The following is a 113,703-nucleotide window of genomic DNA, read 5'->3' as shown; positions in this document are numbered from 1 at the left end:
GCGCCTTGAGGACGGGACCATCTGTGACTCCCCGTCGGGGGCGTGCGAGGCGGTGGCCGATTGCAAGATCAACGGCTGGAGCGTCTGGCACACCGACGGCGGCGTCTCTCTGTCCGCTCTGCGCGACCGGAGATGAGCCGTCCCGCGCCGCAACATCTCAACCCAGAGGGTCTACGGGGGACATGGACTTCACCCAGCGCATCTTCGCGTACCTGAAATTTCAGCAGTTGCTCACGGATCTGCACGGCGAGCCGTTCGAGGAGTTCTTCCACCGACTCATGGGGGCACTGCATCCCGACTACGTACCGGTCCGCACCCACGGCAACCTCGGCGACATGGGCGCCGACGGCCTGCTCCTCTTCGATCGCACGCTCCACGCCTGCTACGCCCCGGAGACACACGACGTCTCTGCGCTCCGGTCCAAGCTGCACTCCGATCTGGACAAGGCGCTGGCCAAGCGCAACGGCCACTTCGATACCTTCGCGTTCGTCTACAACGATGCTCGGGGCGGCGTCCATCCGCAGGTCAGCGTGGTGCTGTCCGAGACACAGGAGCAGATCAGACCGCTGCGGATGGCGGTGCGCGGCAAGCAGTGGCTCTGGCAGGAGTTCATGCGGCTCGACCAGGCCACGGCAGAAGACCTTCTCGGCTGCCCGATCCCGATCGACGACCGGACCTACGGCATCGGGCTGGCGGACCTCGAACCACTGCTGAGGCAGTTGCGACAACGCAGGGAGACGGCCGAGCCGCTGGCCGAGGTGCTTGTCGTCAATCAGCACAAGATCGAATACAACCGCCTGTCCGACGATGTACGAGAGACACTCGTCAAAGCGCTGCGGCACAGCTACCTGGTCGACGAGTACTACGACGGGATCACCCGGGTGGACGAACACGACTTGGTGGCCCGCGGGTTCCGGATCTACTTCGACCAGCTGCGGAAAACAACGTCCGACGCGGAGGAGCTGTGGCTCGGACTGGAGAAATATGTGGTGGGCAACGCACGAGTCACTCACCGCGCCACATGGGCGGCAGCCGTCGTCATCGCGCACTTCTTCGAGCGCTGTGACGTCTTCGACGTGCCGCCGTCCGGCTGGGCGCCGACGACCACCGGGGAGATGTGAGGTGCTCACCCCGACGAAGGGAATCGCACCCGACCGCGCGTTGCTGGCCGTCGGTGCGCAGATTCTTCTCGCGCTCGACCAGCCTCTCACCGTGAGCCAGGCCTGGGCGCGCTTCAAGGAGCAGCGTGCGCGGCTCGGCCATCACTCCCCGGTCTCGTTCGAGTGGTTCGTACTCGGCCTGGACATCCTGTACGCGCTCGGCACGGTTGAGCTGCGGCGGGATCTGCTCGTACCGACAAGGAGCGAGGATGCTGCGCCGACTCTCCGCTGACCACGGTTCCTTCCGTACGGCCACATTCGGTCCGGGAATCAACATCCTGGTCGCCGACACGACCGAGACCTCGCGCGAGACCGACAGCCGCAACGGCACGGGGAAGTCCAGCCTCGTTGAGCTGCTGCACTTCCTCCTCGGAGCCAACGCGGGCAAGAAGAGCCTCACGTCCCGCCGTCCGCTCCAGAACATCACGTTCGCCCTGACCCTGGACTGGCCCGGCGGCGGGCAGGTGACCGTGCAGCGCAAGGGCAGCGATCCGGGTTTCGTACGGCTCGACCCCGACGTCCGGCACGACTCCGGCAGCCTTTTCGACGTCGCCGGCCCGGCAGTGATCCCAACCGCGGAATGGAACCGGCTCGTCGAGCAGGCTCTCTTCGGCCTGGGCCCGGACCATTCGGGGATCTCCGGCCGGACAATGCTGTCCTTCCTGGTCCGGCGCATCGCGGCCAAAGCATTCAACGACGCGGTCAAAACCTTCCCGCAGCAGTCGGAGGCCGAGGCCACGGCCAACCTCGCCTATCTGCTCGGACTCGACTGGCGGCTCGCCGCCGAATTCCGCGAGCTCGCAGCGCGGGAATCGACCCGGCGACAGCTGAGAAAAGCCGTGGACGACCCGGTGTGGGGACGCATCGTCGGCAGCGTGGCGGATCTGCGCGGGCAGATCGCTCTGGCCGAGAACGAGGTGAGCCGCCTCAAGGAGCAGATCCGCTCCTTCCGGGTCGTACCGGCTTACGAGGAGCTTAAGAACCGGGCGGACGACATCAACCGCCGGATCCGAGCCATCCCCAATGAGGACATCACGGACCGGCGCAATCTGGAGGATCTCCAGAGGTCCGTGTCGGAGGCCACCGATCCCGACACCAGCTACCTGGAGCGGGTGTACCAGGAGCTCGGGGTCACACTCGGTCAGCAGGTGCGCCAACGATTCGACGCCGTACAGGCGTTTCACGCCTCGGTCGTCCGGAACCGCCGGCGCTACCTCATGGACGAGATGAACGCCATTCAGCAGCGCCTGGAAGCCCGCCGGCGGGAACGGGAACAGCTCGGCGAGGAACTGGCTTCCGTACTCAAAGCCCTTGATGAGGGCGGCGCCCTGGAGGCTCTGACCGCCCTTCAGCAGGCGCTGGCCCAGAAGCAGGCATCCGTCGACGCGCTCCAACACCGGTACGAGGCAGCCCAGGCGTTGGAGAGCAGCGCCCGGCAGATCACGGCGAAACGGGCGGAGCTGCAGGAAGCCATGGCCACCGACCTCGACGAACGGCAGGCCCAGACGCGGGAGGCCATCTTGCTGTTCGCCGAGTACGCCCGCAGGCTCTATGGGCCCGAGCACGCGGCCTACCTTGCGATTCAGTCCGGAACGAACGCCCTCAAGATCACGCCGTTCATCGACCGGGGTGACAGCCGGGGCATCGGCAACATGGTGATCTTCTGTCTCGACCTCACAGTCGCGGTCATCGCCCGCCGCCATGGACGCGGCCCCGACTTCCTGGTCCACGACAGCCATCTCTTCGACGGCGTCGACGACCGGCAGATCGCCGCCGCGCTCACGTTGGCGGCCGAGGTCGCCGAGGAGGAGGACATGCAGTACGTCGTCAGCCTCAACTCCGACGACCTTTCCAAGGCGGTCCAGCGCGGATTCAGCGTCGAGGACCGCATCGTCGACCCACGGCTGACGGATGCGAGCGAGGAGGGCGGTCTCTTCGGTTTCCGATTCTGACGGTTCTGAACCGCTCCGGCCGACAGGAGCCCTGCCGCCGGGACCAGTTCCAGCAAGGACTCGTAGATCGATCCCAGCTCCTCCGTGTCCAAGTGGCGGCAGTCGACCGTATGCCACCGGCGCGCGCTTCTTCCGTCCTCGTCGGTCGCGGTCCGTCCCCTTCCGTCTTCCTCCGGACGCCCATACTCTGACGCTCCGTCAGATGATGCGCCAGAGGCGGGACTGGGAAAGCACGCCGGATCGGGAGGGCTGCGATGTCACTGCTCACCGGAAAGACCGTGGTCGTGTCGGGAGTCGGGGCCGGCCTGGGGCACCGGGTCGCCGCCGCTGTCGTACGGGACGGGGGGAACGCGGTGCTCGGGGCGCGGACGGAGGCGAACCTCGCGAAGAGCGCAGCGGACATCGACCCGGACGGGACGCGGACGGCGTATCTGGCCACCGACATCACCGACGAGGCGCGCTGCGAGGCGCTGGCCGCGGTGGCGCGGGAGCGGTTCGGCCGGATCGACGCGGTGGTGCATGTGGCGGCCTGGGACTCGTACTTCGGCGGCCTCGAGGACGCCGACTTCACGACCTGGCAGTCGGTCGTCGATGTGAACCTGCTCGGCTCGCTGCGGATGACTCGGGCCTGTCTTCCGGCGCTGAAGGAGGCGGGCGGCGGGTCGGTGGTGTTCATCGGGACGCAGTCGTCCGTGGCCGCGCCCTCGCAGGTGCGGCAGGCGGCGTACGCGGCGTCGAAGGGGGCGCTGACCAGCGCGATGTACTCGCTGGCGCGGGAGCTCGGGCCGTACCGGATCCGGGTCAACACGGTGTTGCCGGGCTGGATGTGGGGGCCGCCGGTGGAGGCGTACGTGCGGTTCACCGCGTACTCGGAGAAGGTGCCGGAGACGGACGTGCTGAAGCGGCTGACGGACCGGATGGCACTGCCGGAACTGGCGACGGACGGGGATGTGGCGGACGCGGCGATGTTCCTCTGCTCGGACCGGGCGCGGGCCATCACGGGGCAGTCACTGCTGGTCAACGCGGGGGAGCTGATGCGCTGAGCACTCACGGGGCGGGGCCGTCCAGGGGCGTTCCGGCCACCCAGAGCGTTCACAAGGAGATGTGATATTTTGTGAGATGTGACCACCGACGTGAAGCGGGCGTTCAAGTACCGCTTCCATCCGACCGATGCGCAGGCGGTCGAGCTGTCGCGCACGTTCGGGTGCGTCCGGAAGGTCTACAACCTGGCGCTCGCCGCCCGGACCGAGGCGTGGGCGCGGCAGGAGCGGGTCAACTACAACCAGACGTCGGCGATGCTGACGGCGTGGAAGAAGACCGGGGAACTGGCCTACCTCAACGAGGTCTCCTCCGTCCCGCTCCAGCAGGCCCTGCGGCACCTGCAAGCGGCGTTCACCGGCTTCTTCGGCAGGCGGGCGAAGTACCCGCGCTTCAAGAGCCGGAAGAAGTCCCGGAAGTCCGCCGAGTACACCACCAGCGCGTTCCGCTTCCGCGACGGGGAGCTGACCCTGGCGAAGATGGCGGACCCGCTGGACATCGTCTGGTCCCGCCCGCTGCCCGAGGGCGCGGAGCCGTCCACGGTGACCGTGTCCCAGGACGCGGCTGGCCGCTGGTTCGTCTCCCTGCTGTGCGAGGACCCTTCGGTCAGGCCGCTTCCCGCCACGAACACGGCGGTCGGTATCGACGTGGGCCTGGACCGCCTGCTGACTCTCTCCACCGGGGAGAAGATCGCCAACCCCCGGCACGAGCGCCGCGACCGCACCCGGCTCGCCCGCGCTCAGCGGGAGCTGTCCCGCAAGCAGAAGGGCTCGGCGAACCGGGAGAAGGCGTGCCGGAAGGTGGCGCGTGTGCATGCGCGGATCACCGACCGAAGGCGCGATCATCTGCACAAGCTGACCACTCGACTCGTGCGTGAGAACCAAACGCTCGTGATCGAGGACCTGACCGTGCGCAACATGGTCAGGAACCGGAGTCTCGCCCGCGCCATCAGCGACGCGGCGTGGTCGGAGTTCCGGAGCATGCTGGAGTACAAGGCCGCCTGGTACGGGCGGGAAGTGATCGCGGTCGACCGCTTCTTCCCCTCCTCCAGACTGTGCTCCCACTGCGGCGCGCTCGCCGGGAAGATGCCGCTGCATGTGCGCACCTGGACGTGCCAGTGCGGCATGGTCCACGACCGGGACGTGAACGCGGCGAACAACCTTTTGGCCGCCGGGCTGGCGGTGTCGGCCTGTGGAGCCGGTGTAAGACCTCAACGGAGAACTCCGGGCGGGCAGTCGGCGACGAAGCAGGAAACCCTACGGCGCAAGCCGTAGGAACCCCCTCGTTCACGAGGGGGAGGAAGTCAACAAGCTCTTCGAGTACACGGCACCCGCTCCGGCCTGATCGCCGGACGCGTCACGACCGTCGCCTTCCTCGGCTTCTCGATGGCGGTGGCGACGCAGGTCAACTCCCCCACGTTCAAGGACATCATCACCGTCGTCATCAAGTGGGTGGCGGGGCTGATGGGCCCGATAGCGATCCCGTTCATCCTGGGCCTGCTCCGCCCGTTCCGCCGCTCAGGCCCCACGGCGGCCCTCACGAGCTGGGCCTGCGGCCTCCTGGCCTTCTTCTTCGTCAACTACCACCTGGACTTCTCCCAGCGCACGGATGTGAAGCTGGAGTACCAGGTGTCCGTACCGATGGCGATCTCCCTGGTCCTCTACATCCTGATCGGCCTGATCCGCCCGGAGGACACCCCGGAACGGGTGGGCCCTGATCGAGAAGATCAACACGGACGACAACGGGGCGGCCGCCGCCATGCCGTCACGAGAGGGCACGGCAGCGGCCTCGCTGGACTAGGAGTACCTCTGGCGGACGGTCAGTTGGCGGTCCCGAAGACGGGACCGATGTAGGTACCGGGGTGGGTGGCGCCGTCCTGGAGCTGGACGGCGATGCTCGGCCAGGGCCAGGCGAGGGTGGCCGTGGCGGTGGTGTCGGGCGGGGTGACCTTCACGTTGGCCACCTTGAACGGCTTCTGCTCCGATGCCGTGGAGTTCGGCGAGACCGGGACGAACGTCAGGTCGGCCATGGTCGCGGTCCCGGGCTTGAGACTGATCTTCGCCGCCGTCGCCTTCTGCCACATCAGACTCCAGCTCTTGCCGGAGCTGTCCACCAGATCGACCCCGGGGTGCCCCTGAACGGTGCAGGTGCGCTTGCCGACATTGGTGAAGAGAAGGGTCGCCTGCGTCTGGCCGGCCTTGGGGTCCGGGTCGGCGTCGGTGCCGTGGACGATCGACGGCTTCAACTCCGCACCCGTGCATGCCGTCTTTCCGGCGGACTTGGCACCGGCTGCGCCCGGAGAGGACACGACGACATCACTGCCCTTGGAGGACGTCCCGGAACCCGAAGTACCGGAGGAGGCGGAGGCGGTTCCCTTGCCCGGGGAGGCCGTGTTGTCCGACTTCGAGGCCGAATTGCTGGACGTCGAGTTCGCTTTGCTGGACGTCGAGTCCGAGCCCGCCGAACAGGCGGTCGCGACCAGAGCCATGGTGGCGGTGGCAAGGACAAGTGCCGAAGTGCCGGCGACACGGGCGAGCTTGACGTTCATGATGGTGGTCCCCCTTGATTGCTGACCCCGCATCCGGACTTGTCCTCTGCGGGGAAGACGGCTTGCACGCAATGAGAGGGCCCGCCGGGTGGGCCGGTTGCCGTCGGCACTGTCACAGGCGCGCAACAGGGGGCAGGTGACGCTCGCAGCACCGACGCGCGGTAGGGGCCGGGAACGACTTGAGCGCGACGCGCTACCCGGCTAGCCCCGGGGATAGCGGGCAAGCCAGGCCGGGGCGGCTCCCGCCGGGTTGTGGAGGGCCGGGCCCTGTGTCATCTCCATGGCGAAGTCGTCGGCGAGTTCGAGGATCGTGGGGCGGCCCTCCAGTTCGGCCAGCCAGGCCGGCGGGAGGGCCGTCTCGCCGTGCAGGGCGCCGAGCAGTCCGCCGGTGAGGGCTCCGACGGCTCCGGATGGGCCGCCCTGGTTCACGGCGAGGCAGAGGCCGTGCCGTACGTCCTCCCCGACCAGCGCACAGTAGACGGCAGCCGACAGCACCCCCTCCGCCGTCCCCTCCCCGGTCAGCGCCTCGACTCTCGCCGGTGTGGGCATGCCCTGCCGTACGGCGCCGAGGGCGTACTGAAGGGCGTCGGAGACGGGCTGATGCCCCGGCCGTACGGCGAGGAGTGCGAGGGTGCGCTGTATGGCGCCGTCGAGACCGTCGCCGCGGGCGAGGGAGTGGATGATGACGGCGTAGGCGCCCGCGGAGAGATACCCGACGGGGTGCCCATGACTCTGCACGGCGCACTCGGCGGCCAGTTGGACAACCAGTTGCGGCTCCCAGCCCACCAGCAGCCCGAACGGCGCCGACCGCGCCGCCGCTTCCGGCCCCGCCCCGGCCGGGTCCTTCGGGTTCTCGAAGGTGCCCATCTTCTCGTCGCCGAAGCCGAGGAGGAGGGCGCGGGTGGGGTCGCGGCGGACGTAGAGCCACTCCTCCCTGGCCAGCCAGCCGTCCTCGGCGCGGCGCTCGTCGGGGCCCCAGTCCCGCTGGGTGACGGCCCAGCGCAGATACGCGCGGTGCAGATCGGTGGGCGGATGCCAGGCGCCGGTGTCGCGGCGGACCTGGGCGCGTATGAGGCCGTCGACGGTGAAGAGGGTGAGCTGGGTGAGATGGGTGACGGCGCCACGTCGGCCGTGGGCGGGGGCGAGGTCGGCGAGGCCGTCGTCGCCGTACGCCTCGCGGATCTCGGGAACCGCAAGCCGGTCGACCGGGGTGCCGAGCGCGTCACCGACGGCGGCGCCGAGGAGGGTGCCGCGCACCCGGCTGCGGAAGTCCTGCTGCTCGGCACGGCCCCAGACGGCACCGGCTGTCGCACTCACCTTGGCCTCCTGACGCCACCCGCACGACGCACGACACTCCCGACTCCCAGCACTGTAAACGACCGTGAACGGTCACTCATGGGCTGGTTCGGTATGCGGGATGTGCCCGGCTAGGGCGGAAGTGACCAGAGGTAGCCGGAAGTGGTCGAATTTAGGCTCGGCCAGAAAGAGGCGGCGCCAGCGTGGGCAGGTCAGCCGTACCAGGTGACGTTGCAGACGTAGACGCACGCATGGCGCGGCACTGGCAAGAAGCTGATGAACCCGCGACCACCGAGGATGTCGAACTCGCGCAGCCCGCCCTCCCGGTCGAGCGGCCTGCCCACCTTCACGGAATCATGGCCGAGCGCCGCCAGCTCCTGGGCGATCCGCTCCACTTCGGCCACGACCCCGGGCGGCAGCCCACCCCGCCACGTACTCGGCGCTCGGGTTGTAGTCCCAGGCCCAGTCCGTCACAGGCCTGCCTCCGCCTCGGCTGCCTCTCTTATCGCCCGGATCTCGGCAACGGCATCGACCGGGTCCTGCTCGCCCGCATCGACGATGAGCTCCAGCTCTCGCAGCCGGGCAGCGCGTTCGGGGTGCCGCTCGATGGCCACGAACACGGCCCAGGAGTGCACAAACGCCCGCAGGGGCGCCAGGCTCTGGGTCTGCTGAGCATTCGTCGTGGCCTCGAAGAGGTGCTGTGTGAGGGCCGGTATCCGGCTCGGGGCGATCCGCATGACCGCCGCGCGCAGGGCGTCCGGCGTGAGCTCGGGCATGGGAATCAGCGGTCCGTACGGGCCGTCGGTCTGGGCGCTCACGGTGACCTCCGGTGCGAGTGGCTCGGTCCTCGTACGGTACCGGTGCCACCGGCGGTACGACGGAGCGGCGGCGCTGGTCATCGGGTGCCACAGCCGGAACGGCCGGACGCAGTGCGCAAGGGCGCACTGGTCTGCAGGTCAATCATCGGGAAGCTTTCCTCTTCCTCGGTGATCAGGCCCTCGCACCGGGATACCAGTCCCAGCGGGGGCCGATGCATGTGTGAGGCTGTACGAGGCCGACGCTGCACCATGGACGATCCTGTGCGCCAGCCGATTCGACAATGTTCACCCCCGCGAGTGATCATCCGCGGCGGCGCGAATTAGCGCCTCACGCCATCACCGATCACCGTGAACAAGATTGTCCGAATGCCCGGCGGGGGCCTCTCCCCGATCCACACCCAAGTGTCGCGAAGGCCAAGCCTCTGCAGATGCAGGGCTGTCCGTTCCCGCATGCTCGTGTGGCAGGCCGACGTACTCCGGAGCACGCAGCGCTTTCCTGTTCTTTCTCGTCAGACCGCGCGTCAGCCACTGTCGTGCCGGCGTCTCGAACCTGTCCGTCAGGACGAGGCCCCCTGCGACCAGCATCGCCGTGAACACAAATCCACCCCATGGGGAAAAAACTTCCAGCCGCTGTCCGGAGAAACGCAGAACGAAAGCGTAAAAAAGGGCTCCCAGCGGGCGATGCAGCACATAAACACAGTAGGACGCTTTGCCCAATGATTCGTAGACGCCCTGAGTACCGGACCGCGGCTCGCTCCTCGCGCCAAGCAGGACGACAAGCGGGAACACCAGCAGTACAGACAGAAGCTGCCAGATCAAACCGGGCCTGAAGAATGCCATGACCGGGAGTACACACATCAGCACCACGGGGGGAATTCGAGGCGTACGCAACCTGTCTCGCAGCCGGTAGATCAACAGTCCGGCGGTGAAGGAGAAGCCCACCCGTGCGAGTCCCCCGGGAAAAGTGGCCCACGTCAGCCCCAACGCAGCGGTCTGCCAGTGCATCAACGCCCATGAATAGAGCGTGCCCCACACCAGAACCGCACCGGAGAGGACTCTGACGGACTGAAGCGGGCGCCAGAAGACCGCCCACACCAGATTCGCCAGAAGTTCAAAGAAGATCGACCACATCGGCCCATTGAAGGGAAACGCCTCCGTCAGTGGCGCGGGCAGCATGAACAGGGCAAACGGTAGGGCAATGAACAGGTCACTCCAGGTCCACTCCGCCGTGGGTGAATCATAGAGAATGCACATCGCCTGGTGCGCGACGCCCAAGAGGAACCCCACGACGTAGAGCGGGTACAGGCGCACCCAGCGTTTCCGAAGGAAGGTAAGCGGGGTCATCCCGTGACGGAAACGATCTTCATAGGCGTAAGCAAGCACAAAGCCGCTCAGTACGAAGAAGAGATCGACAGCCAAGCCCAGAAACTCAGGCATGTGCCCAAACAGCCGCGGGGAGTGCAGGGCGACGATACAGAGGGCCGCAACACCACGAATCCCGTGGAGAGTTCGGTAGTTGTTGACTGACATGCGCTCGCCACTCCCAGGAAAGTCGCCTGACGCTCTCGCATTTTGCAACGGCGGCGGCCACTTTAGCCCTGGCCGACAGCCCTTTATCGGTGACTGGCCGCCGGATGTGGAGACGCATACGCGAGAGGGCGGCGCGGGAGCGCTTCCGCTTTCAGCGGGGCGCCTGCAATCGCACCTTTTTGCGAGTGACGTACGGGTGCACCGTGAACGGATGCCCGAGAAGGGTGACCTGGGAGTTGCTTCTGTTGACTCGCGTCACTTAGTGCGACCTCTCTCCCTACGGTGACCCACAGCGCACCTGAACCGTGCGCAATCAGCCAATTGCGTGACTGGTTCTTGCGGTTCACACACAAGGGAGGAAGCGCATGGAGGACGAAGAGGCCGAGGCCGTACTCAGGACGGTCGCACGGCAGATCAAGTTGTGGCGCGAGGCCGCCGGGATGACGCAGACGGAGCTGGGCGATGTCATCGGGTACAGCTCTGACCTGGTCTCGGCGGTGGAACGCATGTGTCGGACCCCTAAGCCGGACTTCCTGGACCGGGTCGACGAGGCGGTCGGGGCGGGCGGGAAGGTCTCGGCGATGAAGGAGGACGTGGAGAAGGCGCGCTATCCGAAGAAGGTCCGGGACCTGGCACACCTGGAGAACGAGTCCGCGGAGCTCGGCGCCTATACGGCTCTCCACGTCCACGGTCTGTTGAAGACCCCGGCGTACGCGCAGGCGCTGTACGAGGTCCGGCGTCCCGCGTACACGGAGGAGGAGATCGAACGGCTTGTCGCCGCGCGCATGGCGCGGAAGTCGGTCTTCGAGAAGGTGCCCCGCACCGTACTCAGCTTCGTCCAGGAAGAGGCAAGCCTCCGACGGCCCTTCGGAGGCAGAATGGTGCTGCGCCAACAGCTCGAACACCTGCTGGACATCGGCAAGTTGCGGCATGTGTCGATCCAGGTGATGCCGACGGAACGGGAGGACCACGCAGGCATCGAGGGATCGATCCGGCTGCTGAAACTGCGAAGCGGCAAGACGCTGGCGCACACGGAAGGGCAGCTCTACAGCCGAGTAATCAGCGATCCCCGGGACGTCCAGATCATGGAGATGCGCTATGGCATGATCCGGGCGCAGGCTCTTCCACCAAGAGAGTCCATGGACTTCATCGAGAAATTGCTTGGAGAGCAGACATGACTTCAACGCTCGTGTGGTTCAAGAGCAGCTACAGCGGCAACGACGGCCCTGATTGCGTCGAGATCGCGATAGCCCCCGCCCCCGCCGACACCACCGTCCACGTCCGTGACTCCAAGGACAAGAACGGCGCCCGGCTCGCCTTCTCCGACGTCTCCTGGACCGAGTTCCTCACCCTCGCCCGGCGCTGAACGCCCCGCCGTTTACTTGACGACCGTCACCTTCGTAGCCGTCGTTCCGAAGGTCCACAGCGCTGTGCCGTCGGCCTTGTGCATGCGGATGCCGCTGGTCTGCTTGCCGGCGGCTACGGGGGGCGGGGAGGAGCCGTCGACCGCGTTGGAGAAGGCGACCGACAGGCCCGACTTGGCCGCGAAGTACAGGATGTGTTCGATCTGTACGCCGTCGGAGCCCTTGTTCGAGGCCAGGCGGCTCGATATCGAGTAGCTGCCCGGATCCGGGCTGACCGTCCCCGGCCACACGGTGAATGTACGCGTCGCCTTGTCGCTCGCGTCGATCAGCCATACCCGCTTCTGCCCGAGCGAGTAGACGACCCTGCGGCCGGTGCCCGACGCGGCCGGGACCGTCTGGGCCTCCTCGGACGGCTTCGGGGATGCCGAAGGGTGGGCGCTCGCCGTGGCGGAGGCGCTGGGGTGGGCCTTCGGGGCCGCCGCCGTGGGGTGCGGCCCGGCGTTGGCCTGTACGGCCAGGACGACCACCGCGGCCGTGGCCCCCGCGGTCAGCCCGGTGACCCAGGCCCACGAGGGAATTCGGGCAGGCACGGGAACGTATCTCCTCCGCGAGTGAAGCCCTCCTCCATGAGAGGGGTCGAATCATCGTACTGGGCGTGCGGGGGCTCCCCGATCCATGCTCGGCCCCAGCCTTCGGCCCCCGCGCCCAACCTCAGTCCAGCACCGGCAGCAGTTCCGGCAGGTGGCCGTCCGACGCCTCCGCCGCCCGCCGGCGTTCCTCCGGGACCTCGCCGTAGAGCGTCGTACGGGGGCGGGTCGGGCGGGAGAGGGAGTCCGCGATCGCGATCAGGTCCCGTACCGACTTGTACGAGCCGTACGACGACCCCGCCATCCGCGAGATCGTCTCCTCCATCAGCGTGCCGCCCAGGTCGTTCGCACCGGAGCGCAGCATCTCCGCCGCACCCTCCGCACCGAGTTTGACCCAGCTTGTCTGGATGTTCGGGATGTGGGGGTGGAGGAGGAGCCGGGACATCGCCGTCACCGCGCGGTTGTCCCGTGCCGTCGGGCCCGGGCGGGAGATGCCCGCCAGGTACACCGGGGCGTTGGTGTGGATGAAGGGGAGCGTCACGAACTCCGTGAAGCCGCCCGTCTGCTGCTGGATGCGGGCCAGGGTGCGGAGGTGGGCCAGCCAGTGGCGGGGCTGGTCGACGTGGCCGTACATCATCGTCGAGCTGGAACGGATGCCCAACTCGTGCGCCGTGGTGATCACTTCGATCCACGTCGACGTCGGGAGTTTGCCCTTCGTCAGGATCCAGCGGACCTCGTCGTCCAGGATCTCCGCCGCCGTGCCGGGGATGGTGTCCAGGCCCGACTCCTTGGCCTGCGTCAGCCAGTCGCGGATCGACAGGCCGGTGCGGGTCGCGCCGTTCACCACCTCCATCGGGGAGAAGGCGTGCACGTGTATCCCGGGGACCCGGTCCTTCACCGCCCGCGCGATGTCGAAGTACGCCGTGCCGGGCAGGTCCGGGTGGATGCCGCCCTGCATGCAGACCTCCACCGCGCCCACGTCCCACGCCTGCTGGGCGCGCTCGGCGACCTGCTCCAGCGAGAGCGAGTACGCGTCCGCGTCCGTGCGGCGCTGGGCGAAGGCGCAGAAGCGGCAGCCGGTGTAGCAGACGTTGGTGAAGTTGATGTTCCGGGTGACGATGTACGTCACGGTGTCACCGACCACGGACCTGCGGACGTCGTCCGCGATGCGGCACAGGGCGTCCAGCGCCGGGCCGTCGGCGTGCAGCAGCGCCAGCGCCTCCGCGTCGGTGAGCTTCGTCGGGTCGTCGGCCGCCGTGGCCAACGCCTGTCGTACGTCCGCGTCCACGCGCTCCGGTGCCATGCCGGGGGCCGCCGCCTCGCGCAGGGCGTCCCAGTCGCCGTAGACCTCGTCGAAGTCGTCGCGGCGGTCGGTGGTGCGGCCGGTCGTGTCGATGGTGGCGTGGAGGTCGGTGCGGCCGGTCGCCGCCGTGAAGCTCTCCTCCGGTTCCTGCCACGCAATGCCCTCCGGGACGGCCTCCTGGCGTGCCAGGCCCGTCGACGGGTCCGCGAGCGCGGTCACGTGGGGCAGCAGCCTCGGGTCCAGCCAGGGCTCGCCGCGTCGGACGAACTCCGGGTACACACAGAGCCGTTCGCGCAGTTCGAAGCCCTCGGCGGCGGAGCGGTCCGCCAACTCCTCGATCTGCGGCCACGGGCGTTCCGGGTTGACGTGGTCGATGGTCAGCGGGGACACCCCGCCCCAGTCGTCGATTCCGGCGCGGATCAGGCGGCCGTATTCGGAGTCGACCAGGTTGGGGGGTGCCTGGAGGCAGGCCGACGGGCCCATGATGTGCCGGGCGACGGCCACCGTGGCGACCAGGTCGTCGAGTTCCGCGTCCGGCATGCCGCGCATCGCCGTGTCGGGCTTGGCGCGGAAGTTCTGGATGATCAGTTCCTGGATGCCGTGGTGCGCACGGGCGATCCTGCGCAGGGCGAACAGGGAGTCGGCGCGCTCCTCGTACGTCTCGCCGATGCCGATCAGGATGCCGGAGGTGAAGGGGACGGAGGAGCGGCCCGCGTCCTCCAGTACCCGCAGCCGTACGGCGGGTTCCTTGTCCGGGGAGCCGTGGTGCGGGCCGCCGGGCTCGGACCAGAGGCGGGTGGCTGTCGTCTCCAGCATCATGCCCATCGAGGGGGCCACGGGCTTGAGGCGCTGGAAGTCGGTCCAGGTCAGGACGCCCGGGTTGAGGTGGGGCAGCAGCCCGGTCTCCTCCAGGATGCGGATCGCGATCGCGCGGACGTACGCGATGGTGTCGTCGTAGCCGTGCGCGTCGAGCCACTCGCGCGCCTCGGGCCAGCGGTCCTCGGGCTTGTCGCCGAGGGTGATCAGGGCTTCCTTGCAGCCGAGGGCGGCGCCCTTGCGGGCGATGTCCAGCACCTCGTCCGGCGACATGAACATGCCGTGCCCGTCACGGCGCAGCTTGCCGGGGACGGTGACGAAGGTGCAGTAGTGGCACTTGTCGCGGCAGAGGCGGGTGAGGGGGATGAAGACGCTCTTCGAGTACGTGATGACACCGGGCCGGCCTGTCGCCGCGAGGCCCGCGTCCCGCACCCGGGCGGCGGATGCGGAGAGGTCGTCCAGCTCCGCACCGCGCGTCTGCAACAGCACGGCCGCCTCGGCGACGTCGAGCGCGACGCCGTCCCGGGCTCGCTTGAGGGCGCGACGCATGGAGTTCTCGGTGGGTCCGGTTCCGGGGGTCGCGGAAGTCGTCATTCTTTGAGCATACGTTCGAGCTGGTCAGCGCATGCCTGTGCGCGCGGGGCGGTTGCCCGCTCGGTGTCCTTGACACCGTTGAACCCGTTGAACCGTTGACGCCGTTTCACGGAGCGGGTACCTCGCCGTGGTCCTCGTCGGGCAGTCGGCGTGTCAGCCGCGCGGTCAGTCCGGGGTCCGCGAGGATGCGTGCCGTCGCCCGCCACTCGGTGACCACCCGGTGAAGGCCGGGCCGGCGATCCGGTCCGGCAGAGGCGGAGGCCTCGGCCAGATCGGCCGTGAACTGCCGCTTCTCGTCCGCCGACAGGTGCCGGGCCCAGGGGAAGAGGGCGGGCAGCAGTTCCGAGAACGAGACCGTGGATGTCGGCATGTCCTCACGCTACTGCGGGACGGGTTCGGGGCCTCGGTTCACCGGCGTGCGGCGCGCCCTCTACGCCCCTGAAACCGCCCCGCGAGACACCCCCGGCCCCCCGCCCGCCCGGAAGTCGCAAGCCCCGGATTCCCTTCATGTACACGGCAGTTCACGCGTCGCGGACAGAGTTTCCGTGACCACTCACGACGACACTCGGGGAGCGGCAGCATGTGCGAGGACGGGCACGAGCCGGGGTTCGGCAGGCGCAGTCTGTTCGTGACGGGGGCCGCCGTCGCGCTTACGTTGGGGAGTGTGAGTTTCGCCGGCGGTGCGCGGGCCGCGGACGGTGGGCAGGAGAGCCGTACCGTGCGCGGCAGTCTTCCCGCCGGGTCGCCCGACTTCGTGTACGTCCCGGTCGAAGTGCCCTCCGGGGTGCGGGAGATCAGGGTCGCGTACACGTACGCCAAGCCGTCCGTCCCGGCCGGGACCCCCGGCAACGCCCTCGACATCGGGATCTTCGACCAGCACGGCACCGAGCTGGGCGGGAAGGGGTTCCGGGGGTGGTCGGGCGGGGCCCGGGCCGAGTTCTTCATCCGGGGCGATGACGCCACCCCTGGGTACATCCCGGGGCCGGTCGGGGAAGGGACCTGGCACATCGCCCTCGGGCCCTACACCGTCGCCCCTCAGAGGCTCGACTACGAGATCACCATCACCCTCGCCTACGGGGAGCCGGGGACGGCCGTGCCGCCCGTCTATCCGCCCGAGCGGGCCAAGGGGCGCGGGCGGGACTGGTACCGGGGCGACTGCCATCTGCACTCCTGGTACTCCGACGGCCGCCGCACCCCCGCCGAGATCGCCGCGCTCGCCCGTGCCGCGGGGCTGGACTTCATCAACACCTCCGAGCACAACACCCACGCCTCCCATCCCCACTGGGCCGACCTCGCCGGTGACGATCTGCTGATCATGCTCGGGGAAGAGGTCACCACCCGGAACGGGCACGTCGTCGCCCTCGGCACCGACCCCGGCACCTTCATCGACTGGCGTTACCGCGCCCGCGACAACCGCTTCGGCCGTTTCGCCCGCCGTATCCGCGCCGCCGGCGGTCTCGTCGTACCCGCCCATCCGCACGCCACCTGTATCGGCTGCTCCTGGAAGTTCGGGTTCGGCGAGGCGGACGCCGTCGAGGTGTGGAACGGGCCCTACACGCCCGACGACGAGGTGGCGCTGGCCGCCTGGGACGCCCAGCTCGTGGCCTCCGTCCGCGAGGGACGCGAGGGACGGGAGGGACGGGAGGGACGGGAAGGACGGGCCTGGCTGCCCGCCATGGGCAGCAGTGACGCCCATCGGGATCCCGATGCCGTCGGGCTGCCTCAGACCGTCGTGCTCGCCGATGATCTGACCCGCCAGGCCGTTCAGGCCGGTATCCGCGCGGGGCGCTCCTATGTCGCCGAGTCGAAGAATGTCGTTCTGTCCTTCACCGCCAGTGGGGGGCGGGGGCAGCAGGCCGGGATCGGGGCGCGGCTGGAGGCCGGGGCGGACACCCCCGTCACCGTGCGCGTCGAGGCCTCCGGTGCGCCGCGGTGCAGCATCCGGATCGTCACCGACCAGGGGGTTCTTGTCACCGGCGATCCGCTGCCGGTGGCCGGTTCCGGGGTGCTGGAGTGGCGTACCACCCCCTCCTACGCCGCCTACGTGCGCGCGGAACTGCGACACGAGACGGCCGCCGGGCCGGTGCCGGGGGCGCTGGCGGCGTTCACCAATCCGATCTTCCTCGGGCGCCCCTGAGGCACCGGTGCCTCACCGGCAAGACAACCGGCAGGCGACCGGCAGGCGACCGGCAGGCAGCCGCCATTGCCTCCGCCCCCCGCGCGCAGGACGCTGGAGCCATGGCCAGTTTCACGGACGTCAAGCACCGCACAGTCACCACCTTCCAGCGCCACGTCGTCAACCCGCTGACGCGCCGCCTCCCCCTCCAGACGCTCCTGGAGACCACCGGACGCACGTCCGGGCTGCCCCGCCGGACCCCGGTGGGCGGAAAGGTGGTCGGGGACACGTTCTGGATGGTGTCGGAGTTCGGGGAGCGGTCGCAGTACGTGCGTAACATCCGCGCCAATCCGAACGTACGGGTCCGGTTCCACGGCCGCTGGCACACCGGGACCGCGCATCCGCTGCCCGGCGACGATCCGCGCGAGCGGCTGCGCGGTCTGCCCCGGGGCAACAGCATGGCCGTCCGGGCGATGGGCGCCGAGCTGCTGACGGTGCGGGTGGACCTGGTCCGCGGGTCCTCCTGAACCGGCTGGAACCGGCGCCCCGTCCGGGGCTCTCAGCCCGGCCAGACCAGCGACTGGACCTCGCTGTAGGCGTGCAGGCCGTACGACCCGACGTCCCGCCCCACCCCGCTGCGTTTGAACCCCCCGAACGGCGCCTCCATGTTGCGGCCGACGGTGTTGATCCCGACACCGCCCGCCCGCAGCCGCCGCGCCACGCGGAACGCTCTCGCCACGTCACCGGACCAGACGTAGTCGATCAGGCCGTAGTCCGAGTCGTTGGCGAGGGCCACCGCCTCGTCCTCGTCCTCGACCGGGACGACCACGACCACCGGGCCGAAGATCTCCTCCCGGGCGACCCGCATGTCGTTGGTGCAGCCGGCGAGGAGCGTCGGGGCGACGTAGAAGCCCCGGTCGCACGGCGGGCGTTCGCCTCCCATCACTACCACCGCGCCTTCCTTGCGGCCTAGTTCGACGTACGACTCCACCCGCTCCCGGTGCGCGGATGAAATCACCGGGCCGACCGTGGTGTCCCTGGCCCTCGGGTCACCCACCGTCAGCCGCCCCGCATACCCGGCCAGCGCCTCCACCAGCCGTTCGTACACGCCCCGCCCGGCCAGCACCCGGGTCGGTGCCGTGCAGATCTGGCCGCTGTAGAAGGAGAACGTCGTGCCGATGCCCGACACCGCCGAGGCGAGGTCCGCGTCGTCCAAGACGATCGCCGCGCCCTTGCCGCCCAGTTCCATGAGCTGGCGTTTCATGTCCCGGGCGGCGGTCTCGGCGATACGCCGGCCCACCGCCGTGGAGCCGGTGAAGCTGACCATGTCCACGTCCGGCGAGTCCACTGCGGCCTCCCCGACCGCCACCGCACGCCCCGAGACGACGTTCACCACGCCCCTCGGCACCCCCGCCGCCTCCAGTGCCTCCGCCATCCGGTAGACCGACAGGGGGTCCTGCGGGGCCGGTTTGACCACCACCGTGTTGCCCATGGCGAGCGCCGGGGCGACCTTGCCCGCCGGGTTCGCCCACGGGTTGTTGTACGACGTGATGCAGGTGACCACGCCGACCGGCTGCCGTACGGCCAGCGCGCCGAAGACGCCCGAACGGCCCATCGGGCCCGCCTCGTTGATCTGCGGCTCGATGGGCCATTCGGCGGGTTCCACGCGGGCGTAGCGGCGGAAGCGGGCCGCGGCGACCCCGATCTGCATCGCCCGCGCCGTCGCCGTCGTCGCACCGGTCTCGGCCACCGCGAGGTGGGTGTACTCGGCGGCCCGGTCGCGGATGATCCCGGCGGCCCGTGCCAGCACCGCCGCGCGTTCCTCCGGCCGGGTGCGCGACCAGGGGCCCAGGGCCTCGCGGGCGGCGGCGCAGGCGGCGTAGACCTGCTCCCGCGAGGCCTCCGGGGCGGGGCCGACGGGCTCCTCGGTCGCCGGGTCGACGACGTCGTAGTGGCCACCGTCCGGCTCCACCCACTCACCGCCGATGAACAGCCGCTGGGCGCCGGCGGACGGCCGCTCAGCCGGTGGCAGCTCCTGCCCGCCGCTCACCTGGTGCTCACCGTCGCCGTGTCCCGGCCCGAGCGCAGCACCCGGCCGGGGACGGCGCCGGTGACCACGTCGTCCCGGATCGCGGCGACGCCGTTGACCCAGACCGCGCGCACGCCGAGCGCCTTGGAGTCCAGGCGCGGGCTGTCGCCCGGCAGGTCGTGCACCAGGGTGGCCTTGCCCGCGTCGATGCGCTCCGGGTCGAAGAGGACCAGGTCGGCGTGCCAGCCCTGCTGGATACGGCCGCGTTCGCGCAGGCCGAACAGCCGCGCCGGGTCGTCGGTGAGCATCTTCACCGCCTGCTCCAGGCCCATCAGCCTGCGGCCGCGCAGACAGTCGCCGAGGAAGCGGGTGGTGTACGGCGCCCCGCACATCCGGTCCAGATGGGCACCGGCGTCGGAGCCGCCGAGCATGACGTCCTCGTGCTGCCAGGTGTCGGCGCGCAGCGCCCAGGACGCCGGGTCGTTGTCGGTGGGCATGGGCCACAGGACCGTACGGAGATCGTCGGCGGCGCAGATCTCGACCAGGCAGGTGAAGGGGTCCTGGCCGCGCTCGGCCGCGATGTCGCCGACGACGCGGCCGGTCAGGCCGGTGTTCGCCGCGCTATAGGTGTCGCCGATGACGTACCGGGCGAAGTTGGTCAGCCGCCGGAAGACGCCCGCCTCCTTCGACTCGGCCCGCCGCAGCATCTCCGCACGGACCGCGGGGTCACTGAGCCGGGTGATCCGCTCGGTGACCGGCAGGCTGAGGATCTGCCCCCACCCGGGGATCAGATTCAGCGCGCAGAACGTACCGAGCGACATGTTCATCGGCGTGAGGATCGGCATGGTGAGCGCGACGATCCGGCCACCGGCCTTGCGGGCGCGTTCACTTGCGGTCAGCTGGCGCGGTACGCGCTCGGGGACCTGGGCGTCGACGGTGAGGACGTTCCAGTTCAGGGGGCGGCCCGCGGCGGCGCTCATCTCCACGAGCAGGTCGATCTCCGCGTCGCTGAACTGGTCGAGGCAGCCCGCGACGATCGCCTCGATCTGGGTGCCCTCGTGCTCCCCCACCGCCCGTGACAGGGCGAGGAGTTCGTCGGGGAGGGCGTGGCGGGAGGCGACCGGCCGGCCGTCGCCGTCGGAGTGGGTGCTCGACTGGGTGGTGGATAAGCCCCACGCCCCCGCGTCCATCGCCTCGTGGAACACGCGCAGCATCGCGTCGACTTGCTCGGCGGTGGGCTGCCCGCCGACCGCGTCCGGGCCCATCACATACCGGCGCAGGGCGCAATGCCCCACCATGAAGCCCGCGTTGACGGCGATCCGGCCCTCCAGGGCGTCCAGGTACTCGGCGAAGGAGTGCCAGTTCCAGGGCGCGCCGTCCTCCAGGGCGACCAGGGACATGCCCTCCACCTTGGACATCATCCGGCGGGTGTAGTCGGCGTCGGAGGGCCTCTCCGGGTTGAGGGGGGCGAGGGTGAAGCCGCAGTTCCCGGCGGCGACCGTGGTCACCCCGTGGTTGAGGGACGGGGTGGCGTACGGGTCCCAGAAGAGCTGGGCGTCGTAGTGGGTGTGGGGGTCGACGAAGCCGGGGGCGAGGACCATCCCGGTGGCGTCCTCGGCCGTGCGGGACTCCTCGGTGATCGTCGTCGCCACCGCGGCGATACGGCCGTCCCGTATCCCGACGTCGGCGACGCGCGCGGGCGCGCCCGTGCCGTCGACGACGGTGGCGCCCTTGATGAGGTGGTCGAGCATGACGGCCTCCGACCCCCTCACGCCGCTTGCCGGAACCGTGTCGTCCGATGGACGGGATCCGTGTCGATCTTCGGGATCACATGCTCGCCGATGAGGCGGATGGTCTGGAGCGTCTCCTCCTTGGGCACCCCGACCGGCAGGCCGAAGCTGAGCTGGTCGGCCCCCGCCTGCTCCCAGCGCTTGCACTGGCGCAGCACCTCGTCCGGGTCGCCGCAGATCAGCAGCTCCTCCTCGACGAGGAGTTCGACGAACTCGGGCGTGTACCGGGGCAGCGTCTCGGGCCAGACGGGGAAGCCCTCGGGGCGCGGGAAGGTGTCGTGGTAGCGGAAGACCAGGGAGGGGAGGTAGTGCAGTCCGCCGTTCACCGCGATGTCGATCGCCTCGTCGTGGGTGGGCGCGCAGATCGCGGTCGTCGTCACCATCACGTTGTCGTTGACGAAGTCGCCGACCGGTTCGGCGTTCACGATCGCCGTCTTGTACTGCTCCAGCACCCACTCCATGTCAGAGACCTTCTGGATGCTGAAACCGAGCACGCCGAGGCCCTTGCGGGCGGCCATGGCGTACGACGGGGGCGAACCGGCCGCGTACCACATCGCGGGGTGCGACTTGCCGTACGGCTTGGGCAGGATCTTGCGCGGGGGCAGCTGCCAGTGCTTGCCCTGGAAGCCCTCGTACTCGTCCTGGAGCCACATCTTGGGGAACTCGGCGATGGTCTCTTCCCAGATCTCCTTGGTGTGGTTCATGTCGGTGATGCCGGGGAGGAAGCCGAGGATCTCGTGCGAGCCGGCGCCGCGTCCGCTGCCGAACTCGAAACGGTTGCCGGTGAGATGGTCGAGCATGGCGACCTTCTCGGCAACCTTCACCGGGTGGTTGACCTGGGCCAGCGGGTTGAAGATGCCGGAGCCGAGGTGGATGCGCTCGGTGGCGTGGGCGAGATAGCCGAGGAAGACGTCGTTGGCGGAGAGGTGGGAGTACTCCTCCAGGAAGTGGTGCTCGGACGCCCAGGCGTACTTGAAGCCGGACCGGTCCGCCTGGATGACGTACTCGGTCTCCTCCATCAGCGCCTTGTGCTCGGCGAGCGGGTCGGTCTCGGCGCGCTTGCCCACATATCCCTGTACAAAGAGCCCGAATTCCAAGGAGGTTCACCGTCCCGAGGAGTCGCGGATGTTCTTCGCCGTCGCATATCGTTCATTGTTGTTTCTGACGGATCGTCAGATGTTGCCGCCGACTGTGGCACCGGCAGCATGGACCGTCAAGAGCCGACGCCCGCTCTCGCGTCTCAGGCCCGGTCGTCGCAGATCATCGGCTCGGGGTCTCGCTGGGCGGTCCAGGATCGGTCTGCTGGAGCCCATAACTTCTATGGCATTGTCCTGCAGGGCATCAAAGCGGGAACGAACCCGGGTGCCTGACCGCCAGGTTGGCCACCGCCACCACCAGGACCAGCAGCAGCCACCGGGCCTCTTTCAGCTGCGTACGGTCGCCCTTGCGCCAGTACCACACGCCACCGCCCAGCGCTGCCGCCCACGCCACCGCCAGAGCCGTCCACGCGGCCTTCACCAGACCCGCACCGCCCACGATCGACAGCACCGTCCCCGCGAGCCCGCAGCCCAGCGCCACAACCCACCAGCCGCTGCGCCACGGCGCTCCCCGGTCCTTCTTCGCACGCCCATGTTCCGGGATTCTCACGGTCGTTGACTCCTCAGGATGCTGTGGCTCGCACAACCTGGCCAGGAGAGGCAAGCGACCGCTGAACGACTGCATCAACATGATGTTGCAGGGGGTCACACCACCGACACCCCCGCCAGCCACCAGCGTCGATCACGAACGGCTGGCCGGTGATGTACGACGAGTCGTCGCAGGACAGGAACAGGGCGAGCCGGGCGACCTCCTCCGGGCGAGCGGCAGCCGTACCTCGACGGACTTGCCGCCGCCGTCGGCGTCGACCGGCATGCGGGTCGAGCCGCCTGCCTCGGCGGCCAGGGTCTCTACCAGCCACAGTCCCCGCCCGCCGATCTGGTCTGCGTCCACGGCCGCAGACGGCTTCGGCAGCGCCTGGTGCTGCGACGCCCGGTGGACGGCAAGGAGGTAAGGGCCGCCCACATCAAGCAGCTCATCCGGGGTGCCGCCATGCCGAACGTCACCCTGCAGGTCATGCCGACAGCCAAGGGCGCCCACATGGGCGAGGTGGCCTGCGTCGAGGTCGCCTTCGTCAACGGCGTGATCCCTGCGGGATTCGAAAGACGTCAGTTTCGGACATCGACACGCCGTGGCTGACGGCGTGTCGATGTCCGAAACTCGCAAGAAGCACCGACTACGTTGCGCCGGACGGGCTCGAACTCACCCGCGGGGTGGCCGCCGCCAGCGTGCGAAGCCGCACCTCGGGACAGCCTGGCACGGCGAAGCCACGGGCAGCCGGCAGCGGGCGGATCTCGTGGACGGCACGGGTGATCGTGCAGCGGTCCACGCCGTAGAGCACGGCCGGCGCCGCGTGTGGGAGTTGGAAGCGCAAGATGACCAAGCAGCGATGACGCGGTCGGTGAACACCGACTGGTGACGGGGTCCTGCTCCAGCCGCACGCATGCGGTCGTGGCCTCGGCGATCATGCAATCGCCCCTCGTCCGAGGCCGCCGCCGCCCGGTGCGCGAGGCTCGCCCCCGGGCTGGCCGCCGAAGCGGGCCGGTGTCAGCCGTTGCGGGTCACACCACCGACACCCCCGCCAGCCACCCTCCGTCGATCACGAACGGCTGCCCCGTGATGTACGACGAGTCGTCGCAGGACAGGAACAGGGCGAGGCGGGCGACCTCCTCCGGGCGGCCGATCCGGCCCAGGGGCACGAGCTTGCGGTACAGCTCGTCCAGAGCGCGGCTCATCTCCTCGGGGTCGGCGTCCGGGTCCAGCCGGGCCGGGTTGGACATCGGGGTGTCGACGGCGCCGGGGCAGACCGCGTTGACCCGGATCCGGTGCGGCGCGAGCTCCAGCGCGGCGACCCGGGTGAGGCCGAGGACGGCGTGCTTGGTGGCTGCGTAGCTGCCGACGGCCGCCATACCGGTCACCGCCGTGTAGGAGGCGGTGTTGACGATCGTGCCGCCGCCCGCCGCCCGAATCTCGGGCGCGACCGTCTTGATGCCCAGGAAGCAGCCGACCTGGTTGACCGTGACCACCTGCAGGAACTCGTCGAGCGGCGTGTCGAGCAGGGCGTTGAAGCGCAGGATGCCCGCGTTGTTGACCAACCCGTCGATCCGGCCGTACGCCTCCTTCACCCGCGCCACCGCCGCCCGCCAGTCGTCCTCGCGGCCCACGTCGAGGTGGACGTACAGCGCGCCCAGCTCCTTGGCCAGTTCCTCGCCCTGGTCGTCCAGGATGTCCGCTACGACGACCCGCGCGCCCTCCGCTGTGAAGAGCCGCGCTTCCTGTTCGCCCTGCCCGCGCGCCGCTCCGGTGACGAGCACGACGCGTCCGTCCAGCTTGCCCATGGGACTCCTTCCATGGAGGTCTTAAGCGGAGATCAAAGATGCGGTGCCACCTCGGCACCGAACGCCGCGATCTGGTCGGTGAGTTCGTTGCGGCTGCGGCTGCGGAACCGCACCTGGATCTGGTCGACGCCCATCGCGGCGTACGCGCGCAGCGACTCGGCCAGCGCCTCGGGGGTGCCGGTGAGGGTGCGGCGGCCGGTGTCCCAGGAGGGGGTGCCGACGTAGAGCGGTTCGGTGATGGCTCCGGCGGTGAACGGACGCTCCACGCCCGCCTGTTCGCGCAGTTCCCGGATACGGGCGAGCTGCGCCGGAAGGCGGTCGCGGGGGTCGCCCTGGGGCAGCCAGCCGTCGCCCTTGAGGGCGGCCCGGCGTACGGCGGCGCGCGAGGAGCCGCCGACCCAGACGGGGACGCGCTGCTGGGCGGGGCGGGGGCCCTGGCCCAGGCCCTCGAAGTCGTAGAGCTTGCCGTGGTGTTCGGGGAACTCCTCGGGTCCGAGCGCGGCGCGCAGTGCGTCGATCGTCTCGTCGAGGACGGCGCCCCGGTGCTCGAAGTCGGCGCCGAGCACCGCGAATTCCTCCTCCACATGGCCCGCGCCGACACCGAGGATCAGCCGGCCGCCGCTGAGGTGGTCGAGGGTGGCGTACTGCTTGGCCGTGAGGAGGGGGTGGCGCAGCCCGGCGATCGCGACGTGGCTGAGCAGACGGACGCGTTCGGTGACGGCCGCGAGGTGGGCGAGAGTGGCGACGGGGTCGTACCAGACCGTGCTCATCGCGGGCGCTAGCCTGCGCGGGATCGCGACATGGTCGCAGCAGGCGACGTACGCGAACCCGGCGGCGTCGGCGGCCCGCGCGACCGCGACGAGGTCACCCGGCCCGGCACCGGCCTCCCAGGACTCGGCGTAGAGGGTGCTCTGCGACTGGACCGGGAGTTGTATCCCGTACTTCACCGTTGGACCCTCTGGACCCGCCGGACCCGTTGGACACATTGGACCCACCCCTTGCCGAGGCTGCCGACAACATCGCCACCATTGCCTGACGGTGCGTCAGATCGGAAACGGAGCCCCTATCGTCGTCTCTGACGCATCGTCAGACAAGGGGTGAGGCCGGACCGGGATGGGACGGGACCGGGATGGGACTCAGTCGCCCGCGCGGCGCCGCCTCCTGAGGCTCCGGCGCTCCCGGGCCGACGGGTGGACCGTGACGTACAGGCCCGCCGCGCCCGCGGCGATCACGCCGAGCACCGCCGCGAGCCGGGCCCACAGCGGGGCGCCCTGGCCGAGCAGGCCGCAGCGACAGGCTGGTTACTCGGAACTGCTCAGGCGCTTCCGGGCCAGAGTCCCTCCGGAGTGAGCCCCAGCAGCTCGATCGCGTTGCCCCGTACGATCCGCTCCACCACGTCCGGCGCCAGGTGCCCCATCTGTGCCTCGCCGACCTCGCGGGACTTGGGCCAGGTGGAGTCGGAGTGCGGGTAGTCGGTCTCGTACAGGACATTGCCGAGGCCGATGGAGTCGAGGCTGCGCAGCCCGAAGGCGTCGTCGAAGAAGCAGCCCCAGACATGGTCGTGGAAGGTCTCGGACGGCGGCCGGTGCACCTTGTCGGCGACGCCGCCCCAGCCGCGGTTCTCCTCCCAGACGACGTCCGCGCGCTCCAGGATGTACGGGATCCAGCCGATCTGCCCCTCCGCGTACATGACCTTGAGCTGGGGGAAGCGCTCGAACTTGCCGCTCATCAGCCAGTCGACCATCGAGAAGCAGCAGTTGGCGAAGGTGATCGTGGAGCCGACGGCGGGCGGGGCGTCCTCGGAGGTGGACGGCATACGGCTGCTGGAACCGATGTGCATGGCGACGACGGTGCCGGTCTCGTCGCAGGCGGCGAGGAAGGGGTCCCAGTAGTCGGTGTGGACGGAGGGCAGGCCGAGGTGCGGGGGTATCTCGGAGAAGGCGACCGCGCGCACCCCGCGGGCGGCGTTGCGGCGGACCTCGGCGGCGGCCAGCTCGGCGTCCCAGAGGGGGATGAGGGTGAGCGGGACGAGCCGCCCCCGCGCCTCGGGGCCGCACCACTCCTCCACCATCCAGTCGTTGTAGGCGCGCACGCAGAGCAGCGCGAGCTCCCGGTCGGTCGCCTCGGTGAAGGTCTGGCCGCAGAAGCGGGGGAAGGTCGGGAAGCAGAGCGCGGACTGGACGTGGTTGACATCCATGTCGGCGAGGCGCTGCGGGACGTCGTACGACCCCGGGCGCATCTGCTCGTAGGTGATGACCTCCAGCCTGACCTCGTCCCTGCTGATCCCTACGGCGGTGTCGAGGCGGGTGAGGGGGCGGTGCAGATCCTCGTAGATCCACCAGTCGCCGACCGGCCCGTCGTCGCCGGGCCCGCCCATGACGGGCTTGAAACGGCCGCCGAGGAAGGACATCTCCTTCAGCGGGGCACGCACGATCCGGGGGCCGGTGTCGAGGTACTTCTTCGGAAGCCGGTCCTGCCAGACGGCCGAGGGCTCCACGGTGTGGTCGTCGACGGAGATGATCAGCGGGAAGTCGCTCTGCGACGGGGTCGGGGTCTCCATGGCGGTCACGGTAGCGCCGAACTGACGGTCCGTCAGCTACGTAGTCGCGGTGCGACCGGAAGCTCCCGGGCCGATGTCGCGTTGACCAGGGCGAGCCAGGTGAGACTCTTGTTCGTGCTCGATCCCAAGCGGAACGCTGTGATCTGGGTTGGCGGTGACAAAGTCGGTGACTGGTCGGGGTGGTACCGCACGGCGATCAAAGAAGCGGAAGAGGCTTGCGCGGCGTACGAGGAGGAGTCGTGAGCGTGAAGAAGCAGAGCGCGAACGCCGTCGACTGGAACGACCTCAAGGAAGGGTTCGGCTTCTCTGCCGAGGAGCAGGAGCAGGTCGAACAGGGCACCGCAGCGCTCCTGGCCGAGGTTCGCGCGTACGCGCTTACCGTCTCACCGAGGTCCGCAGGCGCCGGCGCATGACGTCTGTGCGTGCCCGCACCGAGAGGGTGTGAAAACCCTGTGGAGGCCGCGTGACTGCCGTGCGGCGCCCCGCGATCGGGAGCTCGCGCGGCTGACGTTTGCCCCCGGGACAAGGCAGACTTACGTCCGATAAAGAGGGCCTCTAGTGGGGACGGCGGATGGACGGTGTACCGCGGGTACCGGAGCAGTGGCGTCCCGGACCCGCACAGCAGTCGCCTCAGCTTCGCTTCAGCGTGCTCGGACCCGTGCGCGGCTGGCGCGGCGAAGAACCGCTTGCCATGGGATCGCCGCAGCAACGCGCGCTGCTGGCCGCCCTGTTGCTGCGCGAGGGCCGGACGGCGACCGCCCCGGAGCTGATCGACGCCCTGTGGGGCCAGGAGCCGCCGTCGCAGGCGGTGGCGGCGCTACGGACGTACGCGTCCCGGCTGCGCAAGGTCCTGGACCCCGGCGTCCTGACCACCGAGTCCGGGGGTTATGCCGTACGGAGTCTCGGGGACGGCGCGCTCGATCTGGCGCGGGCGCAGCAGCTTGCCTCCGAGGCGGAGAAGGCCAAGGGCGCCGGTGACTTGAGCGGGGCGCGGGAGGTGCTGAACCGTGCGCTGGGCCTCTGGGACGGCGAGGCGCTCGCCGGTGTGCCGGGGCCGTATGCGGAGGCACAGCGGGCCCGGCTCGGTGAGTGGCGTCTGCAACTCCTGGAGTCCCGGCTGGACATGGACCTGGAGCAGGGCTGCCACGCGGCAGCCGTCTCGGAGTTGACGGCGCTCACCGCCGACCATCCACTGCGCGAACGGCTGCGCGAGCTGCTGATGCTGGCGCTGTACCGCAGCGGGCGTCAGGCGGAGGCGCTGGCCGTCTACGCCGACACCCGGCGGCTGCTCGCGGAGGAACTCGGCGTCGATCCGCGCCCCGGGCTCAGCGAGCTCCAGCAGCGCATCCTCCAGGCCGACCCGGGCCTCGCGGAGCCGTCGGGGCCGGTGCCGGAGCCGGTGGTGACCCCGGTGCGCCCGGCGCAACTCCCCATGGCGGTGGCCGACTTCACCGGCCGGGCCTCCTTCGTGGCCGAGTTGAGCGAGGTTCTGGCGTCGGCGTCGGAGGACGGGGAGGACGGCAACCGGGTGATGGCGGTGTCCGCGCTCGCCGGTATCGGCGGGGTGGGCAAGACGACGCTGGCGGTGCATGTGGCGCACGGGGCACGCGGGGCGTTCCCCGGCGGGCAGCTCTACGTCGACCTCCAGGGCACGGGCGCCCGGCCCGCCGAACCGGAGACGGTGCTCGGCTCCTTCCTGCGGGCTTTGGGCGCGCAGGACTCGGCGATCCCGGAGCCGCTGGAGGAGCGGGCGGCGCTGTACCGGTCGATGCTGGACGGGCGCCGGGTGCTGGTGCTGCTGGACAACGCGCGGGACGCGGCGCAGGTACGGCCCCTGCTGCCCGGCACCGAGGGCTGCGCGGCCCTGGTGACCTCGCGGGTGCGGATGGTGGACCTGGCCGGGGCACATCTGGTCGACCTCGACGTGATGTCCCCGGACGAGGCGCTGGCGCTGTTCACAAAGATCGTCGGCGAGGAACGGGTCCGCTCGGAGCGGAAGGCGGCGCTGGACGTGGTCGCGGCGTGCGGGTTCCTGCCGCTGGCGATCCGTATCGCGGCGTCCCGCCTGGCCGCCCGCCGCACCTGGACCGTGTCCGTCCTCGCCGCCAAGCTCGCCGACGAACGCCGCCGCCTCGACGAGCTCCAGGCCGGCGACCTCGCGGTCAAGGCGACCTTCGAGCTGGGCTACGGCCAGCTGGAGCCCGCACAGCAGCGGGCGTTCCGGCTGCTGGGCCTGGCCGACGGCCCGGACATCTCGCTGGCCGCCGCAGCCGCCGTACTGGACCTCACGGCGGACGACACGGAGGACGTCCTCGAATCGCTCGTCGACACCTCCCTCCTGGAGTCCGCCGCGCCCGGCCGCTACCGCTACCACGACCTCGTACGGCTCTACGCCCGCGCCTGCGCCGAACGCGACGAACGGCCGGGCGAGCAGGAGTCGGCACTCTCACGCCTGCTGGACTTCTATCTGGCCACCGTCGCGGGCGGCTATCTCATCGAACGCCCCGGCGACCGCCTGGTCGACCACCTGGAGCGCCCCTCCCACCCGGGCCTGGTGTTCTCCGACCGCCACGCCGCCCAGGACTGGCTGTACGCGGAGGCGGTCTCCCTGCTGGCCTGCGTACGCCAGTCGGCCGCCAGCCAGCAGACCCTGAGGCGCGCGGTCGACGTGCTGTGGGCGGCGGTGGACCTGGCCGAGTCGGGCGCCAACTCCCGTGAGTACGAGGTCGTGGCGGCCCGCCTGCGTGACGCGGCACAGGACGCCGGTGATCCCCGCTCCGAGTCCCGGGCGCTGATGGCGCTGGCCTTCGTGCACCACATCTCCGGCAGCAAGTTCGACGCGGCGGGGCAGGCGGCCGAGCGGGCCGCGGCCCTGGCCGACGCCTGCGGAGACCCGCTCACCGCCTGCTGGGCGTCGAACATCAGCGGCGCGGTGGCGATGTACCAGAACCGAGTGGCCGACGCCGAGGCCCACTTCACCCGCGCCGTCGAGAACTTCCGCCCGCTCGGCGACCGTCCGGGCGAGGCCAGCGCCCTGTGCAACCTCTCCCGCACCCATCTGGCCACCGGCCGCACCGAGAGCGCGGTGGCGCTGGCCCGGCAGGGCACGGAGATGTACGACGCGATGGGCCACGCCCTCAAGGGCGCCAACGGCCGCTACGCCCTCGGCCTCGCCCTCACCAGCAGCGGCAAGCTGGCCGAGGCCACGGAGTGCCTCCAGCAGGCGCTCCGGGTCTTCCAGGACTCGCGCCAGCGCCTCTGGGAGGGCATGACCCTGTTCCGCCTGGCCGAACTCGACCTCACCGCGGGCCGCCCCGCCCCGGCCGCCGTCAACGCCGAGACCGCCCTCACCCTCCTCCGCGGCGTGGGCGGCGAATGGCGCCGCGCCAACGCCCTCACCGTCCTCGGCCGGGCCCTGCACGGCATCACGCACCTGGACCGCGCCCAGGTCTGCTGGCGCGAGGCCCTGGACATCTTCGAGTCCCTGGACGCCCCGGAGGCGGCGGAGGTACGGGCCCTGCTGGCGCCTTCGGCGATGCGGTGAGGCGATGCGGAGACGTCTGGAACGCGCAGAGGCCAGGAGCGCGGAATCCTCAGGAGCGCAGTGCGCGGGGAGGCCGGGCGATGAAGGTTTCATCCACGAAACTTTCATCAATGCAAGCATGGCCCCACACGGCGTCGCGCAGCCCACCATGCCGAGCCTGGCGGCATCTGGCTTGCCGCCACGGGTGCGCCGATGCCCACGCGGGCGTTCATCGTTCGTTTATCGGCGCCCGGCATGCTCGGCTGTGTCGTTCCGTCGCGTCGGGGGGCAGGCGGAGTGACACGGTGGCCGGGTTCGTGAGGTGCCCGGCCGCGCGGGGTCCGCCCGGCGATCCACGGGGGAGTTGCCGGACGGGTCCCGGTCCCTCCGCGGGGGGAGTCACCGGGCAGGTCCCGGTCCTTCCACGGGGAGTCGCCGGGCGGGGGTCCGGTGACGGTTCACGGGGGAGATGCCGGGAGATCCCGGTGTCCGAAAAAAGCACGACAACGGGAGAGCGAGCACCATGAGCGACCAGAACAGCACCGACAACGTGCACGTCACGGACGAGCCGCTCATCGCGGCTGGCGGGGGCGCCACGACGGACAACGTCCACGTGACGGACGAGCCGCTGACGGCCACGGCCAAAGCCACGGTCAAGGCCGCGGCCACGGCCACGGCCACGGGCAGCGGCACGGTCACTCCGGACAACGTCCACGTGACGGACGAGCGCGTCTGACACACCGACCGGTTCGAACGGCGGGGGGCACGGCGGGGGCACGGCCGCGGCGGCGCGGAAGAGGGGGAGCCGCCGCGGCCGTTGTGTGTGTCAGGGCAGTACACCTAAGCCGGTCGGGCGAAGTTCGCTGCGGTTCGGCAGCGCCCTGAAGGGGCGCGGGGAACTGCGCGACCAGCCACGATGGTGCCGCAGACGACAGACGACACATCGCGGCACTTCCAGCGGAGCGCTCAGGTCGCCGCGCGGTCGCGCAGGTCTCCCTTCACCACCTTGCCGCTCGCGTTCCGCGGCAGTTCGCGGACGAACTCGACCCGCCTCGGCACCTTGTAGTTCGCCATCTCGCGGCGGGCCCAGGCGATCAGGTCGTCGGCGGTCGTGACCGAGCCCGGGCGGCGCACGACGAAGGCCATGCCGACCTCGCCGAGCCGGGCGTCCGGTACGCCGATCACCGCCACGTCCGCCACCTCCGGGTGCAGACCGAGGAGTTGCTCGATCTCCGCCGGGTAGGCGTTGAAGCCGCCGACGATGAACATGTCCTTGATCCGGTCGGTGATCCGGAGGTTGCCCGCCTCGTCCAGGACGCCGACGTCGCCCGTCCTCAGCCAGCCGTCCGGCGTCAGCACCTCGGCGGTCGCCGCCGGGTCCTCGTAGTAGCCCCGCATGACGTTGAAGCCCCGCACCAGGACCTCGCCGGGCTCGCCCGGGGGACGTACGGCGCCTTGGGCGTCCACCACACGGACCTCCGTGCCCGGGATGGCCCGGCCCGACGTCGACGCGATCACCGACGGGGCGTCGCCGCGGCGGCACATCGTGACGATGCCGCTGGCCTCCGAGAGGCCGTACGCCGTCAGGACCGTCTCCACGCCCAGTTCGCCGCGCAGGCGTTCCACCAGCCGCAGCGGGACCACCGCCGCCCCGGTCACCACCAGGCGGAGCGCCGACAGGTCGTGGGCGGCGCGGGCCGGGTGGTCGAGGAGGGACTGGTGGAGGGTGGGCGGGCCCGGGAGGACGGAGACGTGCTCGGCCGCTATGTTCGCCAGCACCGTGTCCACCCCGGACACCGCCTGCGGGATCATCGTCGCGCCGCGCGTCAGGCAGGCGATCACGCCGGCCTTGTAGCCGAAGGTGTGGAAGAACGGGTTCACGATGAGGTAGCGGTCGCCGTGCCGCAGTCCCGCCAGGTCGCTCCACACCTCGTAGCCGCGCAGCGTCTGTTCATGGGTGATCACCGCGCCCTTCGGGCGGCCCGTGGTGCCCGAGGTGAAGACGATGTCGGAGGGGGCGGACGGCGGGATGCCCGCCGCGCGAGCGTGCGTCTCCTCCGCTCCCACCGCCTCGCCGCTCGCCAGGAAGTCCTTCCAGGTGCGGAACTCCGGCGGGGCAGCGTCCTCCGACAGGACCACCACCTGTTCCAGGGCCGGGAGTCCGGGGAGGGGGCCCACACCGGCGTCGGCACCAGCACCAGCACCAGCACCAGGGTGGTGGCCGGCACCCGGGCCCACACCCGCCGCCCGGCGCAGCGAGCCCACGTACGACGTCCCCAGGAAGGTGCCCGTCACGAACAGCAGCCGTGCCCCGCTGCGGCGCAGCACATACGCCGCCTCCGCGCCCTTGAAGCGCGTGTTCAGCGGCACCAGGACCGCGCCCGCCGACACCGCACCCAGCGCCGAGGTCATCCAGTCCAGGGAGTTCGGCGCCCACACCGCCACCCGGTCACCGGGCTCGACACCGTTCGCCAGACAGGCCGCCGCCGCCCGTTCGACCCGGGCGCCCAGTTCCTCGTACGTGATCCTGGTCCGCCCGTCGACGACCGCCTCGGTGCCCGCGTACCGCCGGGCCGCCCAGCGCACCAGGGCCGGGATGCTGCTCCACTCCACGTCACCGCGCACCTTCGCCCTCCTCCCGTAGCTGACTGACCGTCAGATTAGCTGTAGCCTGACGGACTGTCAGCAGTCGGGCAGGGGCCAGGGGCCGCTTCGGGATGTGCGGAGGTGGGTGCACGTGCCAGGTACGGGCAGCAGAGCGCGGCGGCCGGGAACAGGGCGGGGGACGGGTCCGGGGCAGGGGCAGGGGCCGGTACAGGGGCAGGGGCAGGGGCCGGTACAGGGGCAGGGGCCGGTGCAGGGGCCGGGGCCGGTGCAGAGGCCGGGGCCGGGGCGCGGTCCGGTCCCGGGGCTCAAGGACGCCACCGCCATCGTCGGCATCGGGCAGACCCCCTTCGCCAAACGGCTCCCGGAGGACGAGAAGACCCTCGCCTGCCGTGCCGTGCTCGCCGCCCTCGACGACGCCGGCATCGACCCCGGCGAGGTCGACGCCCTCGCCTCCTACACCATGGAGGACACCGACGAGGTCGAGCTGGCCAAGGCCGTCGGCTTCGGCGACCTCACCTTCTTCAGCAAGGTCGGCTACGGGGGCGGCGGTTCGTGCGCCACGGTGGCGCATCTCGCCGCCGCGATCGCCACCGGCCAGGCCTCCGTCGGCGTCGCCTGGCGGTCCCGCAAGCGGGGCAGCGGGCCTCGGCCGTGGACGAACACCGCCGTCCAGCTGCCGACCCCGGCGCAGTGGACCCGGCCGTACGGGCTGCTGCGGCCCGTGGACGAGATAGCCATGCTGGCCCGCCGCTACCTCCACGAACACGGCGCGACCCGCGACCACTTGTTCCATGTCGCCCTCGCCTGCCGCAACCGCGCCAACCAGAACCCCGCCGCGATCATGTACGACCGCCCCCTCACCCGCGAGATGTACATGACCTCCCGGTGGGTCAGCGAGCCGCTCTGCCTCTTCGACAACTGCCTGGAGACCGATGGCGCGTTGGCGTGCGTGGTCGTCTCCGCGGAGCGGGCGCGGGACTGCCGGCAGCGGCCCGTGTACGTCCACTCCGCCGCCCAGGGGCTGCCCGCCCAGCACCACGGCATGGTCAACTACTGGACCGACGACCCCCTCACCGGCCCCGCCTGGGCCGCCGCCCGGCATCTGTGGAAGCACGCCGACTTCACCCCCGAGGACGTCGATGTCGCCCAGATCTACGACGCGTTCACCCCGCTGATCCCGCTCTCCCTGGAGGGCTACGGCTTCTGCGGCCGGGGCGAGGGCGGCGCGTTCACCGAGGGCGGCGCCCTGGAGACCGGCGGACGACTGCCGATCAACACCGGCGGAGGCGGACTCAGCGAGGCGTATGTGCACGGCTTCAACCTGATCACCGAGGGCGTCAAACAGCTGCGCGGCACCAGCACCGCCCAGGTCCCGGGCGCCGTGACCTGCCTGGTCACCGCGGGCGAGGGCGTCCCCACCTCGGCCCTACTTCTGCGGAACTGACCCACCGAGCCAAGGAGTTCACCTTGCTGCGTCCCGTCACCGACACCGACGGCGCCCCCTTTTGGGAGTACGCCGCCCGCGGCGAACTGCGCGTCCAGGCCTGCGCCGACTGCGGCGAGCCCCGCTTCCCGCCCCGGCCCTGCTGCCCGCACTGCCGGTCCTTCGCGAGCCAGTGGCGGCTCACCAACGGGCGCGGGCGGGTGTGGTCGTACGTCGTGCCGCATCCGCCGCTGCTGCCCGACTACGCCGCGCAGGAGCCGTACAACGTCGTCGTCGTGGAACTCGACGACGCGCCCCGCGTCCGGCTCGTCGGCAACCTCGTGACCCGGGCGGGCGCGGCCCTCAACTCCCTCTCCCCCGACCGGATTCGCATCGGCGCTCGCGTCCAGGCCGCATTCCCGGCGGACGGCGAGAACCGCGAGGACAGCGACGCACCGCCTCCTCTTCGGCTTCCGCTTCCGCAGTGGGTGCTGGAGCGGCCATGACCCTGCGCGTCAGCACGGACGCCGACACCGGCGTCGCCGTCGTCACCCTCGACCGGCCTGAGAAGCTCAACGCCGTCGACCTCGCCACCGCGGACGAACTCGCCGCCACCTGGCGGAGGTTCCGCTACGACGACACCGTGCGGGCCGTCGTGCTCACCGGCGCCGGGGAGCGGGCGTTCTGCACCGGCATCGACCGGGACGCCGTCGTACCGCAGCCCAACTCGCCCTACATGCAGGACGATCCGCTGCTGAACATCGGCCCGAAGGCCAACGACCTGTGGAAACCGGTCATCGCCGCCGTCCGCGGCATGGCCTGCGGCGGCGCCTACTACCTGCTCGGCGAGGCGGAGTTCGTCGTCGCCGACACCACCGCCGTCTTCTTCGACCCGCACACCACCTACGGCATGGTCAGCGCCTACGAGTCCGCGCTCATGGCCCTGCGGATGCCTTACGGCGAGGCCGCGCGGATGATGCTCATGGGCACCGCCGAACGGGTCTCCGCCGAACGCGCCCATGCCGTCGGTCTGGTCTCCGAACTCACCCCGCCCGGCGAGGCGCTGGCGGCCGCCGTACGGTGCGCCACCGTGCTCGCCGGGTATCCGGCCGAGGGCGTGCAGGGCACCGTACGGGCCCTGTGGGCGGTCAAGGAGGCGGCGCGGGCGCAGGCGTACGCCCTGGCGCCGTCCCTCGTCGCCCTCGGCAATCTGCCGCCGGAACGCCAGGCGGAGCTGTTCGCCCGGCGGCGGGACGGGAAGTTCCGGGTGAGGTGAGATCCGGTCCTCCGGTCCTCCGGTCCACCGGTCCGCCGGCCCTCGGTCGTTCCGGCCTTCAGGGCTTGATGAGGGCCGATGGATCCACGAAACAGTGATCGACCAGGGACAGCGGCCCGTCGGCCTGGACGCCGTCGTGCTTGTTGAACGGCACCTTCACCTTCGTGCTGCTTTTCGCAGGCACGGTCGCCGTCTGGACCGCGTAGTCGACCGAGTCGTTGTTGTCGTCCAGGAAATCGACGGAAAATCGGAAGCCGGCCTTCTTGCCGTTCGGGTTGGTGACCTCGACGGTCGCGTACGGCCGCTTCTTGCTCGCGCAGCTCACCAGGACCGCCGTCCCGTCCTGGAGGGCCGTGGTGCTGCTCCCGCCGGTGGTGCTGGACGGCGTGGAGTGACGCTTCTTGTAAGTGCTGCCGCTGCTCTTGTAGCCGTCATGGTCCTGGTGCGAGCTGCTGCACCCGCCGCCACTCCCGCTCGACGAGTGCGAGCCGCTGCGGTGCCGTGTGCTGTGGTGCCGTCCCGTCGAGAACCCGGTGAGACTGACGACCACCAGGGTGACCACGGCTGTGAATCTGAGAGAGCGTCCCCGTGTGTACATGCCCATCACTCTAACGGCGGGCATGGCGGGCATGATCGCACCGCGTGGCGGAGCGCCCCCGGCACAGGTAGCGTCGGCCCTGGGACGGCCGCCGTCCGCACCCCTTCCGTGTGTACTGGTACGACGGCCGTCGCACTCCTGCGGCCATCAAGCCCCGCCGCCATCAGGCCTCGCGACCATCAGGCCTTGCGACCATCAGGCCCTGCGACCATCAGGCCCTGCGACCATCAGGCCTTGCGACCATCAGGCCCTGCGACCATCAGGCCGTACGTGCCGTACCCGTCCCCTTCTCCGCGTCCAGCGCGTACACGCACCGGTCCTTGCTGCACGCGTACACGATGCCGTCCTGCACGACCGGAGCGCCGGTGATCTCGCCGCCGGTGGCGAGTTTCCAGCGCAGCCGACCGTCGTCGGCCTTGAGGGTGTAGAGCAGATGGTCGGTCGAGCCGAAGTGGATACGGCCCTCGGCGACCGCGGGGGCGCCGACGATGTCGCCGCCCGACTGGAAGCGCCACTTGGGCGTACCGGTCACCGCGTCCAGTGTGTAGAGGCCCTTGCCGCTGCCCACATGGACATGCCCCGCCGCCACCAGGACGGGCTCGGCGGAGGAGCGTGACTCGGTGGCGATGCGCCAGCGGTCGCGGCCGTCGGCGGCGTCGAGGGCGTAGACCGTGCCGAGGTAGTCGGCGAGGTAGACCCCGCCGCCCGTGACGGCGGGGCCGGGGGCGAAGGCGGGCGGGCAGAGGAAGACCGCGGGCGCCTCGAAGTGCCAGCGCACCATGCCGCTGACCACGTCGATCGCGATGACCCGGGTGCCCGCGGAGACGTAGACGGTGCCGTCGGGGGCCGGGGTGAGCCGGACCGGGACCCCGCCGCAGGAGGCGGCGTCGCCGATCGGGTACGACCAGCGTTCCTCGCCGGTGCGGGCCTCCAGGGCGCGCAGCCGGGCGTCCTGCCAGACGTAGACGATGCCGTCGTGGATCGCGGGGCCCGCCTCGGGCGACTCGAAGTCGGTCTGGGCGCCGGTCAGCTCCCACAGCTTCTGCCCGCTGGACGCCTCCCACGTCTGGACCCCGCCGCCTCGGGTGGCGGTGAGGACGGTGCCGCGGGCCGCCTTGAGGGAGTACACCCAGGCGTCGGTCTGGAGCCGCCACAGATCGGCGCCCTCGCGGGCGTCGAGGGCGTAGAGGGTGGGGCCGTCGGAGGCGTGGATCCGGCCGTCGGCGACGGACATGGACCATGCCACGTCCCGGGTCTTGAAGCGGCGGCGGCCGGTCGCCACGTCCAGGGCGTGCACCTCGAAGGAGGTGACGTAGACCAGGTCCCCGGCGACGGCGGGGGTGCCCCAGACGTCGTTGGACATCCGGAACCGCCAGGGCCGCCAGCCGGAGGCCGACGGCTCCGGCGGCGCGGCCGGGGCCTGCGGGGCGGTGAACGCCGGGTCGGCGCCGTTGACGCCGGGGCGGGGGCGGGACCAGTGGGCGACCAGGCCCGCCTCGGGCGGGGGTGCCTTCACGGCGGCGGCGCGGGCGTCGGCGACGCGCGGTCCGGGGCCGATGGGCACGGCGGCACCGGCCAGCCGGACCGGGCCGGTGTCGGGGGCGCCGGAGGGCAGGGGCAGCGGGGCGGGCGCGGTGGCCGGGAGGGGCACGGGGGCGGGGTCGTAGGACGGCGGGGGCGGAAGCTGGGGCCGCGGGACGGGGCGCTGGCCCACCTGGGTGACGAGGCGGCCGCCGCGGCGGGACTCGATGAGGGTGACCGCCTTCTCCGGCAGCCACGCCGACGCCGTACCGCTGTCGTCGGAGCCGGAGCCGAAGAGATGCGGGGCGAGCTGGGCCTGGAGGTCGGCCGGGTTGGGCCGGGCGGTGGCCTCCATCTGCATACAGGACTCGATCAGCGGGCGCAGCTCGTCGGGCAGGCCCTCCAGGTCGGGGCCCTCGCGCAGCAGCATGAAGACGGTCTCGACGGGGTTGGCGCCGTGGAAGGGCGGATGCCCGGTGGCGGCGAAGACGAGCATCGAGCCGAGCGAGAACACATCGCTCGCGCCGGTCACGCTGCGGGAGTCCTTGGCCTGCTCGGGCGACATATAGGCCGGGGTGCCGACGGCGACGTTCGTCATGGTCAGACGGGTGTTCGAGACACCGGAGGCGATACCGAAGTCGATGACGCGGGGGCCGTCCTCGACGACGAGCACGTTCGACGGCTTCAGGTCGCGGTGGACGAGTCCGGCGCCGTGGATGGACTGCAGCGCCTCGGCGACGCCCGCGGCGAGCCAGCGCACCGCCTGGGCGGGCATCGGCCCGCAGTCGTTCACTATCTCTTCCAGGGAGGGCGCGGGGACGTACGCGGTGGCCAGCCACGGCACGGCGGCACGGGGGTCGGCGTCGACGACCGCGGCCGTGTAGAAACCGGAGACCGCGCGGGCGGCCTCCACCTCGCGGGTGAAACGGACCCGGAAGAGCTGGTCCTCGGCCAGCTCCGTGCGGACCGTCTTGATCGCCACGCGACGGCCGGACGCCGAGCGCGCGAGATAGACCAGCCCCATGCCGCCCGCACCCAGCCGTCCCAGCACCTCGAACGGCCCGATCCGCCGCGGATCGTGCTGCGTCAGCTGATCCACCACTTGCCTGCCACCTCCCCGTACGAGCCGCGTCGTCCACATGTGTACGCGACCCCGTGCAGCGTCTCACCACCGCACCGCCATGGCGGCACGCACCCCGATTCTCCCTGGCCCGGGCACTGGTTGCGAACCCCGGGTGATATCGGGATGTCCTGTGACGAATGAGCAGATTCCAGCGCCGACGCGGCGCCGGAAGGGAGCCGCGACGGTCTTGGAACGGCGTTCGAACGTGACGTGGCCGGCATCGGAGCGCCCGGTGAGCGCCCCAGCGGTCCGCCTCAGCGGCCGTGTCAGCGCTGAAGCACCGCGAAGGACGCCCCCTGATTGTCGCTGACGACGCACACCGTGCCGTACGACGTCTCGAACGGCGGCACCTGGACCCGCCCGCCGAGCCGCTGCACCCGCCCCAGCACGGCCCGGCTGTCCGCGACCCGGAAGTGCACCAGGAAGTGCGGCGGCATCTCGGGCGGGAAGACCCCGGAGACCGGGGCGCGGCCGAAGTCGGGTTCGGCGTCCTGGCCGAACAGGGCGTCGTGGAAGAGAGCGCCGTAGAAGGCGTTGGCGGCGGCGGTGTCCCGGGCGTACAGCTCCGCCCAGACGAAGCTGCCCGGCTGGTGGCGCCGCCCGAAACCCCGGTGCTCAAGGGGCTGCCACAGCCCGAACACGGCGCCCTCGGGGTCGGCCGCCTGGGCTGCGACACCCAGCTCGCCGAGCTGCGTCGGCGCCATGACGAGCTGCCCGCCGCCCGCGAGGATGCGGCGCGCGAGGGCGGTGGCGTCCGGGGTCGCGAAGTACACCGTCCAGACGCTCGGCATACGGCCGTCCGTCTTCTGCGCAAGCGCGGCGACCGGTTCGCCGTCCAGCCGGGCCCAGCGCGAGCCGCCGTACGCCTCCTCGAAGGTCCACCCGAAGAGCTCACCGTAGAACCGCTCCCCCGCCGCCACGTCGGGCAGCTGGGCGTCGACCCAGCAGGGGACGCCCTCTCCGTACACCGATGCCCTGTTTTCGGCCATACAGCCAAACTACTGTCGGCACACGCACCGCGCAGACCAGGCACACCACCCCGCGCACTCCCGTGCACCCCATTTGCAGTCGGCCGAATAGCGCTCCGATCACCCCTCGGTAAGCTGACGGCATGACAGGACAAGTGCGTACCGTCGACGGCCGCGTGGCCGGTCGGCGTGGGCAGGCGACGCGGCAGAAGCTGCTCGACTGCCTCAGCGAGATGCTGAGCTCGTCTCCTTACCGTGACGTCAAGGTCATCGATGTCGCCCGCAAGGCGGGGACCTCGCCCGCGACGTTCTACCAGTACTTCCCGGACGTCGAGGGCGCCGTCCTGGAGATCGCCGAGCAAATGGCCTCCGAGGGCGCCGGATTGACCGAGCTGGTCGCCGGACGGTCCTGGGCGGGCAAGGCCGGATGGCAGACCGCGCAGGAACTCGTCGACGGCTTCCTGGACTTCTGGCGCAAGCACGACGCCATCCTGCGCGTGGTGGATCTCGGCGCCGCCGAGGGCGACAAGCGCTTCTACAAGATCCGGATGAAGATCCTCAACTCGGTGAACAACTCGCTGAGCGAGTCCATCGCGGAGTTGCAGGCCAAGGGCCGGATCGACAAGGACGTGAACCCCGCGGCGATCGCGGGCTCACTGGTCGCCATGCTGGCGGCGGTGGCCGCGCACCAGAAGGGGTTCCAGTCGTGGGGCGTGAAACAGGCTGAACTGAAGCCCAACCTGGCGCTGTTGGTGCACTTGGGCGTGACAGGGAAGAAGCCGACGAGGTAGGTCCGGCCCGCGGACCCCCACCGCCTGGCGGTGGCGTCTGCCTGCTTTCCCTTTTTCCAGTTCCCAAGTCCTGTCTCGCGGGCGGTGGCCGACGACTGCCGGCCACCGCCTGCAGTACTGCGGGCCCCCGGGCCGTGCGCGCGTCGCTCCGCTGCGGTCCGTTGCGGTCTGTCTGCGGTCTGCTGCAGTCTGCTGCGGTCCGGGGATCGCTCCGCTGCGGTCCGTCGCGGTCTGCTGCGGTCCGGGGATCGCTCCGCTGCGGTCCGCGCGTCGCTCCGCTGCGGTTCGCGCGTCGCTCCGCTGCGGTTCGGGGATCGCTCCTCGTCAGCGTTCGGGGATCGCCCACGAAGGCGACGACCTTTCGGCCCTCGCTATCGCCTGAGCAGCCGGAAGATCCGTATCTCCCGCTCCACCCGGGCCTGGTACGTCGCGTACGGCGGCCAGAAGGCCAGCGCCGACTGCCAGGCCGCGGTCCGTTCCGCACCCCGCAGCAGCACGGCGTGCACGGCGATGTCCTCGCCCCGCCAGCTGATCTCGGCGTCGGGATGGGCGAGGAGGTTGTGCGTCCAGGCCGGATGACCGGTGCGCCCGAAATTGGAGCCGACCAGCAGCCAGGTGCGCCCGCCCGGCTCCGGCAGGCAGGCCAGCGGCGTACGGCGGACCTGCCCGCTGCGTGCGCCGGTCGAGGTGAGCACGGCCCCGGGCAGCATCTGCGCGCTGAGCAGCACCTTTCCCCGGGTGAGCCGGTGCACGGCACGGTCGAGGGGCGGTATGACGCGGGGCGCGACCTTGGCGAAGCCGCGGGTGGAGGACACCTTCTGCAGAAGACGGGCGCCGGGGAGAGCCATCAGTGGGCCGTCCTTTCCGCCTCGGAGCTGAAGAGTCCGGCGGCGTCGGCCGCGTGGGCCCGCAACCGGTGCACGGGCCCGAAGAGCAGTTCGTCCCCGGCGGCCCGCTTGAACCAGAGGTGGGCCTCGTGCTCCCAGGTGAACCCGATGCCGCCGTGCAACTGGATGCTCTCGCCGCTGACGCACCGCAGGGCCTGCAGCGCCTGGGCGAGCGACAGCCCGCCGACCCGCTGTCCGTCCTCGTGGCCGGTCGCCCGGGCGGCGTAATAGGCGGCAGACCGGGCGGCCTGGACCTGCACATACGCGTCGGCGAGCCGGTGCTGCACGGCCTGGAAGGACCCGACGGCCCGCCCGAACTGCTCACGCTGCTTGACGTACTCGACGGTCCGTTCCAGCGCCCGTCCGGCGGCCCCGACGGCCTCGCAGGCGAGCACGGCGGCGGCACCGTCGCCGGTGGCGGCGAGGGCGGGAAGGACGTCGGCGTGCTGGTCCTCTCCGAGCAAGGCGGCTTCCACGTCACGGAGTTGGATCCGACCTTGGGGCCGGGTGGCGTCGAGCGAGGTCTGCCGGACGCGCCGCACCCCGGTGGCATCGGCGCGCACGAGGAAGAGCAGCACGCGGGACCGGGCGAACCCCCCGGTGTGCGCGGCGACGACGAGGAGATCGGCGCAATGCCCGTCGAGCACCTGCCCGACCTCCCCGTAGAGCCGCCAGTGATCACTCCGCTCCCGGGCCTGCACCCCGCCGGCCCGCCCTCCCCCGGCCCAGTCGCTCCTGTTCCCGCCGGTCAGCCCGAGGGCGGTGGCGAGGGCGGTGCCGGGCACGGCGAGGGCGGCGGTGAGGGCACCGGAGGCGATCCGGGGCAGCAGCTCGGCACGCTGGGCGTCGGTGCCGAGGGCCAGGAGGAGGGGTGCGGCGAGAACGGCGGTGGCGAGGAGAGGTGAGGGAGCAAGAGCCCTTCCGGTCTCCTCGGCGGCGAGGGCGAGATCGGTGAGGGTGCAGCCGACGCCGCCGTAGCCCTCGGGGAGGGCGAGCCCGGGAAGGCCGAGCTGATCGGCGAGGGCGACCCAGAGGGCGGGGTCGTGTCCGGCGGGGCTGTCGAGGGCGGCGCGGCACTCGTCGGGGCCGCAGCGTTTGGCGAGCAGTTCGCGCAAGGTACGGCGGATCTCGTCCTGTTCGGGGGTGAAGCAGGCGTCCATGGCAGCGCCCTCCCTCTCCGGATCTGACGGTGCGTCATATTAGGACGTCCGGCGAGGGATGCCCAGAGCCGCACCTCCCGTCCGGCGGGTCGGTTTTTCAGGTATCTGATGTACCGTCAGATCCATGACGACGCGAGGGGCGCGAGGACGGAAGGTCGCCGTTGTCGGGGCGGCGCTGGCGGACTGCGGCAGGATGGACGACGCGACGCCGTACGCACTGCACGCGCAGGCGGCCCGCAGGGCCCTGGCAGACGCGGGCCTGGACCGCGCGAGGGTGGACGGCTTCGCATCGGCGGGCCTGGGCACGCTCGCGCCGGTGGAGGTGGCGGAGTACCTGGGCCTGCGCCCGACATGGGTCGACTCGACATCCGTAGGCGGCTCGACGTGGGAGGTGATGACGGCCCACGCGGCGGACGCGATAGCGGCGGGGCACGCGGAGGCGGTACTGCTGGTCTACGGCTCGACGGCCAGGGCCGACATCAGAGCGGGCCGCAGGACGGGCGACCTGTCCTTCGGCGCGCGGGGCCCGTTGCAGTTCGAGGTGCCGTACGGCCACACGCTGATCGCGAAGTACGCGATGGCGGCCCGCCGCCACATGATCGAACACGGCACGACGATCGAGCAGTTGGCGGAGGTGGCGGTCCAGGCGAGAGCCAACGCAGGGCTGAACCCGGAGGCGATGTACCGGACGCCGATCACGGTGGACGAGGTCCTGTCGGGCCCGATGATCGCAGACCCGTTCACAAAGCTGCACTGCTGCATCCGCTCGGACGGCGGCGCGGCGCTGCTGCTGGCAGCGGAGGAATACACGGCGGGCTGCCGGACCGCCCCCGTCTGGATCCTCGGCACCGGGGAGTGTGTCTCCCACGCGACGATGTCGGAATGGCCGGACTTCACGGTCTCCCCAGCAGCGGTGAGCAGCCGCCTGGCCTTCGAGCGGGCCGGGTTGACCCCGGCGGAGATGGACTTCGCCGAGATCTACGACGCGTTCACCTACATGACGCTGGTGACCTTGGAGGACCTGGGCTTCTGCGAGAAGGGCGAGGGCGGCGCGTTCGTGGAGAAGGGCCGCCTGAAGGTGGCGGGCGGCGAGTTCCCGGTCAACACGGACGGGGGTGGCCTGTCGGCCCAACACCCCGGGATGCGGGGCCTGTTCCTGCTGGTGGAGGCGGTACGGCAACTGCGGGGGGAGTGCGGGGAGCGGCAGGTGCGGGCGAGGGACGGGGAGTTGCCTCGGCTGGGGGTGGCGTCGGGGACCGGGGGGTGGTTCTGCTCTTCAGGGACGGTGGTGTTGGGGCGGGGGTGAGGGGCGAGCCTCTCATCCGGGCGCACTCCGTCGTCGTCATTGCGAGCCGCACTGTGAGACGACCTTCTGCTCATCCTCCGAGAGGGTGGGGCCGGGGGTGGGAGTGGCTGCCGCGCGCCCGGACTTGCCCAAGCCGCTCTTGGCGTTGTTCTCGCTCGCGGCTTTACGACGCTCGCTTTCCTTCTTGCACGCGGACGCCTGCACGGCCAGGTGGGAGACCTTCGACCGGGCCGCCTCAAGACCACCCTCAGTGATGGTGGCCCTGACCTGCTTCTGCTGGTACGACGGCAGATACTTCAGCTCGATCTCCGGGTGGTCCTTCTCCACCTTCGACAGCGACATCCAGGCCAGGTCCTGGGCGATGCCGCGGTAGATCGCGACGTGCTCGCCCTTGGCGCCGATGTAGTAATACGTCTGTGTCCACTGGTAAAAGCCGATGAGGCTGCCGAGGACTGTGAGGCCGAGGCCAAGCAGGATCGCTCTCTTGAGGGTCCAACGGATGCGGAAGGTTCGAGCGGCAGGCGCCGGGACCCAAGCAGCGGTGTCCGGCGGCTTCGGAGGCTCGAGCGGCATCGGCGGGAGGCCTGTGGGCACAGCGGCCGCAGTCGCAGGCGGGCCCGGGTTTCGGGGGCTGGGTGTGGGGCCGAGTGGCTGGGGCGGTGGGCCTGCTGCGGGTCGTCCTGCCGGGCCCGGAGTGGTGGTGTCGGGGTCCGGCGAGAACGGACGGGGTTGTTCTTGTGACCCGACGGGAATGTGGTGCGCCCCGGGCGCTGCCGGGGTGGCGGGCGCGGCGGGTGGTGATAACTGGGGCGGGTTGATGGATGACGGCAGAGGTGTTCCTGGTGGTGTGGAGGCATCTGGGGTGCCGGGGAGGGACTCGTGGGGAGTCTCCGGAACTGCGGGGCCCGTATTCGGCGGTGTCGGAGGCAGGGGGTGAGGGATGGGGGCGGATGCGTGGTCCCGGACGAGCCGGGCGACCGGGGAGGGCATCCAGCCGGGCTCGGTGAGCTGTGGTGTGGCGGTGGCGATTCGGCCGTCATCGTCCGCGCCGTCTGTGGTGGTGAGCCGGTCGAGCAGGTAGGCCACGGTGGGGCGCTGCCCGGGGTGTTTGGTCAGGCAGGCGGCCACCACCTCGCGCAGTTCGAGTGGGAGGGCATCCAGGTCGGGCGGTTCGTGTACGGCGCGGTAGTGCAGGGCGTGCGGGGTGCCGGTGCCGAACGGGCCGACCCCGCTGGCGGTGTGGGCCAGCAGTGCGCCGAGGGAGAAGACATCGCTGGCCGGCCCGACCGGCTGCCCGGTGATCTGTTCGGGGGACATGAAGCCGGGGGTGCCGATCGTCATGCCGGTGTGGGTCAGCACGCTGGCCTCGCTGGCCGCCGAGATCCCGAAGTCGATCACACGTGGGCCGTCGGCGGCCAGCAGTACGTTGGAGGGTTTGAGATCGCGGTGGACGATGCCAACCGCATGGATCGCCTCCAGGGCCTCGGCAAGCCCCGCGCCCAGAGCGAGGACCGGCCGGGTCGGCCAAGGACCGTGCCTGGCTATCGCCTCCCCCAGCGAGACGCCGGGGACGTAGACGGTGGCCAGCCAGGGCGGCGAGCCGTCCGCATCGGCGTCCACCACGCCGGCGGTGAAGGCCCCGTTGACCCGCCGGGCCGCAGCCACCTCACGGGCGAAACGGCGCCGGAAGTCACCGTCCTCGGCCAGCTCGGGGCGCACCGTCTTCACCGCGACCGCGCGCCCGCCGGGCGAGCGCGCCAAATACACCCGGCCCATCCCCCCCGCACCGAGCCGTGCCTCGATCCGGTAGCGCCCCACCCGCCGCGGGTCCTCCGGTTCCAGGGCCTTGAACACTGCCATCCCACGCCCCCCTGCGCCCTGCTCCACGGCGCCCGGATGTTGCCGTAGATGGCGCATCATTCCCGATATTCCCCTTCCCGTTCAATCCACGGACTCAGCCCTTCCCGCCGACCCCAGGTGGACCAGGAACTCGGCCGTCCGGGCCGGATCAGCCACCTGCCTACGCAGCCGCTTGAGCTCCGCCCGTTGGCAGTTCAGCCGAGCTGGCCCGCATTGGCGTAGAAACGGAACAGAGCGGCGATGCTGTGGCCCGCCCGGCGCGCGGCCTCGGCCAGGGAGCCGGACTCAAGCCCGAGCGAGACGCCCGCGTGTCGCTGGGAGTACGGCACGGCACGGCCGGACCGACCCCTGTGCCCGCTGACCGCTCGCCGCCCGAACACGGCTGTACCGTCACCAACCCAGGTGCTACTCAGCCATAGATCTCCCTGAGCTGCTGCGGCCGTTGCGCGTGTGGGAGCCGGGGGTCACCGAACTCGGGGGCCGGAATCCGGCGCGGTGAAGGGCCGCCTGAAGGCGACGGCGGCGAGTTCCCGGTCAAAACGGATGGGGGTGGCCTGTCGGCCCGACACCCTGGGATGCGGGGGCTGTTCCTGCTGGTGGAGGCGGTACGGCAACTGCGCGGAGAGTGCGGGGAGCGGCAGGTGCAGGCGGGAGACGGGGGCCTCGGCTGGGGGTGGTCGGGGACCGGGGGGTGGTTCTGTTCTTCGGGGACGGTGGTGTTGGGCGGGGTGCGCGCCGTCGTCATCGTCCTGTGCTGCCTATCGCTTCAGCGCTCGGTAGTGCTTCAACAGCGCAGTGATCCGAGCTCGGTCCGCCTGACCATTGAGTTCCGCGAGGAGATCGTCAGGGCACAACTCGTAGAGATCGCCCCACCACCGGCGGCGTCGGTTGTCCCAGATGCGGTAGCCGCCCGGCACCCCTCTGGCAACGTAGCGTCTCCTGCTCACAGCCCCCTACTCTCAGCACCGCTCGTGTTGCCCAAGCTCGTCTTCTGCGGAGACCGTACAGACCTCGGGGCCGTCGGCCCAGGCAATATGCGACAACTGGCCAGCACGCTTTCCAACTGTGGTGGCGGGGAGCTCCGCCGCGTTCCTGGTCGTTCACGTGCGTTCAGGGGCGGTCGGTCGTCGCGGCGGGGGCGGCTTCGGGCCTCCTCTCGGCGGGTTCGGCTTGCAGGAGGTTGGGGACACCGCAGGCGCCGGCGAGGTCGGCGTAGGCGGTGAGGATGCGGCGGGTGTCGGTGAGGGCTGCGCGGAGGCGTGGGGGCCAGAGCTGTTCGTGGTTGCGGCGAGAGCAATCCGTGGGGCGCTGGTTCCGCTCGGCTGCTCACGGAGGTGGTGTGTCCTCGGTTTCCCCGGCTCACGTTACCGGGGTGGAGTACAGGGCGGTGTGTGGCAGGCCACGGGATGCTGCGGCGGCGTGGCCGTTCCCGGCTCGGTGAGTCCGAAGGATCCGCGGATCGTCCGCCGGGGTGCCGGGCAGCGGTCTATGCCCGGTCCGTGCCGGTGGGATCGCCCGGCTCGGCTGGTTCCTCGCGCGGCGCAGAACCGTGGCGGGGGTACGTGGCATCCATGATGGATCCTGCGGCTTCGTCCGGCAGCAGGTCGTCGAGGAGGGAGCGGAAGGCGTCGTCACCGAGGAGAGCTCTCTGCCGGCCGAGCCAGTACAGGCTCGCATCGGGTGGACTTCCGATCTGCAGTTGAAGCGCCAGCGCCTGCAGCGTGTACGGCACGCCTTCGGCGGCGCGTTCCTGCTTGGTACGCAGCACGCCCATCTGACCGTAGCTGTTGGCGATGCCGGAGCGGTTGCCGAGTTCCTCCTTGATGGTGAGGGAGGCGCGGTAGCGTTCCTCGGCCTGTTCGTAGTCCCCCCGCTCCTGCGCGATGATGCCGAGCTGGTGGTAGCTGTTGGCGATGCCGGAGCGGTCGCCGAGCTCCTCCAGGATGGTGAGGGAGGCGCGGTAGCGTTCCTCGGCCTGCTGGTAGTCCCCCCGCTCCTGCGCGATGATGCCGAGCTGACCGTAGCTGTTGGCAATGCCGGAGCGGTCGCCGAGCTCCTCCAGGATGGTGAGGGAGGCGCGGTAGCGTTCCTCGGCCTGCTGGTAGTCCCCCCGCTCCTGCGCGATGATGCCGAGCTGACCGTAGCTGTTGGCAATGCCGGAGCGGTCGCCGAGCTCCTCCAGGATGGTGAGGGAGGCGCGGTAGCGTTCCTCGGCCTGCTGGTAGTCCCCCCGCCGCTGCGCGATGATGCCGAGCTGGTGGTAGCTGCCGGCGATGCCGGAGCGGTCGCCGAGCTCCTCCTTGATGGTGAGGGAGGCGCGGTAGCGTTCCTCGGCCTGCTGGTAGTCCCCCCGCCGCTGCGCGATGATGCCGAGCTGGTGGTAGCTGCCGGCGATGCCGGAGCGGTCGCCGAGCTCCTCCTTGATGGTGAGGGAGGCGCGGTAGCGTTCCTCGGCCTGCTGGTAGTCCCCCCGCCGCTGCGCGATCATGCCGAGCTGGTGGTAGCTGCCGGCGATGCCGGAGCGGTCGCCGAGCTCCTCCTTGATGGTGAGGGAGGCGCGGTAGCGTTCCTCGGCCTCCTGGTAGTCCCCCCGCCGCTGCGCGATGATGCCGAGCTGGTGGATGTAGGCGGCGGCGGGGTGGGAGCGGGGCGGGAGCCAGGTGAGGGTCTCTTCGGTCAGTTGTTGTTCCCAGTCCCAGGCTCCCCAGGTGTGCAGCTGCAAGCACACGTGCTGGGTGACGCTGTCGGCCTGGTCGAGGTCGCCAGCCTGGTGATGGTGGTGGCGTGCCTCGATGAGCTGGGTGATGTCGTCGGTGAGCGGCTGAGGACAGACGTTGACGCGCCACCGCCAGTAGGCAGCGGCCCGCTGGTGGGCTGTTTTGAGGGTGTCGGGGTGGGCGCGTCTACGGAGGGCGTCGGCGGTCCAGTGATGCACGGTCAGGCCGGTGGGCCGGCTGCCCGGCTCGTCCTGGGGTGCGGGGGCCGGGGAGAGCAGCCCGAGGTCCAGCAACCGCGTCAACGCCATCCCGCCCCGGGTGTCCAGGACGGCCGGGGGCTGCTGAAGTTCCGCCCAGATGGCCTGGTATTCGGTGATGGTCTCGGGCGGCAGGCCGTAGCCGTCCTCGGTGTGTGCTCCGGTCGTGAGGGCCGCCTCGATCTGGGCATTGACTGTGTCGAGGCTGCGGAGGAGGGCGGGGTCGGGTTCGGGGGGTGTGGTGAGGTCCGACAGCTGCCAGGCGGCCCCGGTGGCGTCGACCGGGGTGCGGTAGACGGCCATCCCGTCCAGCAGCGCCCGTGCCCCCGGCACCTGGTCGAGCTGGTCGAGCAGGGTGTCGAGGAGGACGTCGTCGACGGCGAGGGTGACGGTCTCGGCCAGCGCCGTGTCCAGATCCCTTGCGGCGTCGGCCATCCAGCGCTCGGGATCGGGGACACCGCGGTCTTCCAGAGCGGCTTCCATGCGCTCGGCGATGTCGGGGAAACGTGCCCGGCCACCGCGCAGCAGGGCATCGAGGTACTCCAGCGCCCGTGGGTGGCCTCCTACATCGGCGTAGGCGCGCTGCTTGTCGGTGGGGGTGAGGGCGTCCAGGCCGGGAAGCCGCCAGATGAGTTTGCGGGTCTCGGCGAGCGACAGCGGCCCCAGGTGGTGGGTGGTGAGCCGCTTGTGCAGGCGTCCGGGGAGGTGGAAGGGGTGGCGGCTGGTGACCAGCAGCCGGGTGCGCGGGCTGGCCGCCACCCACGCAGCCAGCAACTCGGCAAGCTCCCCATCAGCCGTCTCCCACCCCTCGCCGGAGAGGAGGGGAGTGAGGAGGTCCTCGGCGTTGTCCACGATCATCAAGGCCGTCAGGCGTGGCAGCACGGTCCGGCGGATCAGGTCCCAGCGGTCCCGCCAGGGAGAACTGGCGTCCGCGAGGGCGACCGAGGCCCGCCGCAGTACGTCGTCGTCCGGCAGGTCCTCGGTCAGGCAGTATGCGGTCAGGCACTGCCGCAGGATTTCCAGGACGGCGTCGACGGTGCGGGCCGTGGCAGCAGCGACCGGCACGACCAGGCGGCCCTTGGTGCCGTAGTGGTTGAGGAGTTCGGCGGCCAGGGTGGACTTGCCGACCCCGCCGATCCCGTGCACCAGCACCCCGGCTTGTTGCGGATCCCGCAGGGCGGCCAGCAGCCGGCGCAGTTCGGCACGGCGGCCGACGAACTCACCGACCTTGCGCACCACCATGCCCTCGTCCAGCACCGTCTCCGCCACGACCGGTACCTGCACCTCGCCGTAGGCGCGGTCGAACAGGGGCAGCGGCGGGCCGGCCAGGAACAGTGCGGGGGTGGCCCATTCCGGCAGTCCGGCGCGCGGATCCCGGTCCGGCAACTGGCGGCGCCGCTGTTCCAGGGTGCGGCGGGCCTGCGAGAGAGCGGTGAGCGGGTCGGGATGCGCGGCCCGCGCGAGTGTCTGGTACATCTGCGCCGCCAGGTCGGTGGCGTACTGGTCGGTGACGGCCTCGGTCATCGCCAGCACCGCCGGCACCCCACGCTCCAGCAACGCGCGCGCCAGACCCGCCCGGACCCTGCCCTCCACATCGACATCGGCGCTGCCGACGCCAGGGCCGGGGGCGGGGGCGGCCTCGTCCGGGTCCTCCTCGTCCTCCCCGTCCCCACCCGGCGCCCGTTGTGCTGATGGGTTCGCGTCGCTGGTTGCGGGGGTGCGGGCGGTGGAGCAGCCGGCCAGCACCACCAGGGGAACACCCCGGTCGACCGGCAGAGCCTCGTCCATGAACCGCTGCGCGTCGACCTCGTCCGCCTGCCCCCGCTCGTCCTCGAGCAGCAGGACCCCGGGACCGGCGTGGCAGGACAGATGCAGGATATGGAAGCGTTCCTCCTCCAGAGCCGCACGGATCTCGGCCAGGCTGCCCCAGTTCAACACCCGCACATACGCACCCTGCCCGGACCGAGCCAGATCCACCGCGTCCAGGATCCGGCCCAGCTCCCGCTCATAATCCAGCAGCTCGCCCCCACCGGACTCGGGACCGGCCACCACCGCGAGAATCCGCAACGGGCCCGGCACTCGCACCGCCACCGGCAGGGCGTCCCGCCGCACCATCCGGTACAGCTCCACATGCTCCGACAGCACCAGCGGACCCGCCACCCCCGCAACCTTCAGCGTCTCCCACGGCAGATCCACCCACCCCGCAGCATCCACCCCCACCCCGATCCGCAACGACCCGTTCCGCCCCCGGGCCAGCGCCTCCTGCCCGGCCAGCCCATCCGCCACCCCACCGTGCGCGAACCGCCGCCCCAGCGCCTCCCCCACCGCGGCCAGCGCCCCCACCGACCCCACCCCGACCGCCCCCTCCAGCAGCGGCGGCCGGCGCAGCGTCATCCCGCCCGTCGCCCGCGCCCGGGCCCGGTGCAGACCCCACAGCTTCTGCTCAAGATCCCGATCCATTCCGTGCGGCGCACAGGAGGCCTCACCCCCCGCCGTGGAGAACACCACCGAATCTCCGCCGATCCGTAACTCCGCCGGCGTCGGCCCCTCCGGCCAGTAGTCGGTGGGCGGCACCACCAACGGCCCGCCCCGCTCCGGACGCCGCCCCGACGACAGCCCCCGCACCGCCCTGTCCACCTGCTCCACCAGCTCCACGTACTGCTGCGGGGACGCCACATGCCGGAAATCCACATACAGACGCGACGCGATCAACGGCGGCAACTCCACCTCACCCAGCAGAACCGGGACCACACGCTGCCCTCGCTCCACCGCAGCCGTCACAGCCGCCGCGAACTCCTCACCGCACCACCCCGACGCCACCCAGGACCGACTGACGACCACCACCACAGCACCCGCCCTGGCCAGCCCCTCCTGCAACCGCGACGCCACCAGATCGCCCGCAGCCACCTCCCACCGGTCCAAGAACACCTCAAGACCCAGCCGATGCAGGTTCTCCGCCAACGACGTCGCCCACGGCCCGTCCTCATGCGCATACGACACGAACACGTCGAACCGCCCCGAACCCGTCACACCGCACCCCCGAACCGGGCACTCACACCACACGCAAGCACCCCGGCAACTGGTCGCCACACTCGCCGCACACTAGGACACCTCACGACACCACACGCCGTAAACAGCCCGATTACCCCATACCCGCAGGCACCCGGATACCCGCAGGCGCCCGGCGATAAGATCTGCAGTCCCGTACACCTGTTGCCTGAACCGGCCGCCCCGAAGCCGCTGATGCTCACCACGCGACACAACCGAAACTCCAGTCTTCCAGCTTCACGCCCTCACGCTGCACAGAGCTGGGAAGTCATAGGTGCTCGGATTCTGCGGTGGCGCTTCACGGTGCGCGGGATACGCCGCCACATGCCGCTGGCGTTGTCGTTCGTCCTGATCGGCTTCTTCCTGTGGGTAGCGGAGAACCTCGCCACCTACGTGGGCGCTTGGCGCTACCCCTACCAGCTCCACGGCTGGCAGCCCGTCGGTGTAGAAAAGTTTGGCGCCTGGTCCCTGCTGATCAGCATCACGGTCGTACTGGTGGCCGACAGCCAGCCAAGTGCGGCTCATCGACGCGGGTAACCGATCCACCGTCGTCCGTGATCACCAGCAACCCGTTGTCAGTGCCTGTGGCTATGGTCTCAAGGGCGCGGTCGGCTTCCGGGGGTTCCAACTCTATAGAGAAGGTTGCATCCCAGATCTGTCCGGGGGCGGCCCGGAGGCTCGTCCGGGACCTAACCGACGGTCGGGCTTCGTCGATGGCCAGCAGGAAACCTGCCAGCGCCGACCGCGCACCACTTCTTCCACGCAGGCAGCATTGCCGCCCTGCGCCGGGCCCTGGAACGCCCCGCAGCCCCCCACCAGTTGCTGATGCCGACTTTGTGACCCCGTTGGTGGTCGGCGCTCCTCGCAGGATCAGCCCCCCGGCTGCGGTGTCAGGACCGCCGTCAGCAGACGGTTGGCCAGCGGGGTCGGCGTCCCGAAGTCGAGGCTCATGTTGGAGACCGAGTAGACGCCGCGTAGGGACAGGTCACGGGTGGCGAACATGCCGTTGGCGTAGCCGAAGTCGTGGCCGGTCTTGCCCCAGAGCACGCCCCCGTTGGGCAGCGGGGTGGACATCAGGCCCGCGCCGAAGCAGGCGACCTTGTTGCAACTGGAGCCGATGAACGGGACGAGCTTGCCGTCGTCGCCCTTGGGCAGGGTGAACATCTCGTACAGCTGTGCTGACGGCAGTAGGCGGCCCTGGAACAAGGCGGTTATGAAGCGGTCCAGGTTCTCCGGCGTGGAGATCATGTTGGACGGGTCACCGCCCTGTTCGCTGACGTCGACCGCCTTGCCGTGGCTGTCGGTTGCGTAGCCGTGCATATAGGGCCTGGGCATCACGGGGTCGCCTTCAGGTGGACCTCGGGGTGCTCCATGCAGCCGATGGTGTACATGACGGCGTTGCCGAGGATGCGTTCGGCCATGTCACGGACCATCGTGTGTTCGCGGAGCAGGGCGACCTCACGGTCCCAGAGGGTCATGCCGCTGTCCGTCACGTTGATGGTCAGGGCCTTGATGTGGGGCTGGACGGCGTTGAGGAGTTCCTTCGGGTCCCGCGTACGGGTGCCGGTGGGCCGGTCGAGCGTGACGGTCATGGACGGCTCCTTCGGAGATTGATCGTGCCGTGGCGCTTCGAGCTCAGCCCGACTGCCCCCGCATCCCGGGCTGGAGACGCGGCACGGTGTGCTCGAACCATGAACGTGACCGTAGGGAAGGGCCGTTGTGAGATGCCATGCAAGTTGCGCTACGCCATGGCGCGCGACGCTGCGTTGCATCATGCCGTCCCGTACGAGGAGTTCGCGGCTCGGTTGACAGCGAAGGAGGACTGAGGCAGGTGTATACCGGTGAGCACGGACTACCAGAAGGCGCGAGAAGCACTCGGGGTACGGCTGCGCCATCTGCGGTTCTCCGCCCCTGGCGGTCGGCTCTGCGGCGGGGAGCTCGCGGAGCAGTGCGGGTGGCACAAGTCCAAGGTCAGCAGACTGGAGAACGGCAAACAGACTCCCACGCCGGACGACCTGCGCAAGTGGGCGGAGGCGACCGGCGCGCCTGATGCCTACGACGAGTTGCTCGCGCGTCTGAGGGGCTTCGAGTCGCACATCCGGTCATGGCGACGGCAGCTTGCCGCTGGGCACAAGGCCGTCCAGGACACCCACCTGAACGCCCACGCCGACGCCTCCGTGTTCCGGGGCTGGGAATCCTCCATGATCTTCGGGATCCTCCAGACTCCGGACTACGCCCGGTCGATCTTCACGAGATACGCCGAGCTACAGCGGTCACCGCACGACACCGAGGAGGCAGTCCGCTCACGCATGAAGCGGCAAGAGACGCTGTACGACCCCTCAAAGCGTTTCCACCTCATCCTGTGGGAGGCCGCCCTCCACGCCTTGATCTGTCCGTCGTCGGTACTTGCGGCCCAGCTTGATCGCCTCGCAGGAGTCATCGGCCTGGACACGGTCGAGCTGGGGATCATCCCGCTGTCCGCCTCCCTCAAAATTCCCCCGGCCACCGCCTTCTGGATCTACGACGACCGCCAGGTCATCGTCGAGAACTGGCACGCGGAGTTGTGGATCGACGACGACGCGAGCCTCGACACGTATCTGCGGACCTGGAGAACGCTGCGGGAGTCCGCCGTGTACGGCGTTGAGGCGCAGAACCTCATCAGCGCGGCACGGCAGAGGTTGAACGCACGCTGAACTCGGTCAGCGGTAGCAGACCATGGTGAGGAAGGCTGTCCAGGCGGCGGGTGGCGAGTTCCCGGTCAACACCGGGGGTTGTTCTGTTCTTCGGGGACGGTGCTGGGTCCGCTTCGAGGAGTTCACCCAGTTGAGACGCTGCAGTCCTTGGACCGGATGCCGGTGAGGTCACAAGTGGCAACATCAGTTTCGCCCTCGGACCGGTCTTGTCGCAGAACCGCGACCGTCGCACGAGTCCCCGCATCGAAGCATTGCGGATGCTGCTCCACGATCGCGCTGACTATCTTCACCCGGGTCGCGATCATGATGTACCGCCGAGAATCGTCGACGTCTTCGGACACCGGCCTGAGTATCTGCTTCCGGACCTGAGCGACACGGGTGTCGAACTCCCGTTTGGTCGTCTTGCACTTTGCGGAGAGCTCGGATGAATCGCTGGGTTGCGTTGATCCGACGGCGTACCCGCCCAGGGTGAGCACGATTGCTCCGGCGCCGACCAACGCGATCATCGAATGTTTCATGGCGCGGATGCTATCTGCGCAGGTTAGGTGCCTTCACAGGGTCGGCGGGTGACTGATCTTCGAGGCTTGCGCCGAAGTGGCCGACTGAAGTCGCAGAGCCGACCGCCCGGAGCGGGACGCCCGTCGGGCCGCACCGCTGCAGCAGTCCGTCCACGTACGCCTCCAGCCGTTCTGCCAGCACCTCGGGCGTCACATCGTCCCGTCAGCCCCGGTCGTCGAGGCCGGTCAGCACCGTCTCCACGAACTCCCGTCGGTCGTCGCCGTGATCGCGGACTACGCTCACGCGCGGCCGGCTGCTGAGCAGCGCGTGGGTCAGACCTGGCCGAGGTCGATCTCCACCGAGAAGGGGGCCGCTACCTTGAGGACACCGGTGAACACGTCTCCGTCCCTGTAGGTCTTCGTCGCCGGGTCGAGAACGTAGGTGTACACGAGAGGAACGCCTGTCGCGGCCTGCTCGATTCGCCAGTAGAAGCCGATGCCAGCCTTGGCGTACTGCTCGACCTTCACGATCCGGTCGGTGGTCTCCGAGCCCGGCGACACCACCTCCGCGACCAGCAGCACGTGCTCAGGGCGGGTGGGGGTGATGTCGACCGTGTCTGCGCGGTACACGACGACGCCCGGGCGGCAATTGGTGAGCGGGACGTCCTGAAGCCGGCCGTCGAAGTCCGTGTCGGCGTTCCACTCCGGGCCCGCGGCGGCATCCAGGGCGTTCGCCAGAATCCGGGCCAGCCGGTTGTGCCGCTTGGACGCACTCGGACTCACGACGACCATCCCGTCCACGATCTCGATACCGGCGCACTGCTCCTCAGACCAGGACTCGTACTCCTCCGCCGTGATCTGCTCATGCATCCACGCCGGGGCCACCATCTCGGCCGTCATGAAGCACCTCCCGGACACTGCGCTGCGGGCCCGATCCCGCTGGATTCAACGTACTGTCTGCCGCCCGTCCGGCACGCCGATCTCGCTCGCGCCCCCTCCTCGTGCCGACATCCGACCAGCGAGCCCACGACGAGTGAGGAACCGGCGCGGTGGACTCGCCTCCAGGGGATCGGGCGCTTGGCAATCCATGGGGCGGGTGGACTCGTGTTCCGACGTCTCCTCGGTCTGCGGTGATCGTCGGCTCAATGGTGGCGGACGGTGGCGAGGAAGGCGGCCCACGCGGTGGGAGCGACGGTGAGGACGGGGGCCGTCCGGGCCGGGGTCTTGGAGTCACGTATGTGGACCACCGTGGGGGTCAGGGCTATTTCCACGCACAGGCCGCCTTCGTTATCGCTGAAGCTCGACTTGATCCAGGCCAGTTCACTGTTCACAGTGCTTCTGCCTTCCTCTCGATGAGCTCAGCCGACTCCCATGGCGTGAGTGCCTGGGCCTGTAGGACGCCGAACAGATGGCTCAGCCGATTGACCTGCTCCGCCTTGGAGACCACCGTACTGCCGCCATGCCCTTCGGTGTATGCCAGGTTTTGCCCTTCCGCAGTGCTCATCAGTTGCAGAGGTCCGCGGAGCCCAGCGTGCACGTGGCGCCCGGTTGGCATGACTTGAAGCGTCAGATGGTTCAGCTCCTTCATGCAGTGGAGCAGATGGTGAAGTTGCTGCCGAAGCACATCGGGGCCACCGATCGGCCGTTCCAGGACCGATTCCTCGATGACGAACCCGAGGAGCGGAGGCGGCTGCCGGGTCAAGACCGATTGCCGTTCCAGGCGGGCTTCAACGTGCTGCTGGATCTCGTCGCTCGTGAAGGCGGGAACGCGGGCTCCGTACAACGCGTGCGCGTATCCCTCCGTCTGAAGCAGACCTGGGACGAGCATCGTCTCGTAGTTTCTGATCACATGCGCCAGCCGCTCCGCCCTCACCCAGTCCACAATCCTCGGCGGATACCTCTCCACGTCCATCATCTCGACGCACGCGCACAGCGCTCCCCGTGCATCCAACCCCTTGTCCCCGTGCTTCAAGAACTCGGTCGTCGGGATCCGTTCCGCCCGCTCATACGCCCCGAAGCAAGACTCCGACACGTGGAGCAGCTCCGCCGCTTCCTTCTGGGTGAGCCCCAGCCGTGTCCTATGGACGCGCAGCAACTCCCCGACCAGCCGCCGTCCCACAGAAGGCATCCCACTCACGCCCACTCCGACCACCGTCCTCCCCACAGCCACCGATGTGTACCGTGTCCACCTGGTCACGCTAAGCACACGGCGCAAAGCTCGTCCCCATGACGAGCAACCTTCACCCGATGTGGGTGCCCAGCGCCGGTCTGCAACTTCGGCTGGCCGGAGTCCATTTCGATGCGATCCGTGTGTGCGGGGTCCGAGCGGAGGCGGTGGTGCACCATCTCGCTTCGCTCACCGACGGCCGGCCCGGTCCCGTCGTACGGGAAGTCAACCGCTGCCGCTGGACGTACTTCCTGCTGGCTCCCGGTGAGAGCGAGGAGTACGACTGGCCGCCCGGCGCGCGCCGTCTCGGGCGGTCCGCATCGGCCAGGCGGGACGAGTACGTCGGTGTTCCGGCTCCGGACGGCAACACGTATCCGCTCAGCTGGCGTTGCGGGGCGCCGGAGATCGGGGAGTTCGTGGACGCGGAGTTGCTGCAGGGCGTGTTGATGGCCCAATTCGGGCAGTGCTGTCAGCACCCGGGCACGATCCGGGGTGGGATCGGGAGGTGACCGAGCCGGTGCCTCCGTGCCGACGCCGCCGGCTCGTCTCCCGGGTGATACTCAAGGTATGGATCTTCAGGAACTGCTGCGGTCCCTTCGGGTGTGGGATCCGGGGGTGACCGAGCTGGGGGCCTTGGAGCCCGACGCGGTGCCCGACGGGCCGTTGGAGTTGTTCGGGGCGTGGCTGGCTGAGGCTGCTGCTGCCGGGCAGGTCGAGCCGCACACCATGTCCCTCGCCACGACCGACGCCGACGAGCATCCCGACGTGCGGATCGTCATGCTGCACGGTGCGGACGCCGACGGGTGGTCCTTCGCCTCGCATTCCGGCAGCGCCAAAGGGCGGCAGCTCGCCGACTGCCCGTACGCCGCCCTCGCCTTCTACTGGCCCGTGCACGGGCGGCAGGTCCGGGTCCGCGGGCCGGTCACCACCGCCCCGGCCGCCGAGGCCCAGGCCGATCTGCGCGCCCGTACCACCGGCGCCCTCGCCGCCGCCCTCACCGGGCACCAGAGCGAGCCCCTGGGGTCCCTGGAGGAGTTGGCGGAGGCGTCCCAGGCTGCCTGGCGGCTTGCCGAGGCGGAGCCGGGGGCCACTGCGGCATCGTGGACTCTCTACCAACTGCGGGCCGACACCGTCGAGTTCTTTCAGGGGGACGCCCAGCGTCGGCACGTACGGCTCGTCTATCGGCGTACGGGGGAGGGGTGGAGCAAGGAGTTGCTCTGGCCTTGAGTCAGACAACCGGTGCCTGCGGGGCGCCGTCCGTCGACAGTCTCGCGTGCAGGTGTACGTCCCGGAACTCCTCCAGCGTGCCCGACTCGAACATCGCTCCCCGCAGCGTCCCCTCCGCCGGGTAGCCGCACGTCTCCGCTATCCGGCACGACGCCTCGTGGCCCAGGGCGTGGCCCAGTTCCAGGCGGTGGAGTTCCAGGCCGGTGAACGCCCAGGCGGAGACCAGCGTGAGGGCCCGGGTGGCCACGTGGTGGCCGCGGGCCTCCGGCAGGACCCAGTAGCCGATGCGGGCCACCCGCATCACCTGCACTATCGCGTTCACCCCCACATGGCCGAGCACCGTGCCGTTCTCCGCGTCCGTGACGCAGAAATTCGCGCACGCCCCGTCCGCGATCGCCCTCGCCTGGCTGCGCAGCGACTCCCGCGCACCCGTGAGGTCGGTGATCTCCGTCAGCGCGGTGTTCCAGCGGCGGAACTCCGGGTCGGTCCGGCCGCGCAGCCACGCCGCCGTGTCGGTCTCGGACTCCGCGTCCCATTGGCGCAGGCACAGACCCTCGCCGCGCAGTTCAGGACCTGCAGGGCGTCCGGGTCGCGGCCGGCACAGCGGGATCGGGGCGCGGTCCCGTCGGTCGCGTCGCTCACGGGGTTCGTGTCGGTCACGGGGTTCGTGTCGGTCGCGTATGGGTCCCATACCTTCATTTAAACCGCAGAGTCCTGTGATTCCCCCGGTGTCACCCGGCCAGCGGCCGAAACACCGGTATCCCGTTCCGGAACACCGCCTCCAGCGCCATCCCCGCCCGCAGGCCGATCGTCTCGTACTCCACGATCTCCGTCATCATCCGCGGGCCCTCCGCCAGTTCGACCACCGCGGCGACGTACGGCGTGCGCTCCGCGAAGGGCGGCAGCTCGTTGCGGTGTACGACAGACCAGGTGTACAGCGCGGCACGGCCGCTCGCCGTCTCCCAGGTCACGTCCTCGCTCCAGCAGTGCGGGCAGAACTCGCGGGGGTAGTGGTGCGGGCGGGAGCAGGCCCGGCAGCGGCGCAGCAGGAGTCGTCCCTGCGCCGCCGCGTCCCAGTAGGGGCGCGTGAAGGCGTCGGGTTCGGGTGCGTCGTAGCGCCTGGGTGCGTCGTAGCGACCCGCTCCCACAGTCTCCGGACCCGTCATCCGAACCACCCCAGCGCGTGGTCCACCGACCACGTCTGCCACGACATCCCGAAGAACCCCGTCGCCGAGATCAGCGCCATCATCGAGTTCTGGCCCTGCTCCGCCCAGTCGTGGATCATCAGCACGAAGTACAGCGCGTTCAGGACCAGACCCCCAGCCAGCGCCACCGGCGTCAGGAACCCGAGGATCAGCCCGAGCCCCAGTGCCAGTTCCGCGTACGCGACGACGTACGCCATCACGCGCGGCCGGGGTGTCACCACCCTGGCGAAGCCCGACCGGACCGCGCCCCACCGGTGTTTCGCCGCGATGCCCGCCGCCCAGCCGATGCCGCCGCCCTCGAACCAGCTCTTCTTGTCCTTGTGCCGCCAGCTTTCCAGCCACCACAGCCCGAGGCCGATCCGCAGCACGGCCAGCCACTCGGCACCACTGAGCCAGATCGTGTCCATGCGTACCCTCCATCTGACGGTACGTCAGTTTCGGCGAACGGCGCCGCCTCCACAAGACCCCGGTCACCCCCAGCCGGGCCACACAACCCGCCCCACCGATCCCCCGCAATCAGCGCACAACCAGGACATCTACGTCACCAATCCCACCCACTCCTCCTACAGCCGTGATCGATCCGCAACCAATTCCCCTCTTGACCGAGACCCATCAACGGGGTGCGCGGTTACGCTCCCGCTCATGGCCGACTCCTCGACACCCCCGATCCCCGCGGCTCAGAGCACCGCGGATCACCCCGTCTACATCGTCGGAGGTGGCCCCGGCGGGCTCTCCGTCGCGTACGAGCTGCGCGCCCGGGGCATACGCGCCGTCGTACTGGAGCGGTCCGACCGCGTCGGGGCGTCCTGGCGCAAGCACTACGACCGGCTGCGGCTGCACACCACCCGGCGCATGTCCGCCCTGCCCGGGCTGCCGATGCCGCGCCGGTTCGGGCGGTGGGTCGCCCGGGACGACGTGATCCGCTATCTGGAGAAGTACACCGAGGTCCACGATCTGGAGATCGTCACCGGTGTCGAGGTCTCGCGGGTCGAGCAGGCGGACGACGGCACCTGGCTGCTGCACGCCACTGGCGGGCGTGAGCTGACCGGCGCCGCGGTCGTGATCGCCACCGGCTACAACCACACCCCCCGCATCCCCGAGGACTGGGCCGGACTGGACAACTACACCGGCGAGTTCCTGCACGCCGGCGAGTACCGCAACGCCGAGCCGTACGCCGGGCGCGACGTGCTCGTCGTCGGCGTCGGCAACACCGGCGCCGAGATCGCCGTCGACCTGGTGGAGGGCGGGGCCTCCCGGGTGCGGCTGGCGGTACGGACGGTGCCGCACATCGTGCGCCGGTCCACCGTCGGGTGGCCCTCACAGTATTCGGCCGTCCTCGTACGGCGGCTGCCCGTGCGGTTCGTCGACCGGCTGGCCAAGCCCGTGACCCGGCTCGGGGTGCCGGACCTGTCGGCACACGGCCTGCCGCGCCCCGACTCCGGGCTGTACTCGCGGGTACAGGAGGGCGCCATCCCCGTGCAGGACGTCGGGCTGATCAACGCCGTGCGCAAGGGGAAGGTCGAGATCGTCGCCGCCGTGGACTCCTTCGAGGGCGGCAAGGTGGTGCTCGCCGACGGCACCCGTATCGAGCCGGACGCCGTCGTCGCGGCCACCGGGTACGTCCGCGCCCTGGAGGGGCTCGTCGGCGACCTCGGGGTGCTGGACAAGGCCGGAAGACCGGTCGTGAACGGCGGACGCTCCCCGCAGAACACACCTGGCCTGTTTTTCACCGGCTTCACCAACCCCATCAGCGGTATGTTCCGCGAACTGGCCATCGACGCGGAGAAGATAGCCAAGGCCGTCGTACGGTACGGAGCGGATCGGCTGTCCCGGCTGCCGTAGCCGTTCAGGGGGGGTTCGGGGGGTCGGGGCAGGTCCCCGATCCGTCCCCGATCCGGGTAGGCGTCCGGGTCCGGGTCCGCATTCGGACAGGGGTCCGGGTCCAGAGGGTTCCTGACACTGCGTCAATTCAGTAATCTGACAGAGCGTCAGTTTTGGGCGTCAGTCATTGGAGCCGAGCTGCCAGCCGCCACCACCACTCTGCGCTGTCAGCTGCCAGACAGGAGCGGGGCGGACCGATGCTTGGATCAACCCACGGCACCCTCACCACCGACTCCCGCAGGGCCCGGGTCATCGCCTGCGGCGAACCGCGGCCCGGCCCCGCCGTGCACGGCCGTACCGCCGATGTGGACGAACTCGACGTCAGCGGACGCCCGTTGTATGTAGACCCACCCGACCTGGACCGCTTCTTCCGCCCCACGTCGGTCGCCGTCGTCGGCGCCTCGGACGCCGAAGGGCGGCCCAACACCGGTGTCACCAGGCAGCTGCTGGCCTGGGCCGAGCGGGTCGGCGCCCGGCTGCACCCGGTGCATCCGACCCGGGCCACGGTGTTCGGGCTCCCCTGCTCCCCCTCCGTCGCCGCACTGCCCGAACCCGTCGACCTCGCCGTGCTGCTGGTCGCCGACCCGGTGCCGGTGATCGAGGAACTCGGCGCCGCCAAGGTGAAGTTCGCCGTCGCCTTCGCCTCCGGGTTCGCCGAGACAGGGGCCGCCGGCGCTGCGGCACAGCGGCGGCTGGCGGCCGCCGTCGAGCAGGCCGGGCTGCGGCTGCTGGGTCCGAACACCAACCTCAACGCCTTCGAGCGGTTCCGCGACGACCTGACCGGCCCCGCCATCGCCCTGATCACCCAGTCCGGCCACCAGGGCCGCCCGGTCTTCGCCCTCCAGGAACTCGGCATCCGCCTCTCCCACTGGGCGCCGACCGGCAACGAGGCCGATCTGGAGACCGCCGACTTCATCTCGTACTTCGCCGAACGGCCCGAGGTCGGCGCCATCGCCTGCTACGTCGAGGGCCTCAAGGACGGCCGTTCCTTCCTGCTCGCCGCCGACCGCGCAGCCCGCCGCGGCGTGCCGGTCGTCGCCGTCAAGGTCGGCCGCACCGAGGCCGGGGCGCGTACGGCCGCCTCGCACACCGGCAAGCTCACCGGCGCCGACGACGTCGTGGACGCGGCGATGCGGCAGTTCGGGGTGATCCGGGTCGACGGGCTCGACGAACTCCAGGACACCGCCGCCCTGTTGGCCCGCGCGAGGCCCCCGCACGCCGACGGGGTCGTCGTCTACTCCATCTCGGGCGGCACCGGCGCCCATGTCGCCGACCTCGCCACCGAGGCCGGACTGCCGCTGCCGGTGCTGTCGGAGGCCAGACAGGCCGAGCTGCACCAGTGGATCCCGGAGTATCTGAGCGTGGCCAACCCCGTGGACAACGGCGGGCATCCGGTGGGCGACTGGCGCGGCCGGAAGATCATCGACGCCATCCTCGCCGACCCGGCCGTGGGCGTGCTGATCTGCCCGGTCACCGGCCCCTTCCCGCCGCTCAGCGACCGGCTGGTGCAAGACCTGGTGGACGCGGCGGAGACCACGGACAAGCTGGTGTGCGTGGTCTGGGGCTCGCCGGTCGGCACCGAGCCGGCGTACCGCGAGGTGCTGCTCGGCTCGTCCCGCGTGGCCACCTTCCGCACGGTCGGCAACTGCCTCACCGCCGTCCGCGCCTACCTCTCCCACCACCGCTTCACCACCGCCTACCGCTCCCCCTTCGACGAGGCCCCCCGCACCCCGTCCCCCTCCCACCGCAAGGCCCAGGCCCTGCTCCAGCCGGGCCGGCAGCTCAGCGAACACGCGGCCAAGCAGCTGCTGCGCGCCTACGGCATCCGCGTCCCGCGCGAGCAACTGGTCACCAGCGCGGCGGCGGCCGTACGGGCGGCGGCACAGATCGGATACCCGGTGGTGATGAAGGCGTCCGGCGCCCATCTCGCCCACAAGACCGAGCTGGGCCTGGTCAAGATCGGCCTCACCTCGGCGAGCCAGGTCCGCGACGCCTACCGCGAACTGACCGACATCGCCCGCTACGAGGGCATCGACCTGGACGGCGTCCTGGTGTGCCAGATGATCGAGCGGGGCGTGGAGATGGTCGTCGGCATGACCCACGACGACCTTTTCGGGCCGACGGTGACCGTGGGACTCGGCGGGGTGCTGGTGGAGGTCCTGCGGGACGCGGCGGTACGGGTGCCGCCGTTCGGCGAGGACCAGGCGCGCACCATGCTGACCGAACTGCGCGGGCACGCCCTGCTGGAGGGGGTGCGGGGGCGTCCGCCCGCCGATGTCGACGCGCTGGTGGAGGTCGTCCTGCGGGTGCAGCGGATGGCGCTGGAACTCGGGGATGATCTCGCCGAGTTGGACATCAACCCGCTGCTCGTCCTGCCCCGGGGGCAGGGTGCGGTGGCGCTGGACGCGCTGGTGGTGTGCAGCTGATGAGGGCTACGGAGCCGACGTCGGGACCTGAGACATGGGTACGGCACGAGATCCGCGCGCAGGTCTTGTACATCACCCTCTCCCGCCCGGAGACACTGAACGCCCTCACCCCCGGGATGCGGGAACGGGTGATCGGGCTGCTGACGGAGGCGTCGGCGGACCCGGAGGTGCGGGCGGTGGTCGTGACGGGCACGGGCCGCGGCTTCTGCGCGGGCGCGGACCTGCGGGGCGGCGGCGGTACGGCGTCGGGCAGCGCTACGACGTCAGGCAGCCCTACGACGTCAAGCAGCCCTACGACGTCAAGCAGCGCTACGACGTCAAGCAGCCCTACGACGTCAGGCAGCCCTACGACGTCGGCCAGCCCTACGACATCCGTCGGCTACCGAGTCGCGGGCGACGTGGCCCGGATGCTGCGTCTCGGCGCCCAGCACCTGATCGCGGCCGTACTGGACTGCGAGAAGCCGGTGATCGCGGCGGTGAACGGTACGGCGGCGGGGCTCGGCGCGCATCTGGCGCTGGCGTGCGATCTGGTGCTGGCGGCTGAATCGGCCCGTTTCATCGAGGTGTTCGTACGTCGCGGCCTGGTCCCGGACGGCGGCGGGGCGTATCTCCTCCCCCGCCTTGTCGGCCCGCAGCGGGCGAAGGAGCTGATGTTCTTCGGCGACGCGCTCCCGGCGACGGAGGCCGAACGCCTGGGTCTGGTCAACCGGGTACTCCCGGACGCGGAGTTGGAGAAGACGGCGACGGAATGGGCCACCCGCCTCGCCTCCGGCCCGACCCGCGCCCTGACCCTCACCAAGCAACTCGTCAACGCTTCCCTGGACACGGACCGCGCGACCGCCTTCGCCGCCGAGGCCTCGGCCCAGGAGATCAACATGACAACGCGGGACGCCCAGGAGGGAGTGGCGAGTTTCAGGGAACGCCGCCCGGCGAAATACACCGGCCGCTGACCCTTCCGAACTGACAAGACGTCAGCTTCAATGGCCCAATGATGGGACACGCAGGAGCGGCGGCAGCCGCGGTCCGCCACCTGAGGCGGACGGGCCGGGCACCGGCCGTCGAGCCACTGCCCCGCCCCGAACTGCGCTGCGTCCGGGACGACGAGCGGGCCCCGATCGACCAGGCCGAATTCCGTGACGTACTCGGCCGCTTCGCGACCGGGGTGACGGTGATCACGGCACCGGCGGCCGAAGGGGAGACCGGCCCCGCGGGCTTCGCCTGCCAGTCCTTCTCGTCCCTCTCCCTGCATCCGCCGCTGGTCGCGTTCATGGTGTCCCGCACCTCCACCACCTGGCCGCGCATCGCCCGCGCCGGGGTCTTCTGCGTCAACGTGCTGAGCGCGGACCATGCCTCTCTGTGCCGGGGCTTCGCGATGAGCGGGACGGACAAGTTCGCGGGCGTGCGCCACACCCCGTCCCCGGTCTCCGGCGCCCCGCGCCTGACAGGCGCCGCGGCGTGGATCGACTGCACCGTCCACGCGGTCCACACGGGCGGCGACCACCTGATCGTGGTGGGCAGAGTCACCGCCCTCGCCGCACCCTCCGACGCCGAGCCCGCCGACCCCCTGATCTTCCACCGGGGCGGCTTCACCGGCCTGCGACCCTGACGGCCACAGGGCCTCCGTACAGGCTCAGGCACCGCATGCCGACGGCTGCCACCGCATGGTCGGCGCCCGCCACGGCAGGGTGTGCGTTGTCAGACGGCGTGTTCCGGGTGCGTGAGGTTCGCCCCGGTCGCCGGATCGAACACGTGTGCCTTGCCCATGTCTACCTGCAGCCCCACGGGTTCCCCTTCGCGAGCCCGGGTGGCGGCGTCCAACCGGGCCACCACCTGAGGGGTGGCGCCGGTGTCCCGTGCTCCCGAGTCCGCGGCGAGTTCCTCCAGTTCGGACGTCGTCGCACCCGCGCCCTCCGCCGTGAAGTAGACGAACACGTCGGAACCCAGCGACTCCAGAACGTCCACGGTGACGGTGACGCGGGGAAGGCCCTCGTCGTGTGCCAGGGCCGCGTCCTGGAAGGCCTCCGGCCGCAGGCCGACGATGACGTCCCGGGGTGCGTTCTGCCGTTCCAGTGCCTGGCGCATACGGTCGTCCAGGGGCAGCTCGCCCACGGGTGACCGCAGGACGTTGCTCTCCAGGGTCGCGGTCAGGAAGTTCATCGCGGGGGAGCCGATGAAGCCCGCGACGAAGAGGTTGACCGGGTGATCGTAGAGATGGGCGGGTGTGCCGATCTGCTGGACGAGGCCCTGTCGCATGACCACGACCCGGTCGCCGAGAGTCATGGCCTCGGTCTGGTCATGAGTGACGTACACGGTCGTCGTGCCCAGGCGGCGTTGCAGCCGGGAGATCTGGGTGCGCATCTGCACCCGGAGCTTGGCGTCCAGGTTGGACAGCGGCTCGTCCATCAGGAAGGCCTTGGGATCGCGGACGATCGCCCGGCCCATGGCCACCCGCTGGCGCTGGCCGCCCGAGAGGTTGGCGGGCTTTCTGTCCAGGTGTTCGGTCAGGTCGAGCACGCGGGCGGCGTCCTCGACCTTCTCGTTGACAGTGGCCTTGTCGACCTTGGCCAGGCGCAGCGGGAAGCCCATGTTCTCCCGGACGCTCATGTGCGGGTACAGGGCGTAGCTCTGGAACACCATCGCGATGTCGCGGTCCTTGGGGGTGAGGTCGTTGACGACCTTGTCACCGATGCGCAGCGTGCCCTCGGTGATGTCCTCAAGTCCCGCGATCATGTTCAGAGTGGTGGACTTGCCGCATCCGGACGGCCCGACAAGGATCACGAACTCGCCGTCGGCGATGTCGAGGTCCACGTCCTTCACGGCGAGGGCTCCGTCGGGAAAACGCTTGGTGACTCCCTCAAGGATGATCTCGGCCATGGGTGGTGCCTCCTTGCCTTCGTGCCTTCCGGCTCCCGGGGATGACGCGGATCGGACGGGTGCGGAACGGGTGCCTGTCGACCCGGGTGGCTGTGGACCGGCGGTCGGCCGGTGGCGGTGGCCGGGTCAGCCCTTGACCGCTCCGGATGTGAGTCCGGCGACGATGCGCCGCTGGAAGAGCAGGACGAAAACGATGATCGGAATGGTGATCACCATGGCCGCCGCGGCGATCGACCCGGTGGGCTGCTGGAACTGCGAGCTGCCGGTGAAGAAGGCGATCGCGGCCGGCACGGTGCGTGCTCTCTCCGTGGAGGTCAGCGAGATCGCGAACAGGAAGTCGTTCCAGCAGAAGATGAAGACCAGGATAGCCGTGGTGAACACGCCCGGTGCCGCCAGCGGCACGATGACAAGCCTGAATGCCTGCGCGGGTGAGGCCCCGTCCACCCTCGCCGCCTTCTCCAGGTCCCAGGGGATCTCCCGGAAGAACGCCGACAGCGTATAGATAGCCAGCGGCAGCGAGAACGTCATGTACGGGATGATCAGCCCGATCCAGGTGTCGAAGATGCCGATGGTCCGCTCGATGTTGAACAGCGGTGACACCAGCGAGATCGGGGGGAACATGGCGATCAGCAGGGACATGCCGATGAGCACCGTCTTGCCGGGGAACCGCAGTCTGGCCACCGCGTAGGCGGCCATGGTGCCCAGGACCACCGCGATCGCCGTGGCGATCAGCGCGATACCGATGGAGTTGACGAGGGCGCGGGTGAACTGGGACGTGTCGAAGATGCCCCGGTAATTCTCCCAGGTCCACTTGGTGGGGATGTAGTTGCCGTCCGTGAGGGTGCTCGGGTCCTTGAACGACAGCGCGGCGATCCACCACACCGGGAACAGCGCGTACAGCACCACCACCACGTTCAGAACGGCCCAACGGGTGGCGTGTGCCTTGCCCACGGCGGCCATCAGCGCTTCACCTCCGCGCCCGGAGCGGCCGCGCCGAACAGTTTGGTGAAGGCGAAGGCGATGATCCCGACGCAGATGAAGATCAGTACGGAGATCGCCGACCCGATGCCCAGGTTCAGCGCGGTGAACAGGTTGTGGTAGCCCAGGATCGACACGGAGCCGGTTCCCTGGGCCCCCGAGGTCAGGATGTAGATGTTGTCGAAGATCCGGAACGCGTCGAGGGTGCGGAACAGCAGCGCCACCAGGATCGCCGGCTTCATCAGCGGCAGCACCACCCGGGTGAAGCGCTGCCAGGCGTTGGCGCCGTCCACCATGGAAGCCCTCAGGGTCTCTTCGGGGACCAGGGCCAGGCCCGCGAGGAGCAGCAGGGCCATGAACGGGGTGGTCTTCCACACCTCGGCCAGGATGATCAGCCACAGGGCCGGCCACTGCTCGGTCAGGGGGGCGGAACCGCTCGGCAGCAGCGCGGCGAGGTATCCGAGGTTCGGTGTCCAGGCATACTGCCAGGAGAACGCGGCGACGACCGTGACGATCCCGTAGGGGACAAGGATCGCGGTGCGTACGGTGCCGCGGCCGAAGATCGCACGGTGCATCACCAGCGCGAGCCCCATGCCCAGGGCCAGTTCGATCGTGACGGACACCGCAGTGATGAACAGCGTCACCCAGAAGGCGTCCCACCAGAACGGGGAGGACAGCACCGCCCCGTAGTTGCTGAGACCCACGAACTTCGCCTGGGCGGGAAAGCGCAGGTCGTATCTCTGCAACGACAGGTAGACGGCGTAGGCGATGGGGTACGCGGTCACGGCCACCATGACGATGACGGCCGGCGCGCACAGCAGCCAGCCCAGCCGCCGCTCCTGCCGGGCACCCGCGGACAGAGCCGCCTGGTCCTTGCGCGACTGCTCTGCCTCGGGGGCCGGCGGGGCCCCGGCCGGTTGCGCCTGCATGCTCATCTGGGGCCGCCGGGGGAGCAGGCCCGCGCGCGTCGGCGCGGGAGGGCGGGACGGTGCGGGAGGTGGTGGGTCACGGGATCACACCCTTGGACTGGAGCGCCTGGCCGATCAGGTTGTCGATGGTGTCGACCGAACTCCGCGCATGGATCGCGGCCGGGGGAGACAGCGTGTGGGAAACCGCGATCGACACGTTCTGGTACGCCGGGGTGATCGGCCGCACGCTCGCCGACTCCAGGCCCGCCAGCACCTCCTTGGCGAACGGGTAGTTCTTGATGAGCGACGGCTCGTCATACAGACCGCGCAGCGTGGGCGGCAGGCCGCCGACGAGCGCTGCCGTGAGCTGGTTGTCCCGGTTGCGCAGGCACAGTGCCGCCTCGAAGGCCGGCCCGGGGTGGCGCGAGTACGCGCTCACGGCCAGGTCGATTCCGCCGATGGTGGGGCGTGACGGCCGGCCGGCGCCGACCCGCGGGTAGGGCGCCCAGCGGAAGTGCTCGAACAGTTTCGGGTTGTTCGCCTTCATCGACGGATAGACGAACGGATAGTTGATCTCGAACGCCGCCGTCCCTGACTCCATGGCGAGGCGGTTCTGGTCCTCCATCTGGTTGGCCAGGGAGGGGTCCGCGGCCGGTGAGTTCGCCAGGTCGTGCATGATCTGGGCGGCCCGCACGGCGGGTGGGCCGAGCGACGGCGCGGTGGCGTCGGCGTTGAGGATGGAGCCGCCCGCGCTGCTGATCACGCTGTTGAACCAGACGGTGAGGCCCTCGTACTGGGCGCCCTGGATCTCCACCAGGTGCGGTTTGCCCTGCTGGGCGAGTCTGCGGGCCATGGCGAGCATCTCGGCCCAGGTTCCGGGCGGGGTGGGCACCAGGTCGTCGCGATACCACAGGAGCTGTGTGTTGGTGTTGTACGGAACGGCGTACAGCCTGTCCTTCCAGGTGGCGGTCCGCAGCGGTACGCGCAGGGTGCCCTCGGTCGCCCGCTGCTTCACTTCCCCGGTCCACTCGCGGATCCAGCGGGCCTCCGCGAACTCCGCGGCCCATGTGACGTCGAGGCCCATGATGTCGACCGAGTTGTCCTTGGCCGCCAGCCTGCGCACCAGTTGCTCGCGCTGCCCGTCGGCGGCGCGTGGAAGCTTGTTGTAGACGATCCGGTACCGGCCGCCGGACGCCTGGCTGCACTTGTCGGCGGCCTGCTGGAGCGCGCCGGAGTCGTCGGGGAAGTTGTACCAGTTCAGGGTGAGCCGGCCGCCCCCCGCCTCACCACCGCCGCAGCCTGCGAGCACCGACGCGAGCAGCGGCAGTACGGCGAACGTCCGCAACCGCCGCAACCTCGTGAGCCGCGCTCCTCGCCCTGCCGGCCCGGACCTGGGAACCGGCCGGAAGCCGGACCTCGCGTGCACTCGCTCCATACCTCGCTTCAGGGCCGGCGGTCACGGGACTCCCACCCCGCAGCACTTCTTCGGGGCACGCTAAACAGCACAGAAAGCAACATCAACCATATTCGCCCCGGAACGCCCTTATGGGGTATACCGACCACGCTGTGGCAGCAGTGGCTCATGCTCGGAACCGCCCTCGCGGCTCAGCCGCCACACAGCGGCCTCAGCCGTCACACAGCCGTGGCCGCCACGGCGGTCACCCGAGACACCTGCCCCCGCCGGATGATCAGCGCCATCAGCGCTGCCGCCGCGCACAGCGCGCCCGAGGCGTACCAGACCATGTCGTACGAGCCGAAGGTGTCGCGGGCGACACCGCCCAGGTAGGCAACCAGGGCCGCGCCGACCTGGTGGGAGGCGAGGACCCAGCCGAAGACGATGGCGCTGTCCTCGCCGTAGACCTCGCGGCACAGGGCGAGGGTGGGCGGGACGGTGGCGACCCAGTCCAGGCCGTAGAAGACGATGAAGAAGATCATCGGTGGGTGCACGCTCGGGGCGAGGAGCATCGGGAGGAAGAGCAGCGACGTGCCGCGCAGGGCGTAGTAGACGGCCAGGAGGCGGCGGGGCTCGAAGCGGTCGGTGAACCAGCCGGAGGCCACCGTGCCGACGACGTCGAACACCCCGATGACCGCGAGCAGCGAGGCCGCCGCAGTGATCGGCATGCCGTGGTCGTGGGCCGCGGGCACGAAGTGGGTCTGGATCAGGCCGTTGGTGGAGGCGCCGCAGATCGCGAAGGTGCCCGCCAGCAGCCAGAACGGCCCGGTGCGGGCGGCGGACCGCAGGACCCGGAGCGTTCGGCGGGCGGCTCCCTTCACCGGGGCCGGCTTGGGCACCCACTCCGTGGCGCCGTAGGGCTTCTGGCCGATGTCGGCCGGGTGGTCGCGCAGCAGCAGCCAGACGAAGGGGACCACCGCGAGGGCGGCGACGGCGACGGTCACGGCGGCCGGGCGCCAGCCGTGGTGGGAGACCAGCCAGGACAGCAGCGGCAGGAAGATCAGCTGGCCGGAGGCGGAAGCCGCGGTGAGGATGCCGGTGACCAGGCCGCGCCGCTCGGTGAACCAGCGGTTGGTCACCGTCGCCGCGAACGCCAGCGCCATCGAGCCCGAGCCGAGCCCGACCAGCAGGCCCCAGCAGAGGACCAGTTGCCAGGCCGACGTCATCCACACCGTCAGGCCCGAGCCGAGCGCGATCACGGTGAGGGCGACGGCTACGACCCGGCGGATGCCGAAGCGGTCCATCAGTGCGGCAGCGAAGGGGGCGGTGAGGCCGTAGAGGGCGAGGTTCACGGAGACGGCCGCACCGATCGTGCCGTGCGACCAGTGGAACTCCCGGTGGAGGGGGTCGATCAGCAGCCCGGGCAGGGAACGGAAGGCCGCCGCGCCGATGATGGTGACGAAGGTGACGGCGGCGACGAACCACGCCCGGTGGATGCGGTGGCCGCGGTCGTCGGCCGGCGCCGTCGCGGCTTCCTGCCTCTGGGGCATCTCGGGTATCTGGGGCACATCTGTCTGGGTCACGTCATCGAGGGTGCGGTGCGGACGCCGTACGGACCACTGGCCCGAAGGACAGTGTCCGATAGGATCGGGCCATGGACAATGTTCCGGGTCGCGGGTTTCGGGCGCATCGGGTCGTCGTGCTCGCCCTCGACGGGCTGCTGCCCTTCGAACTCGGCATCCCTCACCGGATCTTCGGGCGCCCCAAGGACGCGCAGGGCCGCAGCCTCTACGACGTCGTCACCTGCTCGGTCCGCGGGCCGGGCCCGGTCGTGACGGACGCCGACTTCACGGTGCAGGTGGCACACGGGCCCGAGGCGCTGGCCACCGCCGACACGGTGATCGTCCCGGCGTCGTACAAGCTGGGCCCGGTGTTCGAAGAGGGGGTGCTGACAGAGGAGTTGGCCAGTGCCCTCGCCCGTATCCGGCCCGGTACCCGGATGGCCTCCATCTGCACCGGTGTGTTCGTGCTCGCCGCGGCCGGTTATCTCGACGGGCGCCGGGCGACGACCCATTGGGCGGACACCGACCATCTCCAGCGGCTCTTCCCGAAGATCGACGTCGATCCGGACGTGCTGTTCATCGACGACGGCGACGTGCTCACCTCGGCGGGCGTGGCGGCCGGGATCGACCTCTGTCTGCACATGGTGCGCCGCGACCACGGCACCGCCGTCGCCAACGAGGTCGCCCGCCGCACCGTCGTACCGCCGCACCGCGACGGCGGGCAGGCGCAGTACATCGAGCGTCCGGTCCCGGATCCGGTGCAGGCCACGACGACCGGAGCCCGCGCCTGGGCCCTGGCCCGGCTGCACGAGCCGATCCAACTGCGCGACATGGCCGCACAGGAGTCCATGTCGGTACGCACCTTCACCCGCCGCTTCCGCGAGGAGACCGGGGTCAGCCCCGGGCAGTGGCTCACCCGGCAGCGGGTGGAACGGGCCCGGCATCTGCTGGAGTCCACCCCTCTGTCCGTCGACCAGGTGGCCCGGGACGCCGGTTTCGGCACCGCCCAGTCGATGCGCCAGCACCTCCAGGCGGCGCTCGGAGTGACACCCACCGCCTACCGGCGGACCTTCCGCTGACTCCCTCATCCCAGGGCCTGTCGGCTCAGAACGTCAACACTCCCCGCGCCAGCCGTCCCGCCTCCGCGTCCGCCGTCGCCTTCTCGAAGTCCTCGATCGGGTAGGTCGTGGTGATCAGTTCGTCCAGGAGGAGGTCGCCCTTGCGGTAGAGGTCGGCGTACAGGGCTATGTCGTGCTGGGGGCGGGAGGAGCCGTAGCGGCATCCCAGGATGGATTTGTCCAGGTACATCGAGGAGACCCGGAAGGCCGCCTCCGCCGTGGCCGGGGGGACGCCCAGGAGGATCGCCTGGCCGTGCCGGTCCAGGAGGTCGACGGCCTGGCGGATGAGCTCCACCCGGCCCACGCATTCGAAGGCGTGGTCGGCGCCGTCGGGGAGCAGGTCGCGCACCCCCTCAGTCGAGGTCAGGAAGTCCGTCGCACCGAACTGCCGCGCCGCCTGCTCCTTCGCCGGGTTGGCGTCCACCGCGACGATCCTCAGCGCGCCCGCGATCCGCGCGCCCTGGATGACGTTCAGCCCGATGCCGCCCGTGCCGATCACCAGCACCGTGTCACCCCGGTCGACACGCGCCCGGTTGAGCACCGCGCCCACCCCGGTCAGCACGCCGCAGCCGATCAGGGCGGCCGAGGTCAGGGGGATGTCCTGCGGGATGCGGACCGCCTGGACCGCCTTCACGATCGTCAGCTCTGCGAAGGCCGAGTTCGCCGCGAACTGGTACACGCTTCGGCCCGCCCTCGTGAACGGGCGCGCCGGGCGGCCTATCGCCTTGCGACACATCGTCGGGCGGCCCCTGTCGCACTCCGCGCAGGTGCCGCAGTTGGCCAGCGTCGACAACGACACATGGTCGCCGGGGGCGACATGGTCCACCCCCGCGCCCACCGACTCCACCACTCCCGCGCCCTCGTGGCCCAGGACCACCGGCACCGGGAAGGGGATGGTTCCGTCCACCACCGACAGGTCGCTGTGGCACAGGCCCGCCGCCGCGATCGCCACCCTCACCTCGCCGGGGCCCGGGTCCCGTACCTCCAGGTCGTCGACGACCTCCGTCCGCTGTCCGTCGTACACCACACCTCGCACGGCGCGGCCCCCTCTCAGCCCTCGGCTCGTCTCGGCAGGCCGAGCACCCGCTCGGCGATGATCGTGCGCTGGATCTGGTCCGAGCCGCCGTAGATCGTGTCGGCCCGGGAGAACAGGAACAGGTGCTGGGAGTCGTCCAGTTCGTACGGCGCGGACGGCGACCAGTCCCGCGGGCCCGCGCTCGCCTCCGCGCCGCGCACCAGCATCGCCAGCTCGCCCAGCCGCTGGTGCCAGCCCGCCCACAGCAGCTTCGCCACGCTCGGGGCGCCCGCGTCTCCCGAACCGCCCAGTGTGCGCAGGGCGTTCCAGCGCATCGTGCGCAACTCGGCCCACTGGTGGATCAGTCGGTCGCGGATGGCCGGATCGCCGGCGGCTCCCGTCGCCGTCGCTGTCTGGATCACCTCCTCCAACTCCCTTGCGAAACCGATCTGCTGGGCCAGCGTGGACACGCCCCGTTCGAAGCCGAGCAGGCTCATCGCCACCCGCCAGCCGTTGCCCTCGCCGCCCACGACGTGCTCGGCTCGGGCGCCGTCGAAGAACACCTCGTTGAACTCGCTGGTGCCGGTGAGCTGGCGGATCGGGCGGACCTCCACCCTGCCGGGCTGGTCCATGGGGACCAGCAGGAAGCTCAGACCGTGGTGGCGGCTGGATCCGGGTTCGGTGCGGGCCAGTACGAAGCACCAGTCCGCCTCGTGGGCCAGTGATGTCCAGATCTTCTGGCCTGTGACGCGGTGGTACGGCCCATTCGGCCCGTGCGGCCCGTGCAGCCCGTGCAGCCCGTGCAGCCCCTGTGGCCCCTGCGACCCCGGCCGCTCGCGTACGGCCGTGGTGCGCACCGCCGCCAGGTCGGAGCCGGCGCCGGGCTCGCTGTAGCCCTGGCACCAGAGTTCCTCGCCCGCGGCGATCGGGGGGAGGAAGCGGGCCTTCTGGGCCGGGGTGCCGTGGGCTATCAGGGTGGGGGCCAGGAGGTTCTCGCCTATGTGGCCCGAGCGCGGGGGTGCGCCCGAGCGGGCGTACTCCTCCGCCCACGCGACCTGTTGGGTGAGGGTTGCGGTGCGGTTGCCGTGGCCGGCTTCCGGCCAGCCCAGGCCTATCCAGCCTGCGGCGCCGAGGGTTCGTTCCCAGTCTCGGCGGGTCTGGGTCTGGAGGTTGGCTTGGAGCCATGCGCGTGCTTCGTTGCGGAACGTTTCGTCCTGCGGACCGAATTCGAAGTCCATGGTCTCCGCCTCGTCTTGGTGCGGGTCGAGGGTTTCGCCCCCGCCGCCCCTTCCCGTTCCCGGCCCTGGGGGCTGCGCCCCCAGACCCCCGCTTGTCGGCCCTTCGGGCCTCGTCCTCAAACGCCGGACGGGCTGAAATTCAGCCCTCCGGCGTTTGAGGAGCGGGGGTACGGGGGCGGAGCCCCCAGGGACGGGACGGGAAGAAGGGGCGGCGGGGGCGAGATCCCGTCCTCAAACGCCGTACTGGCTATCGGTTGGGCCTCGCTCCCTTCCTTGCCGCCCGCTCCATCGCCTCCAGTTGTTCCAGCATCGGCATCGGGTCCGTGCCCACCGTTCCGGGCAGGAAGTCCGCGATCCTCTCCGGGGTCCAGGCGGCCTCCGCGTACGCCGCCCTCAGTTCCCTCGGCTGGGCCCAGACCGCCAGTTTCGGGCCTGCGATCGTGTACACCTGGCCCGTGATGCGAGCCTCCCTCGCGCGGTCCGACAGGAGGTACACCACCAGTGCGGCCACGTCCTCCGGCTCGCCGATCTCCTTCAGCTCCATGGGGACGTTCTCGGACATGCGGGTCCGGGCCACGGGCGCCACCGCGTTCGCCGTCACCCCGTACTTGTGAAGGCCCAGTGCGGCGCTGCGGACCAGGGAGATGATGCCGCCCTTCGCCGCGCTGTAGTTGGCCTGCGAGACCGAGCCCTGGTGGTTGCCGCTCGTGAAGCCGATCAGTGTGCCGGAGCGCTGCCCGCGCATCACCGCCGAGGCCGCGCGGAACACCGTGAACGTGCCCTTGAGGTGGGTGGCGACCACCGGGTCCCACTCCTCCTCGGTCATGTTGAAGAGCATCCGTTCGCGCAGGATGCCCGCCACGCACACCACCCCGTCCAGGCGGCCGTACGAAGTGAGCGCCTCGTCCACCACCCGCTGCCCGCCGGCCATCGTCGAGATGTCGTCGGCCACCGCGACGGCCTGCCCGCCCGCCGCCTCGATCTCCTTGACCACGGCCTCGGCGACCTCACTCGTCGGTGAGGCGCCCTCCACCGACACCCCGTGGTCGTTGACGACCACCCGCGCCCCCTCGGCCGCTGCCGCCAGCGCCACCGACCGTCCGATGCCGCGGCCCGCGCCCGTCACCGCGACGACCTTGCCTGCCAAGAAGTTCCCCACGCCCGGCCCCTTCCCGTGGTTTCTGACGGACCGTTAGATTTTATGACCGGCCGGACGCACGGAGACAAGCCCCGGGGAGGACACAGATGTCTCTGCCTGACGAGTTCCACGCCATCGCCAAGCGCGTCAACAACTGGGGGCGCTGGGGAGCCGACGACGAACTCGGCACGCTCAACCTCATCACCGGCGACGTGGTGCGCGAGGCGGCCGCCTGTGTCCGCAGCGGGCGGCGCGTGCCGCTCGCGCTGCCGCTCAAGGAGGACGGCGTGCAGACCGGGATGATCCCCGGGCGCGTCAATCCGCTCCATGTGATGGTCCAGGTCAACCAGGAGATCTTCGGTCCGGGCACGGTCGCGTGCAGCGACGACGCGGTGACCATGGGGCTCCAGGCCGGCACCCACTGGGACGCACTGAGCCATGTGTCGCACTCGGGCCGGCTCTACAACGGGCGCCCGGCGGACACGATCACCGCGCACGGGGGTGCCGCGCACGGCGGTATCGACAAGGTGGGGCCCATCGTCTCGCGCGGGGTGCTGCTCGACGTGGCACGCGCGCGCGGGGTCGACCGGCTCGACGGCGGCCACGCCGTCACCCCGGAGGACCTCGACGCGGCCGAGGAACTCGCCGGGGTGCGGGTCCGCTCCGGGGACGTGGTGCTCGTACGGACCGGGCAGGTGCAGGTGTATCTGGCGGGCGACAAGCACGCCTACGGCTATCCGTCGCCGGGACTGTCCGTCCGTACGCCCGAGTGGTTCCACGCGCGCGACGTGGCCGCCGTCGCCAACGACACGCTCACCTTCGAGATCTTCCCGCCCGAACTGGACGACCTCTGGCTGCCGGTGCACGCCCTGGACCTGGTCGAGATGGGGATGCTCCAGGGCCAGAACTGGAACCTCGAAGAGTTGTCCACAGCCTGTGGAGAACTCGGCCGGTACGCCTTCCTGCTCTCCGCCATGCCGGAACCCTTCACCGGCGCCACGGGAACTCCGGTCGCTCCGGTGGCCGTTCTCTGAGAGCTTGAACAGAGAGGGGCGGGGCCGGCGGTGCGCTGCCCCCTGATCCCCTTGCGCGCACCGCCACCCGCACGAACCGCGCTCGTCGAGGGCCACCCTCGCCCCGGCCTCTCGTCGTCCCCTCACGGCGGATCGCTACGACAAGCGTGGCCAAACGGTCACAGGGCGTCAACACCAGATGGGGGGTTTGCCACTTACATACGATTCGCAGTCACCGCGCACGGGAGCACGTCCCGGCGCACCGAGTCCCGGTCGGCTGCTGCCGACGGAGGGTTCTGCACCCGTGCTCCGACCGTTCCGGCTTCAACTGTTCCGAGCCGACGAGAAGGCAGCGCCCGGCACTGCCCGGCGCTACACCGCCTCGTACGCCAGCCCGTCGTACGCCGTGACGCCGATCCCGTAGGAGGTCGTGGCCCGCGCTGTTCCCGGCCGCTCCGCGCAGCGGTCGAGTTCGCACCAGATGCTCTTGCCCGCGCCCTCCGTGCTCCAGCCCCAGCGGTCGGCGAGGCCGTCGACGAGGGCGAGGCCCCGGCCGCCGGTGGCATCGTCGTCCACGCAACGGGGCACCGGCGCACGGGTGCTGGCGTCGGCGACCTCCAGGCGTACGGGCGCCGTATCGGCGGCGGCGCCCGGCAGGAAGAGCCGCAGCACGGCCGTGCAGCCGGTGTGCACGACGGCGTTGGTGACGAGTTCGGAGACGAGCAGGATCAGGGTCTCGGCAAGCGGTTCATCGGCCTCTATACCGGAGCCGGCCAGCCTCGAACGGGCCCAGCGCCGGGCTCGCCCCACCTCAGCGGGGTCGGGCCGGATCTCCAACTGCACTTGAAGCACCTGCACCGCTCACACCATCCGAACCGGCGGACACATGGGCTCGCGCCACATGAGCGCCATTACGCGCGCCATGACGAGGGCCACGATCGTAGCCATTTCGCACCAGGCCAGAACAACGGCCACAGCTGTGGTCACGGACCGTGACTCCCTTGCCGGACAGCATGGTTGACGTACAGTCACCTCAACAAGCGCTTCGGGCATATTCCAGCGCGAAGGAGTATTCGTACGGCATACTGTGCGACGCTCGCCGTGGCGAGTCGAACGGACGGGGGCCGGAACTGCTCCCGCCCTGCGAGCAGCGGCATGCACCGACGGACGCATGGTTCCCCGGGGGACCGCGTCGCCATGGCTCATGCTCGGAACCACTCGCATCCCACAGAAGGTACCGGAGTGGGCGCCTGACTCCATGCCGTGACAAGTCACACCTAGGACACAACCCGGTATCAACGCTCCGTGATTCCGGTATGCCACGATCCGCGACATTTCCAGTCGGTGACAGTCGGGCGGCCCTCGACGGCCCCGTCCGACGTGTCGGAACGGCGTCTCATGCGAGCAGTTCGGCGGCCAGCATCTCCTCACTCTCCGTGGCGGCACCGCCACGTCGGGCTCGCACCCAGGCGCGTTTGAGGTGCAGATGGACCTCGCAGTCCCAGGTGAAGCCCATGCCGCCATGCACCTGGAGGCAGTCGCGCGCGCCCCGTACGGCGGCCTCGTCGGCGAGCAGCCGGGCGGCGGCGACGTCCGCCGGGTCCTCGGTGACGGCGGCCGCGTACACGGCGACGCGCGCCACCTCGGTGCGCACCAGCATGTCCGCGCACAGATGCTTGACCGCCTGGAAGGCCCCGATCGGCTGCCCGAACTGTTCCCGCGCCCGGGCGTGTTGCACGGCCAGCTCGCAGCAGCGGCCCGCGGTGCCGAGTTGCTCGGCGGCGGTGAGGAGGACCGCGACCGGATCCGGCGCAGCTAGGGGATCCCTCACGGGCGGCTCGGGCAGTCGGTGCAGCGGGGTCAGCGGGTCGGCGGACCGCAGCGGTACGGCCCCGGTGGTGTCGCCGCGCACGGTGTCCGCGTCGGCCAGCCACTCCACGAGCCCGGACGCGTCCACGGCGGCGACGACCGTCTCCCCGGTCGCGGCACCCGGCACGTCGCCCGCCGCGAGATGCGTGGCGACCAGCGGCCCGGGCAGCAGGGCCCGGCCCGCCTCCTCGAACAGAAGGACCGCCTCCGGGAGTCCCGCCCCGGCCCCGCCGTCCGCCTCGGGCAGCCGCAGCGCGAAGAACCCGGCCGTGCCGAGCTCCCGCCACAGCCTCCGGTCCAGCCGAGCGGCACCGGCGGCGTCCGCCGTGTTCACCGCCGCCCGCAACGCATCCGCCCCGAACCGCCGCGCCAGCAGCTCCCGTACCCCCGTCCGCAACGCCCGCTGGTCGTCCGTGAGCCGGAACCGCACGACCCTCACCGTCCTTTCGGCAGTCCGAGGATCCGCTCGGCCACGATGGTGCGCTGGATCTGCGAGGTACCGGCCGCGATGGTGTACGACAGGGACGACAGGCGGTCCGGCATCCACGGCCGCTCCAGGTCGAGGGAGTCAGGGCCCAGGACGTCGGCCGCGGTGTCGTAGAGCTGCTGGCGGGCGTGGGAGTAGCGCAGCTTGAAGACCGAGCCGCCGACCCCCGGCACGCCGCCCGCGCCCCGCGCCCCGCCCGCGGGCGGCCCCCCGCCGGCCTCGGCCTCGCTCACGTTCCATTGCGTGAGCCGCCACAGCGCGCGGAACTCGGCGTTCAGCCTGCCGAGTGCGCGGCGCAGCACGGGGTCGTCCCAGCGGCCGTTCTTGCGTGCCTCGCGCGCGAGTTCGCCCAGCACCCGGCGGCAGGCGACGACCTCGCCGACGAACGCCGTGCCCCGCTCGAAGGACAGCGTGACCATGGTGACCCGCCAGCCGTCGTTCTCGTCCCCGACCCGGTTGGCCACCGGCACCCGCACCTCGTCGAGGAACACTTGCGCGAACTCGGCCGATCCGGCGAGGGTCCGCAGCGGCCGTACGGTGATGCCGGGGGCGTCCAAGGGCATCGCGAGCCAGGTGATGCCGCGGTGCCGGGGGGCGTCGGGGTCGGTGCGCACCAGCAGTTCGCACCAGTCGGCGACCTCGGCGTGCGAGGTCCAGATCTTGGACCCGGTGACCACGTAGTCGTCGCCGTCGCGTACCGCGCGGGTGCGCAGGGCCGCGAGGTCGGAGCCGGCGTCGGGCTCGCTGAAGCCCTGGCACCAGACCTCGTCGCCGCGCAGGATCGGCGGCAGCCAGCGCTCCCGCTGGGCCGGGGTGCCCTCGGCGGCGATGGTCGGCCCGGCGTGCAGCAGGCCGACGAAGCCGGCGCCGACGTAGGGGGCTCCGGCCCGTTCGGTCTCCTCCAGGAAGATCAGCCGGGTGGTGGGGGACGCGTCCCAGTGGACATGGGCGTACCCGGCGTCGTGGAGCATGCGCTGCCAGCCGAGGTCGTAGGCGCGCCGGGCGGGCCAGTCGGCGGGCGGCGGCTTGGGCGGGAGGCCGGGAAGCACCCGGGCCAGCCATTCCCGCAGCCGGGCCCGGAACTCCTCCTCCTGCGGGGTGTACGTGAGGTCCATCGGCCGACCGTCTACTCGCCGGGCGTGGGTGAGTCGCCGGGCTTGTCCGATTCGCCAGTCTTGTCGAAGTCCAGGTCCAGCATGCGGATGGCGTTGCCGCGCATCAGCTTGTAGACCGTCTCGTCGTCCAGGCCCTTCACATGGTCGAGGGCGATCTCCTTGGTGTGCGGGAAGGTCGAGTCGACGTGCGGGTAGTCGGTCTCGAAAGTGGCGTTGTCGCGGCCCACGACGTCCAGGGACGCGACGCCGTGGTGGTCGCGGAAGAAGCAGCAGTAGATCTGCCGGTAGTAGTACGTGGACGGCGGGTCCGGGACGAGATCGCGGACGCCGCCCCAGGCGCGGTGCTCCTGCCAGACGTCGTCGGCGCGTTCCAGGGCGTACGGCACCCAGCCCATCTGGCCCTCGGAGTAGGCGAGCTTGAGGCGCGGGAACTTCACCAGCACGCCGCTGAAGAGGAAGTCCATCATCGACGCCATGGCGTTGTTGAAGCTGAGCGACGCCTGGACGGCGGGCGGTGCGTCCGGTGAGGCGGCCGGCATCTGGGACGACGAGCCGATGTGCATGTTGACGACGGTGCCGGTGTCCTGGCACGCCGCGAAGAACGGGTCCCAGTACCCGGAGTGGATGGACGGCAGCCCGAGATGGGTGGGGATCTCGGAGAAGGTCACCGCGCGCACCCCGCGGGCCGCGTTGCGGCGGATCTCCTCGACGGCCAGCTCGACGTCCCACAGCGGGATCAGGCACAGCGGGATCAGCCGGCCGTCGCTGCCGCCGCACCACTCCTCGACCATCCAGTCGTTGTAAGCGCGCACACAGGCCAGCGCGACCTCCTTGTCGTGCGCCTCGGCGAAGGTCTGTCCGCAGAAGCGCGGGAAGGTCGGGAAGCAGAGGCTGGCCTCGACATGGTTGAGGTCCATGTCCTTCAGCCGCTCGGCCGGGTCCCAGCAGCCGGGGCGCATCTGCTCTCGGGTGATGCCCTCCAGGGTCATCTCGTCGCGGTCGAAGCCGACGGCGGCGATGTTGCGCTTGTACGGGAACTTCAGGTCCTCGTAGATCCACCAGTCGGTGGGCGGTCCCGCCGGGTCCATGGTGATCTGGTACTTGCCGCCGATGTAGGCGAGTTCGCCGATGCCGGCGGTGAGCGGACGGGGGCCGCGCTCGCGGTACCGGGCGGGCAGCCAGGTGTCGAAGAGGTGTGCGGGCTCGATGACATGGTCGTCGACGCTGATGATGCGGGGCAGATCGGTGGTGGTCCGGTCGGTGGTGGTCCGGTCGGTGGTGGAACGGTCGGTGGTGATCCGGCCGGTCGTGCCGTCTGTCATGGGTCCCTCCGCCTGGGCTCCGTGGGCGCCTGTCCATCCGTCGTCCGTCATCCGTCATCCGTCTCTGATGGACCGCCGTCTGCTTTCGCCACCTGTTTCTGATGGACCGCCGTCTGCTTCCGCCACGGATTTCTGATGAACCGTCAGATCGACGTGCCCAGCAGGCTAGCCGCGCACCCCTGGACCGACAAGTCGCCCGGCCCTACGCTCTGCCGCATGATCTGACAGCCCGTCAGCTATCAGCCACGCAGGGGGCCGAAGTGACCGACACCGCGCACACCCTGAGCACCTCCCGCACCCTCTGGGACCTGGTGGACCGCCGCGCCGCGCTCACCCCCGACCGCCCCGTCCTGCTCCAGGACGACCGCACGCTGACCTTCGCCGGTCTGCGTGACCGTGCCGAGCGGACGGCGGCCGGGCTGTACGGCATGGGCGTGCGCACCGGCACCGTCGTCGCCTGGCAACTGCCCACCCGGATCGAGACGGCCGTGCTGTCCTTCGCGCTGGCCCGCCTCGGCGCCGTGCAGTCGCCGGTGATCCCCTACTATCGGGACCGCGAAGTCGGCTTCGCGCTGCGGGAGTCGAAGGCCGAGTACTTCGCCGTACCAGGTGTGTGGCGCGGCTTCGACCACACGGAGATGGCCCGGCGGCTCGACGCGAAGGGGATCTTCGAGGCGTACGGCCCCGGCTCCCTGCCCGACGGCGACCCCGCTATCCTGCCGCCGGCGCCCGCCGAGGGCACCTCGGTCCGCTGGATCTACTGGACGTCGGGCACCACCTCCGACCCCAAAGGCGTGCTGCACACGGACCGTTCACTGATCGCGGGCGGCTCCTGCCTCGCCCACGCGCTGCGGCTGACGGCGCACGACGTGGGGTCGATGGCCTTCCCGTACGCGCACATCGCCGGTCCCGACTACACGGTGATGTTGCTGCTGTACGGCTTCCCCGCAGTCATGTTCGAGCAGTTCGCGCTGCCCGAGGCACTGGAGGGCTACCGGCGGCACGGGGTGACGGTCGCGGGCGGATCGACGGCGTTCTACTCGATGTTCCTCACCGAACAGCGCAAGCGGCCCGGCGAGAAGGTCATCCCGACGCTGCGGCTGCTCGCGGGCGGCGGCGCGCCCAAGCCGCCCGAGGTGTATCACGCCGTGGTCCGCGAGATGGGCGTGCAGCTCACCCACGGCTACGGCATGACCGAGGTGCCGATGATCACCATGGGGGCGCCGGACGACACGGCCGAGAATCTCGCCACGACCGAGGGGCGCCCGCCGGAGGGCATGGAGATACGGATCGTCGACGGCGAGGTGAGGCTGCGCGGGGAGGCCGTATGCCAGGGGTATCTGGACCCGGCGCAGAGTGCCGAGGCGTTCGACGCGGACGGCTTCCTGCGCACCGGTGACCTCGGCCGGCTCACCGGCAGCGGGCATCTGGTGCTCACCGGGCGGCTGAAGGACGTCATCATCCGCAAGGGCGAGAACATCTCCGCGAAGGAGATCGAGGACCTGCTCGCCGCCCACCCCGCCGTCGGCGACGCCGCCGTGATCGGGCTGCCCGACACCGAGCGCGGGGAGCGGGTGTGCGCGGTGGTGGAACAGCGGCCGGGCGCCGAGCCGCTGACGCTCGGCGCGGTGACGTCGTATCTGCGGGCGGAAGGGCTGTCGGTGCACAAGCTGCCGGAGCAGCTGGAGGTGGTGGACGCCCTTCCGCGGGGCGAGACACTGCGGAAGGTGCTCAAGTACAAGCTGCGGGAGCGGTACTCAGCCCCGTGAGGTGCCTGTGCTCAGCCCCGTGAGGTCCCTGTACTCAGCCGCGCGAGGCCCCTGGTGACGGCTGCTCCTACTCGGGCACGGTGAAGTAGCGCGCGAAGGCGGGCACGATCTCCGCCTCGCCCACCCTGCCGTCGCCGTCGGCGTCGAGCCCGGCGGCGACCGCGCTCGCGACGTCCTCCCGTACGCCGAGGGTCCTGAGCACCCGCGCGGTGTCGTCCACCGTCGCTGTGCCGTCCGGGGCGGCGACCAGGAGGAGAGCCGCGTGCAGGAACGGGCGGGCGATCTCGCCGAACCGGTCCGGGTTGTCGCGCAGCCGCTTGACCGCGCCGGTCACGAACTCGGTCCGGCTGATTCGCTGGTCGCCGTCCCGGTCGGCCATCCCGGCCATGCCCTGCCAGAACGCCTCGGCACCGGCGTACAGGGCCTGCCCCTTGTCCGAGCGGGCCGCGGTGCCGAACTCCGCGAGCAGCGCCTTGGCCGCCCCGCTGAAGTCCTCCCGGTCGATCCAGCCGTTGCCGTCCTGGTCGAAAGTGGCGAACCTGGCCGCGATCCTGCGTTCGTATTCGCTGCTGACCATGTGTTTCGGGCCGCCTCACGTCACGTAGGGTCATCTGGCACGGAGCGTACGACGCCGGGCACGGTCCGCGAGCCCGAAAACGACTTTTGTGCCAAGACCGGGGGAATTCCGGGACAACAGTGTGATCCGGCCACACGGCCGGGCAGTGCCGTCGGGCAGTGGCAGTGCCGTCGGGCCGGGCCATCAAGCCAGGCCGTCCAGCCGGGCCGTCAGGCCGAGAGGGGGTCCGCCTCCCCGGCGACCGCGCTGTCCACGTCCGGGAAGACGGTGAACAGCCGCCGTACACCCAGCGCGCCCAGCACCCGGTTGACGTGCGAGGCCTCGCTGTCGCCGTCGGCCGGGAGCACGATGCGCAGCCGGCCCTGGCAGGAGCGGATCAGGCGCCGGGCCGCGATCAGCACACCGACGCCGCTGGAGTCGCAGAAGTACACCCCGGACAGATCGACGACCAGCCTGTGATGACCTTCCGCCACCGCCTCGTGCACCCGTTGCCGCAGGGTCGGTGAGGTCACCAGGTCCAGCTCCCCCACCACCCGGAGCACGGCCCACCCGCACTCCTCGTCGCCGGTCACCTTCAACGCCACGGCCAACGCCCTCCGCTCGCCGGAACTTGCGGAACCACCTGAAACATCCCGAAACCACCCGGAAACGGAAGGAGTTCCTACGCTTCTGTCCGCGCAGCTGCCCACCGGCCGTTCCCTGAAACGCAACCCGACAAACCAAAAACGATCAATGAAGGATTTGTTTCGGTCATCCCCGTTCTTGTTCAATCTTGCGTCAAGTTACCGGAGTTCCCCTACCACCTACGGCGCCGTGGGGGGCGCACATTGCCACAAAGGGGCGTGCGCCGCTGGTCGTGCCGACTACATTCAGGACGGGGCAGACACGCGTAGAGGGAGGGGGCCGCAGATGCAGCAGGACGCGCCGCTCCGCTGGGACCGCAAGATGCAGCAGCGGCTCGTGTGCGGCGAGGCCGCCGCCCTCGGCGAGCTCTACGACCGGTTCGCCTCCCTGGTGCACGGTCTCGCCCGCCGGGTGCTCACCGACGAGCGGGCAGCCGACGCCGTCACCCGCGAGGTCTTCGCCCGGATCTGGGAGCACCCGGAGACCTACGACCCCCAGCAGGGACCGCTGCGCTCCTGGCTGGCCGCGCTGACCCACCGGCTCGCGGTGCAGCGGCTGCGGGCCACCGGGGCCGCGGCGCTCGCCCGGGGCGGGCCCGGCTCCGAGGAGGAGCTGGAGCGTACGGTGCGCCGCGCCTCGGCCGCCGCCCGCGCCGACTACATCGTCCAGTCCATGCCCACCCCGCTGCGGGCGGCCCTGGAACTCGCGTACTTCCAGCGCCGCGACTACCGCCAGACCGCCGCCGACCTCGGCGTCACCGAGGACGAGGCCCGCCGGCGGCTGCGCCTCGGCCTCCAGCTCCTGTCCACCGCCCATGACACCGGCAGCCGGTCGCGGGAGTCGGGGGGTGGAGCGTGAGCGGGGAGGACGAGTTCGAGGAGTACGGCCCCTACGACGACGGTACGGACGGTACGGACGGTGCGGACGGACTCGGTGGCCCCGGCAGCCCCGACCCCGCCGGGCCGCCGCCGCGTACCCGCATCCCGACGCCCCGCATCTCCGTCGAGGACACCGGACTCCCCCTGCCCGACCTGGACAACCTGCCCGACCCGGACGACCCGGATGATGCGGATGCCCCGTCCGGACCACCACTCCCCGCCCCGCTCGTGCTGCCGCACGACGTGCTGAAGGCGCTGCTCGGCGCCTGGGCGCTGGCGGCCTGCTCACCCGCCGAGACCGCGGCCGTGGAGGACCACCTCGGCGTCTGCGGCCCCTGCGCCGACGAGGCGCTGCGGCTGCGCGAGGCGGTCGGTCTGCTCCAGCAGCCCGAGACCCTCGACCTGGACCCGGCCCTGCGCACCCGGGTCCTGGACAGTTGCCTGGAGCTGCGCCCGCCGCGTATCCCGGTGCCGGGGTGGGCGGATCCGTACGACGCGGAGACCGCGCGGCTCGACGCCCTGCTCCAGGACATCGGTGACTCGGAGTGGCACGCGCCGGTGCGGCTGCGCTGGTTCGAGGCCGAGGCACCGGCCTCCCGCCGTACGACGGTCGCCGGGGTCATCGCGCATCTGCTGTCGGTCGACGGGCTGGTCGCGACCGCCCTGGGCCTCGACGACCCGCTCGGCGAGACCTGCGCGCAGAGCACGGGACCGACGGCGCGCACGGAGGCGTACTGGCGGGCCTCGTACTTCCCGCCGACCCGCGCCGTACGGGCGCGCTGGCGGCAACAGAGCCACGACCTGGTGCAGACCGCGTCGTTCACCGGTGACAGCGGCGAGCACCTCACGGTGCCGTACGGCGATTTCGATCTGCCCCTGGGCGACGCGCTGCTGGACCGGGCCTTCGAGTGCTGGGTGCATGCGCAGGACATCGCGGAGGCGGTGGACTACCCGTACGAGCCGCCCGCGCCGCGCCATCTGCACCGGATGATCGACCTGGCGGCCCGGGTGCTGCCCATGGTGCTGGCCGCGCGCCGCCAGGCGGGTCTGGCGGCGCCGGGCCGGGAGCGCCGGCTCGTCACGGCGGGGAGCCCGGGCCGCAGTCTGCGCCTGGAGATCGAGGGCTCGGGCGGCGGTGAATGGCTGATTCCGCTCGACTCCCCGGGCGCCGTGCCCTCCGCCGAACACGAGGTGGCCCATGTCGCCCTGGACGGCGTGGAGTTCTGCCACCTGGCCGCCGGCCACGTCTCCCCGGAGGAGGCCGCCGCCGGCCAGCTCGGCGACCGGGCGGCGATCAGGGACGTACTGTTCGCGGCGGCGTCACTCAGCAGGCTGTAGGGCGGAGCGACTCCCAGCCGCGTCGATTCCCAGCCGCGTCGATTCCCAGCCCCGTCGATTCCCAGCCCGTCCGGCGCTTGAGGACGAGGCCCGAAGGGCCGATACGGGGGGTCTGGGGGCACAGCCCCCAGGGACGGGACGGGAAAGGGCGGCGGGGGCGACCCCAGAGCCTCAGGCTGCACCGGGGAGAGCCCGATGGCCCTGGAGTCGTCCGCAGATCAAGCGAAGACGACCGTCCGCCGCCCGTTCAGCAGGATCCGGCGCTCCGCGTGCCACTTCACTGCCCGCGCGAGCGCCTGGCACTCCACGTCGCGGCCGATGGCGACCAGCTGGTCCGGGGTGACGTCGTGGCCGACGCGCTCGACCTCCTGCTCGATGATCGGGCCCTCGTCCAGGTCGGCGGTGACGTAGTGCGCCGTGGCGCCGATCAGCTTCACACCCCGGGCGTGCGCCTGGTGGTACGGCTTGGCGCCCTTGAAACTCGGCAGGAAGGAGTGGTGGATGTTGATGATGCGGCCGCTGAGCTGCTTGCACAGATCGTCGGAGAGGACCTGCATATAACGGGCGAGCACCACCAGCTCGACGTCCTGCTCACGCACGATCTCCAGGAGCTGCGCCTCGGCCTCCGCCTTGGTGTCCTTGGTCACCGGGATGTGGTGGAAGGGCACGTGGTACGACTCGACCAGCTCGGCGAAGTCGGTGTGGTTGGACACCACGGCCGCGATCTCCACCGGCAGCGCGCCGATCCGGGCGCGGAACAGCAGGTCGTTGAGGCAGTGCCCGAACTTGCTGACCAGGAGGACGACGCGCATCCGCTCGTCGGCCCGGTTGATGTGCCAGTCCATGTGGAAGGAGTCACCGACCGCCGCGAAGCTGGCGCGCAGCTTGTCCACCGTCGCGGTGGCCTCCGCGGTGAAGTGGACGCGCATGAAGAACAGTCCCGTGTCCTGGTCGCCGAACTGCTGGCTGTCCACGATGTTGCAGCCGGTCATGAAGAGGTAGCTGGACACGGCGTGCACGATGCCCTGCTTGTCGGGGCAGGAGAGCGTGAGGACGTACTGGGCGGGACGCGCCGCCACCACGGGGCTGGACTGCTCGTTCATCATCACAGCGTCCCATATCCCGTGGCCCGGGCGGACTGCCGGTCCGCGAGCCGGGACCGCGACCGGCCACCGGCCACCCCAGCGGCACGGATCGACGCGCGCCGCGCCACACCGCACCGCACCGCACCGCTCGGTCGCTACGCGGTCCGCGTCATGATCCGCAGCACTTCCAGTGTGCGCGGGGGTACGTCGGGGTCCTCGCCGTCGGCCATCGTCATCCGTACATGCGCGTCACGGGCCGCCCGCACCGCCTCCGGCCATCCGGGGTGCTCGAAGTAGGTGGAGACGGGCGCGTCGGGCCCGGCCTGGTGCATGATCCGCAGCACCCGCAGCACCGCCGTGTCGACGAGCGCCGCCTCCTGCGAGTCGCGGAAGATGGTGCCGACGTACTTCTCGGCGGACCAGTTGTCCAGCCAGGTGTCCTCGACGAGGCGGTAGACGGCGTCGGTGAGGTCGCCGTAGCCCTCGACGCCCGCCAGCCAGACATCACGTTGGAACACCGGGTCGGAGAGCATGTGCAGCGCGGAGCGCACATTGCTGCGCCAGCGCCACCACGGCATGTCGTTGAGTGGCATGCCGCCCATGGTGACCGAGCGACGGGGGCGGCGGGAAGAGCTGACGGGACCTTGCACGGTCACCGATCGTACGTGCCCCGGCCGCAAAGCCGTAACGACCCCTGTAATTCACCTCCCAGTCACCTCTCCTTGACGTTCGGTCACTCCCGGGTTGGCCGTGTGGCGGAATGGTGTGGACCCATGACCGGCAGGCGACTCAACCGCAGCACCTTCCCCCTCATACCCACCCGCCCCGTCAGAAAAGGCTCCGCGCTGGCCGCGGGCGCCATGGCGGTGTGCGCCGCGCTCACCGCCGGATGCGGGACGGTGCCCGGACTGGGCGGCTCGGGAGACGACACGATCACCGTGATGACCTGGGCCCCCGAGAAGACCGACGCGACCAACAAGCCCGGCATGCCCGCCCTGGCCGCCGCCTACGCCCGTTGGATCAACTCCCACGGCGGTCTGGCCGGCCGTAAGCTCAAGGTCCTCACCTGCAACGATCACAACAACGCCGTGGACGCCGCCAAGTGCGCCCGGCGGGCCGTCAGTGAGAACGTCGTGGCCGTCGTCGGCTCCTACAGCCAGTACAGCGAGTCCTTCCTGCCGCCGCTCGAAAGCGGCGGCATCCCCTACATAGGGGGTTACGGCGTCACGAACGGCGAATTCACCAGCCCCATGTCGTACCCCGTGAACGGCGGGCAGCCGGTGCTGCTGGCCGGTCTCGGCAAGGCGATCGCCTCGCAGTGCGGTCCCGTCACCCTGGTCCGGCCCGACAGCATCGCGGGCGACGAGCTGCCCCAGCTGCTGAACGCGGGTCTCACCGCGGGCGGCCACAAGGCGGCGGCCGACCAGCTGGCCCCCGAGGACGCCAGCGAGTACGCCGCGCAGGCCGACAAGGCCCTCAGACGGTCCACCGGCGACGTGACGGAGAAGGGCTGCGTGGTGCCCGTGCTCGGCGACCGCACGGCCACCTTCATGGACTCCTTCCGGCGTACCCGCGACGGCTATCCGGCGGTGCAGACCGGCACCGTGATCGGCAGCGCCGACCAGACGGTGATCAACGAGACGGGCGGGGCGTCGAGCCCGTACGAGGGGTCGTACATCGCGAGCTGGTACCCGGCCGCCACGGACACCCGCTGGAATCCGATGAAGAAGGTCATCAACGAGAAAGCCTTCGGCGACAACCGCATCGACCCCGCGGACGCCGGGGTGCAGACGACATGGATCGCCTACACGGTGTTCAAGGCGGTCGTCGAGTCCCTGGACGGCGATGTCACGTCCACCGCCGTCCGCCATGCCATCGACAACGGCCTCAAGATCAGCACCGGCGGGCTGACGCCGACGCTGCACTGGGAGTTTTCCAACAAACTGGCCGGTGTCGGCTTCCCGCGACTGGTCAACGCCGACATGAGCCTCCAGATCGTCAGGAAGGGCCAGCTGGCCGCGTCGCAGCGGGACGTCATCGACGTGACGAAGACACTGGCCGACGCCGAACTCGACTGAGGGGCCAGAGGGGGCGGCTGCATGGTCCGCCGCCCCCGCCCCCTCTGCTTCTCTCAAACCGATGTCAGGACAGGACCCCGGCGCCGGTGGTGGTCGCCAGCTCCGTCGGCAGGTTCTTCGCGGACGTCTCCAGGCCGGCGGTGAGAGTCGGCGTCCAGTTCACCGTCGTGCCGATCTTCTTCGACGAGGCGGCGTTGTAGGCGGCGACGAGGTCGGTCGCCGTGCCGTTGACGAGGTTGCCGCTGCCCGCGATCGAGCCGGTGCCGTCGCCGCTGAGCAGCTTGGAGATCTTCTGGTCGGACGGGACCTTCCAGTAGTTGTTCTGCGCGACGACCTGGGCCTTGGCGCGGGAGTTGATGCTGTACAGCGGCGCGTATCCGTTGAGGGTGGTCGTGTCGTAGACGTTGTTGTAGATGTGCACCTGCCCGATACGGGTCAGGGGCGCCCTCTGCACGATGCCCTTCCACACGTTGTGGTGGATGGAGACGCGCAGCTTGCCGACGCTGTCGGTGTCGCTGCTGCCGATCAGCATCGTCTTGTCGTGGTTGGTGAACTGGTTGCGCTCGACGGTCACCAGGTCGGAGCCCTTTGTGATGTCGAGCTCACCGTCGTGGATCTGGTACTCGCGGCCGAAGTACTTCGGATTGGCGCTGTCGAAGTGCGCCGCGTCGGTGAAGGTGTTGTGGTCGGCCCAGACGTGGGTCGCGCCGCGCAGGGTGACGGCGTCGTAGTTCGAGTTCCAGTTGCCGTCGGAGCCGTCGGTCGGGTCCCACTGCGGGAAGCAGTCCTCGGTGGCGGAGAAGGTCACGTTGCGGACGATGACGTTGTCCACGCTCTGGATCTGGAGCATGCCGCCGGTGATGCCCGCCTTGGTGCCGGGCACACCGACGATGCTGGTGTTGGCCGGCACCTTGAAGACGATGTTCTTGCCCTGCGCGGTCTGGGCGGCGGCGCGGGCCTTCTCCTGCGTGCCGGAGGGGAGCTTGGAGCGGCCGTAGCTGGAGGGGTCGTACGCCTTCAGATAGGCGGAGAGGGAGTATCCGGTGCCCGACGCGTAGTCGGAGCAGGTCAGCTTCTTGCCCGAGTCGTCCGTGTTGGCGTCGATGGTGCCCGAGATCTTGATGATCCGCGGGGTGGTGTCGGACGCCGAGCCCAGCGCCTTCACGAGCTGCGCGCGGGTGCTGACGGTGAAGGTGTGAGCGGAGTCGGCCTTCGAGCCACCGGTCGTGCCGGAACCGGACGACGCCCAGCCGTCCTTGGCGTCCAGCGTCTGGTGGTAGAGGTCGGTGCCGCCGGCGTTCGCGTTCATCACGAAGAAGCCGGCACCGGCACCGGCGACCACGACGGCGGCGGAGGCGACGAGAGCACGCCGCGTGCGGAGAGACCGGCGGTGGGAGGCAGAGGCCACGAGGGGAGTCCTTACCTGATTGTGGTTCACGTGCTGGCGTGAAGCCCCGCTGAAGGGACTTACGCCCCCCAGTCGCCACCCGTCGCGAAAAGGTTGCCGCGGCCGCCCGCCTCGTCGGCGATCAGGCCATGCCTCGGGCACCGTGCGAGAACTTCTTGGTGGCCGTGTGACCACGGCGGGCATGGCGAAGACCGGGCTGAGCGGCTCCGGGGAACGGAGGTGCTCAGCCCGTAGTAGTCGTGACCGTGGTCGTCAGAGCTGGGTGCGCTCGCGCTGGGTGAGGCCGTACTGCTTGGCGATCGGGTTCCACAGCTGGGCGGCCTGGGTCTTCTGGGTGCTCGCGGTGCCGCTCGCCGCGTTGCCCGCCTGGGTCTCGCCCGTGGTGCGGGCCCCGCCCTTGTGGCAGCCCTTGCGTTGGCGGGCGACCTGGTCGGCCCAGTTCGCGTAGTGGGTGTCGGCCGACGCGGACGCCTGCCACGCATTGGTGAGGGCGCTGGTCAGCGCGTCGTGGTTGGGCAGCTTGTCGACGGACAGCTGGGAGAGCCGGGTGACCAACTGGTTGCGCTGCTTGGCTGCGGCGCGCAGATCGGAGGCGGCGCCGCCGAGGTTGTTGCACTGCTTCACGTTGGCGACGGCGTTGATCACCGAGGTACGGCTGGCGCCGCTGTCGGCCAGCAGCTTGTCCAGCGCCACCGCCTGCTGCTTCGCCGGGTCGGCGGCCTGCTGCGAGGCGCCGTCGCTCGCGGCGGAGCTGGCCGCGACGGTCTTGTCGCCGTTGCTGTTGCTGCTGCCGCCGCTTTCGCTCATCAGCACGCCCGCGCCGACGCCGACGACCACGATGCCGACGCCGATCGCGGCGATCAGCGGCACCCGCGAGCCGGAGCCGCGGCCCCCGCCACGGCCCGCGCCGCGCCCTCCGGAGTCGCCCGGGCCCTGCGGGGCGTACGACGGCTCGGCGTACGCCCTTCCGTACGGCTGCTGCCCGCCGTCGTACTGGACGCGCGGCAGCTGCTGGGTGGAAGCGGGCGCGGCGTCGGCTGCCGCCTCGCCGCGGAAGAGGTTCTCGAACCCGGCGGGCGGCTGCGGTTCACCGCCGTACGGCCCGGCGGGCACCGGGGGGATGTACTGCGTGGGCTCGGCAGCGTCAGGGTGGGGGTGGGGCGCCGCGCCGGACATCTCCGGGGGCAGCCCGCCCGACGGAACCGGCGGGAGGAACTGAGTCGCGCCCTCGTCCGCGCCGCCCGCGGGGACGGGCGGGATGTACTGCGTGGCGCCCTCGTCGGCGGGCGCGCCGTATGCCGGACCGGCCGGGACAGGCGGGATGTACTGGGTGGCACCCTCGTCGGCGGGCGCGCCGTATGCCGGAACGGCCGGGATCGGCGGGATGTACTGGGTGGCGCCCTCGTCGGCCGGGGCCGCCGGGGGGTAGCCGTAGGCAGGGGCCTGGTGGGCGTGGGGTGCGGGGGGCGCCGGGGGTACCTCGGGCGGCAGGGCGCCCGGCCCGCCGGGTATGCCGTCGGTGTGCTCGGGGGCAGCGCCCCAGGCGCCGGCGGGCTGCGGCTGCGGGTGGGAGCCGGGCTCGGGCGAGCCCCAGGCCTGCGCGGGCGGCTCGGGCCAGGTCTGGGTCTGCGGCGCGGCTTGGGGGTACTGCTGGTCGGGGCCCCAGGGCTGCCCCCACGCCTGACCGACGGCGGGCGTCGTCCCGGGCAGCACCGGGTCGCCACCGTCGGAGGGCAGCACGATGCCTTCGTGCGCGGGCTGCGCCGAGGGCAGTTCGCCCTGTCCGCTCTGCGTCACCGGGACTCCTAGCAATGGGGGACCTGCGAAACCGTCGGCACACGCTACCGGCAACCCCGAGGCCGGTGCCACGCAGCAGAGGCCTTGGAGCAGATCAAGAAGCTGCAGCAGCCCCTACACCCCGGGCCGGGTTCACCCCCGGCCCCCTCACGGCCCCGGGGCGCCACCTGTGGGCCCGCTGTGCACCCACACCCGTTCACCCCGCCGCGCGGCCGAACGCCCCGAAAGGGGCGCGGGGAACTGCGCGACCAGCCCCCACACACCCGCAGGTGCTCACCGACCGCCCGCCCCCAGGGGCGCGGGGAACTGCGCGATCAAGCCCCACCCACCCGCAGGTGCCCACCGACCGCCGGACCCCCAGGGGCGCGGGGAACTGCGCGATCAAGCCCCACGCACCCGCACCCTCAGACGCAGACCCCCGTCAATACCCGCGCACGCTCACGCTCACGCCGCCGCCTGCTGGAGTTCCAGCCGCGCGCCGAACTCGCGTACCACCGGCTCGTCCCGGTACGGCTCCAGGCGTTGCTGGAAGTCGTCCAGGTACTCGGCGCCGCGGTTGGACCGGAGGGTCTCCAGCAGCTCCACGGCCTTGGTGCCGGTGTGGCAGGCCTCCTCGATCTCGCGCTGCTGGACCTGCGCGGTGGCCAGCAGGAGGTGGCCGATGGCCCGCCGCCGCGCCCGGCTCTCCGGGTGCCCGGCGAGGGCCTCCTCCGCGCGCCGTGCCGCCGCCTCGGCCTGGCCCAGGTCGCGGTGGCAGTGGGCGAGTTCGTCGGCGAGGTACGCCTCGTCGAAGTGCTTGATCCATGCCGGGTCGTCACCGGATTCCTGGTCCGCCGCTTCCAGCGCGCTCACCGCGCGCCCGGCCGCGAGCTGGGTCGCCCGCGCGTCGCCGAGCAGCGCGTGCCCGCGTGCCTCGGCGGCGTGGAACATCGACTCCGCCCGCGGGGTCACGCGCCCCCGCGCCCCCTCCTGCGCCGCCCTCGCCAGCTGCGCGATCTCGCGCGGGTTGCCGAGCTGCGCGGCGAGGTGGCTCATCGACGCGGCGAGCACATAGCCGCCGTAGCCGCGGTCGCCGGCCGCCTGGGCGAGCCGTAGCGCCTGGATGTAGTAGCGCTGGGCGAGGCCCGGCTGCCCGGTGTCGATCGCCATGTACCCGGCGAGCTCGGTCAACCGGGCGACGGCGGAGAAGAGTTCACGTCCCACCGCCTCCCGGTACGACCCGGCGAGCAGCCCGGAGACGACGCTGTTGAGGTAGTGCACGACGACCGGGCGGACATGCCCGCTGCCGTACTGGTGGTCGAGGTCGGTGAGCGCCTGCGTCGTCGCACGCACCGCCGCCACGTCGGACGGCCCGACCCGCGGCCCCGCCGCCCGCGCCACCTGGGTGTCCGGCGCGGTGATCAGCCAGTCACGGCTCGGCTCGACCAGCGCCGACGAGGCGACGGACGAGCCGGACAGGAAGTCCCGCCGCCCCACGTCACTGCGCCACAGCTCGCAGACCTGCTCGATCGCGCCCAGCACCGTCGGCGAGAACTGGAGGCCGACGCCGGACGCGAGGTTCTTGCCGTTGGCCATGCCGATCTCGTCGATGGTGACGGTGCGGCCCAGTTTGCGGCCCAGCGCCTCGGCGATGATCGCGGGGGCGCGTCCGCGCGGCTGCTGGCCGCGCAGCCAGCGGGCCACGGAGGTCTTGTCGTAGCGCAGGTCGAGCCCGTGCTCCGCGCCGCACATGTTGACCCTGCGGGCCAGCCCGGCGTTGGAGCACCCGGCTTCCTGGATGAGCGCCTGCAGCCGTTCGTTCGGCTGCCGCGCGACGAGAGGCCTTGCGGCCATGGCGTTAACCCCCTGTGGCTGCGGTGCCTGCCCACGCACCGAGTTGACGTGTCTTCCCCGCCGTCCCTCCCGCCCCCTGGAGTGCGGGAAGTACCGGCCGGGAAGATCAATGCCCCGCCGACACCAGACAATGCGGGACTTGCGAGGTTTATTGAGATCTGCTGCGAGTTGCTGTCAGTTGCCAGGTATCACTCAGGCTTGCCGTACCTTGCAGTGTCTTGCCGGGCCTTGCTCTGTCTTGCTCTGCGTTGGACTGCCTTGGACTGCCTTGGAGTGCCTTGGACTGCCTTGCTGGGCCTTGCTGTGCCTTGCTGGGGAAAAGGCGGATGCCGACCCCTCTCGTGGCTACCCACCTCGCGCCCTGCTTCTCACCGCGCGCCCCCGTACTTGCATCCATGCGCCCCGTTCACCGATCCGATGCTCCTCCCCCGCGCGCGATACGGCCGTAACTCCAGGTGGGCACGGGAGTTGTGTGAGGTGTGGAAGATATGACCGCCGGCGCCGACGCCGTGCACATTCCGACGCAGCGCGGGGAATCGCTGCTGGAGACAGCCGTACGGTACGTGGCGGACCGTCACTGGGACGTCTTCCCCGGCGTCTGGCTGGAGACCGGCGACGGGGTGCAGTGGTGCTCGTGCGGCGACCCGGTGTGCGCCGCACCCGGCGCGCACCCGGCGCGCAGGGACTGGGCGGCACTGGCGACCGGAAGTGCGGCCGTGGCACGGCGGTTGTGGGAGCTGCAGCCCAGGGCGTCGATCCTGCTGCCGACGGGCCGGGCCTTCGACGCCCTCGACGTGCCCGAGACCGCGGGCTTCCTCGCGCTGGCCCGCATGGAGCGCATGGAGCTGGCCCTGGGCCCGGTCACCCTGTCCCCGGACCGCCGCATACGCTTCTTCGTCCTGCCCGGCGCCGCGGCCAAACTCCCGGTCCTGCTGCGAACCCTGGGCCGATCCCCGGCCTCCCTGGACCTGCTGGCCCTCGGCGAGGGCGCGTACGTCCCCGCCCCTCCCACCCGCTACGGCCTCGGCGGCGCCGTCCAATGGGCCCGCCGCCCCACCCCGGCCAACCGCTGGCTCCCCGACGTCGAGGAACTGATCTCCCCACTGGCCTACGCCTGCGGCCGCGAGCCCTGACCCTGCGCCCCAGTCGGCCCGCCCCGCCGTCACGCCAGGCCGACCTCCGGTCAGCCCGTCTCGCGCTCACCTCGACCGTGCGCCGCCCCCTATGCGCGGCGACGCCCCTGCACCCCGCCCTGCACCCCGCCCTGCACCCCGCCCGGCACCGTCGCACGCCCCGGGGCCCACTGCGCCCCGCGCACCCAGCGCCCCCGGCACCCGATACCGCCGTATGCCCTGGTCCCCGCCCTGCGGCGGAACTCTCCCCCACCCGCTCCGCAACGGCTTGGCAAAGCCGTCCCGTGGGCGTCCGCGCTGATCCTTTCCGCCGCCTCCGGACGTACTCTGTGCCGCATGACCGAGGCAGTGGCGGGCGGTACGGCCGCCGTACGGGTGCGTGGGCTCTGGAAGCGGTTCGGCCAGCAGATGGCCGTCGCCGGGATCGATCTCGATCTGCCCGCCGGGAAGTTCATCGGCCTGGTCGGGCCGAACGGGGCCGGCAAGACCACCACGCTGTCGATGGTGACCGGGCTGCTGCGGCCCGACCAGGGCACCGTCGAGGTCGTCGGGCACGACGTGTGGCGCGACCCGGTGGCGGTCAAGGCGCGGATCGGGGTGCTGCCCGAGGGCCTGCGGATGTTCGAGCGGCTGTCGGGACGCGAACTGCTCGGCTACAGCGGACGGCTGCGCGGCCTGCCCGGCGCCGAGGTCGACAAGCGGGCCGCCCAGCTCCTCGACGTGCTCGATCTCGCCGGTGCCCAGCACAAACTGGTCGTCGACTACTCGACCGGCATGCGCAAGAAGATCGGTCTCGCCGTCGCCCTTCTCCACAACCCCGACATCGTCTTCCTCGACGAGCCCTTCGAGGGCGTCGACCCGGTGTCCGCCCAGATCATCCGCGGCGTCCTGGAGCGCTACACCGCCTCCGGCGCGACGGTCGTCTTCTCCTCCCACGTCATGGAGCTCGTCGAGTCGCTGTGCGACTGGGTGGCCGTGATGGCCGCCGGGCGCATCCGGGCGGACGGCCCCCTCGACCAGGTGCGCGGCAGCGCGCCCACCCTCCAGCAGGCGTTCCTCGAACTCGTCGGCGCGAACGGCCGGAGCACGGGTTCCGACCTCGACTGGCTGGGCGGCGGTGCCCGGTGAGCGCCGGTACGGACACGGCGGCGATCACACCCGTCGTCGTACGGCTGAAGCTGTCGCTGCTGCGCAACGGGCTGCGGCAGTCCGGCGGACGGCGGGCCGCGTTCATCGTCTCGGCGATCGTCGCGATCCTGTTCGCCGTGCTCCAGCTGCTCGGCCTGCTCGTGCTGCGCGGCCGGGCACACGTCGACTCCGTCGCCGTCATCGGGACGACCGTGCTGGCCCTCGGCTGGACCGTGATGCCGCTGTTCGTCCCCGACGGCGACGAGACCCTCGACCCGACCCGTCTCGTGATGCTCCCGCTGCGGCCGCGACCCCTGGTCCGGGCACTGCTCGCGGCCTCCCTCGTCGGCATCGGCCCGCTGTTCACCCTGCTGATCCTCACCGGCTGCGCCCTGTCGGTGGCCCAGGGTCCCGCAGGGTTCGTCACCGCGGTGATCGCCGTCGCCCTCGCCCTGCTGGCCTGCGTCGCCCTGGCGCGGGCCGTCGCCGCGGCCAACATCCGTCTGCTGAACAGCCGCAAGGGGCGCGATCTCGCGGTGCTCAGCGGACTCGTCATCGCGATCGGGGCACAGGTCGTCAACTTCGGCATGCAGCGCCTGGGCTCCGCGGGCGCCCTCGAACAACTCGCCCCGGCGACGGACGTGCTGCGCTGGGTGCCGCCCGCGTCGGCGGTCGCCGCGGTGCACTCCGTGAGCGAGGGATCGTACGTCTCCGCCCTCGCCCAGCTCGCGGTGACCATCGCGTTCCTGGGGCTGATGCTGACGCTGTGGTCCCGCACGCTGACCCGGCTCATGACCGCCCCGGACGCCTCCACCCTCCAGGCCGCGGAACCGGCCGCCCGCGACCGCGGCCCCTCCGGCCTGGCCCGCCTGCTGCCGTCCGGCCGCACCGGCACCGTCATGGAACGCAGCCTGCGCTACATCTGGCGCGACCCCAAGACCAAGGCCGCCTGGGTGACCTCGCTCGCGATCGGCCTGATCATCCCGGTGTTCAACGCCCTCCAGGGCACCGGCTCGGTCTACTTCTCCTGCTTCGCCTCGGGGCTGGTCGGCATGCAGATGTACAACCAGTACGGCCAGGACGGCTCCGCCTTCTGGATGGTCGCGGCGACGATCTCCTCCCCCCGCGACGCCTACGTCGAGCTGCGCGCCCGAGCCCTCGCCCTGCTGATGATCACCCTGCCGTACGCCACCCTCGCCACGGTGCTGACAGCGGCCCTGCTCGGCGCCTGGTCGAGGATCCCGCCGGTGCTGGGCCTGTCCTTCGCCCTGCTCGGCGCGATGTTGTCCATCGGCGCGTGGACCTCGGCGTTCGTCGCCTACTCCATTCCCCAGGACGCCCGCCGCAACGTGGCCCCCGGACAGCAGGGCCTCGCCTGGCTCTCCGTCTTCGGCGGCATGGTGGCTGCGGCCCTGATCTGCGCCCCGATCATCATCCTGACGATCGCCCTGACCCTGGCCACCCCCACCTGGACCTGGCTGGTCCTCCCGGCAGGCATCACCTACGGCACCCTCATCACCTGGCTCTCCCTCCATGTAGCGGCCCCGCGCACAGCATCCCGGCTCCCGGAGATCCTCATGGCGGTGAGCAAGGCCTGACGGTGGGGGTCCGCGCCGGGGCAAGAAAGCAACTCCCCGAGGCAGGCCCGGCGGCGTCAGGGAACAGGAGCGGCACCCCCACAATGCCGGGCAACCCCAACTCCCTCAGGGGCGCGGGGCTGTGCCGATATGCGGCTCCGCCGCGATGGGGGTACCTCCCTGCTCGAACGAAGTTGAGAGCTTGGGGGAGCGAACAACCACGACGCACCCGCACCCGCCCACGGCGAGAACAGACCACCTCACCGGGCGCCCCGTCCCTCAAACGGCCAGGACCCCGTCCAAGAACGGCTCCACAACCCCCCGCCAGGCGACCGGCTGGTCATAGAACACCAGATGCCCGGCATCAAGTACCTCGGCGTACTCACCGAGCGGCAGCACCCGCACCATCTCCTGCGCCTCCGCCCGCCCCAGCTCCCCGTCCAGCCCCCGCACGACCAGCGTCGGACACCGCACCTGCGCCAGTTCCTCCCAGTGCGCGTCGTACACCCACGTCTCCCGCGACTTGAGCATCTGCTCGGGCTCGAACACCGGCCGCCACCCGTCGGACGACTCCTGCATCACTTCGGCGTAGAACTCCCCCCGCGCCGGACTGGGCCGCTCCACCCAGGGATCGTCCTCCCCGAACCACTTCCGCACATCCGCGAGCGTCGCGAACGGCACCGGCCACGCCTTGAACCAGTCCGTCCACTCCCGCTGCGAGGCCGCGCCCAGCGCCGACGCGCGCATGTCGCAGATGACCAGCCCGCGCACCAGGTCGGGACGCTTGGCGGCCAGCTGCCAGCCGGTGAGCGCCCCCATGGCGTGCCCGATGAGGACGGCGGGGCCGAGCCCGAGCTGTTCGAGGGCCGCCTCGGCGTCGTCGACATAGGCGTCACGGGTGAACGACGACACGTTCGGCGGCTTCGCGCTCTGCCCGTGCCCGCGCTGGTCGAGGGCGACCGCGCGATGCCGCTCGGACAGCCAGCGGGCGGTGGACGCCCAGTGCGAGGCACGGCCCATCAGCCCGTGCAGTAACAGCACGCCCGGCCGTCCCTGCTCCTCCGGATCCGTCTTCAGCGGATCCCCGAAGTCCCAGGCCGCGAGACGTACGCCGCCCGCCCCGGTCACGTCGATGCGCCGCGCCATCGGTCCCGGCACCCCCTAGCTCCGCTCGGACCACTCGCCCTTGATCACGTCTACGCCTACGACTGCGCCCACACCCACACAGAATATCGAATGCGTATTCGAAAACACGGTCCCGGCAGATAACATCCCTCGTTCGAGTGACCCTCTGCCAGGAATGATCGCGACCACCGGGGGGAGATCTTCAACGGGAGGCGGACCGCTCGGGGACAACGGTCCGCGGGAACTGACCCTGGGAGCTCGGGGCTCCGGGTCAGTACAGGGGAGGACAGGCCCCGGCGCCGCACGGCGCCGGGGCCTTCACTGCGTCTGCGGCACATCCTCCCGCTCCCCCCTCAGGTCATATGCCTCACGCGACAGCCTCGCACGCGAAGCGCCGGAGCGCTGCGATTCGGCGCACTGAATCTCGGATTCGACGCGTTCGACTCCGTATCGCAACTGTCACTCCCCGCACGGAAGTTGACAGTTGTTCCGCTCTCCCGGCCCGCTTGTCCCCTGCTGCCCCGGGCCACCTGCTGCTACCGCCGGTCACCCTTGCCGGCGCTCGGCGACTTGCTACCGCTTGGCGACTTGCTACCGCTTGGCGACGAACACATGCGACGCGATGTCCGCCTCCAGCTCCGCCGCCTCGCCGCCGCTGCCCACCAGCACGCCGCCCGCCGCCTCCGTCACGCTCACCACCGAGCCGGGCTGCACCCCCGCGCGCCGCAGCGTGTACATCAGCGTCGGGTCCGTCTGGATCGGCTCCCCGATCCGGCGGACGATCACCGTCTTGCCGTCCAGCCCCGGGTCGAGCTCGGCCAGCGAGACCATGCCCTCGTCCAGGAAGGGGTCGGAGCCGTCCTTCTCGCCCAGCTCCTCCAGACCCGGGATCGGGTTGCCGTAGGGCGACTCGGTCGGGTGCCGGAGCAGTTCCATCACCCGGCGCTCCACGGCCTCGCTCATCACATGCTCCCAGCGGCACGCCTCCGCGTGCACCTGCTCCCACTCCAGGCCGATCACATCGACGAGCAGACACTCCGCGAGGCGGTGCTTGCGCATCACACGGGTGGCCAGCCGGCGGCCCTCCTCGGTGAGCTCCAGGTGCCGGTCGCTCGCCACCGCCACCAGGCCGTCGCGCTCCATCCGCGCCACCGTCTGGCTCACGGTCGGCCCGCTCTGGTCCAGCCGCTCCGCGATCCGGGCGCGCATGGGGACCACGCCTTCCTCCTCGAGCTCGAGGATCGTGCGGAGATACATCTCCGTGGTGTCGATCAGTCCGGACATTCGTGCCCCTCGATTACCTCTGCCGGGAAGCTCGACAGCTCCGGCGCGTGCGCTGGCCGCGTCCGCTGGCCCTGGAACCCAATTCTGACGCATACCACCGACAACCGTGCGGCGCCGCGGGAACCCGCCCTCGACCGTGCCGTACGGACCCCGGGCGCCGCCGTGTTGACAGCACACTGGTCCAGACCGCACGGTGATCCGCGACACGCGCGCACGCGGTCACACGCGTACGCCGCGACACGGCGCCGGCGCGGCCCCCTCCGGGGTGCAGGACAGCCGCCGGGAACGCCACCGGACACGTCGAAGGGACCCCCACGCATGACCGACGGCAAGCTGGCCGGACAGTACTTCGACGCGGCGATCGCCCTGCTGCGACGCGTCCGCGACGAGGAGGCGGAGACGATCGAGGCGGCGGGCAGACTGCTGGCCGACACCGTCGAGGCCGGCGGCCGGCTGTTCGCCTACGGCGCGGGCCACTCCTCACTCCCCGCCCAGGACCTCGTCTACCGGGCGGGCGGGCTGGCCCTGATGAACCTGCTGGTCATCCCGGGCGCCGTCGGCGTCGACGTCCGCCCGGCCACCCTGGGCTCCGCCCTGGAGCGCGTCGAGGGGCTCGCGGACGTCGTCCTGGAGACCTCGCCGCTGCGCGCCGGAGACGTCCTGCTGATCATCTCCCTGTCCGGACGCAACACGCTGCCCGTGAACCTGGCGGTCGGCGCCCGCGCGCTGGGTGTGAAGGTCATCGGCGTCACCTCGGTGGAATACGCCGCGCAGACCACGTCCCGCAACGCCTCGGGGACGTATCTCAAGGACCACTGCGACCTCGTCCTCGACTCGAAGATCCCGGTCGGCGACGCCGAGCTGACCATGGAGGGCATCCCGGCGCCCTTCGGACCGGCCTCCACGGTCGTCACCTCGGCGCTCGTCCAGGCAGTCGTCGCCACGGCCGCCGGTGTCCTCGCCGAGCGCGGCATCCAGCCCCCGCTGCTGCGCTCGGGCAACGTGGACGGCGGCCACGACTGGAACGCGCGCGTGATGAACGAGTACGCGGACCGGATCTTCTACCACCACTGAGCCCGGCGGGCGGCCGACTGCCTTCACGATCAGATCGCCGTGCAGGCATGTCTTCGCGCGCGAGGCGCTGGGCAGCCGTGTGGCGGCAGCGGCCACGCGCGCGTGGAGGCCGTTCTCGTCGGTGTCCTCAACAGGTCGGGCGAAGTCCGCGCCGGTTCGGCAGCGCCCTGAAGGGGCGCGGGGAACTGCGCGACCAGCCACGACGTTGCCGCAGACGACAGACCGCAGATCGTGCACTCCCAGCGGAGCGTTACGGCTGTTCCAGCAGCCCGGCCAGGTCGAGCGACGCGGCGATCCGTACGGCCACGTCCTCGGCGTACGTGCCGTCGGTCCGCTCGAAGCGGCTGCGGCCGGAGCCGCGCAGGAAGGTCACCACGCCCAGGGTGCGGCCCCGGCTGCGCAGCACCGCGCACAGCGCGTAGACCGCGTCGCCGGGCCACTGCCGGGCCAGCGCCCACTCGCGCGCCCGCTCCGGCGCCACGCCCCCGGCGTCGGCCCGTACGGTCCCGGCGCGCTCGGCGCACTGGAGCGCGGGGTGGCCGTCCTCGTAGCGCACCGGCAGCCCGGAGTGGCCGCCGAGCACGCTCGGGCCGGGCGCACCCGACGGAGTGGCGGCGACCCGCACCAGCCGGACGGGGCCCGCGCCCTCGCCGTCGATCAGCGCGCCGCCCGCGACCCGGTCGATCAGGGCGTGGTCGGCGAACCCGGCGAGCGCGAAGTCGAGGTGGACGGTGGCGGCCTCCGCGGGGTCCTCGCACTCGGCGGCGGCGCGGGCCGCGCGGTGCAGCTGGTTGGTGCGGAAGCGCAGCTGGGCGGCCTCCTGCTCGCCCTGCTTGGTGTCGGTGACGTCCTGGAAGAGCCAGCCGACGCCGAGCGGCACGGGTTCCTCGGCGAGCGGCGAGGACAGCCGCACGAAGCCGCTGCGCCAGCAGCGCCGCTTCTCGCCCTCCGGGGTGCGCACGGTCACCCACATCTCGGCGGGCGCGGGCGGCGCGCCCTCGGCGAGGACATGGGTGAGCGCGCTCTCCAGCTCCTCGACCCCCTGGGCGAGCAGCTCACCGAGCGGCCGCCCGAGCGAGGACGTCCGACCGACCCCGAGGGCCCGCGCCGCATGAGCGTTCACCACGGCGGGCCGCAGATCGGCATCGACGAGCACGACCCCCCAGGCGGCGTCCTCGAACAGCGCCTCGCTCAGCGCGATGGACCGCTCCAGATCGATCTGGGCGTGCACCTCGCTGAAGGCGCAGTACACCCCGGCGGGCTTCCCGCCGGACCCGGGCACGGCGGCGGACTGGGTGCGTACGAGCACACGGCCGCCGTCCTTGGTGACCAGGGCGAACTCGTGCACCTGCCGCCCGGGCGCGTGCATGGCGGACAGCAGGCGCTCCTCGACCTCCTCGGCGTCGGCGCTGCGCACCGCCCACCCGGCGAAGCCGCGCCGCCCGACCGCCTCGGCCGCCGTCCAGCCGAGGATCCGCTCGGCCTCCCGGTTCCAGTGCGTGACCATCCCGTCCGCGTCGAAGGCGCACAGGGCGGCGTCCATCCCGTCGAGCAGCGCCGCGAGCAGATCGGCCCCGGAACCCTGCGGACCGTCCCGCTCCGGCCCGCGCTCGTCGGGCCCTCGCTCGTCGGTGGCGCCACTGCGCCGGGAAGCACTCACCAGGACCCCCTGCAGGCTGCGCCCGCGAGAACGGCGCGTCGGTTGGCTCGGTCTTCATTCAACTCGAACGTGACACAGCCCACACGCGGTTCCCGCAAGATTGAGAGAATCGTTGCATGCCGTTCACCGGCCACTATGCCGCCTCCGCACCGAGCCGTAGATCGACCCAGACGTCGGTCCCGCCGGGCAGGGCGTAACGCTCCACTTCCACGAAGCCCTGCCGCCGCGCGAACCGCAACCCGTCCTCGTTGACGGCGAGCACACATGTCTCGATCACCTCCGCGCCCAGCCCGCGCGCGTGCGCGAGCGTGTGTGCGTACAGGGCCGCCCCGTAGCCGCGCCGCCGGTACGGGGGCAGCACGCGCGCGATGACGGTCGCCACACCGTCCCCGCCCCGCGGCGGCCGCACGGTGGAGCAGCCGACTAGCGCATCCCCCGCGTACGCGTTCTCCAGCCGGTTGCGCCCGCTGCGCTCCCGTACCTCGTCGACCTCCAGGGCGGCGGGCGGGACGATCACGTTGTGGACATGCCGCCACTCTTCGAGCATGCCGTCGTCGCGGACGACCTCTATCCGCAGCCGCTGCGGGCCCCGGAGCGCCCGCGGACTCTGAAGACCAGTCACACGATCAGGCTACGAGAACGGGCGCTCCGCGCGTAGACCTCGGACGGATCAACCGTGCGGTGGGTGGGGCCGATGGGCCCGTGACGGAGGAGACAGCGGGGGTGGGAAAAAAGTGGTTGAACCAGGGGCGACAGGTTCTTAGGGTGGCAGCACCGAGGAAAGGAGGTGGTTCGGAGCATGTATGCACACCGGACGTCGGAGGTGGCTGCGGGCTAGTCGCCCGTCACCCCACGCAGTGCGGTGCCGGACCGGCGTGTATCCGATACACGCGAACCGGCCTGAATCCAACGCAGTCACCCGACCCGTGAGCTCGCCGGTACGTCCGGCCGGCTCCCCCGCCGCCAGGCGGGGGGACCCGAGCTCACGGGTCGCCTGCGTATACGGACGTGTACGGGCGCATACAGCCGTACAGCCGTACAGCCGTATACGGAACCGTTCAGGGGCTCAGGCGGTCGATCCGCCAGGTGCCGTCCGGCAGCGCGGTGTAGCGCAGCCGGTCGTGGAGGCGGTTCTGGCGGCCCTGCCAGAACTCGACCGTGCGCGGCGCGATACGGAAGCCGCCCCAGTTCGGCGGCACCGGGACCTGTTCGCCCTCGGGGTAGCGGGCGGCCAGCGCCGCGTAGGAGTCGTCGAGTTCGGTGCGGGAGGCGATCACCGAGGACTGGGCGCTGGCCCAGGCACCGAGCTGGGAGCCGTGCGGGCGGGTGCGGAAGTACGCGGCGGTCTCGTCGCGCCCGGTGCGGCGCGCGGTGCCGGTGACGACGACCTGGCGGGCCAGCGGGTGCCAGGGGAACAACACCCCGACATGCGGGTTGACGGCGAGATCGCGGGCCTTGGCGGAGTCGTAGTTCGTGTAGAAGACGAAGCCCTGCTCGTCGTAGTCCTTCATCAGCACCGTGCGTGAGCCGGGTCGGCCCTCCGCGTCGACGGTGGAGACGACCATCGCGTTGGGCTCGTAGATCAGCCCCCGGTCGGCGGCCTGCGCGGCCTCCTCGAACCAGCGCGCGAACTGCGTCATGGGGTCGGCGGCCAGGTCGGCCTCGTCGAGGCCCTCGACCTGATAGTGCTTGCGCATGGCGGCGGGGTCGAGGCGGGGATCGCGTTCGCTCACCCGGACATCCTGCCGTATGCACGCGGCGTGGCCGGAGGGACGTCCGGCCCTTTCCGCCGCTCCGGCTGTGGCACTGAGTGCCGCAGCGCTCCCCAAGGGTGGCACTCGGAGATATCGTGACGATGTCGCCCCGGTTTCCGACCGCTCCGACCCGCTCCGTCCATCACCGCAGACCCGCCGCAGACCCGCCCCACAACCGCACAGCTCTTCCTGCCTCACAGGCCCTCCGGCCGCCTTGCGCCGGACCGGGCCCACCAGCCGCTGCCACGGCGTTCACACCACGTGTTGCATCCGACGACGTATGCAGACCCATCCGCCGTACCCATCACGAGGAGCTGCCCGATGTCCGACTTCGTACCCGGACTCGAAGGAGTCGTCGCGTTCGAGACGGAGATCGCCGAACCGGACCGCGAGGGCGGTGCCCTGCGCTACCGGGGCGTCGACATCGAGGACCTGGTCGGTCATGTCTCCTACGGCAATGTCTGGGGGCTGCTCGTCGACGGCGCCTTCACCCCCGGTCTGCCCCCGGCCGAGCCGTTCCCCATCCCCGTGCACTCCGGTGACGTGCGGGTCGACGTGCAGTCGGCGCTCGCCATGCTCGCCCCGGCATGGGGCCTCAAACCCCTGCTCGACATCGACGAGCAGGAGGCCCGCGACAACCTGGCGCGCGCCTCCGTCATGGCCCTGTCCTACGTCGCCCAGTCGGCGCGCGGCCAGAACCTGCCGATGGTGCCGCAGCGCGAGATCGACAACGCGCACTCCGTCGTGGAGCGCTTCATGATCCGCTGGCGCGGGGAGCCCGACCCCCGGCACACCGCCGCCGTCGACGCCTACTGGACCTCCGCCGCCGAGCACGGCATGAACGCGTCCACGTTCACCGCCCGCGTCATCGCCTCCACCGGCGCCGATGTCGCCGCCGCCCTCTCCGGTGCCGTGGGCGCCATGTCGGGCCCGCTGCACGGCGGGGCCCCCTCCCGTGTGCTGTACATGATCGAGGAGATCGAGCGCACCGGTGACGCACGGGCGTACGTCAAGCGGGTCCTCGACAGCGGCGAGCGTCTGATGGGCTTCGGCCACCGCGTCTACCGCGCCGAGGACCCCCGCGCGCGCGTACTGCGCCGTACCGCCAAGGAACTCGGCGCGCCGCGCTACGAGGTCGCCGAGGCGCTGGAGAGGGCCGCCCTGGAGGAGCTGCACGACCGCCGCCCGGACCGCGTCCTGGCGACCAATGTGGAGTTCTGGGCTGCGATCATGCTGGACTTCGCCGAGGTCCCGGCGACCATGTTCACCTCGATGTTCACCTGCGCGCGGATCGCCGGCTGGTCGGCGCACGTCCTGGAGCAGAAGCGCACCGGCCGGCTGGTGCGGCCGTCCGCGGACTACATCGGTCCCGCGTCGCGCAAGCCGCAGGAGGTCCCGGGGTACGCCGACATCGTCCACTGAGCCGTCACGGCGCCGTCCGGGGTCGCTGAACCGTTTCGGCGCCCGGTGACCACGCACCGGGCGCGTATCGGGCGCTCAGCCCGCCGGCTCGTCCAGCGCCCGGTCCAGCAGCGCCGCCCACTGGGTCACCACCCGGTCCCGGCGTCCGCTGTCGTCGGTGAGGAGATTCGCCAGGCCGAGGCCGCGGGCCATGTCGAGCAGGCCCTGCACGGTCTCCCGCACGCCCGGCCGGGACTCGTCCGCGCCGAGCAGGTCGACGGCGATGCGGTGGGTCTCCCGGCCGACGCGGGCCTCCAGCTCTGTCACCCGGTGCCGCAACTGCTCCTCGTTCGACGCGGCGACCCACAGATGCAGGGCGGCGCGGAAGAGGGGCCCGGTGAACAGGTCGACCAGGGCGGACACCACCGCCCTGCGGTCGGCGGCGCCCTGTGGGAACAGGTCGCGCAGGGCCGTGGAGCGTTCCTCGGCGACGTACTCGACGGCCGCCGTGAACAGGTCCTCACGGGTGGGGAAGTGGTGCTGGGCGGCGCCCCGGCTCACCCCGGCCCGTTCGGCGACGACGGACACCGTGGAGCCCGCCCAGCCGTGCTCGGCGAGACAGGCCACGGCGGCCTCCAGGAGCCGCTGCCGGGTGGCCCGGCTGCGGTCCTGCTTCGGCGCACGGTCGCGCTCACGCCCGCGATCGTGGTCGCGGTCGTGGTCGTGGTCGCGCTCACGCCCGCGGTCGTGGTCGCGATCGACCGAGGTCACACCCATGCCCGTCTCACACCCATCCCGGCTTCACGCCGCCCTCCGTGCTCGCCGCTTCACGGCATCTCACAGCACACCTCACAGGACCCACGCGGGGTCACGTCGCTCCAGGAAGGCCGTCATCCCCTCGCGGGCCTGCGGGGAGGCGAACAGCCGGGCCGAGAGCGCGGTGAGGTCGGCCGCGTCCCGGTCGAACGACTCCAGCACCCTAGCCGTGAGCAGCCGTTTCGTCGCGGCCAGGGCCTCGGGGGCGGACCGCCGCAGCCCGTCGAGAACCGGCTCCAGTACGGCGTCCACTGCGGCCACGGCATCTCCGTCACCGCCGTCACCGCCGTCGCCGTCCGCCGCACCCGCCGCCACCGTCAGCAGCCCGATCCTGGCCGCCTCCGCCGCGCCGAAGCGCTCGCCGGTCAGGTAGTAGCGGGCCAGCGCTCGCGGGTCGGTGCGGGGCAGCAGCGGCAGGGAGATCACCGCGGGCGCGACCCCGATGCGCACCTCCGTGAACGCGAACGTGGCGCCTTCGGCAGCCGCCGCGATGTCGCAGGCGGCGAGCAGCCCGAGCCCACCCGCGCGCACATGCCCGGTGACGCGGGCGACGACCGGCTTGGGCAGTTCGACCAGCTGTCGCAGCAGGCCCGTGAAGGCGTCCGGGTCGGGCGGTTCACGCAGATCGGCCCCGGCACAGAAGGTGCTGCCCGTGTGGGTGAGCACGACGGCGCGCACCCCGTCGTCGGCGGCGCAGTCGGTGAGGGCCGCGGCCAGTTCGCCGACGAGGGCCGAGGACAGGGCATTGCGGGTACCGGTGGCGTCGAGGCTGACGAATTCGACGCCCCGCGCGCGCGTGCGGCCGATCAGCGCGGCGGAACCGGTGGGCCCGGTGGGCCCGGTGGGCCCGGTGGGCGCAGTGGGCGCAGTGGGCCTGGGGGGCGTGGCGGGCGTGGCGGGCGTGGTCATGAGCGGCCCCGCAGTTCGCGGCGCAGGATCTTGCCGGACGCGGCGCGCGGCACGGCGTCGACGAAGGTGACCCGGCGCACCCGCTTGTAGGGGGCGACGCGCTCGGCGACGTAGGCCATGACGTCGTCCTGGGTGAGGCCGGGGGCGGTGGGCTGGCGGACGGCGAAGGCGTGCGGGACCTCGTTGCCGTCGGCGTCGTAGGCGCCGATGACGGCGGTGTCGGCGATGCCGGGGTGGGTGAGCAGGAGGGCCTCCAGTTCGGCGGGGGCCACCTGGTAGCCCTTGTACTTGATCAGCTCCTTGACGCGGTCGACGACGAACAGCCAGCCGTCGGTGTCAACCCGGCCGATGTCGCCGGTGTGCAGCCAGCGGTCTTCGTCGATCATCGCGGCGGTGGCGTCGGGGCGGCCCAGGTAGCCCTTCATCACCTGGGGGCCGCGGATGAGGATCTCGCCCGCCTCGCCGGGGCCGAGGTCCTTGCCGGGGTCGTCGAGGGACACGATGCGCATCTCGGTCCCGGCGATGAGCTTGCCGACGGTGCCGGGCGGCGCGTCGCGCATGGCCGCCAGGGGGACGACATGGGTGCCGGGCGAGAGTTCCGTCATGCCGTAGGCCTGGCCGACTGGCGGCAGGCCGAGGCGGGCGGAGCAGGCGGCGGCGAGGGCAGCGTCCAGGGGGGCGGCGGCGCTGATGATGTAGTGCAGCGAGGAGAGGTCGTAGTCGGCGACCGCGGGATGCTTGGCGAGGGCCAGGACGATCGGCGGGGCGACGTACAGGCCGGTGATGCGGTGCTCCTGGATCGCGGCGAGGAAGGTCTCCAGGTCGAAGCGCGGCAGGACGACGACGGTGGCGCCCTTGCGCAGCGGGGCGTTCATCAGGGCGGTCAGGCCGTAGATGTGGAAGAACGGCAGGACGGCGAGGATACGGTCGCCGGGGCCCGCGTCGACGGCGTGTTCGAGCTGGGCCAGGTTGGTGGCGATCTGACGGTGGGTGAGCATGACGCCCTTGGGGACGCCGGTGGTCCCGGAGGAGTACGGCAGGGCGGCGACGTCGGTCACGGGGTCGATGTCGACCTGGGGTTCGGGGGCTTCGGTCGCGAGCATGTCGAGGACCGAGCGGTGTCCTGGCGCGCTGTCGCAGACGAAGATCTCCTGGACGCCGCCCGCGAGTTCGGCGGCGGCGCGGGCGGTGTCCAGGAGCGGTGAGACGGTGACGATCCAGCGGGCGCCGGAGTTCCCCAGCTGCTTGGCGAACTCGTCCGGCGTGGCGAGCGGGTGCACGGTGGTGACGGCGGCACCCGCGCGCGTGGCGGCGTAGAAGACGGGCGGAAAGGCGATCGTGTTGGGGCTGTGCAGGGCCAGCACATCGCCCTTGCGCACACCGGTCTCCGCGAGCACGGCGGCGATCCGGCGGTGGAACAGGTCCAGCTGGGCGTAGCTGAGGGTGGTGCCGTCGGTGCCGTCGATCAGCGCGGGCGCGTCGCCGAACTCGGCGGCCCGGCCCAGGACGGCCTCGTGGATGGGGAGTTCTACGGCCTGGACGTCTGCGTACTCGCTGCGGAACACGGTTCCTCCTCGCACGGCGCTGTGCCGGATCGGTACGACGGGATCCATACCGCCGATGACCGACGTGTGATCCATATGGCGGGATCGATACGACTGGATGCATACGACTGGATCCATACGGCTGATGCGGCACAGCCGGACCGGTGCGACCCGATAAGTACGATTGGATCAGTACGACTTGGGCAGGCCCAGGGTCTGGTGGGAGACGTAGTTGAGGATCATCTCCCTGCTGACGGGTGCGATACGGGCCACGCGCGAGGCGGTGATCAGCGAGGCGAGGCCGAACTCGCGGGTGAGGCCGTTGCCGCCGAGGGTGTGCACGGACTGGTCGACGGCCCTCACGCATGCCTCCCCGGCCGCGTACTTGGCCATGTTGGCGGCCTCTCCTGCGCCTATGTCGTCGCCCGCGTCGTAGAGGTGGGCCGCCTTCTGCATCATCAGGCGGGCGAGTTCGAGGTCGATGTGCGCCTGGGCGAGCGGATGGGCGATCGCCTGGTGGGCGCCGATGGGTGTGTTCCAGACGGAGCGCTCGCGCGCGTAGGCGACCGCCCGGGAGAGCGCGTAGCGGCCCATGCCGATCGCGAAGGCGGCCGTCATGATGCGCTCCGGGTTGAGCCCGGCGAACAGCTGCAGCAGTCCGGCGTCCTCGTCGCCGACCAGCGCGTCGGCGGGCAGCCGTACGTCGTCGAGGGTCAGCTCGAACTGTTTCTCCGCGGCACTGAGTTCCATGTCGATACGGCGCCGGTGGAAGCCCTCGGCGTCGCGCGCGACGATGAACAGGCAGGGCTTGAGGCGGCCGGTGCGGGCGTCCTCGGTGCGGCCGACGATCAGCGTGGCGTCGGCCATGTCGACGCCGGAGATGAACACCTTGCGGCCGCTCAGCAGCCAGTCGCCGGTGGCGGGGTCGCGGCGGGCGGTGGTGGTGATGCGGTGCGAGTTGGAGCCGGCGTCGGGCTCGGTGATGCCGAACGCCATCCGCCGGGTGCCGTCGGCGAGGCCCGGCAGCCAGGCGCGCTTCTGCTCCTCGGTGCCGAAACGGGCGATGACGGTGCCGCAGATGGCGGGCGAGACGATCATCATCAGCAGCGGGCAGCCCGCGGCGCCGAGTTCCTCCAGGACGATGGACAGTTCGGCGATGCCGCCGCCCCCGCCGCCGTACTCCTCGGGCAGGTTGACGCCGAGATAGCCGAGCTTGGCGGCCTCCGACCACAGTTCGTCAGGGTGGCGGCCCTCCTCGGCGACGCCGGTGAGGTACTCGCGGCCGAAGCGCGCGCCGAGTGCCGCCACGGCGGCGCGCAGGTCCTTGTGCTCTTGCGGTTCCAGGGTGGCGCTCACTGTTCCCCCTCGTCGAGGCTGTCGGGGCTGTCGAGGCTGTCGGGGTTGTCGAGGTGTTCGTCGCGGGCGTCGACCACCGCCAGAAGCGTGCCGACCTCCACCTGCCGGCCAGGGGTGGCGTGCAGGGCGCTGAGCGTTCCGGTGACGGGCGCGGAGATGCGGTGCTGCATCTTCATCGCCTCCAGCCACAGCAGGGGCTGCCCGGCCCGTACGGCGGCTCCGACGGCCAGCCCGTCGGCGATCTTGACGACGGTGCCGGGCATCGGCGCCAGCAGCGAGCCGGGGGCCCGCTCGGCGGCCGGGTCGGGGAAGCGGGGCAAGGCGGTGAGGGCGGTGGCGCCGACATGGACGCGGTCGCCGTAGCGGGCCACGTCGAACGTCCGCCGTACGCCGTCGATCTCCAGGACGACACGCCGTGCGTCGGCGTGCACGACACGCACCCCGTCGGCGGCCAGGCCGTCCCTGGTGTGCCGGTAGGCGACCTCGTGCTCCTCGCCCGCCATGAGGTAGCGCTTGGTCTGCGGCTGGGACGGCAGATTGCGCCAGCCGCCGAAGCGGGAGCGGCCGTGCGCGTCGGCGAGGGCGGCGGCGAGCGGGGCGTACGGGTCGGGGGCGGGCTCGGCGAGGGCGGCGAGGTGACGCTCGTAGAAGCCGGTGTCCATGCGGGCGGCGGTGAACTCGGGGTGCCGCAGGGAGCGCACCAGCAGGTCCCGGTTGGTGACCGGTCCGTGCACCTCGGCGCGTTCCAGGGCACCGGCGAGCCTGCGGACGGCCTGCGCGCGCGTGGGCGCGTGGGCGACGGCCTTGGCGAGCATCGGGTCGTAGTGGACGCCGATCTCGTCGCCGTCGGTGTAGCCGGTGTCGAGGCGGACGGCGCCGGGGAGGGCGAGGCGGTGCAGGACGCCGGTCTGCGGGGCCCAGCCGCTGCCCGGGTCCTCGGCGTACAGGCGGGCCTCGACGGCGTGCCCGCGCGCGCGGGGCGGCCGTTCGTCCAGGGCGGCGCCCTCGGCGACGGCGATCTGGAGGGCGACCAGGTCGAAGCCGAACACGGCCTCCGTGACGGGGTGCTCGACCTGGAGGCGGGTGTTCATCTCCAGGAACTGCGCCCTGCCGTCCGCGACGAGGAACTCGACGGTGCCCGCGCCGACGTACTCGACGGCACGCGCGGCCCGTTCTGCCAGGGCGCACAGTTCCGCCTCCAGCGCCGCGGACAGACCGGGCGCCGGTGCCTCCTCGATCACCTTCTGGTGGCGGCGCTGGAGCGAGCAGTCGCGGGTGCCCAGCGTCCACACCGTGCCGTGCACGTCGGCGAGGACCTGCACCTCGACATGGCGGCCGTTGTCGACGTACGGCTCGACGAAGACCTCGCCGTCGCCGAAGGCGCTCGCGGCCTCGGCGCGCGCGGCGTCCAGCGCGTCGTCCAGTTCGT

General features: G+C 70.9%; 99 protein-coding genes and 5 pseudogenes (2 of these 104 running past the window's edge). 40 read left to right on the top strand and 64 right to left on the bottom strand.

Translation table 11 applies throughout. The features are described 5' to 3' along the window. The 7 genes and pseudogenes from ACSYGN_RS23010 to ACSYGN_RS22980 all read left to right on the top strand — a co-directional run. Positions 1-136: the 3' end of a restriction system modified-DNA reader domain-containing protein gene (locus ACSYGN_RS23010; RefSeq protein ID WP_460398548.1), read on the top strand. It extends 263 nt beyond the left edge of the window; 136 of the gene's 399 nt are visible here — the last part of the coding sequence; the start codon falls outside the window, past its left edge; it ends in the stop codon at positions 134-136. Positions 137-182: 46 nt separating this feature from the next. Beyond that, positions 183-1,121 carry an ABC-three component system protein gene (locus tag ACSYGN_RS23005; RefSeq protein WP_460398546.1) on the top strand — a complete coding sequence of 313 codons (939 nt, stop codon included), beginning with the start codon at positions 183-185 and terminating at the stop codon, positions 1,119-1,121. A 1-nt stretch (position 1,122) separates the two neighbouring features. Further along, positions 1,123-1,392, top strand: coding sequence for an ABC-three component system middle component 6 (locus ACSYGN_RS23000; RefSeq protein WP_155058470.1), 270 nt, complete (start codon positions 1,123-1,125; stop codon positions 1,390-1,392). Continuing rightward, positions 1,370-3,112 (top strand): ABC-three component system protein, encoded by a 1,743-nt coding sequence (locus ACSYGN_RS22995; protein ID WP_460398544.1) that lies wholly within the window; start codon positions 1,370-1,372, stop codon positions 3,110-3,112. The genes ACSYGN_RS23000 and ACSYGN_RS22995 overlap by 23 nt, the downstream gene beginning before the upstream one ends. A gap of 254 nt (positions 3,113-3,366) precedes the next feature. Beyond that, entirely contained in the window at positions 3,367-4,155 is a 789-nt protein-coding gene (locus tag ACSYGN_RS22990; protein ID WP_460398542.1) for an SDR family oxidoreductase, read from the top strand. A 78-nt stretch (positions 4,156-4,233) separates the two neighbouring features. Continuing rightward, on the top strand, positions 4,234-5,424 hold the full coding sequence (locus ACSYGN_RS22985; RefSeq protein WP_460398540.1) for an RNA-guided endonuclease InsQ/TnpB family protein: 1,191 nt from the start codon (positions 4,234-4,236) through the stop codon (positions 5,422-5,424). Positions 5,425-5,466: 42 nt separating this feature from the next. After that, positions 5,467-5,950: pseudogene (locus ACSYGN_RS22980) on the top strand (Na+:solute symporter); the annotation flags it as partial. A 19-nt stretch (positions 5,951-5,969) separates the two neighbouring features. Here the strand turns inward: ACSYGN_RS22980 and ACSYGN_RS22975 are convergent. The 5 genes from ACSYGN_RS22975 to ACSYGN_RS22955 all read right to left on the bottom strand — a co-directional run bounded on the left by ACSYGN_RS22975 (position 5,970) and on the right by ACSYGN_RS22955 (position 10,342). Further along, positions 5,970-6,698 carry a DUF4232 domain-containing protein gene (locus ACSYGN_RS22975; RefSeq protein WP_460398538.1) on the bottom strand — a complete coding sequence of 243 codons (729 nt, stop codon included), beginning with the start codon at positions 6,696-6,698 and terminating at the stop codon, positions 5,970-5,972. 201 nt (positions 6,699-6,899) lie between these two features. Next, positions 6,900-8,015, bottom strand: a complete 1,116-nt coding sequence (locus tag ACSYGN_RS22970) for an ADP-ribosylglycohydrolase family protein (RefSeq protein ID WP_460398536.1) — start codon at positions 8,013-8,015, stop codon at positions 6,900-6,902. A gap of 191 nt (positions 8,016-8,206) precedes the next feature. Beyond that, positions 8,207-8,398 carry a hypothetical protein gene (locus tag ACSYGN_RS22965; RefSeq protein ID WP_460398534.1) on the bottom strand — a complete coding sequence of 64 codons (192 nt, stop codon included), beginning with the start codon at positions 8,396-8,398 and terminating at the stop codon, positions 8,207-8,209. 66 nt (positions 8,399-8,464) lie between these two features. Continuing rightward, positions 8,465-8,812, bottom strand: coding sequence for a hypothetical protein (locus tag ACSYGN_RS22960; RefSeq protein WP_460398532.1), 348 nt, complete (start codon positions 8,810-8,812; stop codon positions 8,465-8,467). Between the two features lie 336 nt (positions 8,813-9,148). Further along, positions 9,149-10,342, bottom strand: coding sequence for an acyltransferase family protein (locus ACSYGN_RS22955; protein ID WP_460398530.1), 1,194 nt, complete (start codon positions 10,340-10,342; stop codon positions 9,149-9,151). A gap of 365 nt (positions 10,343-10,707) precedes the next feature. Between ACSYGN_RS22955 and ACSYGN_RS22950 the strand changes: the two genes are divergently transcribed. Next, positions 10,708-11,520, top strand: a complete 813-nt coding sequence (locus ACSYGN_RS22950; protein WP_460398528.1) for a helix-turn-helix domain-containing protein — start codon at positions 10,708-10,710, stop codon at positions 11,518-11,520. Then, on the top strand, positions 11,517-11,708 hold the full coding sequence (locus tag ACSYGN_RS22945) for a DUF397 domain-containing protein (RefSeq protein WP_460398526.1): 192 nt from the start codon (positions 11,517-11,519) through the stop codon (positions 11,706-11,708). Before ACSYGN_RS22950 ends, ACSYGN_RS22945 begins: the two co-directional genes overlap by 4 nt. 12 nt (positions 11,709-11,720) lie before the next feature. Here the strand turns inward: ACSYGN_RS22945 and ACSYGN_RS22940 are convergent, their stop codons facing one another. The 3 genes from ACSYGN_RS22940 to ACSYGN_RS22930 form a co-directional block, all read right to left on the bottom strand. Continuing rightward, entirely contained in the window at positions 11,721-12,296 is a 576-nt protein-coding gene (locus ACSYGN_RS22940) for a hypothetical protein (protein WP_460398524.1), read from the bottom strand. Positions 12,297-12,417: 121 nt separating this feature from the next. Continuing rightward, positions 12,418-15,006, bottom strand: coding sequence for a bifunctional FO biosynthesis protein CofGH (locus tag ACSYGN_RS22935; RefSeq protein ID WP_460398522.1), 2,589 nt, complete (start codon positions 15,004-15,006; stop codon positions 12,418-12,420). A 106-nt stretch (positions 15,007-15,112) separates the two neighbouring features. Beyond that, entirely contained in the window at positions 15,113-15,376 is a 264-nt protein-coding gene (locus tag ACSYGN_RS22930) for a hypothetical protein (protein WP_460398520.1), read from the bottom strand. A gap of 210 nt (positions 15,377-15,586) precedes the next feature. Between ACSYGN_RS22930 and ACSYGN_RS22925 the strand changes: the two genes are divergently transcribed. After that, complete coding sequence (locus tag ACSYGN_RS22925; protein ID WP_460398518.1) at positions 15,587-17,143, top strand: CehA/McbA family metallohydrolase; 1,557 nt, start codon at positions 15,587-15,589, stop codon at positions 17,141-17,143. Positions 17,144-17,244: 101 nt separating this feature from the next. Continuing rightward, positions 17,245-17,649 (top strand): nitroreductase/quinone reductase family protein, encoded by a 405-nt coding sequence (locus ACSYGN_RS22920; RefSeq protein WP_460398516.1) that lies wholly within the window; start codon positions 17,245-17,247, stop codon positions 17,647-17,649. Between the two features lie 32 nt (positions 17,650-17,681). On the opposite strand, the gene ACSYGN_RS22915 is transcribed toward ACSYGN_RS22920, so the two are convergent. From ACSYGN_RS22915 to ACSYGN_RS22895, 5 genes and pseudogenes are all read right to left on the bottom strand, one after another. After that, a complete protein-coding gene (locus ACSYGN_RS22915; RefSeq protein ID WP_460398514.1) occupies positions 17,682-19,172 on the bottom strand; it encodes an aldehyde dehydrogenase family protein in 1,491 nt (496 codons plus the stop codon). Then, complete coding sequence (locus ACSYGN_RS22910; protein ID WP_460398512.1) at positions 19,169-20,902, bottom strand: N-acyl-D-amino-acid deacylase family protein; 1,734 nt, start codon at positions 20,900-20,902, stop codon at positions 19,169-19,171. The genes ACSYGN_RS22915 and ACSYGN_RS22910 overlap by 4 nt, the downstream gene beginning before the upstream one ends. 17 nt (positions 20,903-20,919) lie before the next feature. After that, positions 20,920-22,038, bottom strand: a complete 1,119-nt coding sequence (locus ACSYGN_RS22905) for an LLM class flavin-dependent oxidoreductase (RefSeq protein WP_460398510.1) — start codon at positions 22,036-22,038, stop codon at positions 20,920-20,922. A 244-nt stretch (positions 22,039-22,282) separates the two neighbouring features. Continuing rightward, positions 22,283-22,588, bottom strand: a complete 306-nt coding sequence (locus tag ACSYGN_RS22900) for a hypothetical protein (protein ID WP_460398508.1) — start codon at positions 22,586-22,588, stop codon at positions 22,283-22,285. A 95-nt stretch (positions 22,589-22,683) separates the two neighbouring features. Continuing rightward, positions 22,684-22,802 (bottom strand): annotated as a pseudogene (locus ACSYGN_RS22895) (short-chain dehydrogenase); the annotation flags it as partial. A gap of 170 nt (positions 22,803-22,972) precedes the next feature. Here ACSYGN_RS22895 and ACSYGN_RS22890 point away from each other — a divergent pair. Beyond that, complete coding sequence (locus ACSYGN_RS22890) at positions 22,973-23,176, top strand: hypothetical protein (RefSeq protein WP_460398506.1); 204 nt, start codon at positions 22,973-22,975, stop codon at positions 23,174-23,176. 422 nt (positions 23,177-23,598) lie between these two features. On the opposite strand, the gene ACSYGN_RS22885 is transcribed toward ACSYGN_RS22890, so the two are convergent. The 3 genes from ACSYGN_RS22885 to ACSYGN_RS22875 all read right to left on the bottom strand — a co-directional run bounded on the left by ACSYGN_RS22885 (position 23,599) and on the right by ACSYGN_RS22875 (position 26,935). Further along, positions 23,599-24,375 (bottom strand): SDR family NAD(P)-dependent oxidoreductase, encoded by a 777-nt coding sequence (locus tag ACSYGN_RS22885; RefSeq protein ID WP_460398504.1) that lies wholly within the window; start codon positions 24,373-24,375, stop codon positions 23,599-23,601. A gap of 32 nt (positions 24,376-24,407) precedes the next feature. Beyond that, a complete protein-coding gene (locus ACSYGN_RS22880; RefSeq protein ID WP_460398502.1) occupies positions 24,408-25,361 on the bottom strand; it encodes a TIGR03619 family F420-dependent LLM class oxidoreductase in 954 nt (317 codons plus the stop codon). A 329-nt stretch (positions 25,362-25,690) separates the two neighbouring features. Further along, positions 25,691-26,935 carry an amidohydrolase family protein gene (locus ACSYGN_RS22875; RefSeq protein ID WP_460398499.1) on the bottom strand — a complete coding sequence of 415 codons (1,245 nt, stop codon included), beginning with the start codon at positions 26,933-26,935 and terminating at the stop codon, positions 25,691-25,693. Positions 26,936-27,174: 239 nt separating this feature from the next. On the opposite strand from ACSYGN_RS22875, the gene ACSYGN_RS22870 reads away from it, so the two are divergent. From ACSYGN_RS22870 to ACSYGN_RS22860, 3 genes are all read left to right on the top strand, one after another. Next, positions 27,175-27,348, top strand: a complete 174-nt coding sequence (locus ACSYGN_RS22870) for a hypothetical protein (RefSeq protein ID WP_460398497.1) — start codon at positions 27,175-27,177, stop codon at positions 27,346-27,348. A 158-nt stretch (positions 27,349-27,506) separates the two neighbouring features. Beyond that, a complete protein-coding gene (locus ACSYGN_RS22865; protein ID WP_460398495.1) occupies positions 27,507-30,479 on the top strand; it encodes an AfsR/SARP family transcriptional regulator in 2,973 nt (990 codons plus the stop codon). Between the two features lie 502 nt (positions 30,480-30,981). Further along, positions 30,982-31,194, top strand: coding sequence for a hypothetical protein (locus ACSYGN_RS22860; protein ID WP_460398493.1), 213 nt, complete (start codon positions 30,982-30,984; stop codon positions 31,192-31,194). A gap of 230 nt (positions 31,195-31,424) precedes the next feature. On the opposite strand, the gene ACSYGN_RS22855 is transcribed toward ACSYGN_RS22860, so the two are convergent. Beyond that, on the bottom strand, positions 31,425-33,083 hold the full coding sequence (locus ACSYGN_RS22855; protein ID WP_460398491.1) for a fatty acid--CoA ligase family protein: 1,659 nt from the start codon (positions 33,081-33,083) through the stop codon (positions 31,425-31,427). A 247-nt stretch (positions 33,084-33,330) separates the two neighbouring features. Between ACSYGN_RS22855 and ACSYGN_RS22850 the strand changes: the two genes are divergently transcribed. The 3 genes from ACSYGN_RS22850 to ACSYGN_RS22840 are packed head-to-tail and all read left to right on the top strand — an operon-like array spanning position 33,331 to position 35,764. Further along, positions 33,331-34,509 carry a lipid-transfer protein gene (locus ACSYGN_RS22850; protein WP_460398489.1) on the top strand — a complete coding sequence of 393 codons (1,179 nt, stop codon included), beginning with the start codon at positions 33,331-33,333 and terminating at the stop codon, positions 34,507-34,509. Positions 34,510-34,532: 23 nt separating this feature from the next. Continuing rightward, positions 34,533-34,994: a Zn-ribbon domain-containing OB-fold protein gene (locus tag ACSYGN_RS22845; RefSeq protein ID WP_460398487.1), complete on the top strand. Its 462-nt coding sequence runs from the start codon at positions 34,533-34,535 to the stop codon at positions 34,992-34,994. Then, on the top strand, positions 34,991-35,764 hold the full coding sequence (locus tag ACSYGN_RS22840; protein WP_460398485.1) for an enoyl-CoA hydratase/isomerase family protein: 774 nt from the start codon (positions 34,991-34,993) through the stop codon (positions 35,762-35,764). Before ACSYGN_RS22845 ends, ACSYGN_RS22840 begins: the two co-directional genes overlap by 4 nt. Before the next feature lie 58 nt (positions 35,765-35,822). Here ACSYGN_RS22840 and ACSYGN_RS22835 read toward each other — a convergent pair whose 3' ends face one another. The 3 genes from ACSYGN_RS22835 to ACSYGN_RS22825 all read right to left on the bottom strand — a co-directional run bounded on the left by ACSYGN_RS22835 (position 35,823) and on the right by ACSYGN_RS22825 (position 39,995). Continuing rightward, on the bottom strand, positions 35,823-36,362 hold the full coding sequence (locus ACSYGN_RS22835) for a hypothetical protein (RefSeq protein WP_460398483.1): 540 nt from the start codon (positions 36,360-36,362) through the stop codon (positions 35,823-35,825). 259 nt (positions 36,363-36,621) lie between these two features. Further along, entirely contained in the window at positions 36,622-38,985 is a 2,364-nt protein-coding gene (locus ACSYGN_RS22830) for an outer membrane protein assembly factor BamB family protein (RefSeq protein WP_460398481.1), read from the bottom strand. Between the two features lie 287 nt (positions 38,986-39,272). Next, a complete protein-coding gene (locus ACSYGN_RS22825; protein ID WP_460398479.1) occupies positions 39,273-39,995 on the bottom strand; it encodes a VOC family protein in 723 nt (240 codons plus the stop codon). Between the two features lie 122 nt (positions 39,996-40,117). On the opposite strand from ACSYGN_RS22825, the gene ACSYGN_RS22820 reads away from it, so the two are divergent. Continuing rightward, the gene (locus ACSYGN_RS22820; protein WP_460398477.1) at positions 40,118-40,765 is read left to right on the top strand and encodes a TetR family transcriptional regulator; all 648 of its coding nucleotides are present in this window, start codon (positions 40,118-40,120) and stop codon (positions 40,763-40,765) included. Positions 40,766-41,136: 371 nt separating this feature from the next. Here the strand turns inward: ACSYGN_RS22820 and ACSYGN_RS22815 are convergent, their stop codons facing one another. Both ACSYGN_RS22815 and ACSYGN_RS22810 read right to left on the bottom strand, forming a co-directional pair. Continuing rightward, complete coding sequence (locus ACSYGN_RS22815; RefSeq protein WP_460398475.1) at positions 41,137-41,613, bottom strand: nitroreductase family deazaflavin-dependent oxidoreductase; 477 nt, start codon at positions 41,611-41,613, stop codon at positions 41,137-41,139. After that, positions 41,613-42,812 carry an acyl-CoA dehydrogenase family protein gene (locus ACSYGN_RS22810; protein ID WP_460398473.1) on the bottom strand — a complete coding sequence of 400 codons (1,200 nt, stop codon included), beginning with the start codon at positions 42,810-42,812 and terminating at the stop codon, positions 41,613-41,615. The genes ACSYGN_RS22815 and ACSYGN_RS22810 overlap by 1 nt, the downstream gene beginning before the upstream one ends. 124 nt (positions 42,813-42,936) lie before the next feature. On the opposite strand from ACSYGN_RS22810, the gene ACSYGN_RS22805 reads away from it, so the two are divergent. Beyond that, a complete protein-coding gene (locus ACSYGN_RS22805) occupies positions 42,937-44,118 on the top strand; it encodes a thiolase C-terminal domain-containing protein (protein ID WP_460398471.1) in 1,182 nt (393 codons plus the stop codon). 36 nt (positions 44,119-44,154) lie between these two features. On the opposite strand, the gene ACSYGN_RS22800 is transcribed toward ACSYGN_RS22805, so the two are convergent. Together ACSYGN_RS22800 and ACSYGN_RS22795 are read right to left on the bottom strand one after the other, a co-directional pair. Next, on the bottom strand, positions 44,155-45,978 hold the full coding sequence (locus tag ACSYGN_RS22800; protein ID WP_460398469.1) for a serine/threonine-protein kinase: 1,824 nt from the start codon (positions 45,976-45,978) through the stop codon (positions 44,155-44,157). A gap of 194 nt (positions 45,979-46,172) precedes the next feature. Next, positions 46,173-46,307, bottom strand: a complete 135-nt coding sequence (locus tag ACSYGN_RS22795; RefSeq protein ID WP_460398467.1) for a hypothetical protein — start codon at positions 46,305-46,307, stop codon at positions 46,173-46,175. Positions 46,308-46,496: 189 nt separating this feature from the next. Here ACSYGN_RS22795 and ACSYGN_RS22790 point away from each other — a divergent pair. Next, a pseudogene (locus ACSYGN_RS22790) lies at positions 46,497-46,703 on the top strand (thiolase C-terminal domain-containing protein); the annotation flags it as partial. A gap of 33 nt (positions 46,704-46,736) precedes the next feature. Here ACSYGN_RS22790 and ACSYGN_RS22785 read toward each other — a convergent pair. Both ACSYGN_RS22785 and ACSYGN_RS22780 read right to left on the bottom strand, forming a co-directional pair. Continuing rightward, positions 46,737-46,925, bottom strand: a complete 189-nt coding sequence (locus ACSYGN_RS22785) for a hypothetical protein (protein ID WP_460398465.1) — start codon at positions 46,923-46,925, stop codon at positions 46,737-46,739. Between the two features lie 539 nt (positions 46,926-47,464). Next, the gene (locus tag ACSYGN_RS22780) at positions 47,465-51,982 is read right to left on the bottom strand and encodes a tetratricopeptide repeat protein (RefSeq protein WP_460398463.1); all 4,518 of its coding nucleotides are present in this window, start codon (positions 51,980-51,982) and stop codon (positions 47,465-47,467) included. Positions 51,983-52,297: 315 nt separating this feature from the next. On the opposite strand from ACSYGN_RS22780, the pseudogene ACSYGN_RS22775 reads away from it, so the two are divergent. Then, positions 52,298-52,537, top strand: a pseudogene (locus ACSYGN_RS22775) (DUF817 family protein); the annotation flags it as partial. A gap of 333 nt (positions 52,538-52,870) precedes the next feature. On the opposite strand, the gene ACSYGN_RS22770 reads toward ACSYGN_RS22775, so the two are convergent. Both ACSYGN_RS22770 and ACSYGN_RS22765 read right to left on the bottom strand, forming a co-directional pair. Beyond that, positions 52,871-53,335 carry a serine hydrolase family protein gene (locus ACSYGN_RS22770; protein ID WP_460398461.1) on the bottom strand — a complete coding sequence of 155 codons (465 nt, stop codon included), beginning with the start codon at positions 53,333-53,335 and terminating at the stop codon, positions 52,871-52,873. 14 nt (positions 53,336-53,349) lie between these two features. Next, positions 53,350-53,592, bottom strand: a pseudogene (locus tag ACSYGN_RS22765) (hypothetical protein); the annotation flags it as partial. Positions 53,593-53,841: 249 nt separating this feature from the next. Here ACSYGN_RS22765 and ACSYGN_RS22760 point away from each other — a divergent pair. After that, positions 53,842-54,693 carry a helix-turn-helix domain-containing protein gene (locus ACSYGN_RS22760; RefSeq protein ID WP_460398459.1) on the top strand — a complete coding sequence of 284 codons (852 nt, stop codon included), beginning with the start codon at positions 53,842-53,844 and terminating at the stop codon, positions 54,691-54,693. A gap of 122 nt (positions 54,694-54,815) precedes the next feature. Here ACSYGN_RS22760 and ACSYGN_RS22755 read toward each other — a convergent pair whose 3' ends face one another. The 4 genes from ACSYGN_RS22755 to ACSYGN_RS22740 form a co-directional block, all read right to left on the bottom strand. Further along, positions 54,816-55,211, bottom strand: a complete 396-nt coding sequence (locus tag ACSYGN_RS22755; protein WP_460398457.1) for a hypothetical protein — start codon at positions 55,209-55,211, stop codon at positions 54,816-54,818. A 312-nt stretch (positions 55,212-55,523) separates the two neighbouring features. Then, a complete protein-coding gene (locus ACSYGN_RS22750) occupies positions 55,524-56,090 on the bottom strand; it encodes a Uma2 family endonuclease (protein ID WP_460398455.1) in 567 nt (188 codons plus the stop codon). A 242-nt stretch (positions 56,091-56,332) separates the two neighbouring features. Beyond that, entirely contained in the window at positions 56,333-56,521 is a 189-nt protein-coding gene (locus tag ACSYGN_RS22745) for a DUF397 domain-containing protein (protein ID WP_460398453.1), read from the bottom strand. After that, complete coding sequence (locus ACSYGN_RS22740) at positions 56,518-57,318, bottom strand: helix-turn-helix domain-containing protein (RefSeq protein ID WP_460403667.1); 801 nt, start codon at positions 57,316-57,318, stop codon at positions 56,518-56,520. Before ACSYGN_RS22740 ends, ACSYGN_RS22745 begins: the two co-directional genes overlap by 4 nt. Before the next feature lie 98 nt (positions 57,319-57,416). Between ACSYGN_RS22740 and ACSYGN_RS22735 the strand changes: the two genes are divergently transcribed. Beyond that, a complete protein-coding gene (locus ACSYGN_RS22735) occupies positions 57,417-57,866 on the top strand; it encodes a hypothetical protein (protein ID WP_460398451.1) in 450 nt (149 codons plus the stop codon). Between the two features lie 58 nt (positions 57,867-57,924). Beyond that, a complete protein-coding gene (locus tag ACSYGN_RS22730; RefSeq protein ID WP_460398448.1) occupies positions 57,925-58,584 on the top strand; it encodes a pyridoxine/pyridoxamine 5'-phosphate oxidase in 660 nt (219 codons plus the stop codon). Position 58,585: 1 nt separating this feature from the next. On the opposite strand, the gene ACSYGN_RS22725 is transcribed toward ACSYGN_RS22730, so the two are convergent. From ACSYGN_RS22725 to ACSYGN_RS22715, 3 genes are read right to left on the bottom strand one after another with little or no spacing between them, the layout of a single operon-like run. After that, entirely contained in the window at positions 58,586-59,275 is a 690-nt protein-coding gene (locus tag ACSYGN_RS22725; protein ID WP_460398446.1) for a GNAT family N-acetyltransferase, read from the bottom strand. Between the two features lie 40 nt (positions 59,276-59,315). Then, positions 59,316-59,750 carry a Zn-ribbon domain-containing OB-fold protein gene (locus tag ACSYGN_RS22720; RefSeq protein ID WP_460398444.1) on the bottom strand — a complete coding sequence of 145 codons (435 nt, stop codon included), beginning with the start codon at positions 59,748-59,750 and terminating at the stop codon, positions 59,316-59,318. Then, positions 59,747-60,196 carry a DoxX family protein gene (locus ACSYGN_RS22715; RefSeq protein WP_460398442.1) on the bottom strand — a complete coding sequence of 150 codons (450 nt, stop codon included), beginning with the start codon at positions 60,194-60,196 and terminating at the stop codon, positions 59,747-59,749. The genes ACSYGN_RS22720 and ACSYGN_RS22715 overlap by 4 nt, the downstream gene beginning before the upstream one ends. Before the next feature lie 235 nt (positions 60,197-60,431). Between ACSYGN_RS22715 and ACSYGN_RS22710 the strand changes: the two genes are divergently transcribed. From ACSYGN_RS22710 to ACSYGN_RS22695, 4 genes are all read left to right on the top strand, one after another. After that, a complete protein-coding gene (locus ACSYGN_RS22710) occupies positions 60,432-61,631 on the top strand; it encodes a flavin-containing monooxygenase (RefSeq protein WP_460398440.1) in 1,200 nt (399 codons plus the stop codon). A 236-nt stretch (positions 61,632-61,867) separates the two neighbouring features. Continuing rightward, complete coding sequence (locus tag ACSYGN_RS22705) at positions 61,868-64,096, top strand: acetate--CoA ligase family protein (protein ID WP_460398438.1); 2,229 nt, start codon at positions 61,868-61,870, stop codon at positions 64,094-64,096. Next, positions 64,096-65,046 carry an enoyl-CoA hydratase/isomerase family protein gene (locus tag ACSYGN_RS22700; protein WP_460398436.1) on the top strand — a complete coding sequence of 317 codons (951 nt, stop codon included), beginning with the start codon at positions 64,096-64,098 and terminating at the stop codon, positions 65,044-65,046. The genes ACSYGN_RS22705 and ACSYGN_RS22700 overlap by 1 nt, the downstream gene beginning before the upstream one ends. A gap of 41 nt (positions 65,047-65,087) precedes the next feature. Then, the gene (locus ACSYGN_RS22695; protein ID WP_460403665.1) at positions 65,088-65,702 is read left to right on the top strand and encodes a flavin reductase family protein; all 615 of its coding nucleotides are present in this window, start codon (positions 65,088-65,090) and stop codon (positions 65,700-65,702) included. 89 nt (positions 65,703-65,791) lie between these two features. On the opposite strand, the gene ACSYGN_RS22690 is transcribed toward ACSYGN_RS22695, so the two are convergent. The 5 genes from ACSYGN_RS22690 to ACSYGN_RS22670 all read right to left on the bottom strand — a co-directional run bounded on the left by ACSYGN_RS22690 (position 65,792) and on the right by ACSYGN_RS22670 (position 71,799). Then, positions 65,792-66,970, bottom strand: a complete 1,179-nt coding sequence (locus ACSYGN_RS22690) for an ABC transporter ATP-binding protein (protein ID WP_460398434.1) — start codon at positions 66,968-66,970, stop codon at positions 65,792-65,794. 126 nt (positions 66,971-67,096) lie between these two features. Next, positions 67,097-67,930 (bottom strand): carbohydrate ABC transporter permease, encoded by an 834-nt coding sequence (locus tag ACSYGN_RS22685; protein WP_460398432.1) that lies wholly within the window; start codon positions 67,928-67,930, stop codon positions 67,097-67,099. Beyond that, a complete protein-coding gene (locus ACSYGN_RS22680) occupies positions 67,930-68,883 on the bottom strand; it encodes a carbohydrate ABC transporter permease (protein WP_460398429.1) in 954 nt (317 codons plus the stop codon). The genes ACSYGN_RS22685 and ACSYGN_RS22680 overlap by 1 nt, the downstream gene beginning before the upstream one ends. 70 nt (positions 68,884-68,953) lie before the next feature. Further along, entirely contained in the window at positions 68,954-70,201 is a 1,248-nt protein-coding gene (locus tag ACSYGN_RS22675) for an ABC transporter substrate-binding protein (RefSeq protein WP_460398427.1), read from the bottom strand. A gap of 287 nt (positions 70,202-70,488) precedes the next feature. Then, entirely contained in the window at positions 70,489-71,799 is a 1,311-nt protein-coding gene (locus ACSYGN_RS22670; RefSeq protein WP_460403663.1) for an MFS transporter, read from the bottom strand. Positions 71,800-71,903: 104 nt separating this feature from the next. On the opposite strand from ACSYGN_RS22670, the gene ACSYGN_RS22665 reads away from it, so the two are divergent. Continuing rightward, positions 71,904-72,890: a GlxA family transcriptional regulator gene (locus tag ACSYGN_RS22665; RefSeq protein ID WP_460398425.1), complete on the top strand. Its 987-nt coding sequence runs from the start codon at positions 71,904-71,906 to the stop codon at positions 72,888-72,890. 25 nt (positions 72,891-72,915) lie between these two features. Here the strand turns inward: ACSYGN_RS22665 and ACSYGN_RS22660 are convergent, their stop codons facing one another. From ACSYGN_RS22660 to ACSYGN_RS22650, 3 genes are all read right to left on the bottom strand, one after another. Further along, the gene (locus ACSYGN_RS22660) at positions 72,916-73,965 is read right to left on the bottom strand and encodes a Zn-dependent alcohol dehydrogenase (protein WP_460398423.1); all 1,050 of its coding nucleotides are present in this window, start codon (positions 73,963-73,965) and stop codon (positions 72,916-72,918) included. Between the two features lie 14 nt (positions 73,966-73,979). Continuing rightward, a complete protein-coding gene (locus tag ACSYGN_RS22655; protein ID WP_460398421.1) occupies positions 73,980-75,182 on the bottom strand; it encodes an acyl-CoA dehydrogenase family protein in 1,203 nt (400 codons plus the stop codon). A 247-nt stretch (positions 75,183-75,429) separates the two neighbouring features. Next, the gene (locus tag ACSYGN_RS22650; RefSeq protein WP_460398419.1) at positions 75,430-76,341 is read right to left on the bottom strand and encodes an SDR family NAD(P)-dependent oxidoreductase; all 912 of its coding nucleotides are present in this window, start codon (positions 76,339-76,341) and stop codon (positions 75,430-75,432) included. An 86-nt stretch (positions 76,342-76,427) separates the two neighbouring features. Here ACSYGN_RS22650 and ACSYGN_RS22645 point away from each other — a divergent pair, with 86 nt between their 5' ends. Next, positions 76,428-77,354, top strand: a complete 927-nt coding sequence (locus tag ACSYGN_RS22645; RefSeq protein WP_460398417.1) for a cyclase family protein — start codon at positions 76,428-76,430, stop codon at positions 77,352-77,354. 351 nt (positions 77,355-77,705) lie between these two features. Here the strand turns inward: ACSYGN_RS22645 and ACSYGN_RS22640 are convergent, their stop codons facing one another. The 4 genes from ACSYGN_RS22640 to ACSYGN_RS22625 form a co-directional block, all read right to left on the bottom strand. Beyond that, entirely contained in the window at positions 77,706-78,176 is a 471-nt protein-coding gene (locus ACSYGN_RS22640) for an ATP-binding protein (RefSeq protein ID WP_460403661.1), read from the bottom strand. Between the two features lie 553 nt (positions 78,177-78,729). Next, the gene (locus tag ACSYGN_RS22635) at positions 78,730-79,632 is read right to left on the bottom strand and encodes an acyl-CoA dehydrogenase family protein (protein ID WP_460398415.1); all 903 of its coding nucleotides are present in this window, start codon (positions 79,630-79,632) and stop codon (positions 78,730-78,732) included. Between the two features lie 5 nt (positions 79,633-79,637). Continuing rightward, positions 79,638-80,804, bottom strand: a complete 1,167-nt coding sequence (locus ACSYGN_RS22630) for an acyl-CoA dehydrogenase family protein (RefSeq protein ID WP_460398413.1) — start codon at positions 80,802-80,804, stop codon at positions 79,638-79,640. An 11-nt stretch (positions 80,805-80,815) separates the two neighbouring features. Continuing rightward, positions 80,816-82,126, bottom strand: a complete 1,311-nt coding sequence (locus ACSYGN_RS22625) for an amidohydrolase family protein (protein WP_460398411.1) — start codon at positions 82,124-82,126, stop codon at positions 80,816-80,818. A gap of 260 nt (positions 82,127-82,386) precedes the next feature. Here ACSYGN_RS22625 and ACSYGN_RS22620 point away from each other — a divergent pair, with 260 nt between their 5' ends. Beyond that, the gene (locus tag ACSYGN_RS22620) at positions 82,387-83,895 is read left to right on the top strand and encodes a class I adenylate-forming enzyme family protein (RefSeq protein WP_460398409.1); all 1,509 of its coding nucleotides are present in this window, start codon (positions 82,387-82,389) and stop codon (positions 83,893-83,895) included. Positions 83,896-83,962: 67 nt separating this feature from the next. On the opposite strand, the gene ACSYGN_RS22615 is transcribed toward ACSYGN_RS22620, so the two are convergent. Then, positions 83,963-84,472: an EF-hand domain-containing protein gene (locus tag ACSYGN_RS22615; protein WP_460398407.1), complete on the bottom strand. Its 510-nt coding sequence runs from the start codon at positions 84,470-84,472 to the stop codon at positions 83,963-83,965. Positions 84,473-84,681: 209 nt separating this feature from the next. Further along, positions 84,682-85,062, bottom strand: coding sequence for an STAS domain-containing protein (locus ACSYGN_RS22610; RefSeq protein WP_460398405.1), 381 nt, complete (start codon positions 85,060-85,062; stop codon positions 84,682-84,684). 319 nt (positions 85,063-85,381) lie between these two features. On the opposite strand from ACSYGN_RS22610, the gene ACSYGN_RS22605 reads away from it, so the two are divergent. Next, positions 85,382-85,954: a sigma-70 family RNA polymerase sigma factor gene (locus tag ACSYGN_RS22605; RefSeq protein WP_460398403.1), complete on the top strand. Its 573-nt coding sequence runs from the start codon at positions 85,382-85,384 to the stop codon at positions 85,952-85,954. Next, the gene (locus tag ACSYGN_RS22600; protein ID WP_460398401.1) at positions 85,951-87,312 is read left to right on the top strand and encodes a maleylpyruvate isomerase N-terminal domain-containing protein; all 1,362 of its coding nucleotides are present in this window, start codon (positions 85,951-85,953) and stop codon (positions 87,310-87,312) included. The genes ACSYGN_RS22605 and ACSYGN_RS22600 overlap by 4 nt, the downstream gene beginning before the upstream one ends. Positions 87,313-87,530: 218 nt before the next feature. On the opposite strand, the gene purU is transcribed toward ACSYGN_RS22600, so the two are convergent. Beyond that, a complete protein-coding gene (gene purU, locus ACSYGN_RS22595) occupies positions 87,531-88,415 on the bottom strand; it encodes a formyltetrahydrofolate deformylase (protein WP_460398399.1) in 885 nt (294 codons plus the stop codon). 137 nt (positions 88,416-88,552) lie between these two features. After that, positions 88,553-89,053: an SCO4402 family protein gene (locus ACSYGN_RS22590; RefSeq protein ID WP_460398397.1), complete on the bottom strand. Its 501-nt coding sequence runs from the start codon at positions 89,051-89,053 to the stop codon at positions 88,553-88,555. Between the two features lie 117 nt (positions 89,054-89,170). Here ACSYGN_RS22590 and ACSYGN_RS22585 point away from each other — a divergent pair, with 117 nt between their 5' ends. Beyond that, positions 89,171-90,475, top strand: coding sequence for an ABC transporter substrate-binding protein (locus tag ACSYGN_RS22585; protein WP_460398395.1), 1,305 nt, complete (start codon positions 89,171-89,173; stop codon positions 90,473-90,475). A gap of 64 nt (positions 90,476-90,539) precedes the next feature. Here the strand turns inward: ACSYGN_RS22585 and ACSYGN_RS22580 are convergent, their stop codons facing one another. From ACSYGN_RS22580 to ACSYGN_RS22570, 3 genes are all read right to left on the bottom strand, one after another. Further along, entirely contained in the window at positions 90,540-91,883 is a 1,344-nt protein-coding gene (locus tag ACSYGN_RS22580) for a pectate lyase family protein (protein WP_460398393.1), read from the bottom strand. A gap of 252 nt (positions 91,884-92,135) precedes the next feature. After that, complete coding sequence (locus tag ACSYGN_RS22575; protein WP_460398391.1) at positions 92,136-93,680, bottom strand: hypothetical protein; 1,545 nt, start codon at positions 93,678-93,680, stop codon at positions 92,136-92,138. A 444-nt stretch (positions 93,681-94,124) separates the two neighbouring features. After that, on the bottom strand, positions 94,125-95,513 hold the full coding sequence (locus ACSYGN_RS22570; protein ID WP_460398389.1) for a transcriptional regulator: 1,389 nt from the start codon (positions 95,511-95,513) through the stop codon (positions 94,125-94,127). 488 nt (positions 95,514-96,001) lie between these two features. Here ACSYGN_RS22570 and ACSYGN_RS22565 point away from each other — a divergent pair, with 488 nt between their 5' ends. From ACSYGN_RS22565 to ACSYGN_RS22555, 3 genes are all read left to right on the top strand, one after another. After that, positions 96,002-96,646: a bifunctional DNA primase/polymerase gene (locus ACSYGN_RS22565; RefSeq protein ID WP_460398387.1), complete on the top strand. Its 645-nt coding sequence runs from the start codon at positions 96,002-96,004 to the stop codon at positions 96,644-96,646. A gap of 336 nt (positions 96,647-96,982) precedes the next feature. After that, positions 96,983-97,774 carry an ABC transporter ATP-binding protein gene (locus ACSYGN_RS22560; protein WP_460398384.1) on the top strand — a complete coding sequence of 264 codons (792 nt, stop codon included), beginning with the start codon at positions 96,983-96,985 and terminating at the stop codon, positions 97,772-97,774. Continuing rightward, the gene (locus ACSYGN_RS22555; RefSeq protein ID WP_460398382.1) at positions 97,771-99,372 is read left to right on the top strand and encodes a transporter; all 1,602 of its coding nucleotides are present in this window, start codon (positions 97,771-97,773) and stop codon (positions 99,370-99,372) included. Before ACSYGN_RS22560 ends, ACSYGN_RS22555 begins: the two co-directional genes overlap by 4 nt. Before the next feature lie 258 nt (positions 99,373-99,630). On the opposite strand, the gene ACSYGN_RS22550 is transcribed toward ACSYGN_RS22555, so the two are convergent. Both ACSYGN_RS22550 and ACSYGN_RS22545 read right to left on the bottom strand, forming a co-directional pair. Further along, complete coding sequence (locus tag ACSYGN_RS22550; RefSeq protein WP_460398380.1) at positions 99,631-100,497, bottom strand: alpha/beta fold hydrolase; 867 nt, start codon at positions 100,495-100,497, stop codon at positions 99,631-99,633. 570 nt (positions 100,498-101,067) lie between these two features. Then, on the bottom strand, positions 101,068-101,760 hold the full coding sequence (locus ACSYGN_RS22545; RefSeq protein WP_460398378.1) for a metal-dependent transcriptional regulator: 693 nt from the start codon (positions 101,758-101,760) through the stop codon (positions 101,068-101,070). Between the two features lie 318 nt (positions 101,761-102,078). Between ACSYGN_RS22545 and ACSYGN_RS22540 the strand changes: the two genes are divergently transcribed. Continuing rightward, positions 102,079-102,834 (top strand): SIS domain-containing protein, encoded by a 756-nt coding sequence (locus ACSYGN_RS22540; RefSeq protein WP_460398376.1) that lies wholly within the window; start codon positions 102,079-102,081, stop codon positions 102,832-102,834. 250 nt (positions 102,835-103,084) lie between these two features. Here ACSYGN_RS22540 and ACSYGN_RS22535 read toward each other — a convergent pair whose 3' ends face one another. From ACSYGN_RS22535 to pdxH, 3 genes are all read right to left on the bottom strand, one after another. Beyond that, entirely contained in the window at positions 103,085-104,494 is a 1,410-nt protein-coding gene (locus ACSYGN_RS22535) for a PAS domain-containing protein (protein WP_460398374.1), read from the bottom strand. Between the two features lie 133 nt (positions 104,495-104,627). After that, positions 104,628-105,041, bottom strand: coding sequence for a GNAT family N-acetyltransferase (locus ACSYGN_RS22530; protein ID WP_460403658.1), 414 nt, complete (start codon positions 105,039-105,041; stop codon positions 104,628-104,630). Between the two features lie 511 nt (positions 105,042-105,552). After that, complete coding sequence (gene pdxH, locus ACSYGN_RS22525; RefSeq protein WP_460403656.1) at positions 105,553-106,191, bottom strand: pyridoxamine 5'-phosphate oxidase; 639 nt, start codon at positions 106,189-106,191, stop codon at positions 105,553-105,555. Between the two features lie 378 nt (positions 106,192-106,569). Between pdxH and ACSYGN_RS22520 the strand changes: the two genes are divergently transcribed. Beyond that, positions 106,570-107,670: a citrate synthase 2 gene (locus ACSYGN_RS22520; RefSeq protein ID WP_460398372.1), complete on the top strand. Its 1,101-nt coding sequence runs from the start codon at positions 106,570-106,572 to the stop codon at positions 107,668-107,670. A gap of 75 nt (positions 107,671-107,745) precedes the next feature. On the opposite strand, the gene ACSYGN_RS22515 is transcribed toward ACSYGN_RS22520, so the two are convergent. From ACSYGN_RS22515 to ACSYGN_RS22495, 5 genes are all read right to left on the bottom strand, one after another. Next, positions 107,746-108,426: a TetR/AcrR family transcriptional regulator gene (locus tag ACSYGN_RS22515; protein ID WP_460398370.1), complete on the bottom strand. Its 681-nt coding sequence runs from the start codon at positions 108,424-108,426 to the stop codon at positions 107,746-107,748. Positions 108,427-108,498: 72 nt separating this feature from the next. Beyond that, positions 108,499-109,374 carry an enoyl-CoA hydratase family protein gene (locus tag ACSYGN_RS22510; protein WP_460398368.1) on the bottom strand — a complete coding sequence of 292 codons (876 nt, stop codon included), beginning with the start codon at positions 109,372-109,374 and terminating at the stop codon, positions 108,499-108,501. Then, positions 109,371-110,939: a 4-coumarate--CoA ligase family protein gene (locus tag ACSYGN_RS22505; RefSeq protein WP_460398366.1), complete on the bottom strand. Its 1,569-nt coding sequence runs from the start codon at positions 110,937-110,939 to the stop codon at positions 109,371-109,373. Before ACSYGN_RS22505 ends, ACSYGN_RS22510 begins: the two co-directional genes overlap by 4 nt. Before the next feature lie 168 nt (positions 110,940-111,107). Further along, positions 111,108-112,274: an acyl-CoA dehydrogenase family protein gene (locus tag ACSYGN_RS22500; protein ID WP_460398364.1), complete on the bottom strand. Its 1,167-nt coding sequence runs from the start codon at positions 112,272-112,274 to the stop codon at positions 111,108-111,110. After that, positions 112,271-113,703 carry the 3' portion of an acetyl/propionyl/methylcrotonyl-CoA carboxylase subunit alpha gene (locus ACSYGN_RS22495; protein ID WP_460398362.1) on the bottom strand. Its footprint extends 472 nt past the window's final position, so 1,433 of the gene's 1,905 nt are visible here — the last part of the coding sequence; its start codon lies off the right edge, out of view — the gene reads right to left on this strand; it ends in the stop codon at positions 112,271-112,273. The genes ACSYGN_RS22500 and ACSYGN_RS22495 overlap by 4 nt, the downstream gene beginning before the upstream one ends.

The sequence above is a fragment of the Streptomyces sp. YIM S03343 genome (genome assembly GCF_054729195.1).
Note: the sequence above shows the minus strand (reverse complement) of the source record. Positions and strands in the feature narration are given on the sequence as shown.

What these genes read in the sequence shown, in the direction of transcription:
- ACSYGN_RS23005 (WP_460398546.1), top strand. Translation starts at nt 183, where the DNA reads ATGGACTTCACCCAGCGCATCTTCGCGTACCTGAAATTTCAGCAGTTG.
- ACSYGN_RS22995 (WP_460398544.1), top strand. Translation starts at nt 1,370, where the DNA reads ATGCTGCGCCGACTCTCCGCTGACCACGGTTCCTTCCGTACGGCCACA.
- ACSYGN_RS22990 (WP_460398542.1), top strand. Translation starts at nt 3,367, where the DNA reads ATGTCACTGCTCACCGGAAAGACCGTGGTCGTGTCGGGAGTCGGGGCC.
- ACSYGN_RS22975 (WP_460398538.1), bottom strand. Translation starts at nt 6,698, where the DNA reads ATGAACGTCAAGCTCGCCCGTGTCGCCGGCACTTCGGCACTTGTCCTT.
- ACSYGN_RS22955 (WP_460398530.1), bottom strand. Translation starts at nt 10,342, where the DNA reads ATGTCAGTCAACAACTACCGAACTCTCCACGGGATTCGTGGTGTTGCG.
- ACSYGN_RS22950 (WP_460398528.1), top strand. Translation starts at nt 10,708, where the DNA reads ATGGAGGACGAAGAGGCCGAGGCCGTACTCAGGACGGTCGCACGGCAG.
- ACSYGN_RS22945 (WP_460398526.1), top strand. Translation starts at nt 11,517, where the DNA reads ATGACTTCAACGCTCGTGTGGTTCAAGAGCAGCTACAGCGGCAACGAC.
- ACSYGN_RS22935 (WP_460398522.1), bottom strand. Translation starts at nt 15,006, where the DNA reads ATGACGACTTCCGCGACCCCCGGAACCGGACCCACCGAGAACTCCATG.
- ACSYGN_RS22930 (WP_460398520.1), bottom strand. Translation starts at nt 15,376, where the DNA reads ATGCCGACATCCACGGTCTCGTTCTCGGAACTGCTGCCCGCCCTCTTC.
- ACSYGN_RS22925 (WP_460398518.1), top strand. Translation starts at nt 15,587, where the DNA reads ATGTGCGAGGACGGGCACGAGCCGGGGTTCGGCAGGCGCAGTCTGTTC.
- ACSYGN_RS22920 (WP_460398516.1), top strand. Translation starts at nt 17,245, where the DNA reads ATGGCCAGTTTCACGGACGTCAAGCACCGCACAGTCACCACCTTCCAG.
- ACSYGN_RS22910 (WP_460398512.1), bottom strand. Translation starts at nt 20,902, where the DNA reads ATGCTCGACCACCTCATCAAGGGCGCCACCGTCGTCGACGGCACGGGC.
- ACSYGN_RS22885 (WP_460398504.1), bottom strand. Translation starts at nt 24,375, where the DNA reads ATGGGCAAGCTGGACGGACGCGTCGTGCTCGTCACCGGAGCGGCGCGC.
- ACSYGN_RS22880 (WP_460398502.1), bottom strand. Translation starts at nt 25,361, where the DNA reads ATGTGTCCAACGGGTCCGGCGGGTCCAGAGGGTCCAACGGTGAAGTAC.
- ACSYGN_RS22875 (WP_460398499.1), bottom strand. Translation starts at nt 26,935, where the DNA reads ATGGAGACCCCGACCCCGTCGCAGAGCGACTTCCCGCTGATCATCTCC.
- ACSYGN_RS22865 (WP_460398495.1), top strand. Translation starts at nt 27,507, where the DNA reads ATGGACGGTGTACCGCGGGTACCGGAGCAGTGGCGTCCCGGACCCGCA.
- ACSYGN_RS22860 (WP_460398493.1), top strand. Translation starts at nt 30,982, where the DNA reads ATGAGCGACCAGAACAGCACCGACAACGTGCACGTCACGGACGAGCCG.
- ACSYGN_RS22840 (WP_460398485.1), top strand. Translation starts at nt 34,991, where the DNA reads ATGACCCTGCGCGTCAGCACGGACGCCGACACCGGCGTCGCCGTCGTC.
- ACSYGN_RS22835 (WP_460398483.1), bottom strand. Translation starts at nt 36,362, where the DNA reads ATGTACACACGGGGACGCTCTCTCAGATTCACAGCCGTGGTCACCCTG.
- ACSYGN_RS22825 (WP_460398479.1), bottom strand. Translation starts at nt 39,995, where the DNA reads ATGGCCGAAAACAGGGCATCGGTGTACGGAGAGGGCGTCCCCTGCTGG.
- ACSYGN_RS22820 (WP_460398477.1), top strand. Translation starts at nt 40,118, where the DNA reads ATGACAGGACAAGTGCGTACCGTCGACGGCCGCGTGGCCGGTCGGCGT.
- ACSYGN_RS22815 (WP_460398475.1), bottom strand. Translation starts at nt 41,613, where the DNA reads ATGGCTCTCCCCGGCGCCCGTCTTCTGCAGAAGGTGTCCTCCACCCGC.
- ACSYGN_RS22810 (WP_460398473.1), bottom strand. Translation starts at nt 42,812, where the DNA reads ATGGACGCCTGCTTCACCCCCGAACAGGACGAGATCCGCCGTACCTTG.
- ACSYGN_RS22805 (WP_460398471.1), top strand. Translation starts at nt 42,937, where the DNA reads ATGACGACGCGAGGGGCGCGAGGACGGAAGGTCGCCGTTGTCGGGGCG.
- ACSYGN_RS22800 (WP_460398469.1), bottom strand. Translation starts at nt 45,978, where the DNA reads ATGGCAGTGTTCAAGGCCCTGGAACCGGAGGACCCGCGGCGGGTGGGG.
- ACSYGN_RS22770 (WP_460398461.1), bottom strand. Translation starts at nt 53,335, where the DNA reads ATGCCCAGGCCCTATATGCACGGCTACGCAACCGACAGCCACGGCAAG.
- ACSYGN_RS22755 (WP_460398457.1), bottom strand. Translation starts at nt 55,211, where the DNA reads ATGAAACATTCGATGATCGCGTTGGTCGGCGCCGGAGCAATCGTGCTC.
- ACSYGN_RS22750 (WP_460398455.1), bottom strand. Translation starts at nt 56,090, where the DNA reads ATGACGGCCGAGATGGTGGCCCCGGCGTGGATGCATGAGCAGATCACG.
- ACSYGN_RS22740 (WP_460403667.1), bottom strand. Translation starts at nt 57,318, where the DNA reads ATGCCTTCTGTGGGACGGCGGCTGGTCGGGGAGTTGCTGCGCGTCCAT.
- ACSYGN_RS22735 (WP_460398451.1), top strand. Translation starts at nt 57,417, where the DNA reads ATGACGAGCAACCTTCACCCGATGTGGGTGCCCAGCGCCGGTCTGCAA.
- ACSYGN_RS22730 (WP_460398448.1), top strand. Translation starts at nt 57,925, where the DNA reads ATGGATCTTCAGGAACTGCTGCGGTCCCTTCGGGTGTGGGATCCGGGG.
- ACSYGN_RS22725 (WP_460398446.1), bottom strand. Translation starts at nt 59,275, where the DNA reads ATGGGACCCATACGCGACCGACACGAACCCCGTGACCGACACGAACCC.
- ACSYGN_RS22720 (WP_460398444.1), bottom strand. Translation starts at nt 59,750, where the DNA reads ATGACGGGTCCGGAGACTGTGGGAGCGGGTCGCTACGACGCACCCAGG.
- ACSYGN_RS22715 (WP_460398442.1), bottom strand. Translation starts at nt 60,196, where the DNA reads ATGGACACGATCTGGCTCAGTGGTGCCGAGTGGCTGGCCGTGCTGCGG.
- ACSYGN_RS22710 (WP_460398440.1), top strand. Translation starts at nt 60,432, where the DNA reads ATGGCCGACTCCTCGACACCCCCGATCCCCGCGGCTCAGAGCACCGCG.
- ACSYGN_RS22705 (WP_460398438.1), top strand. Translation starts at nt 61,868, where the DNA reads ATGCTTGGATCAACCCACGGCACCCTCACCACCGACTCCCGCAGGGCC.
- ACSYGN_RS22700 (WP_460398436.1), top strand. Translation starts at nt 64,096, where the DNA reads ATGAGGGCTACGGAGCCGACGTCGGGACCTGAGACATGGGTACGGCAC.
- ACSYGN_RS22695 (WP_460403665.1), top strand. Translation starts at nt 65,088, where the DNA reads ATGGGACACGCAGGAGCGGCGGCAGCCGCGGTCCGCCACCTGAGGCGG.
- ACSYGN_RS22690 (WP_460398434.1), bottom strand. Translation starts at nt 66,970, where the DNA reads ATGGCCGAGATCATCCTTGAGGGAGTCACCAAGCGTTTTCCCGACGGA.
- ACSYGN_RS22685 (WP_460398432.1), bottom strand. Translation starts at nt 67,930, where the DNA reads ATGGCCGCCGTGGGCAAGGCACACGCCACCCGTTGGGCCGTTCTGAAC.
- ACSYGN_RS22680 (WP_460398429.1), bottom strand. Translation starts at nt 68,883, where the DNA reads ATGAGCATGCAGGCGCAACCGGCCGGGGCCCCGCCGGCCCCCGAGGCA.
- ACSYGN_RS22670 (WP_460403663.1), bottom strand. Translation starts at nt 71,799, where the DNA reads ATGCCCCAGAGGCAGGAAGCCGCGACGGCGCCGGCCGACGACCGCGGC.
- ACSYGN_RS22665 (WP_460398425.1), top strand. Translation starts at nt 71,904, where the DNA reads ATGGACAATGTTCCGGGTCGCGGGTTTCGGGCGCATCGGGTCGTCGTG.
- ACSYGN_RS22655 (WP_460398421.1), bottom strand. Translation starts at nt 75,182, where the DNA reads ATGGACTTCGAATTCGGTCCGCAGGACGAAACGTTCCGCAACGAAGCA.
- ACSYGN_RS22645 (WP_460398417.1), top strand. Translation starts at nt 76,428, where the DNA reads ATGTCTCTGCCTGACGAGTTCCACGCCATCGCCAAGCGCGTCAACAAC.
- ACSYGN_RS22630 (WP_460398413.1), bottom strand. Translation starts at nt 80,804, where the DNA reads ATGGACCTCACGTACACCCCGCAGGAGGAGGAGTTCCGGGCCCGGCTG.
- ACSYGN_RS22625 (WP_460398411.1), bottom strand. Translation starts at nt 82,126, where the DNA reads ATGACAGACGGCACGACCGGCCGGATCACCACCGACCGTTCCACCACC.
- ACSYGN_RS22615 (WP_460398407.1), bottom strand. Translation starts at nt 84,472, where the DNA reads ATGGTCAGCAGCGAATACGAACGCAGGATCGCGGCCAGGTTCGCCACT.
- ACSYGN_RS22605 (WP_460398403.1), top strand. Translation starts at nt 85,382, where the DNA reads ATGCAGCAGGACGCGCCGCTCCGCTGGGACCGCAAGATGCAGCAGCGG.
- purU (WP_460398399.1), bottom strand. Translation starts at nt 88,415, where the DNA reads ATGAACGAGCAGTCCAGCCCCGTGGTGGCGGCGCGTCCCGCCCAGTAC.
- ACSYGN_RS22585 (WP_460398395.1), top strand. Translation starts at nt 89,171, where the DNA reads ATGACCGGCAGGCGACTCAACCGCAGCACCTTCCCCCTCATACCCACC.
- ACSYGN_RS22570 (WP_460398389.1), bottom strand. Translation starts at nt 95,513, where the DNA reads ATGGCCGCAAGGCCTCTCGTCGCGCGGCAGCCGAACGAACGGCTGCAG.
- ACSYGN_RS22565 (WP_460398387.1), top strand. Translation starts at nt 96,002, where the DNA reads ATGACCGCCGGCGCCGACGCCGTGCACATTCCGACGCAGCGCGGGGAA.
- ACSYGN_RS22560 (WP_460398384.1), top strand. Translation starts at nt 96,983, where the DNA reads ATGACCGAGGCAGTGGCGGGCGGTACGGCCGCCGTACGGGTGCGTGGG.
- ACSYGN_RS22550 (WP_460398380.1), bottom strand. Translation starts at nt 100,497, where the DNA reads ATGGCGCGGCGCATCGACGTGACCGGGGCGGGCGGCGTACGTCTCGCG.
- ACSYGN_RS22545 (WP_460398378.1), bottom strand. Translation starts at nt 101,760, where the DNA reads ATGTCCGGACTGATCGACACCACGGAGATGTATCTCCGCACGATCCTC.
- ACSYGN_RS22540 (WP_460398376.1), top strand. Translation starts at nt 102,079, where the DNA reads ATGACCGACGGCAAGCTGGCCGGACAGTACTTCGACGCGGCGATCGCC.
- ACSYGN_RS22530 (WP_460403658.1), bottom strand. Translation starts at nt 105,041, where the DNA reads ATGCTCGAAGAGTGGCGGCATGTCCACAACGTGATCGTCCCGCCCGCC.
- pdxH (WP_460403656.1), bottom strand. Translation starts at nt 106,191, where the DNA reads ATGCGCAAGCACTATCAGGTCGAGGGCCTCGACGAGGCCGACCTGGCC.
- ACSYGN_RS22520 (WP_460398372.1), top strand. Translation starts at nt 106,570, where the DNA reads ATGTCCGACTTCGTACCCGGACTCGAAGGAGTCGTCGCGTTCGAGACG.
- ACSYGN_RS22515 (WP_460398370.1), bottom strand. Translation starts at nt 108,426, where the DNA reads ATGGGTGTGACCTCGGTCGATCGCGACCACGACCGCGGGCGTGAGCGC.
- ACSYGN_RS22510 (WP_460398368.1), bottom strand. Translation starts at nt 109,374, where the DNA reads ATGACCACGCCCGCCACGCCCGCCACGCCCCCCAGGCCCACTGCGCCC.